We start from the raw sequence: 115,343 nt of genomic DNA, 5'->3' as shown, positions 1-115,343 counted from the left end.
TATCCATAATGGTCTCCAAACGGACCCTCCGGTCTTCGTAATTTAGGTGGTATGGATCCAATGAGAGCAAAATCAGCATCGGCAACAATTGGATATGGAGAAACCAATTTGTCTTTTTTCATCCGCAGTTTTTCTCCCATGAGAAAGGAAGCAAATACAAGTTCCGGAATTTCTTCGGGCAGTGGTGCCACAGCGGCAATGGTGAGAGCGGGTGGCCCACCGATGTAAACATGTGCAGGGAGGGATTTGTTTTCCTTTTCTGCTTCGTAATAATGAAACCCACCTCCTCTATGGATTTGGATGTGCATACCAACCGTCTTTTCACCAAACAGTTGCACACGATACATCCCCAAATTACCGTTTCCTGAACTGGGATGTTGGGTATAAACGAGAGGTAAGGTGACAAAGGGACCACCATCTTTTGGCCATGACACAAGTCCTGGAAGTTCTTCCACTCGAGGAACACTGCCATCTAAAATGGGTGCTCGCCTGACTTGTTTTAAACCTACCTGAAACGGCAAAAGTCCAAGGGAACGTTCTTTCCAAAGTTTGGAAAACCGTGGTGGAAAAATCTCTTTAGCAAGTTTGGCAAGCCTTGCTATCGTTTGCACAGGTTTTTCGCCAAAAGCCAAATGGATTCGTTTTTCAGAACCATAAAGATTGGTAGCCACAGGAAACTTGGTTCCCTTTACATTCGTAAAAAGCAGTGCTGGTCCTTTCCTCGCGACCACTCGCCTTTGGATTTCAGCTAATTCTAAATTAGGGTCAACCAACTCGGAAATGACCCGGAGCTCTCCCTCTTTTTGTAAAAGTTTTACAAAATCATTCGTAGATCGTAGTGATGCCATAAAAAGGAATAGACGGCTCCTTGTTTTCTTAGACGCTTAAAGGCATAAATTCTATGTCCCAAGAACCAAATACTTCACAACCTATCATTACCGATATCAAAAGAATCGCAGTCTGCGGTGGATCGCTAGGAAGAGAACGACGCTCCTATGTACGTGGTCAGGTAGTCGATGTAGGGATTACCGATTTAATGAAGGCAGATGGCCTTTGGGACCTTGTGACAGGGTTATTTAAGGGGGATGAAACCAAAATCACTCCCTTCCTTGATTTTTCCCTCGCTCCGGTTCGCAAACCAGTTTTAAAATTAGAAGTCAATGATACTACAGGCAAACTCATCTATACCTCTGGTAAAATCAAAGCAGATGAGGATGGTTTTTTCTCTTGTGAAATCCGTGACAAACTGCCAGTAGGATCACATGATTTCCAAGTCATTTTAGAGGGATTGGACAGTTTCCGCCAGTATTCCAAGGACTTAGCCCATTTAAATGCCACCGAAAATTCCATCTTAGGAAGGACAACCATCGTTGGAAAAGGGAAACTGCGGATCATCGCAGAAGACTACCAAGGAATAGTAGTCACTTCGGACATTGACCAAACCTATCTGGCAACGGACATTCACTCAGGAAAGGGAAAATTCTCTGCGTTATTCGAGACACCTAACCAAAAACAGGCGCTTCCAGGTATGCCCGAATTGTACAGGGAACTGAGGATTAATTTAGAGAATGCTCCCCTCGCCTTTATCTCAGCAAGCCCTCATTTTTTTCGAAGGACAATGCTTGCCACTATTGCAAAAGATAACATTCACATAGAATCCTTACACTTAAAGTACTTAGAAGGAACCATCAAAGGGGTATTTGATAAAGTCATCGATACAATTTTCAATCCTCTTACATTTTTCCAAAATGGATTCAAACCCGCTTGGTCACGAACTAAAAAATTCCTTGGCGCCTCATACCAAAGCCTATTCGACCAAATGTCTTATAAACTTTCTATTCTTCTGTATGACCGAATTTATTTACCCACAAATTCTAAGGAGATCCTTCTCGGGGATAATACAGAATCCGATTATATGATCTTCACACTCTACCAATTGATCTGTATGGGAAAATTAAGTGGAGACGAGTTAGAAGAATATTTATACCAATTGAATTTTTTAGGTAGAGATGCGATCACAAGAGACGCAGCAAAAAAAATCAGACTGTATGCGGAAGAAATCTTAAGGATCCACGGCCCTAAAAACCCAGTATCTCTAACTCTCATCAATCGCACAATCCATGGGCCAAGTGAATTGGATATGATCCAAAAAGTAAAAGATGCCCTACCAGAAGGTGTTTTCGAAACAGAATTTTCAAAGAGACCTCCTTTTTACGGAACAGAAGGTGCCATGGGAATGGCCATCCTTTTAGAGAATCATGGTTATTTAGATCCCAACCAAATTTTAAGTATCATCGCCGGTATGATTGGAAAAGTTTTGGAAGGAAAACTTGTAGATGAAACCTTTATTCTAAAACAACTCGATGAGTTAACACTTCCCCAAGAAGCGGAAGGAACAAGAGCCAAAATCAAAGAGAATTTAAAATCTGCGTTTTTGAACTAGACCAAAAACGCTAAAATAGAACAAAGTTATTGGCTCTGAAACCGACTGATGTAATGGTAAAAGAAAATTTGCCTATACTTTAGAAGCGAGTATCCATTGAGTAAGATCGGAATGGTCAGTAATACCAAAAGACTAATTTCTGAATAATTTGTTTTAGGAATGAAAGAAACGACTATCATCTGCTTTACAATTAAATAAGGCAAAAACGATAAGATGGAAAGTAAAATGGATACTAATCTTTTTTCTTTATCATTTCCTATGATATAGTAAAAACTATTTTTAGAAATGTCAAATCTAGGCTGGGTCCACTCGCGTATTTTTAAAAATGGTTTTTCGATCACTAGATAACTGAAAAGTGCAATCACAGCAGATAAAATTAAACTTATAAATGATGCTTTTAATAAATGGTTCAATCCATTAAAATCTCTACCCTTGGGATTTAAGATGGCCAACATAACCGCTGTATTGACCAACATGTGAACTAAATAGATTCCATAACTTAACTTGCCAATAAATACTAAAATTGGATTTGCCAAAAACCACGCGATACCAGAAAAAAATCCACCCACTGCTCCGTATACGATGACAAACGCAAAAAAAGAATAAAAACTAATCCGAAATACTGTGAAATATAACTTTGCATCCTCAAATTGAAGGGTACACACATAACAAAAAAGAACAAAGAGAATCGAAAATACCAAATAAAAACCTAATTTAGAATACGGTAAATGTTTCGATATTTTACCAGATCTCCAAAGTTCCATCAGTAATATACCATATACGAATGGTTCAAAATGAGTATGGATCGGATGGAAAAGAGTTTTGACATATCCATCAAACTCTAACATAGGAACATTTAGATGATAATAATAACGAATGAGAATGGGGACATTCAATAGAAGGATTAAAAAAACCAGTTTTTGAACGGTGTTTGATAAGAATTTTGTGTAGAACAAAAATACAAATGGCATCGCTAAATAAAATTGTTCTTCCATTGATAAAGACCATCCATGAACCATAATCCGCTTTGGAAAATAATTGGAGATATATGCAAAATCAGTCCACCAATAGGAAAGTTTTAATTTTAAATCGATTAAACTTTCCGATAGTCCATCGGAACCTGTCATCATTTGGCTTTTTTTCAAAACGCCAGCCATGATTAAAATGGTAATCGATAGAATCACATAGAAAGCAGGAAAGATACGAAGAGATCGTTTCAAAACAAAGTTTTTCCAACTAACTCCAAAACTAGACCTTTCTAATTCTCGAGAAAAGGATGTGGATACCAAAAAGGCACTAATCACAAAAAACAAACTCATTAAAAATTCAACATTTTGCGCATTAGGTAAATACTGAGCATACTGTACGGGGAAAAAATCGATAGAAAAAGCAAAACAATGGAATAAGATAACTAAGTAACAACTTAACGCACGGATTCCATACAATTCGTTAATTTCCTTGTTATTTTTCCTAAAAATTTCAATAAAATATTCTTTCATATTGTTCGTATCTGGGGAAACTTTGCCTTGGATTCAATAGAAATCAATCGATAAATACAATATCGTATTAACTTGTAGAAAATACAAAAAGGCAAACAACGCAAATGGTGATTCTCCCAAAAGTAAAACAATTACAAATAGGATTAAAATGGTTTTTGCTTTTCTTTGCAGTTGTTTTGTCCATCCAATACACTTCTCCTCAAAACTCTTACTTCCAAGATAGCCATGACAAATTGATCCAAACATATTCTCTATATTTCAATCACTTTCAATCGGACCAATTGTATTACCCAGGTTATGACTTTGATCCAAACTTAAACTACTTCCATTTAGTTGATAATTTATTTCTTAAATGCAATGATAGAATTGTCAGTGCCTTTCCGATACAATTTGCAGCCATGATGGCACCACTTTTGTATATTCTACCCTTATCTTATCTCGTATATAGTTCTCTATTTTTTCTCTTCTTAGGTTTTTGGATTCTGAGACAGTATTACAAATTCCCATTTTTTCTACTTTGGATTTGTTATTTTGCAACGTATCTGTGGCCATTGAGTTGGGAATATTCAGAGATGCCCGCAATTTTTGCCTTTTCGTTAATTGGACTCTTACCTATTCTACGCAATCGAAAATCATTCCTCATACAAACTGTTGCGGGATTATCACTTTCTTGGGTAATTTTGGTTCGATTAGATACACTTCCATTTTTTTCCTTTTTCTTCTTCTTTACTTTCTTCTTTTTATGGAAAGACCAATCATTCCCATCTGTTCTTTACAAAATTGCTTCACTGAAAGTTTTTTTTATAGTATGTTTTCTGGGAATTGTTCTGCAATTCGTATTGAATGAAATTTTATACGATCATATCTTTGGTACTCGATTTGTCGCAAATTTATCTGGATTCAAAGTAAGTTTTGCTCAAAGACTCGAATGGTTTCAAAGTTTAAATTTTTATGCAGATAAAAAAATCGGTTTTTTGGCTTACCTACCGATTTCCTTTCCATTGATCTTTTTTTATCTAACACATTTCAAGACTGTCTCCAATATAAAAAAATCACTCTCATTGTCTTTAGTATTAACAATACTTGTGATACCTTTCATTGCACCAAACGATGGATTCAATAATTGGGGGCCTAGATTTTATACAGTTTTAATTTTGCCTTATTTAATCTTATTAAAACCATTGATTGTAAAAATTGTCGCATCCAAAAATTGGAAATTTCGGATGAATCTCATTCTTATCATCACCTATTCTTTTTTATTGGGAATCGTTGGTGCAAAAATTCAAAAATCCAAAACCAGTTTGGTTAAAAATTTTCGTTCCATCACAAAAGAATTAAATCCTGATATCATTGTGTTTACAGATTACTTAAATTTATATTCCATAGGAAGTGATTATACAAAACATATTAGTTTAGTTTCATATACTACTGAAAAGAATGATCAATTGATCAAAATTTTATCGGAGAAAATGAAAAACAAAAAAATAATCTTTGTTGATTGGCACCCACTCATTTTAACTCAAGAAACAAGAAATATAATGAATGCTGAAAAAGCAAAAGGAGGATATCCAATTTCTCATTGGGATTTAAATCGACTAGAGTCGAGTTTAGAAAAAAATACTTCAAATTTTCACATCCTTGATAAACAACTGTACCGAATTTGGTCAGGAACTATCAAAGGAGCAAATTAAATGAAATTTCATTTCTCAAAAAAAGATAAAATCACCTTAGCTATTTTTTTTGTTTTTTTCCTTGGATTACAAACCTACCTCTCTGCAACGAATAGTTTTATTTCGGATTCCTTAGCAAAAGCCTTCCAAATCAATAGCGTACAAAACGGAACCGAATCCATCACTTACCCTGCAAACTCGATAGACCCATATCTAAAGTTACATCCTGTTACATTTATCCTCAAAAACCAAAACGAACTGAAGTCTGTCTTTTCTGCAACATTTGCTTACTTATATGCAAAACTTTTCTTTTTTTTACCAGTAAATCAGATGATTTATGTGAATGTAATTTTTCTTCTCTTAGGAGTGCTATGTTTAAAAGGGTTCGGAAAAGTTGACATCAATATTTCCATTTTGGTTTTTACAACTTCTGTTGTACTTTGCCAAGTCATTGACTTATCAGAAGTTCCGATTACTCTTTTCCTTGTCTGTTTCGTGTATTCAATCTGGACAATGGCGATCCAAAATCAAAACACAAATTTACTGATAGTAAGTGTATGTTTTTCAGTTTTACTTAGTTTTTTCCGATTGGAACTTTTAATTTTTTCCGGATTACTATTTGTCCTTTCCTCAATTCAATTAATTGGACTAAAAAAAGGAAACCGAATCGTTTTCTTATCAATCGCCTTCCTAATCCCATTGTCATTTTTTGTTCTATGGAATGATACTGAGTATGGACACCCAATGGGAATTCGATACTTGTTCAATTATACGGAAGACCATTACTTTGCAAAAAACAATCGCATCTTAAATCTGCAAAAGATTTTACTCACGGGATTTTCAGACCAAGGTTTCAAATTTGGTTTTTTTCTTATTTCGCCTTATTTTCTTTATCCGCTCTATCGTTTCAGAGATTCTTTATATTCCATTAGAAAACAAAATACAATCCACTTCCACCTCACTCTATTTATCCTATATCCGATTCTCGTAGGACTGACTGCACCCAATGATGGAATTACAATTTCGGCTAGGTATGCACTATTTGCAGTTGTTCCAATGATTTTCATCATCTCCCATTATTGGTCGGAACTCCAAAAGGATAAAATTTTCAAAATCCTTATCATCATTTCCATCTTAGTCAATTTGATCATACTGCGAATTTTGAAAGAAAGTTTTAAAATGATCAAAAAAACAAATCAAATCTATGAAAACTTGAATGCTGATTTATGGATTTTTTTTGATACCAACTTATCTGCGACTTCTGGAATTCATTTATTGAAACAACCAGCAATTTCATTTCAAAACTTTACGAATGAATCAGATCTCAATTCGTTAGTAAACTTAATGGAATCACAAAAGATGAAAAAAATATATATCCTTGATTTTTCGAAAAAAATTCCGAATGCTTACATGAATGTCAAAAGGAATATGGAATTAAGTAGTACTGAGTTTCCAATACTCCTTCAAAACAAAAAATATTCATGCAAACAATATACTGAAGTAAAATTCATTGGTTATCGAGAATGTAATTATTCTCCGTAATCATCTTACTTATGTAATCGTTTGGATTCTGAAATACCTTTTACAAATTCAACTACATAGAGGGGTCTATTTTTAGATTCCTCAAAAATTCTAGCTATGTATTCTCCAAGTATACCAATCGAAATTAAAATCGAACCACCGATTAAACAAATCAAAGTGACAATTGTTGCCCAACCTGGGTTATAGACGATTGGCATTTCCAAAATGAAATGTTGAAACGCACGAAAGAGTGCATAAGCTCCTACAAAAAATCCAACAAATGCAACGATGATTCCGAGAGCCAAACTAAATCGTAAAGGGAGTGGTGAAAAGGAAACTGCTGCATTCATTGCTAACTTTAACATTTTTTGCAAAGGGTATTTTGTTTCACCTGCAACTCTTGCATCACGTTTATAAAAAACAGGAGTTTGAGGGAAACCTATCCATGCATTCATGCCTCGTAAAAAACGATGGTTCTCTCTAAGTCCATTTAGAGCATCCAAACATCTACGAGAAATCAACCTAAAATCACCAGAATCCAATGGTAAATCTTTATGAACTAAAATTTTCATGAGACGATAAAAAGCCCATGCTGTTATTTTCTTAAACCATGACTCACCTGATCGAGCAATTCGTTGTCCATAAACAACATCATAGCCTTCTCGATACTTCTCCAACATTTCAAATATCACTTCAGGAGGGTCTTGTAAATCTGCATCCATAATGACAACTGCTTCTCCACTCGCATAATCCATTCCAGCTGTGACAGCGATCTGATGTCCAAAATTCCTAGACAAACTAATGACTTTAACTCTTTTGTCTTCTTTTGACCAATTGACTAATTCGAAAATGGTGTTATCGACACTTCCATCATTCACAAGTATCAACTCAATTTTTGTTTGTAATTTACCTAAAAAAGAAGTTAACCTTTCTTTTAAATGAGGAAGGACAGATTCCTCGTTATAACAAGGAATCACAAGGGACAACAATTTAGGATTACTGCGTTTTTCTAAAAAATATTTCATAATTTAATTATAGAGACTCTTTATTTCACTGAATTTTAATGGGATGCACTAATTTTTCTTTTATTCTTAAAAACGGTAATTCAATGATTAAGTAAACTATCCATGATATTAAAAATGTAAAAAATATTACATATAAAAAAGCATATACCGCAGATAACATATTTTGATTCTTTAATACAATTGGAGTAACTTTAATAGCAACAATTGGAATCACTATGATATGCCAAAGGTAGGCTGTGTATCCCAATCGAGCAAAAGGCCTAAAAAAACTCCAACTAAAAAAACTTGTAATCGGTTTGATGAAAAAAGAAAAATACATTAAAATTCCAAATCCTATGGAAACAAGTGTTGGACGAAACACGATGGCAAATGCACTCGAAGAATCGATTTGGTGCATCCAAATAATTAAAGAAAAACTAAAGAATAATAATATGAAAGACCAAAACTGTTTATATCTGATGAGTAATGTCTGCCATGGAAATAAATGATACATCTCGTATACTAACATCCCGTAAAGTATGGAATCAAATCTGCAATAAAGTTGGTAAACAGCATCTAAATTTGCAATTGGATAGGAGACCGAATATCGATTGAACAGAGCAAAGGAAAATCCTAAAATATAAACAGAAAGTCGAGAAATCAAATTGATTCGAAAGAAAAAAAATACACAAAAAAAAGGTAAAACCAAATAAAAATGTTCTTCGATTGATAAAGACCAACCACCATCATAAACAACTGGAACTTTCAATATGTCTGTTAAATACAAAGCATCAACCCAAACATTGGACAAACCTGCCCGGATATTCTCAAACATCGCGATTGCCGCTGGGTCTTTTATCGAATGAATATCAAACTTTGATAACTGAAACCTTTTAAATGAATATAGTATAAATAGTGCAAAATAGTAAGCAGGAAAGATCCTCAAACTCCTTTTTACAAAGAAGTCTTTTATGTTTATTTTCCCATTCTTATCAAATTCCCTCCTTAAGCCCCCATAAATTAAAAAACCACTTAACAAAAAAAAGAAATCAACCCCTGAAGAAAGAGCGCCCAAAAATAAATTTACAAATTCATATTCACTATGAACAATTTGTTTCACCGTCACCCAGACATGATAGATTACGACAGAAAGAATCGAAATTGCTCTAATTCCATTTAAATTTTCATGTTCAAAAGACTTCCTTTCGAAAATAGAAGTTATGTACCTAAATCTATGTTTATTCACTTCTCAGATACTCCTTAACTACCATCCCGTAAAACTGCTGTTCCTTTACAAATTTCCAACCATTCTTTTCCTCAAAACTTTTTCCATTTCCACCTAAAAATCGATACACAACACAAAGTTTATTTTGTTCTATCTTTGTCTCTTCCCCTAATAATTGGGGTTCAAAATTTTGGACCGAATTCCAATCTAAATAGAGTTTGATGTATTCGGGAGTCGCATTTGAAAATACATACCGACCCTCACATTGTTTCGAAATGAATTGACTTGTGGACCGCCAATCTTCCTTAAAAACGATATAAAAATTCTTCTTAAAATCAACAAAAGAGAGAATAGTCAAAAGTATCAAACTAACCATAAGAATTTTACTTCTCTTACTTTCGGAAATTTTTTCCGAAACAAACATAAACACAAGTGGTAAAGTTACGATCCAATTTCGATTTGTTACAATAGGCTTATAAAATGAAAAAATGCTTGTTACAATAATCACAAAAATTGCTACCAACAAGTACATCTCCGATAAACGAAGAACAGAAAATCCACCTTTCCTAAATATTTTTTTGACCAGTTGGTATATGATGAGTAAAAAAAGAACAACAGGAACTATAACAGTCAAAAACAGAAATTTTTTCGAAGTATAAAAATATAAAGAATAGTAACTCAAATATAAAACTAAATTGGGAGGATCGATCCAACTTGCAGTTGCAATCTTATCCCCACTTAACAACTGAAAAACAAACGGCAAATAAGCAATAAATGTCACAACTCCAAGTAAAAAAACCAGATTGCGACGATTGTCCTTTAGACCTAAAAAGTAAATCCAAAATAAAAAGTAAAGGAAACCAACAAAAATAAATCCAAACAAATGAACATAAGAAATACAAATTGATAAAATTGCTAATGATACATATCGTTTCTTATTTTGAATGTCAGATAAAAAAGAATCAAAAAGAACAACGATAAAAGATGATAAACACAAAAGCAGGGAATATGATCGAACCTCTTGTGCATAGTAAATTGCACCTGGTGAAAATGAAAAAAGCAAAAGAAAGAGGAACCTTCTTTTTTTCTCCCAACCTTTAGTTAAGAATAGTAAAACAAATAAATTGAATATAGAAATTAGAACTGGAAATAATTTAGTATAAACTTCATTCCCTGTTGGATTGATGTGAATCCAAATCGATAGTAAAATTTGGAAAAGTGGAGGATGAGGATCACTTGCTAAATAATTCCAGAATTGTTGCCAATTTTCAAGAGAGGACGCATATACAGAATAGAGTTCATCGGTCCATAAACTCTGTCTATCCAACTTATAGAATCTAAAAAAAATACCGAATGCAAGAGAAATAAAAATACCAATTTCAAATTTGAATTTCTTGATTACTTCCTTATTGTTCTTCATTTCATTTTCCATAACATCAATCTAAAACCCGCAATTTTTTCATCTGTCTGCTTTTCATAATACTTGGATTTGATTTCAAATTTTGTATTGATCCATTCTTTATAAAATTCTTCGGTTACATTATCATCTTTGGGTGGCACAAAATCATAGACAAATACTTGAAAATGTGAAACATTTGCTTCTTTTAGTTTTTCTTCCATCAAATCAAATTTCTTTTGATAATTCACAATCCAATGTGGTTTTTTCAAAAAAGAATCGGAAATTAATAGAAGATCAAATGTACTCAAGTGCAAAACTGGTGCGTCTGGATATTCCTCTAGTTTTGATTGGTATATATCATGGTATTTTTTTATATAATCTAAATTTCTTATATTTTTTCTTACATGGTAAATTCCTAAAAATATCTGAAATATTACCAATAAAACAAGGATTCTTCGTCTAGATTTTTCTTTTTCTGTTACAATCGTAAAACAAATGTAAATTGTGATTAAAAAATAGGTGAATTCCGTAAACCGCATTCCCGCATAAAGTCCTCCAGAAGAATAAGGACTCAGCAAAACAATGGAAACGAAAGAGAAAACGGTAATGGCATAAAGCTTCTTTTGTATAATTGATAGATTTGTTTTGAAAGAAGAATAGATAAAAAAAAGTATACTGGGGAAACAATAGAATAAGAATCCGACTCGGTTTTCATTTCCCACGAAGAATTCTTTTACTAAATGAAAGCGGTCCGTAAAATTTAACCTAGTAAAATCAATTAAACTTACTTTACTTCTAACACCAAAAATTTCACCAAATTGTGATTCATTATAAAAAGAAAAAAGACAAATTGAGAAAAATAACCCAAGAAACAGAAAGAAATAATTTCGTAAGAAAACCAAAAGATCGTTTCTATAAAAGTACGCGATTACAAGTCCCGTTATTCCTATATAAATTATTGATTCCGATCGTAAAAAAATTGAAATAGCACCAATGAAACCGATCACAAACAAGAGAAAACTCGAAAGGTTTTCATTCAATTCAATGGCAAGAATTGCAAAAAACAAAATACTTAAAAAAAGATGTGCAGGGACACTCTCAGAAAATTCAAAAGCGCTTGTGATTCCATAACCTACGATAAAAAATACGCCACTCAATAGAGCGTATTCCAAAGATTTTAAATTTAGAATGTATTTTAATGTAAAAATTAATACCAAACAAACTATTAAGTACAAAAAAAGAATTAGTAGATTGAAGAATTGATATTTGATGGGGATGAGCGAAAAAAATTGAGAAAAGAAACTTGGATATTGGAATACACAAGTTCTATTACCAACTTCGTTCGTAGAAAAAAATGCCCAAGGATATCTAAATGGATAAAATTCAAATTGAGTGTCAAAGGAATTGTCCAACAAAAAACAGGAGTGGGAATTTAAGCCATGATTTTTATATTCTATTGTTTGATAAAGTTTGATTTGTGAATCAGATTGGATTAGAGGACTCACTCCCTTATCCCAAAGAATTCTTTTGTAAATCAAAATCCCAGAAAAACAAATTAATAAAAATACAAGAACTTCCTTTCTTAAAAAGAATTGTTCAAAGTTATCGATGAATCTAACAAAGACTTTCAATGTTTTTGCTCCAACAAAAAACCTTGGAAATGTGCAATCTTGTATTCGGTTTGAATCGAATATGTTTTTGGTTTTAATTGAAAGTTAATATCAAATTTTTCCTTCCATATTTTTTTTGGAAATTCATCTTTCACCAAACGATTACCTTCCCACTGTAAATACAAAATTCTATACGGTTTGCTCATCAATGTTTCCTCCACTTTTAACCAATCCTCATTTGAGAATACGGCAATTTGTGGATAAGTAATGTAACTCTCTCCCATGAGATAAGATAACGATAAGCCTCTATGTACAATTAAATCAGGATGTATATTCTGGATTTCCGACATTATTTCATGATAAACCTTGGATGAGGAAGACCATTGTTTGATTGCTCTAGTATCCGATTTATAGGAAAAGTACAAACAAGGTAAAAAAATGAATAAGACTAAATAATTAGGTTTTAATTTCCCTAACGAAATAAAAGTACCAATTAATAATAAATAAATTCCACTTTCATAATACCTCATCCCAAAAATATCCACACCTGCTCGATAAGGCGAAAGTATTGGTAAAATCAAAATAAACACCAAACCTGATATCAAAAATGGACTTAGCTCGTTGAGTTTTCTACGCCAAACGGCAAATGCAGAAAGAAAAAGTATTGGATAACCTTTGAAAATGCCAATTTTAAAATCATTTCCCCAAAGATCTGCAATCCATTCACCTAGAAAATTACGTTGTAATTCATTCGAGCCTAAATCATTCACTGTATTTAGGCCTCGCATTCCAAGAATGTGTCCATATACCCGATTGTTATAGGAAAAAAAGATACATTGTACAACAAATGCTATAACTATGTAAGGAAGTAATTGCTTTAAGAACTGAATCTTCGATTTAGAAAGTAAAAATACAAATCCTAAAAATAAAACCAATGCAATAGTGGATTCAGGTCTTAATTGAAAATTCAAAACTATACTTAAAGATAGTATCAAACCAAAATAATATTTCGGTGATCGACTAAAACGTATATAGGAATATATCGCCAATAACAAGAAAAAATTTGTGAGCGTTAATTCTGAATAGTCCAAAGAAGATAAAAAAACAGGAGAAAAAACCTGAATCAAAATCGCTGTTATCAAAATATAAGTTGGTCTTTTTTCAAATAATTGTATGATTCTATCTAAGATTAAAAAATTTATCAAAAATATTAAAATTGGGAAATAAGTTATGTATTTTTGATCGATCACATATAAAAAAGATTTTTGTGCCCAAACAAATAAAGATGGATATTGGAAAACACAGTCACCGTTTTTCAGAAAAAAAGCCCAAGGATACCCAATCGGTATCTGCTCAGTTTTAAAACCAAACTGATTGGCAGGGAAAAAACATTCTTCTGCAGAACCACCTTGGTAAGAATGAATCACTTGGAAATATTTTATCTGTGGATCACTCGAAATGAATATATGACCATCATTCCACTTCCAACGATAGAAGATAGGAACTAGAACAATTAGAAAGTATACTAATCCTCGGTAATAAAAATTCACTGCTACTCTCTCTTAATGATATGAGCTGTGACGGCTTGTAATCCGAAAATCAAAAGAGTAAGACTTAAGTTTGTAGTGACAATAAATTCGCGTTCAAAATGGATAAACGCATAATCCGATTTTTGCCATTGCAAAAAAAGCCAAACAAGCGTAATACTGATCACACCCAAGCCTGAAATTAAAACAAAAAACAGTCTATCTTCTTCTAAGTTTAAAATTAATTGATAGATCCTGCTGATTCTAGGCTGTTTGGTAGCAATGAGAAGTCCCGTTCCCCATAAACTTAAACCTAAAATTGTTAAAAATGAAAAGAAAACCATTGAATGGATTCCGTATAAATTCATACCTCCAATTCTCACAACTTTCCCAACAAAAAATCCAATTAGAAGTTGGACCCAGAAAAACGAAAAAAAGCTAAGACCTATTCTTTCAAATAAATGAGGACCATAGAATAAAATTCGAAGTAGATGACGCATTCCATCACGCCAAGTTTTTAAATGAGGAATTCGACCTTCTTTATCTGGATAAAGCGAAACTGGAACATGTTCCATTTTTGCCTCATGAATTAAAGCTTTAATCAATAACTCAGAAGCAAATTCCATTCCCTTACTTTTAATGTCCCAAGATAAATATTTATCTTTCTTAAAACATCGAAATCCTGAATTACTATCTCGAATTTTATTCTTCTTTGCATAAAGGAGGTTAATAATCCAATTAATAACAGGTGTACCTAGATATCGATGTAAGAATGGCATTGCACCTTTATGAATTTTTCCATCCAATCTAGATCCAATTACCATGTCAAAATCACCATTCACTAATTTCGAAACGAGATTGGGCGCTTCTAGAAAATCATAGGTATCATCAGCATCTGCAAAAACAATGATGTCGCCTTTTGCATTTCGGATCCCAGAATCTAAAGCGGCTCCATACCCTCTGTCTTTTGCAGGTGCCACTCGTGCGCCAAATTCTTTTGCAATTTTGATGGAACGATCAGTACTGCCATTATCAGAAACTAAAACTTCAATCTCATACAATTTCGAAAAATTTTTCTTAACTCTGTTTAGTTTTTCTAATACATATGGTAGAGTTTTTTCTTCATTTAAACATGGGATAACAAAACTTACTTTTGGCTTATTCATAATTGTTCTCGTTGGTAAATCCCAAAAGGATCATACAGATTTAAAAAATACTGAAATAATGGAATTAGGTCAGGAAAATATTTTTCCCTGGACTGAAACTGAATTAACTTTGAATAACAAATTGCAGGGTAATTATCTAACTCAAAACAGTAGTTTAAATGTTTCAAATTCGATTCTAAGTCATCTTTTGCAGCTAAATTATAAAAAAAGAATTTGTTACCTAAGAAAAAATAATCAGCCAGTGAAAATTCCGGCATAGATTGATTGAATTTTGAAACATTATCCTTTCTAGGTAAATAAAATTCGAAATTATGAGGAATCACTTTCCTTGCAAACTTTAACGTAAAATGATCTACATATGAAAACCGAAAGGATACAATCATCAAAAAGATGGCAATCAGAATAAATGTAGATCGGTTTCCCAGCACATCATTTCGTTCCTCAAGGAAAACATCCTGATTTTTAATCATTAAAATAGAGGAAATTCCGACTAACACAAATAAGTTAGAAATTTCCAAACTATTAAAATCATATAACTCATGTAACATCCAAACAAATAAAACCAGTGAAACTAATTGATTATTCTTTATTATATTGGCTAAGTTGATTCGTTTTTGAAATAAACAATAAAACAAAACACCGAAGACTAAAAGCAAACCTACGATTCCGAAGGACCCAAAAAACTGAACGTATAAATTGTGTGCAAGAGGAAAACTATCAAAATTAACAATATAATCTTTGATATAGTGCAATGACTCATTCTTTATATTAAAGGCAGAGTCAAATGGAATTTTATTTTCTGGGTATAATCCAAATCCAAACATTGGACTTTCTTGTAAGGTATTGATAATATAAAATCCCCAAATCGATAATCTTACAGCTGTTGACCCCAGATTAAAAATTGATTTTTCAGTAAAAAACAAAAATGCAAAACCGACGACAACGATAATCGTAGTGAAGCTATACAAAAGATTTTTTTTCTTGGTCTGTTTTTGTCGTATATATAAAACAAAAAACAAAAACACCAAAAGAGAACCTATTGAATTTCTCGAAACCGTAATTCCAAACCAGATGACGGAAACCAAAAATGCCACAATAAGCAAAATCTTCTCTGTTTTATTTTTGACTGGCTCAAACCAAAACAAAAAAGACATCATTATCATTAGAAGTGAATTGGACGCAAGTAAACTAACAGGAATTAAATATACGTTTTCGCGATAGGATGTTATTTGGAACTTTGGATCCAGATAAAGAGCAAAATAAATAAAAATCGAATTAATAATATAAAAGAAAATGCAAGATTTCAAAAATATAATTAAATCATTTTTTTCCCAAATTTGAGTGAGTTGAAAAAACAAAAAAGCTTCTAAAATAATTACTCCGCGCTGTAATGCAAAATCATCCCACCAATCCCTACCAATCATAAGAAATAAAATGATTAATGTAAGTAAATAAATAGGTTTCGCTTTATTCGTTGGTAAAATTGAATTTTTTATAGTTATGATGAGAGCGATCGCAATAGGAACAGAGGGATATGCCATAAAATCAATGAAAGACAATACGGGAACCACTGCCAAAAATGGACCTAAATTTTGAAATTGTTTCACTGACAATTTATGAAAGCAGATCAGTATGAAAACTAACCAAATTAAAGTTACTAATTTGATTCCTAGTTTTTGTGGAAATATTTGAATTGGGTCATATTCAGCTATTTTAAGAAAAACAAAACAAGTAAGCAAAATGACATGAAGCAGATTCCAAAAGTGTAATGGATCCTTAATGAAAACACGCCAAAGGTATATGGCATAAACAAGAAAAGAAAAGATACCAAGTCCAATGATATCTAATTTAAAGTTCTTTTGATTTGTGTATGTTTGAAATAAAAGCGAAATTCCAATCAAAATCACAAAATCAATTACAAAAGGATAAAACCTTTTCATTGTTTTATAACCAGTTGGCTGTTTTCGGAATGTACTTTTCAGGGAGTGTTTTTTTGAAAAAATCTCTTTTGTTTTTGATCAGATTGAAATAAACAATATGACGTATTGCAGCTATCCCATCCTTCCAAGTAATTTTTTTACCCTCTAAATAATTTCGAGGATAATAAGAAATTGGAAATTCTTGGACTCTTATTTTTAAACGAGCTACTTTTGCAGTTACTTCTGGTTCAAAACCAAATCTTCTTGATTCTAAATAAATATTCTTGATAATATCCGAACGGAATACTTTATAACATGTTTCCATATCGGTTAGATATAAACCACTCAGGAAATTGGAAAGGATTGTAAGGATTCGATTGATCAAATAATGAAAAGTTCGATGCACTTGCCTTCCATCTTTTTTAAACCGAGAACCAAAAACTACATCCGCCTTTCCATTGACGATTGGTTGGATTAACATTTGAATTTCATCCATGTCATATTCAAAGTCGGCATCTTGGATGATGATTACATTCCCAGTTGCTTCATCAATCCCTCTGTGAAGAGCAGCACCCTTCCCCTGATTTTTTTCTTGGGCTAAAATCTTATGTTCAGAACGGAACTTAAAGTTCTGTAAAATGGAAAGCGAATTGTCCCGAGAAGCATCGTCTATGAAAACTAATTCTTTTTTTGTGTTTAAAGGCAAAGCATCAATCTTTTGTAAGAACTCTTCCAAATGGGAAGATTCATTGTAAATTGGGATGATAAGTGATGTTTTGAACGTATTTTCAGAACGTCCGAGGTTACGTCTAGCGACCATAGTTTATATCTAAAAATACCAAGTATTGGAGAAAGTCAAGCGCCAAATCCTTCAATCGAATGGTTCAAATCTACGATTTGATTCTATATTTGCGAATTCCCATAAAACCATGAATTATGGTCAAAAGGAAGGCATACAAAGGGTTGAGTTTTTCCCGATTTTTTAACATTCGGAAATGAGCTAACATCACTTTTTTTTTGTTAGATGTTGCAGCGCCCCTCCTAACTCGGTATCGGGCCAAGATCGCTGAATTCGCATAAGCAACCCGTCCTTCACGAAGAATATCCAACCAAAGAGCATAATCATCCCGAAGGCTTTTCAGTGATGGATCAAAATATTTTTTTCCAACAGCAGGAACATGAAAAATGGCAGTGAGTAATCCAACACGATTATAAAATAATAAATTTCTGTAAGTAAATGTTTTTGATTCTACTATAAACGGCTCACAAAATTCGAATCCATTTTCGTCGATGATTCGGTATGACGAAAACGAAAAAGGGGAATTGTTTTTTTCCATAAAAGGAATCATTTTCTCTAAAAAATCAGGCTCCCAAAGATCATCTGCATCTAAAAACGCAATGTATTCACCCTTTGCAAGTTTGATTCCTTGGTTTCTAGTATCAGCTGAACCAGAATTTTTTTCTTTTTGTATAAAATAGATTCTTTTATCCTTCGATTCTAATTCTTTTGCAATCTTTGCAGTTTCATCTTTGGAACAATCATCAACTAACAAAAGTTCCCAGTCTCGAAATGATTGTTTAAGTAGTGTATCTACAGATTCTTCTAAATATAAAGCCGCATTGTAGGCTGGCATGATGACTGATACTTTAGGCATATAATTTTTCCTATTAAATTAATTCACTCAAAACGAGTGGAATCCTATCTTTCCAATGGTAATTTTGGAATTGGAATGAATTTCGAATTTTTGTTTTGTTTAATACACTGAAAGACGGTCTCTTGGCTGGAGTCGGATAAGAAGCGGAGGGAATTGGTTTCACTTTGCATTTTTTGTTTGATAGAGAAACAATCTCATATGCGAAATCATACCAACTTGCAACACCTTCATTGGAGAAATGAAATATCCCGGAAAGGTTCGATGTCAATGCCTCTAAGCTAACATTCGCTAAGTCTTTAGCCCATGTTGGAGTTCCAATCTGATCATCAACAACGGATATTTCCCCTCTTTCACTCGATAGCCTGAGCATTGTTTTTAAAAAATTTTTTCCATATTTTGAATAAACCCACGAAGTGCGAAGGATGATTGCATTTTTATCATTTTGCAAAACCAAATCTTCACCTTCCGATTTTGTTTTCCCATATACAGAAAGTGGATTTTTTGGGTCTGTTTCAAGATAGGGTTTAGAATTTTGGCCATCAAAAACAAAATCAGTGGAGATGTGTACGAACTTAATTCCGAGTTGATTACATTTTTCAGATATAATTCCAGGAGCTACAGTGTTAATTGATTTTGCCTTTGCAATTTCTGTTTCCGCTAAATCGACAGCAGTATAGGCAACCGCATTGATGATGCCGAGTGTATCTTTGGGCAATAAATTTGAGAAGTAATTTTTGATTTCTATCTCCGACTCAAAATTTACTTCATTTCTACTTACAAAATGAAATTGATATTGTTTTTCCAAATTAGAAATATCTCTCAATTCACTTGCTAACTGACCTGTGGATCCTAATACAACAATTGATTTCATTATATTTTTAATAAATCGTTTCGTTTAAAATGCGAAACAAGTATTGCCCGTAACCATTCTTTTTTAAAGGAATTGCAAGTTCTTCCAATTCTTTCCTTGAAATATAACCCTTTCTAAAAGCTATTTCTTCAGGACAAGCAATCTTCAATCCTTGCCTACGTTCAACAGTTTCAACAAAAGTAGATGCTTCCAAAAGAGATTCATGTGTCCCAGTATCTAACCAAGCAAATCCTCTTCCCATCAGTTGGACGTCTAACTTCCCTTTTTCGAGATAAATCTTATTCAAATCAGTGATTTCTAATTCTCCCCGATTTGATGGTTTAACTGACTTAGCATACTCTACTACATTTTCATCATAAAAATAAAGACCCGTCACAGCGTAATTACTCTTGGGAACTTTGGGTTTTTCCTCTATGGAAACCGCTTTTCTATGTTCGTCAAACTCAACAACTCCATACCTTTCTGGATCATTTACGTGGTAAGCAAAAACTGTGGCTCCATTACTCTTTTTGACTGCTGCTGATAAATTCTCTTCCATTCCATGTCCAAAGAAAATATTATCTCCCAAAATCAATGAACAGGCTTCTCCTCCATTTAAGAATCTTTCACCAATCAGAAAAGCTTGGGCCAGTCCATCCGGTGATGGTTGTACTTCGTATTGAAGGTTGATTCCCCATTGTTTACCATTGCCTAACATTTCTTTAAAAAGCGGAGTCGACTCTGGAGTAGAGATGATTAATATATCGCGAATTCCAGCTAGTAACAAAGTACTAAGTGGATAATAAATCATCGGTTTATCGTAGATAGGAAGTAATTGTTTACAGACTACTTTTGTAACAGGATATAGGCGTGTACCAGATCCGCCTGCTAAAATAATTCCTTTCATATTCAATTTGCTTCCTTATACTGCAACTCATAATATTGATTATATTGACCTGAAATAATTTCTTCCCACCAAACTTTATTGTTCAGATACCAATCTATGGTTTCTTCGATTGCAACTTCGAATTTATAAATAGGTTTCCAACCAATTTCTGTCTCAATCTTTTTTGGATCAATCGCATAGCGAAAGTCATGCCCAGGACGGTCCTTCACAAACTTGATCAAATTTCTATGGGGTTTACCTTCAGGATGTTTTTTATCCATTAAATCACAAATAAGATTAACGATTTCTAAGTTTGTTTTTTCATTCCGTGTTCCTATATTATAGGTTTCACCAAATTTACCTTTTTTCATTACCAAGTTAATCGCCAAACAATGGTCTTTGACATATAACCAATCGCGAATATTCTCACCTGTCCCATAAACTGGAAGTGATTTTCCTTGCAGACAATTAAGGATCATGAGCGGTATTAATTTTTCAGGAAAATGAAATGGTCCATAATTATTGGAACAGTTCGTGGTAATGACTGGTAGTTGATAGGTATGGAAATAAGACCTTACCAGATGATCAGAACCAGCTTTTGATGCTGAATAAGGCGAATTCGGAGCATATGGCGTTAATTCAGTAAACGCTCCGTCTTTCCCCAATGTCCCAAAAACTTCATCTGTTGACACATGTAAAAATACTCTTAAAGAATTCATTTCAAAAAGCTTTTTACCTAACTCTAACATATAAAATGTTCCAAGTACATTTGTTTTCACAAACTCTTCAGGTCCTAAGATCGATCGATCAACATGTGACTCAGCAGCAAAGTGTGCAATTTCATTGATCTCAATTTGGTTTGCGAGATCTAAAACTTTTTCTTTATCAGTGATATCTAACTTAATGAATTGAAACCTTTTATCATTTAACCATCGTTCAAGATTTTTTAGATTACCAGCATATGTAAGTTTGTCTACGACAGTAACCTTTAAATCCTCATTTGATTCAAGTAAAGTATGAACAAAATTTGAGCCTATAAATCCGGCTCCACCAGTTACTAAAATGTTTCTTTGTTTTGACATATAAGTGAAAATTCTTCCTGAACTAAATCAATTTCGGTTAAAAAGGACTTTTGAAATCTTTAAAGAAAGGTAACACTTTATCCTTCTCAGATAATATACAATCTTGATATGGAATACCCCAGTTTATGTTTAAAGTTGGGTCATTAAAAATGACTCCACCTTCACTTTCCTTCGAGTATTCATTTGTAACTTTGTATAAAAATTCGGTGTTGTCTTCTAGAGTAATAAATCCGTGTAAAAAACCAGAAGGGACCCAGAAAATCTCATGATTTTTCTCTGTTAGTTTTACAGAGAAATGTTCACCATAAGTGGGTGAATCTTTTCTAATATCAACAATGACATCCAAGACAGAACCTCTGACTACTCTTACCAATTTTCCTTGGTCGTGAGGAGGAGATTGGTAGTGTAAACCTCTCAAAACATTTTTGCCTGATTTCGAGTGATTGTCTTGTAAAAAGATTTTTGGAATTCCCAATTTTTCATATTCAGACGACTTAAAAGATTCAAAAAAAAATCCTCTGTCATCACCATGTACCTTAGGAAAAATTAAGACAGGTCCTTTGATAGGAAAAACTTGCGTTTGCATTCTCTAATTTGCCACCAACTTCTTGTAATCATTTAAAAAATGAGTCCTACGCATAGAAAAAATCGAACCCATGAAACGAATCATGAAAATGTTTTTATGAAAACCTATTTTAGATTGTAATTGACGAAAGTTATATTTGCATTTTCCTTAAATTGACCAACAAAGTCACAAACAAAATGCCAAATAAACCTAAAGTCAGCGTTTGTATTGCAACCTATAACGGTGAAAAGTATATCTCCGAACAATTGAATTCAATTTTAATCCAACTCTCCGCAGAGGATGAAATCATCATTTCTGATGACTCCTCTACAGACGGTACATGTGAGATTTTAAAAAAAATCGCAAGTAGCGACAAACGCATTCAACTTTTCCTAGACCAGAAATTCAAAGATCCAATACAAAATTTTCAAAATGCATTGTACAAAGTTTCAGGTGAATTCATTTTTTTATCTGACCAAGATGATGTTTGGATGGAAAACAAAGTCACTACCGTCATACAAAAACTTGAAAAGTTTGATTTAGTCATCCATGACTCAATTGTAACGGATGAAAAACTTAACAAAATGCACCCTTCTTTTTTTCAATACTTTGGATCCAAACAAGGAATCTTCAAAAACGTCTTGAGAAGCTCTTATTATGGATCTTGTATGGCATTCCGAAAATCTTTATTGGACAAAGCCTTACCTTTTCCCAAAACAAAAGAAATAGGACATGACCTGTGGATTGGATTAGTGGCGGAGTTAACTGCTAAAGTTTTATTCTTAAAAGAACCTTACTTACTTTACAGAAGGCATGCGGAAACATTTACCATGCGCGGATTAGGTGGAAAAAAGAGACCTATTTATAAAATGGCACTTGGACGTCTCATTATGTTTTACGAAATTCTTAAGTTTTTAGTAAAATATAAATTTGGTATTAGTAAAAAACAGCAATAGAGCTATTTTTTACTCACTAAGCGAAGGTTTAATTTTGTCCTCAAATAATCCTAATGCAGACGAAATCGTTTCATGCATATCAAAGTATTTATAATCTCCTAACCTACCACTGATATATACATTTTTCAAACTATGTGCTTCTTCTCGGTACTTCTTGACTAAGTTCGAATTTTTTTCATCATTGATTGGATAATAAGGATTAGTTCCATCATCTAACGAAGAATACTCCTTAATCGTTAATGTTTTTTGTCCATATGTCCTTTCTGGATGCAAATGCCTAGGTTCGTGTATCCTCGTATAAGGAACAGATTCTTCAGCAAAATTCATTACAGAAGTACCTAAATAATCATCATATGGATGAACCTCAGATTCAAACCGAAGTGTACGATACTCAAGTTTCCCAAATTTATAATCAAAAAATTGGTCCAATGGTCCACTATAAACCAGGATTACATCTTTTGAGATTTTATCTTTGATATCAAAATAATTCGTATTTAATTGTGTAGTGATGAGTGGATTAGATAACATACGTTCAAATATTTTTCCATATCCATCCCGAGGAATACCTTGCCAACGACTGTAATAATAACTTTCATTATAGTTTTTTCGTATTGGAAGCCGATTTAAGATAAACTCTGGTAAATCCTTAGGATCCTTATTCCATTGTTTTTTTGTGTAACCGCGAATAAATGCTTCATATAGTGGTCTACCAATCAAAGAGATTGCTTTCTCCTCAAAATTCTTTGGAGGTGAATCGATTTTATCTTTTGCTTTTTCTTTTGCTAAAAAATCATCTACTTCAAAAGGTTTTAAATTAACGTTATAAAATTGATTGATTGTCTCCAAATTGATCGGCATTTGGTAAACTTTATTTTGATAGGTTGTTAATACTTGGTGAAAGTAATTATTGAATTCCGTGAATTTATGAATGTAATTCCAAACTTTTTCATTGGAAGTATGGAATATATGAGTTCCATATGTATGAAATTCAATCCCTGTTTCTGGATCAATTTCTGAGAAACAATTACCACCGATATGGTTTCTCTTCTCTATGACTAGGACTTTCCTCTTTAACTCAGATGCAACTCGCTCTGCAATTACAGAACCAAAAAAACCTGAGCCAATCACAACTACCGAAAACTGAGAATAATCCATAGAATTAATAAATTTACTGTAAGGGATACATCAAGAGATTTTTATCCTCAACAATAGAAAAATGCAGACTTCAAAAATAATATTGATTAAAAATGACTTTTTCTATGACAATGAAATAATAAGTTATCAATACAATGTTGAATTATACAAAAAAAAGCAAATTAATTATTTGCAAAGAACATCTGTTAAAGTTATTATATTTTTTGGTAAACACGAGTGTTTTCAAAAAAATATTTTTAAACAAAATACCGAAAATCTATAATTCAATATCCTTTACTAATAAATCAACAAATCGTCTGGTTTTGTTCTCCACCTATAACACTGATGGAAAAATCAAAGAAAGCTTACTCTTTTATCTAGCAAAATTAAAAGAGTTAAAAACTGATATCGTACTCATTGACACATCTCCCTCCAGCATACCGGAAGAAATAGAAAAAACAAAACCATTCTTAAGGCAATATATCTGGAGAGAAAACTTAGGTTATGATTTTGGATCTTGGAAAGTTGGGTTTTCAGAAATAGGTGACTGGAAAAAATATAACCAGATCATCATCACAAATGATAGTATTTTTGGCCCTATCTATCCACTTGCTCCAATTTTTGAAAAATTCGATTCACAAGAAATAGATGTTTGGGGTTTAACCGATTCTTATGAACTATCGTATCACTTAATGAGTTATTTTTTAGTATTTCAAAACAAAATCATCCAATCAAAGGAATTTGAAAACTTTTGGAATTCGATGGTATTTTTTCCTACAACTTGGAAAAAATTTCTGATTTTATCTTACGAGGTTGGAGGTACGAAATACTGGAAAAAACATAATTTTAAAACCAATACTTACATCAAATTTGAAAACCTGACACAGCCGATTTTCAAAAATTATTATAACAACCCTACCCATGTATTTTGGGAAAAAATCATATCTAAAAATTCATTCCCTTTTCTTAAAAAGGATCTAGTCAGAACATTAATTTCTACTAATGAGTTTGAATCTGTCAAAAATGTTTTAGGAAAGTACAATCCTGAAATCCTTAGATTAGTCGAAAAAGAGAATTCAATTAATTAGAGCGAAACTTCAATAACAGCTGTACAATTTTTTTACTAAAGTCAGGCATTCTTTCGAAAAGTATTCTTTTTACCATATATTGAAATGATACTTTTCCAAGGATAAAATCAAATGCAACTTTTTGTTCCAATGACCAGGATTGACTAGAAACTCCAGAATTATCATTTATGGAAATCGCCATATCTACATATTGATAATGTTTTTCATCAATCGATCTAAGAAAAATATAATCAGAAATAATGAGTTTTTTTGTCTCAAGATATGGGCCACGATTTTTATGTAAGGATGCTCGATAAACCAAAGATTGGTGTAAAAGATATCCTTTCGATAAGTTTGCATACCCTTTTACGAGAACTTCAGGATTTTCTTTTAAATTACAAAGAAACCAATCTCCATATACTACCTGTATCTCTTTTGAAATTGGATCTTTAAAGAGGTGATTAATCGTATTCTCATTAACCAATCGATCTCCAGCATTCAGAATACAAATCCACTCCCCTGTAGCAAGGGATACTCCTTTGTTAATTGCATTATAGATTCCGGAATCTTTTTCACTGACCCAAGTATTAATTTTCGATCCATAGGATTGAATGAGTTCTACACTGCCATCTGTTGATCCCCCATCGATCACAATGTATTCAATGTTAGAATACGTTTGGTTGATCACACTCTCAATTGTATGTTTTAAAAACGATTTATTGTTTAAAACAATCGTAATAATAGATAATTTCGGATGTATTTGGGTCATAGATATTGATTTAATTATTCTTTTTTATCTGTTTTTAAAATCAAAACAGTGCTACGTATTTTACCTTAGTTCGATTCCGAACTTTCTCCATACTTTACAAATTGTACTAGAATCATTGTTATCGGTAAAATAAAAATCGGTAAAAATTCAGTAAAAATCCTATATTCATAAATATTTGCTGTGTAAAGGAAAATCAAAAGAATCACTAAACCAATCGGTAACGTTTTACGAATCCGCAAAGGTAAAATTGAAACATTTTGTTTCATAAAAAGTGGAATTAAAAAAAGGAAAGGAAAAATCAAAAAAGAAAATCGATAATACGGTTCAAAAAAAATTGGATTCTTTATTTCATATGGCATTGATAGAAAAAATTCAATATTTGACCAGTACTGATCTTGGTAAACTTCACCGCCTTTCATCGAAAACATAAACTTTAAAATTAACTTAATTGATACCCAAATCAATAACAATAAACCAATTCTTTTTAGTAATTTATAAGTTCCCAATGATTGGAAGTAAACCAAAAAGTAAATGAATACAAATATGAGTGATGTCTCTCTATTGAATGTTGCAAAAGAAAAAAAGAGAGCGAATGGCAAAAATCTTCCTTTCTGCAAAAAATACAAAAAAATCACATTTGCAAGGAGCGCATAGGTATCATATAAAAAATAAAGTGGCATATACCTTGGCAAAAATGCAAACCAAGGAATCGTTAAAATAAGTAATCCAGTGGCAATCATACCAAACTGTTTTCCTTTGTTACAAACTCCAACCTTGTAAAAAATCTCAAATACAAGAAAAAATGCAACTAACTCCAAAAGATACACTGACTCTTCTGGAGTGAAATGAAACACAATAGTTAGTGATTTTGCAACCCAACTAGTGAAAGCCCTTGATACAAATGGCTGAGAGAAATTTTGGTTAACAAAATTCTCATGTCCTATGAAATTAAAATTGAGTTGATGATGGAATCCCGTAAATAGAATGGAAATAGCCAAAAAAATTAGGTATCTCGGAAAACCTAATATGCATATATATTTGATAGCAAATCTAGATTCCAGATTTTATCTCCTTAATTGAAATCATTTCCAAAAATTTCATTTTATCTTATTTTCCAAACTTTTCATCATCTTATCATGATCAGACCATGTGAGACTGTCGTAATTAATTTTCGCATAGTTATAAAAAATATCCGATCGTTCCACTAAGAATTTGATCAATTTGATATTTAGCTTTTCCTTTGAAAAAAGATGAAATGATTGATTTATAGAATAGGAATGGTAATTGTATTTTCTTGCAATATAGGAAAATGTTTTTTGATTGTAAAAAGATATATGTTGTCCAGTTAAGAAAGAAAAATACCACCAATTCTGCGGTGGTATTTTCTCTCCATATGATTCAGTCGAAAATATATAAAATCTTGGGCTCTGCTCAATTAAAATATTTTGAAAGTGAGTATCTGGCTCAAGCAAATGTTCAAGAACTTCAAAACTGATTAAACATTCAAAAGAATTTTCGAGACTTCCGTCAAATCCCTTTGAAAAAAGATTTTTTGAATATGGGTCTGTCCAATAAGCATCTAATCCAAAATCTCTTAACATCCGGACTAACAATCCATAACCACCTCCAAAATCTAAAATCTTTCCTTTAAATCGAGTAAATATTCTTCCCAAAAGTCCTTTAAAAAAAATCCGAAGGAAAATCAATAAAAACTTATTGAGCCGAAGATTTGAGTTCAAAGCAGATAATAATACTAAAACTTTTCTGGAAAGATCTAAATTTCTTGATACAATCCCAGTATCAGTGATTGAAATAGATTCTTGGTATGCTTCATCTAACCATGTAACTCGATCCAATTGGAGAAAATCACAACGATTGCAATGGTATAGAGAAGATGAATATTTACCAAGATATATCATATCTGAGTAGACTATTTGACAATTACTAGAGCAAATACGACATTTCATTCTACTTAAATTATTCTCCCTTGTTGCACTTTGTTAAAATCATCAAATAGTATTTAACTTTCAAAAAGGTAACAATCAAATTAAAAACAAACTGATATATTTTATTTGGATAGTAGTTAACTTCTACAAATATATGGTATAAAAATTTAAGTTTTCTTTTCTTGGGATGAATAAGAGGAAAAGCTATTGATTCAGAGCTTAAATTTGCAAATTGAGAATTTTCATCAACTGTATGTGTCCCATCACTTCGAAAACCAATGTTTGAAATTAAATTGACATTAGGCATTATAGAAATTCGATTTTCTTTCCAGTTATGGAAAGTCCATTGATGATCCCAAGTATCTACTTTTCCTGATGAAGAGCCATTGATCCAATTGTACCATTTCAAAACTTGACGCTTAAAGAAAAATTTTTTACTTAAAACGGAATATAATTCATCATGTGGAATTCCAGTTGAACGGTAACCATCCCATGCTCTTCTCCAACTTGCCCAACCCCAAATATGAAAATATGTTGAGTAAAAATAAGAGTCTTTCAAATGAATTTTATTTCTAAAAAAATTATCACCAGAAATCATTCCAATCTGATCATCATCTTTATACTTTCTTAGTAATTCCTCACAAAATGGGAAAAAACTCAAATCAGGAAAACAATCATCTTCCAAAATGATCCCAGATTCTTCCTGGGAAAAAAACCATGTAATGGCGGAGCTAACCCCTTCTCGGCACCCATGATTTCTATCAGAAAATCTTACTTCATAAGGTATCGATGTAGGAATAAGTGAAGTTAGGTTTCTGACTTGTTTTACCTTATCTTGTTCCCCAGGTTTTTCAATTCTCGCACCATCTACTGCAAAATAAATTTTCGAGGGATTTGCTTCAATCATCCTCTTTAATGTTTTTTCTGCTAAATCTGGACGATTAAACGCAATCAATAAAACAGGAACACTCATTCAGAACGTAATCCTTTTAATATTTGTTTCACTGCTAAATCAATTCGGATAGAATCGATAGGGATAAGGGAACCATTCCGAAATGAATCATACACAATCTTTGGATGTTTACCGATGGCCATTTCAATGATAGGAGGAAAAAATACAGTTAGATTTTTATATTGTTTTGGATATGGTACAAATCGAAATGCATGATTGCCATTGGAAAAACAATACACTTTCGGCACTCCAGTTCCCATTGCCATATGCAAACCACTAGAATCCATGGTTAAGACAATTTTAGAATTTCCAATGGTATTGATTGTTTCAGAGAGAGTCAGTCTGCCGCATAAGTTTATCACTCTTTCTGAAATTTCACTTAATTCCTCAGCGATTCCGAATTCCGCCGGCCCGCCAAGTAAATTCACTCGATAGTGACTCTGATTATTGATTGATTTCAGAATATGGCCTAGGTTCTCTCTTGAAAATTGACGAGTCTTGGAGCTGGATCCAATAAAAAATGAAATTTCATTTTCTTTTTGTTTTTTTCGTTCAAATGGAAGAGAAAATTTCACGTTAGCAAAAACAGAATCTAATTCTCTGAAAAAAAACAAGTTTCTATCGAACTCAAATTCTATCTCTTTTTCCGATCTAATGATATGTGAATAGGATTGATCATTTTTTAATTTCAGCTCCCGAATATGGTTTAGATCATCACCAAATGGTGAGTATTTGAATTTTGCCTTCAAAGGTAAAAGTAAAAAATCTATCAGTAGATTACGTGAATAAGTAGGTTGAACAATTGTATGAAAGCGAAATGTATTCAGTAAAAAAAGAATCCCGTATCGATAAAGCACATTGTTTTGCAAGGTGTTTAAATTTACCCAAATGACCTTATCAATTGTAGAATGATCATATGTTTCAAAAATATTTTTCCATGCAACATTTCCGACAAAAACTATTTTTCGATTTTGATTGAATTCAGAACCCTTAAAATCTTTTAAAAAATTTCTAAAAAGAATGTAATCACCGATATTATCAATTTTACATAATAAAGTTACTTCTTCTTTAAAAAAGGAAAAAATCCGAAACAAATTAGCTAAATAAATAAGAATACTTTTAATCATTGGAATGATAAACACTTACTTGTTTTCTGATCATGTTACCTAAATTTAAAAATCTTATAAAGAGTATACTTCCCATTTGAAGGAACAAAAGCGGATGTAAACTTTTGAAAAATACCAAGAACAAGGTATTTGCACAAAATTGTGAAATCAAAGTAGCATAGGCTGCACCAAGAATTCCGTATTCAGGGATCCATAAATAATTTAAGATGATATTTACCAATAGTCCAAACAAACTTTTTAATATCGTCAATTTTTGCAGGTTCTCTAATATATAATAATTACTACCGGCAACACCTAAAAATACGAATAATGATGCCCAAATGTGTATCTTCAATACAGAGGATGAATTCAAATAATCATACCCATAAATTTTCAAAATCACAAAGTCTGCTGCAAATTGAGTAATACATGCTCCTAACAACGCCATCCAGAAAACAATACTATGCAAAATGGCAAACCGTTTCTTATACTGGATTGATAACTCTTTTTTCAAGGAAATCAAATGTGGAAAGAATGAAGAAGAAATTCCAATTGGAATAAAATACCAAAATTCACTAAGTCGGACACCTACACTATAAATGCCCAATTGTTCATCACCTAACATGGAACCTATCATAATTTGGTCTACTTTCATATAAACAATTATCGCAAAACCAGACAATAAAATTGGGAAGGATTCTCTTAGAATCGATTTGACTCTATCCAATTTGGGACGAACATTCAAAAATGAGGAATGCTTGAGTCGATAATATAAAAACAAAGAAAAATTTGAAATAATGCCCTCTGTTGCAAACGAAATAAAAATCCAACTAAAACTATAGTTAAAATATATCAATATAACTCTAATCAATGAAAAAGTAAAATATATTAGATTATCAATGATGACAACTTTTTTAATCTCTAAGTTCGACTCATAAACATACCTAACGATTGAAAAAGAACGGAATAATAAAGGAATCCCAAGAATCAGTAATAACTGAAATAAATCCGACTCATTTCGCAAAATTATCAGAAATAGAAAGGATAGTAAAAAAGATAATAAACCAAAAATAGAATGAAACCAAAAAGAAGCAGACAAAATCTCATTTTTTTGATCTGGTTCTGAAACTATTAATTTTACCAATATTCCTTCAGAACCAAAGGAAACAAAAATTCCAAATAAAACAATGATCGAATTTACATAATTATATTTCCCAAACCATTCTGGACCAAGGTACCTTACAATCATTACACTGATTGCAAAACCAACTATGAGCTTAAATACCTTGTCAAAAAAGAACCAAACTAAATTAAAAAAAATAGATTTCAATGGATTAACTTCGTATAAGCCTTTAAGAATACTTTTAATAAGTATAAAATGAATAAAGCTGGCAACATCGGACCCAATACCGTGGGCTGAAATACGCCATAGATAAAAATAAATAACAATCCATAAAATATGGCAAAATCAATTGGATCTTTACTTTTTAATGAAACGGAATAAAATGATAAAAAGAATCCAAATAAGATTCCAAATAAAGAAACTGCAATCAATCCGCCATCTCGGTACATCGCGAAAAAAATTGATCCATATGCATTAAATAAAAGGGGTTTATGATATTCATCATATCCAATTAGAAAGTTTTGGTGCAAATATCCTCCTACAAGATCAGCTTGGGATATTAAACTATACCCAAATTTATTGACTAATGGAATAAAATATCGTTCCACACCACCAAAAGTAGATAAACCATAAGTGTATTCATGAAGAATCGAATTTGGGTTTTTCAGCTCTGTATCAAATATGACAAATGATTCCGTATGGTAAGTTACAAAATAAGTTTTGAAAACATCTATTAAACTTAGCTTATCTCTATCGCTTGTGATCTTATATAAAACTAAAATTAAAAAAAACAAAAACAAGAATGAAATAATTACAATTTTCTTCATCTCATTAACTTTCTTTCTTTCTCGATAAAACAAAAAAAACAGAAAAAGCGAAAATATCAAATAGTGGTATCCAAATCTACCGTACATCATCAGCGCATCCAAGATAATCAATAAGGCTCCAAGGACCAACAAACCTTTTTTCTTACAAAATGCGAAATAAGAAAATCCAGCAAAAAAAATCACAAATTGTAACGGGCCTATTACAAACGCATGTATCTTTGCTAATTGGATTGAATTATAAAATAAAGTAGATGTCCCGGTGATCAATCCAAAAACATCACTTCTGTAATAGGAAGGCGTCATTACAAAACTAATTAAATAAATTGCACGAAGGGAAAACATGAGTTGAATCGGTATCAAAACTATTAATGCTAATCTAAATAAAATGTCATAAAAATACAAATTAATAGTGAGATACGATTTCTTTAAACGTATAGATGGTAATAGTTTTTCAACCATAAGAAAGCTAATCACAATAAATGTAAAAAATAAAAAATAAACCAATTGAGTTTCATTTGATATTAAAAACAAACCAGAGAGTGAAAAATACGTGATAACATTTAGAATTCCCCACCAGGCCAATATAATAACAAGACCTATCCCTTGTTTACTAAAATAAGAAACAAGTAGAATCATAATGATATAAAAGGATAGAGTTACTAACATCTTTTTCTGATTCTCATTTCTTAGGAAGGAAATTCCCTATAATGAGGAAGGGTATGGCTGGTAAAAAAAATCTAAAATCGCCAAAGAAAAAACAATAAAACACTAAAAAATATATTGGAACAACATATAAAGGAATACGTCTGATTCCAAAATATACTACTTTGAGCAAAAATAATAAAACCAAGACTAGATTCAGAAAGAATGCAAAATCTGAAAGTATTAACAATTGATTCTCTCTATTATAAGTTACAATTCCAGTATAAATCAGATTATTCGCCATTGTTGCTCTCGTATAATCGTCAACATTCGACTTCAATGAATAAAGATTTATTTTGTCATTCAGATGATAACATTTCTCTAAAATAGAATCATTTTTTAACTTAATTCTAATTGATTGAAACTCTTCTAATGTGAGATAACGAGGAAGTTGGCTATAAACATTCGTTCCAATCCCAACCGACCAAATCCAAGGTGATGGCATACCAAAGAGTAAGTATGATATTTTTTTAGAAACAAGTAAAGGAATGTCTTGGTAAGATGTGGCCCAAAATTGAAAGACATTCTTCTTTAAATCATCTGTTGGAAATTTTGAAATATTCTTCAAACCTTCTTCATCATAGTGACCAGTTGCATACTGATTGTTTCCGATAAATAAATTAGTTGCTCCGTTATTGGAAACCAGACCTAGTTTTCCGGTTTGTTGGTAATTAAATACCATCCAAGGCAAATGAAACATCAAAATAATCGTGTAAGAGATAACTAAAAAATACCTCCGTTGATTCGAAGGAAAATGGACGAAACAAAAGACAATTGGAATGAAAATTGAAATTGGTTTTACAAAAATGGATATCGCCAAAGCAACAGAGAATAATTTAAGTTTATTTAATATTAGTAGATAGAAACTAAGTAATAATAAGAAAATAAATACTGTTTCACTCCAAAACAATGAATTAAAGAATATAAATTCTGGATAAGTGATGAAAAGAATTACGGCCAATATTCTTCTAAGTCTATTGAAGATGTAGTGATTTATTATTTTATAACCAATTACAACTGACAAAGAAGACAAAAGCACATTCAATAGTTTGAAATAGAATAATTTCGTAATTCCCAATTTCATCAAAAGAGCAAGGATAGCGGAATATCCAACAGGCCAATAAAAATCCACTTTACCATCATTTGCTAAAAAATAAGCATTCGAATAATAAGCGTAGCCATCCATGGTAGGATAAGAATCAATATTTAAAACCCATACCAGTCGTATCAGAAAAGAAATGAGAAAGATTAACAATTCAAAACGATACTGAATTAAGTGACTGAATACTAACCTTAACTTTTCGAATATACGATTCAATTATCTAGCACCAAATCCTGTTAATATCGTTTTTATTGTTTTGAACGTAATCAGTAGATCTAACCAAAATGAAAAATTTTTAATGTAATAAAAATCGTATTCAAGTTTTACATTCATTCCTTCTACTTCGGCAGCATAACCTTGTTCGACTTGTGCCCAACCACTAATTCCAGGTCTAACGACATGGCGATATGCAAAAAAAGGAACATCCTTCTCATACCATTGAGATAATTCAAAAGATTCTGGTCTTGGACCAATAAACGACATTTGACCAATCAAAATGTTAAACAATTGAGGCAATTCATCAATGCGAAATTTACGGATAATTTTACCGATCCGAGTAATCCGTGGGTCATCATTTGGATTGGTAAATCGACCACCTTCCTTATTGGTATACATACTTCTAAATTTAAGCATAGGAAATACTTTTCCACGAAATCCCATTCTCGGTTGGATGAATAATGCAGGGCCTTTGGATTCTAATTTAATGAGGATAGCAATGATGATAAAAAATGGCAAAAAAATTGGAATGAGGAATAAAGCGGAAAGAAAATCAATCCAACGTTTGATCGATTCATAAATTTCCGATGGTAAAAGAGAACCAAAAACATTTTCAGAAAGGTGTTTGATCTTCACTCTTCCCGTGACAAACTCTCTTATTTTTTTCTCTGAATAGACTGGAATTCTTGCAAGTGTACATTGTGCTAAAAATTTTTCCCATTCTGGTGTTAACATTGGACTATCAAAATCAGCAACAATTGCATTGTAACGTTGTCCTTCTAAATCAGGAGATTTTAATATGGAAAAAAGTGCACCATGTGATTTTACCAAATCAAAGCTGGATGAAGATGGCAAAATCGCATAACGTATTAATCGATACCGTCTACCTAGAAAAAATCCAGCAAAACACCAAAGTAAAGTAACGATAAAACTTATAACAAATATTTGTAAGGAATAAGAAGCACGAAAAATCAAAATAAATAAAATGGGAATTGCAAAACAAATAATGGTTACAGGAAATATGTATGATACAGATTCTGATGCTGGTAATCGAAAAAGTTTCCTTAAACTAAAAGTTGCGATTAAAAATGAAATGATACTTGCTGATAATGATGTAATTAAATTGGGATCGTTTGCCTTCCAAAATTGAATCCCCCAAATAGGGAAGGCGGAAGAAATGATGAGTACCATTCCTCCCGATATAAACTGAAATAGAAAATTCAACAAAATACGTTCAAACCATCTTGAATGACGGCGAGTCATTTCAGTCATTTAAGACAATACCTTCCCTTTAACTAATGAATTGATTATTTTTTCAGCAGTTGTCTCTATGGAAAATGTTGTCTCCAAAAGTTTTTTGGAATTTTTTCCCATTGAATTACGATAGTTCTTATCAAGTAAGGCTAAAGCATTTTGATACAAGGTTTCGTGATCCCCTGCATTGGAAACAAATCCTGCATTTCCCTCTTCAATCACCGTTTTTAAATCATTTCCCCTATTCACTGCTCCAAGAATCGGAACTCCGACTTGCATATATCCAAGAATTTTTCCAGGAAAGTTATGTGTTTTATGGTCTGGATGTAGAGTAAAAAGTCCTATATCAATTTGAGTCAATATAGAGGTAAATACCTCTTGCGAAACAGATTCTAACAATATACAATTAGATAAATTCTTGCTCTTAATCGTGTCTTGGACTAATTGAAATTCATCCCCTGCTCCAAGGAATAAAAACTGTACTTTCGGGAAGGTTAACATTCGTTCGGCAAGAATCAAAAGATTTTTCATATCCTGGGCATGACCAATGTTTCCACCATAAAAGAAAATGATATGATCGCCCAGGTTGAATTTCTTTCTAATATCGATAGGAACCATTTTTTTGCTATCTACTAAAGGTGAGGCCCAATTGTATAATAGCTGAGTATTGCGTATATGTTGATTTGTTTCTGAAAACCATTTCAAATTGGCGGGTGATTGAATACCAATTACATCAGCAGTTGCATATAGCTTTCTTTCGTAAAAACGAAATAAATAAGCAAGGATTGAGTGTTCGCCAATCATTCCATTGTCTATGACCCATTGAGGAAAAAAATCCCGGAGAATTAAGTAAGCCGGAGATTTCCAAATTTTCTTTAAATATTGTACTAACCCTGACCAAAAAATAGTGGGAGAATAAAATACAATGAAATCATGAGGATTTGAGTTTAACCAAACGGATAGAGCTTTTTGAGCGCGAAATGATAATAACATTTCATTGATGAGTCGGATTGGTTTTGAAACGTTTTTAATTCTGCCTGATCGGAAACGAAGAATTTTAATTCCGTCTAAATCATCTAATGTATAAGATTCTTTTGAGTCTTGATCCGGAGTCACCACTGTGACAACATGACCAGAATGTAAAAACTCTAATGCAAGTTCATGCATCATTTTACCAGCTACCTTAATGCTCTTTGGTAAATAGTCGTCTACGATGATGAGAACTTTCATTAACTTAAAAAATATATCAGTATCGTTTCCAAACGATTCTGTTCACATAATCGGTATAACTTAATATAATTCGAACAACCTTTGCAGAAACATTGGGCATGGAATAATCTCCTACCAATCTAGATTGATTTAGGAAATTGTTCCCTTCCGTTTCCAATAATGCAAGTGCTTGCAGGATCCGTTCTTTATTAAGTCCCACCATCATCACAGCCGCTTCTTCCATTCCTTCTGGTCTTTCATGTGCTTCTCTGATGTTTAAAGCTGAAAATTTTAAAATGGACGATTCCTCTGTAATGGTTCCACTATCTGAAAGTACTGCTTTCGACTCAATTTGAAGTTTGTTATAATCCATAAAACCTAATGGCTTTAATAACATAATATTTTTATGGAATTGAATCATATATTGATCTATTTTTTTCTGTGTCCTAGGGTGAGTTGATACCACCACAGGGAGATTATATCTCTCCGCAATTGTATTAAGCGTATCTACTAACGAACGGAAGTTTCGTTCAGAGTCTATATTTTCCTCTCTGTGAGCCGAAACCAAAAAGTACTCATTACTTTTTAAATTTAGTTGTTCTAAAATTTTTGAAGACTGGATTCTATTTTTATAATGATTTAGAACTTCATACATAGGACTTCCAGTTTTGATGATTTGGTCAGGAGGTAAACCTTCGCGTAATAAATATTCCCGAGCAATGGAACTGTAAGTTAAGTTGATATCGGATGTATGATCTACAATACGGCGGTTAATTTCTTCAGGAACTCGTAAATCAAAACACCTGTTCCCTGCTTCCATATGGAAAATTGGAATTTTCCGTCGCTTTGCAGGAATCACCGCTAAACAGCTATTTGTATCACCTAACACAAGGAGTGCATCAGGAATCTCTTTAGACAACAATTTATCAAAACCAATAATGATTTTTCCAATTGTCTCGGCTCCAGTTCCCCCTGCTGCCTCTAAAAAGTAATCAGGTTTTCTGATTCCCAAATCCTGGAAAAAAATCTCGTTAAGTTCAAAATCGTAGTTTTGACCGGTATGAATGATTTTATGATCACATGCTTCATCAAGCGCAATCATGACTCGCGAAAGTCGAATGATTTCTGGTCTTGTTCCAATTACAGTAAATACTTTTAACTTTTTCATTTTGTAATTTCAGCCGCAATAGTATCAGGTAACTCTCGATTAAAAACTTCATTTGCCCAAAGCATAACTATCAAATCATTTTCACCAATATTTGTAATATCATGAGTCCAACCAGGAATCGTATCAACTATCGTTGGATTCTCATCAGTTACAACTAACTCATAATATTCCTTTGTGATTAAATGTTGGAACCGAAACAGTGCCTTGCCCCTTATAATCAAAAACTTTTCAGTTTTGGTATGATGATAATGTCTTCCCCGTGTAACTCCAGGTAGTGCGGAAAAAAATGAAAATTGCCCTGCTTCCTTTGTTTTTAACATCTCAACAAAGGAACCTCTCGGATCTTCATATTTTGGTAGCGTATAATTGCAGGAAGTAATTGGTAAGAAACTAATGTATGTAGAATAGATTGCTCGAATGAAACCCTGGCCTACATTTTCAATCAATAGTTTTTCCCTGTTGTCTCTAAAACCTGTAATTAAATCTGCTAATTCTCCAAGCGTAATTGTATAAACCGGTGTTACATCAATATATCCGGATAAATTCTTTCCATCCAGTGTCTCCAAAAAACTAGAAACCAAATCATCAATATAACAAAGATTTAATTCTTTTTCTCTGTCATTCACAACAATTGGCAAAGACCTTGCTATATTGTGACAGAAAGTTGCCACAACAGAATTATAATTTGGTTTAGAAAACTTACCGAATACGTTTGGTAACCTGTAAATAAAAGTCAAAGCTCCTGTTTTTTTACCAAAGTCTAGGATACAATCTTCAGCTTGTTTTTTTGAAATTCCATAGGAGTTTGTTAGCAGTGCTTGGATTGAAGAGGAAAAAACAATCGGAGTTTTTTTATTTAAACTCTCCAAATGTGTAACAATCTTTTTAGTTAAATCTGAGTTTCCAATAAAAAATTCACTTTCCGATAATGGTCTATTCACGCCTGCTAAGTGAAAGATAAAGTCAGCTGTTTTTAAAAAATGAAAAAGTTCACTTTCAGTAGTATTCTTAGTGTGTAAAAACAGTTCATGATTTTTGTTTTGAGAAATATGGATTCGTAGGTTTGTTGCAATAAATCCATCAGCTCCTGTTATGAGTATTTTCATTTAAATGACTGATCCTAGGGAAATATAACCAATTATTATTTCTAAAACAAAAAACATGGTTAATTAATCCCAAGTTTCTGCATCTTTCCCATCCAAAATATCTCGAATAAAAGAAAGTTTTAAAAGGAGAGATTTCATTTCTTCCAAATTGAGTCTTTTGGTATTATGAGAATTATAATCTTCTGTGATAGAAATTTTCCCTTCCCCTTGCTCTACAAATTTGTCGTAGTTCAAATCCCTTAAATCAGGTGGAATTCGGAAATAATCACCTCTATCTTCTGCAGATGTAATTTCTTCTCTACTTAATAGAGTTTCATACAATTTTTCACCGTGTCTAGTACCAATTGTTTTGATTGGATGGTCCATTTTGTTAAAAAGATCAAGAATTGCTTTCGCAAGAATCTCTATCGTCGCTGCAGGAGATTTTTGAACAAATATATCTCCATTGTTTCCATTTTCAAAGGCATACAACACAAGCTCTACGGCATCGTCCAATGTCATCATAAAACGCGTCATATTCGGGTCGGTAATTGTAAAGGCTTGTTTTTTTAGGAGTTGGTCGACAAAAAGTGGAATTACAGAACCCCTTGATGCCATTACATTTCCATACCTGGTTCCACAAACAATCATACGTGATTCGTCAAAATTTCTAGTTTTTGCTACCATAACTTTTTCCATCATGGCTTTCGAAATTCCCATTGCATTGATGGGGTAAACTGCCTTATCTGTGCTCAAACAAATTACTTTTTTAATACCAAGATCATATGCAACCTGCAAAACATTTTCTGTTCCCATCACATTAGTTTTAAATGCTTCCATAGGAAAAAATTCACAAGAAGGAACCTGCTTTAATGCCGCAGCATGAAAAATGTAATCAACACCTGAAAATGCACCTGTTAAAGAAGAAGCATCCCTCACATCTCCCAAAAAAAACTTAATCTTTGGATTGTTATATTTTTTTCTGAGATCATCTTGTTTTTTTTCATCTCGACTAAAGATTCTTATCTCTTTGATCTCTGAACTTAAGAAACGATTCAGAACAGCTTTCCCAAAAGAACCAGTCCCACCCGTAATGAGTAATGTTTTATTATTAAACATATTTATTTTTTCCAGCGTTTAATTTCATTTTTTTATAATAACGTATTTGCTACAATATGATCTCTTTCTTCTATCGTAGGGTAATTTATCATCACTGCTCGGTACTTCCCTTTAAAAACAAAGAAACTACCAACTCCAACACCAATATACTTAAATTTTTGCACGGCTTCTTCAATATCTTTTAGGCTGCCAACTCCTCCGACGATCGTCATGGGAATTGATAATTGATTGTAAATTTTTTCAAGGATAGGAAAATCCAAACCATCCATCATACCATCATGATCGATTGAGTTTATGACTATTTCTCCTGCACCTAAACTTTGAAGCTCAAGTGAAAAATCGACAGGGTCTAATTTGGAATTTTTTGTCCCGTTATGAGTCCAAATTTCATACTTAGAACTTAGCTTTTTTTTCTTTATATCAAGTACAGCAACAACACTTTGACTTCCTATTTCATCTGCTATATTTGAGATGATATTAGGATTCTCTACAACTATAGAACTTAAAGCCACCTTTTCTATACCGATAGAAACAACGGCCTTAGCTTGACTAACAGTCTTTACACCGCCACCATAGCACATAGGCATTCGACTTTCATTAGCAAGATTTTGTAAAAGTTTTAAATCAGGATCCTTTGCATATCGAGTTGCATCAATATCAATTACGATCAACTCATCAGCTTCTTTTTCATTAAAGATTTTGACAGCATTAATCGGATCACCTACATATTTTGGCTCCGAAAACTTCTGTGTTTTCACAAGACCACCATCTTTCACTAGCAAACAAGGAATTATTCTGGGTCTTAGCATTTATATCTCAGCAAAATTTTTTAAAAGTATTTGGCCAGAGTGATGACTCTTTTCTGGATGGAATTGCACACCATAGATATGATTCTTTTTGATAGCACTTGAAAAACTATTTCCATAGTCTGTTTTAGAAATTTCGTTTTGTTTATCGGTGCATTCAAAATAATAGGAATGTAAAAAATAAAACCGTGAATCCGAATCCAACCCGCGAAACAATTCTGAGCCTTCTTCATTTGGTTGTACGTCGTTCCATCCCATATGTGGCATGGGAATCTTTTTTTCTAACTTACGAAAATCAAATTTTTTAACAGAACCAGCGATCCAACCTAATCCAGGTTTGGTGCCTTCTTCACTTGAATTTGCCAAAATTTGCATACCAACGCAAATTCCTATTATGGGAGTTTTTTTTTGAAATACCAATTCCTCTATTTTACTTCGCATTCCAGAGGCATTTAAAAGGTCTACTGCATGATCAAAAGCACCGACACCTGGAAGGATTAGCTTAGTTGCATTTTCTAAATCAGCTATAGATTTTGCAATCCGAGTTTCAATATTAATCCTTTTGTAAACATTTTGAAATGAGAGTATATTCCCTAAACCATAATCAATAATTGTTAGCATAAATATGAGTAATCGCTAAAAAGCTCCACCCCTTCTACCTACGTTCAAAAATGTAATTATATTTTCCAAAAATTTAAGTTTGTTATGATCATTTTTATAATCCCAGTAAAACTTCAAATCCATCTTGTGGTAATGATCCAATTCATCCGCACTTATCCCAAGCTTTGTAGCAATGAATTCAAAATCTTGTTTGAGAAATTCTGGATCATACGAAGGTTTTTTTAAAACTTCAAGTGATTCCTCCCGCGTTGTTTGGCCCGTTAATATCAGACTTGAAAGCTGATTCCTTCTTACATCAAAATTGAAACGAGTAGGCAACCAATAACCTTCATAAAATCGCGTAAATCTGGACTCAAAATGTTTCTGCCCATATGATTTCCATCCGTATTCCTTCTCCAAAGTTTCAATTGCCAAGTTTTTGGAATAAGGCATAAAATTTAATGGTTTTAGAACTTTCATCCCTTTAATATACTTCTGATAGATTTTATGTCTATAGACCGAACTGAAAGGATAAGTCTTCATTGGGACTGTTCCAAATTTCTTGATGATATCTCGTATATGAACTAAATCAGTACCCCAATAATAATACTTATACGGCATAATGACACATTCAGTTGCGATATTGCCGCCATTGAGTATATATTTGATATTATATTTGTCTGAGAATTTATATAGCACAGCTCCAAAAGCATGATCCTGCGGAATATCTATATGAGGTACTCCTGACTTAAACCATGCTAATTGAAAATCTCTCATTTCATTCCAATTGATAACTTCTGTAAATAGATCTAAGTTTAACTTATCTACAAGTTTACTTATATTATTCACGGCCATTTCAGAATTCCATCCGCCATCAACATGAAACACAAGAGGCTTAAGACCATATTCTTTAACCATCGTGTGCAACATATAGGAACTATCAACTCCACCACTTAGCCCTAATATGCAATCAAAATCTTTATTCTTTGCAGACTTCTTGATTTGATCTACGTAACTCTCTAGAATTTTGTGTCCTTTCTCATTTGGAAACCAATTAGGTTTTACATTGTTCTGAAAATCCCAGTATACACTGGAGATTCCATTTTTATCAAATGTTACATCAGGAAGGGTTGAATCAATTACAGTTTTCGTACAGATTTGGTAACTCAAGTTCATTTATAATTAAATAAATAGATAAACTATTTCCTCTTATTTTTATTAAAGTCCTTTCCAATTTCTTCCAAAAACGAAAATGTATTTTCGGAGCATTTGTCCCATGTATAATTTAATGCTAATTGTTTTGCTTTCTTACCTATATTCAATCTTAACTTATCATTTCGAACAAGTTGTTCTAATGTTGAATAAATAGATGCAACAGAATACGGATCAAAATAAACACCAGCATCGCCCAATACTTCCGGCATTGGCCCCTGATTAGAGCATGCAATTGGTAACCCCATAAGCATCGACTCCATAAGGGTAATTGGCATGTTCTCCACTCCAGATGCAAAAATTACAAAGTCAAATCTAGACTGTATTTCAGGCAAATTTTCATGATTTTTTTTTCCGAGAATAAAAATAAATTCCGCATTGGGGTCATATTCTTTTGCTTTCTCTAAAACAAATTTACCAAAATCAGTTCTATCATCTCCAACTAAAGTAATTCTAATTTGGATTCCATCTTTTCGCAAACGGAAAATAGCATCTAATACCTGAAGGTGATTTTTATACTCCAAAATTGGAGAAATATAAATACAATCGATTACATTATTCCTTAGTGAATTCTTTAGTTTTAAATCTTTATTGAAACCTGGATCAATTCCATGTGGAATAATCCTTACATTAGTTAATTTTCCTGTATGTTTTTGGATAACATTACTAGAATACTTGGTCAAGAATATGACACCATTTGCATTACGAAAAGAATTCTTCTGCACATAATACAATACCTTGAGACGAAGCCAAGCGAATCCGATACGATAGGATTTGGTTGAATCTTTTTCAAAATTTAACAAATCCTGGCTCATTGAAACATATGGCTTAAATGCAGAAATTGAACCTGCATCAGTATCAAACATTAAATCACAGCACAGACGTTGAGCTTCTTTGATTAACATGAATCTTTGCCAAATCAATTGGGATAAAAGAGTTTTTTTTAAAGCAGGTGGGGAATGTTTTGACAACCATGGAAAATCAGGAATTTTATCCAATAAATCCGGATAAGACCAAAGATGAATATGATCAATCCCATGCTTTTCAATACGGAAATAAGTGATGATTCCAATAATGTGATTGACTGCACCTCCGGAACGATTACGAGAAGCATCGATACCTAAAATCATAGCAATGATAATCCAAATAAATATACAAAAAAATTACTCATTAAATTTATTTCCTAAAACATCCCATCCAATTTTCTTTATTCAATTTTACGATTTTTGCAGAATATTTTTGGTTCCGATTTAAAGGTATCCTCGACTCCTTAGGGATATCTAATATTGCTTCATTAATCATTGAATCATTAAATAAGTATCGATCACTATAATTTCCATCCCTGACCAAAAAATAGTTTACTCCACTTTTCTGTAAATATGTAATAAAGTATTTAAAATCATCACAAGTATCAACAAAACGCATCCAATCGTCTGAAAAAGGTCTTCTCTTAGAAAATACCAATGAGGTATGATTAAATAAAAGCTTAGAGTTTACTGGCAAACTTTCATATGACATTTCAGACAATCCATATCCAAAAGCGTTCTCTCTCATCATATTTTTTCGACTCGAGACAGAAAATAATCCAGTCACTAAATTGATTCCAAAATAAATTGAAATGAGTAAAACAATCAATGCTTGAGAAAATATTGGAATTTGAATGAATCGTATCAATTTTCTTCTATTCTCTGAATCAGAGATAGTTAATAAATATACACAAAGCAAAGCGAAACTTTCTAAATAAAAACGCGAACTCTGCTGCAAAAAAAAACGAGTCAAGAGGAGATCCAACAAAAAAAGGAGAAACAATCCATTGAATCTTTTATATTTGAGATTATCAAAAGCCAAAAGCAAAATTAACAAAGAAGCGCCGATAAAGGTAGTCCCAGGTGATTTGTAATTTGGAAAAAACAAAAAATAAGGAAATCCAAGAGATGTATCCTGATATGATTTTAAATAATCTTTAAATTTCCCTAATCCAGGGATGTCTCCGTTTAAAGGATCAATCGCACTATAGAATACACTTACCCCCAAATATTTCACCCGATAATAAGCAAAAGGCAATATGAAAATCAGATAAATCAAAAGAAAAAGCATCGAAAACAAAAAGATTCTTTTTTTCGATTTAAAGTTGAATACTAAAAATATAAAGACTAACCATGCATATAACAAAAAAGAATACTTCAAAGATACGGAAAAAACGACAGGAATAATAAAAACAAAAAGCATTAAACTATTTTCATTTTTTTTCGAAACTAATCGAAAAATGTTAACGAGCCCAAAAGAAATAATTCCTAGAGGAAACATCTGCATTTTTGAAGAAGACACAAGAAAAATCAAGACAGGAATAGATAAGAATGTTATCTGGATAAACTTGGTAAATTTTTTATCTAAATTTCCCAATTTCTTAAAGCCCCTTAAAATCAAGAGAATTCCAACAAACTGAAGTAAGCTTGAAAATTGTTCAGCCCCAAGATTCAAATATACTAACCCAAAAATCTCTCCGGAGCCTATTAAACGTTCGTGAAAAAATCCTAAATCAGGAATTATATTATTTTCATTTAAGAAAATCAAAGGAATCGAGAGATGATAATTGAGGGAGTCCGCATCAGTCGGAGGTGCTATAGAAAGTAAAAAATAACCTATCAAATTTCCAAAAATCAAAACATCAGGAAACTCAATTTCACGAATTTGTTTAAAATAAAACCTTCTTACATTATAAATTTTATTTAGAACTATCGGTAAAAATAAAATTCCAAATATACAGATCAAAACACTTATCGATTTAACACCTGTAGGGCGAATCAGTTCAAATAAAACTAAATAGTTTATTAAAATTGAAATCAAGATAAACCCAAAAACAAGCTGATCAAGAAATCTCTTCTTAAATTTCGCAAATAAACTTTTTTTAAATATTTGATCTAAAAGAAAAAATAATATAAAACCAAATGAAGATAGACCTAATAACAAAATTACTGAAAATAAAAATGATATAAATGGATGCAGTATTAAATCGTTTAAATTTTTATACATAAATCTAGATTAAAACCACTAAGTAAGCATTCTTAGCGGCATATACGTTCGAAATTAGTGATTATCTAATTATCCCAAAGAACAAAAAATTTACTCAAAGAAGAGGTTTAAGCAAATGACTCTCAATGAAGAAAGAATATAAAAAGATTAATTTTGCTAATTTGGAAATGTTGTTATGTTCGAGTTGAAATCTACATAAATTAAGAAAAAGCGTTTTTTAAATAAATTCGAGATGGAAATATCATCCTCAATAGATATAGAGAATTAGAATTATCCATTTAATTATTTAACCTTTTTCAAAACAATAAGCATACTTTGGCCAAATCCAAACCAAAAAAGATCCAGCCAAGAAACAAAAGGAATTATTGCATTCATTAACAATGCGTCACTTTTATTTATTTTCTTTTGTTTAAGCAATTTCATCTTGATATACCAACCCACTGCACCAATCGGATTAAAATAGTCTGAAGCGATAATTTTTATATCATCTCGATTACTCAAAGCAGTCTTCCAACGTTTTATATCATTTTTCGTATATCTCCGGTAATGTCCAATGCTTTTATCAAAACTGGAGAAAAGAACCATCATTGCTGGAACAATAGCAACGAAGAAACCGCCAACTTTCAAGAGATCCAAACCTTTGTTTACAAAATGAACATCATCCTCCAAATGCTCCAAAACATTACTCGAATATATACAAGAAAATTTTTCTGTTTCATCTACCGATAAAAAATCGAAACCAATTGATACTATATTTGAATTATCTTTAAATCTTTCTTTCAAGAACTCATTATTTGCTTTGGAAATTTCATATAAATATAAAGGATATCTTTCCGATAGAATAGATGCGATAGTTCCAGTACCTGCACCAATTTCTAAATTTTTGTCACCCAAGTAATCTTCTATTTTCTCGGCAATCCATTTATTATATAGTTTAGCTTCTTCAACAGTTTCTAAAGCAACAATACCATTACCAGAATACCCATAAACAAATTCATTTTCTTGAATCTGCATTTTGCTTTTATCAGTAAATACAACTAATTCAAATCCAACAAAATTCAACAAAACAACTGTTCCTGTTGAAAGTATAATTGAGACTTCCATTCCAAAATTAATACTTAAAAACCAATAGAACAATAACAACCTAAGTATTATACCGAATAAAGAAATCCAATGAAACCTTAACAATTGCTTATAAATATTGGTCGCATCGGACTCCAACCAAGTTATATATTTATGCAATGGAAAAGAGATCAAGAGTGCAATTTCAATGGAAATTACATAAGAAACAAACATACTTAGCTTCTTATCTGAAAATAGCTGTAGAGCCGAAAAAAACAACGTAAACTTAAAATTTATAACAAAAACAACAAATCCAATAATTAAATATCGGTAATGTTTCCCTTCAATGATTGAAAATATCTTTCTTAACATATTATATTATTTTTAACATCGCCACCACGACTTTATTTTTGCTATTTCCTTAAAAAAGATAGGCTTCACTTTAAAAAGCATATCCTGTAATGCTTAATTTGATAATTTCCTAAAATATCAATAAAATACAAATATAGTTCAATTTAAATTACATTCTGTATCCCTATGGTTGAAATACTCGATAAGACTGCCATACAAAAAGCTGCAAGTAAAATAAACACTTTCTGATTAAAAGGGATGTATACTTTTTTATGGAATATTAGGTAAATACAAATGGGAGCTATCGGCAAAAAGATTCTTGGATAAATGTGAGCAATCCAAAAAGTAGTATTGTATGAAACTATAAAAAGGAAATACGCTGCAGCAAAAAATAACTCAGTTCGATAAAATCCAAACTCTCGAAGACCTTTATCTCGAAGGAATATAACAAAAATTGGAATTAATGAAACCAGGAAATAAATCCACAGCTTTATCCTATTTAATATACCTGTATCAAGCGCATACAATCCATTCAATAATGCAACAAAGGGAAATGATATCGGTGACTTAGAATCCCAACTGGACTGATAATTGGTATAGTTTGCGAAACCTTTTCCTAAAGCATAATTCAAATATAAGTGATAGCCGATAACTATTATTAAAAAAGTAAAAACAAGCTTCAATATCTCCACAAAGCGCTTCTTTAGAATCAAATCCAATATAATTGAACCTAATAAGAAGACTCCTAGAGGTCTAATTGTGTTTGAAATTCCGATCAACAATCCTACTAAAAATATATTTTTATTTTTCTTATACGCATAAATCGCAAGAAATAAAAATACCATGAATAAAGGCTCACTTCCTCCACTTAAAACTCGTTGTATCCAGTCATAAGAATAAATATTAAAAACAATTGCTGTAAAACTATTGAATAGTTTCGACAGAACAAAGAAAAGAATTATAGCGGCTATAATATTGATACCTATCATCGCATAATTAATACTCAAGAAAGTCACCTTTCCAAATAAATAGGATAGAATGGGATATCCCCAGAACACATATACATCTTTTGCAAGCTCGCAATCCTTCAAATCGATACACTTCACAATCGTTTTAAATGGCCCATTGTCTCCGATTTTATCCATTTCACCAACAAAATCGCTGCCCCAATATTTAATTAATATTGTATAATATACAAATGTAAAACCAAGAAATAATATAAGATAAAAAAAACCGTCTTTTTGAAACAAATTACGATGCAATTGAGACCCTTCAACTTTCATTTTACAACTCTCCTTTTTTATTAATTGTTCTAATTGATTCAATCCAACCCATCTAAGATAAGGCCTATTAAATAACTTTACAAACACATAATAGTCAAAATCAATAATTTTAAAAATTTAAGTGGATCCAAGTAAATAAATTTCAACATAAGAGCTGGGAAAATTTTTTTTCTACTATGCATTGCAATTTTTAAGAACATAAAAGTCCTAAGCTGTTTCAGTGCTAAAATCAATTTAAGTTTATCAGAATAGAATAACCGCTTCTCAAGTTCCCGAATCATTACACTTAACTCACGAAGTAACTCTAATTGTTTTTTAGACGATAAGTTATTGCCATGTATTCTGTAGCTTGCCAAAGAAGATGAGTCGTAATGTATTTCATATTCTTCCGATATTTTTAAAAATAGATCAAAATCACCAATATGATCATAATTCTCATTGAATCTAAGTTTAGTCGTTGTAAGTATACTCTTTTCAAAAATCACAGTTAATATTCCAAGATAGTAGTCACTAACTAATTTTTCCGTTATAAATCCTGAAGCTTTGTTGAATCGGATAGCTTTTTTTAATTTTCTTGATTTGGAGTCTATTAGGTCGTAATTCGAACAAGCAAAAGAATAGCCAGTCTGCTTTAGAGCATTTAGCTGTTTTTCAAGTTTTTCGGGCAACCAAATATCATCAGTATCCAAAAAAGCTATATACCTTCCAGTAGCCTTTTCTAAGGCCAGATTTCTTGCACCGTATAACTTTGTATGAATGGGTGAATAATAATATTTGATCCTAGTATCGTCGTAAGATTTGACTATCTTAGAACTATCATCTGTCGACTGATTGTCCCAAAATATAAGCTCCCAATATGGGTAAGTTTGATTTAATATACTATCAATTGCCTCTTGCAGATACGCTTCGCCATTGTAGCAGTTCATTATTACGCTTACAATATTATTTTCATTTCCTTGATCAGACATTTTCGTAATAATGAATAGTTTTCTTTAATCCGTCCTCTAAAGAAACTTTCGGCTCCCAACTTAGTATCCTTTTTGCTTTAGCAATATCTGCAAATAATTTCATGTTTTCTCCAACTCTATAAGGTACTTTTCCGAAAACAGGTTTACCTTTTCCGATGATCGACACTACCTTTTCAATGATCTGCCGTATCGTGATTTTTTCACCAGAGGCAATATTAAAAATTTCGCCATTGGCATCATTTGTTTCCAATATTTTGAAACATCCTTCCACTGTATCACTTATATAACAAAAGTCCCTACTTTGTTCCCCAAGAGATGACGGAAACACTGTATCTTTTAAACAACCTTTGATGATTTGAGGTAAAAATCTTTTATCATCTTGCCCTGGACCATACGTTAAAAACAATCTAGCAACCGAAGCTGGAAATTTTTCAGTCCTCCAAAGCATTTGTAAAAAATGAGAAGCAGAAGCTTTGGCAAAGGAATATGGTGAAATTGGATTTTCACGAAAGGTTTCCTTTTGTGGCGAAGGAGAATTTCCATACTCATCACTACTTCCTAGATATAAAAACTTTTTTAATTTTGATCTATCTAAAGCGGAAACTAAACCAAAAAGAGAAGTTAAGTGATCGGAAATTACTTTTTGACCACCATTTTCAAACAATGAATGATCGATGTAACCGCCGCAATGAATCACAAAATCATAACTTTCATTTGATAGAATGGAATGCAACGATACACAATCCGATAGATCAGCTTGTATTGAAATAACCTTATCCTTATTTGGATTTTTCGTTAGTGAAAGGGAAGTAACTTCCAGTCCACTATCGATCCCTTTTTGGACTATATGAGACCCGATAAAACCGGTTCCACCAATGACGAGTAGTTTTAATTTAGCCAGGGAGCCCTTCCCGATTGAAATAATTCTTCAAGATGATCTTTGTCTCTCTTTGTATCCATACATTGCCAAAAACCTTCATGTTGGTATGCCATAAGTTCGCCATTTTTAGATGCTGTTTCCAATGGAGATTTTTCTAGAATCGTTTGGTCGTTTTCCAGAAGATCAAAAAAATTAGGTTCAATCACAAAAAAACCACCATTAATCCATCCTTGTGTTGTCTGTGGTTTTTCTTGAAAGCTAATGACTCTACCTGTTTCGATTTCCAATTCACCAAATCTAGCACCAGGATGCACCGCAGTCACAGTAATCATTTTTTTATGAGATTTATGAAATTGTATTAATTTATCAATATCAACATTAGAAAGTCCGTCACCATAAGTGAGTAAGAAGGTCTCGTTTCCAATGATCTCCTTCATTCTCAAAAGCCTCCCACCTGTCATGGTGTTAGCTCCTGTATTGACTAAGGTAACGTTCCAATCTACTTTAGGTGAATTATAATGGGTGATTTTGCCTGTTTCTAAATTCACTGAAAAATCAGAATTTAAGGAGCGGTAGTTTAAAAAATATTCTTTCACAACTTCTGCTTTGTAACCAAGAGCAATGTAAAAATCATTGTGATTAAACCGCGCAAAGTGATTCATGATATGCCATAGGATTGGCTTTCCTCCAATGGGAACCATTGGTTTCGGAATCACATCTGTGTATTCGGAAAGCCTTGTCCCAAACCCACCTGCCAAAATGATTGCTTTCATCAAAAAGACTCCCAATAATAATTGATACTTTTTAAATCTAACCTGTCAGACTCTGTTGGTTCATGAAGAATGTCGGAAATGTTAACAACCAAACTTTTTGGTGAATCTATCCCTTGAAACCCAAACCAAATGCCAGGAGGAACAGAGATACGGCAGTAGTTTTTTTCGCCGATAGTTTCTACTCGAAATTCATTTGTTGATTCATTAAAAAAAACAAACTTCACATTTCCCACAGGAACAACTAAATTCATAAACATTCGATTATGTCTTTTCCAAGCCTTTATGAAATTAAATTCGATCCAAGAAAAGTATACTTCCCCTAATCCCTTAAAAGTTGCTTCCACAGATTTAATAGCATGTAATACATTTCCGCCCGGAGTCTCTATTTCCTTTAATGGAGTGACAATAATGTCTTTCTTAGTCATTTGCCCAAGCCAAACCTTTGGACTTTGCTTTATCTTGATACAGTCCAATTTGTCTATCTGTCATTTTTTGAATTTCCGATGGATCGCTATAATATGCATTATACCATTCAGAAGTAAACTGCACTGTTTCTTCAAATCCCATGACAGCCACCCATTTTAAATGAGCAAGTGCCTTATCACAATTTAACTTTAACAAACCTGATTCGTAGGGACCTTTTGTTTCCCCTGATATATCTTTCCATTTTACTTGGTTCCAATGAATAGACATTTGTTTAACCAATTCCAGAACACTATGATTTTGATTTGCTAATGGTCCGAAATTAAAGGGTTCACCATGTAAATCTTTATTTTGGTTTAAATGAACACCTAAACTTAGATATCCACTCAAAGGCTCTAATACATGTTGCCAAGGCCTGGTTGCCATTGGATTTCTAAGTTCTACGATCTCATGGTTTGCCCACGCTTTCACACAATCAGGTACGATACGATCTTCTGACCAGTCGCCACCACCAATTACGTTTCCTGCCCTTGCAGAGGCTATTCTTACCTTACTCGTATCTTTTGGAAAGTAGGACTTAATATGAGATTTAATAGCAAGTTCTGCCGCACCTTTTGAGGCACTATAAGGATCAGGTCCTCCCAAGGCATCATTCTCACGATAACCCCAAATCCATTCAACATTATCATAACATTTGTCACTTGTGATAAGAACTGCAGAACAATGTTTGTCTAAATTCCTTAGCGCTTCTAATACATGCAGAGTTCCCATAACATTGGTATTCCAAGTGTCCAATGGGTCATTATAGGATTTCCGAACAAGGGCTTGCGCTGCGAGGTGAAAAACATAATCAGGTTTAAAATCTAAGATGGCCTTTTCTAAACCAGCAGGATCTCGAATGTCAATTCTTAGATCAATGATCCCCTCTTGAAGGTTGGCAACTTCGAAATGATTCGGACTGGTTAAGGGATCCAGTGAAATCCCACAAATATCAGCTCCCATCCTTTTAAGCCATGCCGTAAGCCAAGCGCCTTTAAATCCTGTATGGCCAGTGATTAAAACTTTTTTGTTTTTATAATGTTTTGAAATACTCATTTTTATATTTATATCTGGTTTCTTAATTTAGCTTGGGAATATTCAATGAAAATATTATTTGGATATTGTCAAAAATTCAACTTAACTCAAATGCTTCTAGAATTCTTTGTTCGGTTGGTTCAGTAAACATTTCATTTCTGACTCTTTGAATCATGTTTAATCGTTGTTCAGATTCTTTTCTTATTACATTGATTAGTTTAATTTTGGCAGATTCAAAAGAGTCTAAGTCACAGGCCTCTTCCCATAACACACCTTTACAAAAATCAGGAAGATAAGAATAGTCGATCATGCCATTCTCTGAAATTACAATCACTGGCAACCCACAGGCTATCGCTTCTACAAGTGCTCCAGTAGAGGCTCCTAAAACTAGGCCGTGATTTGAAAACAAGTCATAAATATTATCATATACAATTTTATAGTTTTTTGGTAAAAATTCTTTAATCTCAGAGATATTTGTTGATGGATGCATTTTTATAGAGAAAAATTCTTCTGAATAAGCCCCCAATTGTTGTAGTAGTTTTAGTATGAAAATATTGCTTTCATGAAAGTATGATAAGAGCACTAATATTTTCTCAGATTTTGGCTCCACTATTTCAGTCTTGAACAAACGAGAGTATCGCATAGACGGACCGACTCTCATTTCAGTGTTTTTATCCAAATAATGAGCGCCGTTAACTAAAATAATATCCGGCAAGTGTTCGTGAAATTCATTTCTATCTATAAAGGAATTTAATAACTCAGGAGGGAAAATGAAAAACTGAGTCCCGTATATTTTCACTTCGAGATTACTATATCTAAATGCACGATTCAAACATTTCTCATATGGTTGTCCTTCGTACCATTGTACCATTTGCGAATTAGGAGGAATTATTTTCGCAAGCTTTAGTCCAAAAAGATACCTGAGAATTCCAAAAAAATTAGATCCATTTAAATCAGACCAAAAATAATAAACTAATCTTGGATCAAGTTCTTCCCCACTTAATTTAATTTTGCATAATAAATTTAGCATAAGAAAAGGATACACAGTTATGGAGAAAAAAAGTTTTAATAAATCTAAAGAGGAAAGCAATTGAAACTCAGTTACAACCCTACCCTCATATTCTTTAAGAATTTTATTAACTTTCCGAATTTTGAAAGGATTATCTGAACCAAAAAAACGAGGTATTATAAGATAATCTAAACCTCTTACTTTTAAAGTTTCTACCAAATTTGGAAAATAGTCAGATGCTAATTTCGTGCCTTTTAGAAGATTATCAACAATCGCATAGGTATCTATAATGACCAATTTCTCAGCATTCATAGAGAACTTTAAACTAGATAAAAAAAATATGAGTTTATTGATTGCAAACTTGAATAACGCTAAGTAAGAATATGCATAATATTTCAATATTTGTTTTATTTTAAAAAAATAACCAATCGTTCTATAATTTCGATAAGCATCATAGACTCCAACTTTGGAAAAGAAAAAGGAAGTAGAGTACAACCAAGACTTTGAAGCATTGGGTACAAAATTACTTAAGACTTTATAATATTTTTGCAAATACGCAGGGATTAAATCAGAATTCATTCTTTATCGTTTAGTTAAAAAAGAATCTTATTCTCCGCCACTTACAGCAAATTCTTGTCCAGTGATAAAATCACTTTTATCTGAGCACAAAAAAAATACCATTTCGGCTATCTCTTCAGGTCTTCCTAATCGATTCACTGGAATCATTTTCGACCGTTCTACCATATCTTTATTTTTATGAATTTTTGTATCTATTACACCGACTCTAATCGTATTACAAAGAACATTAGATTGAGCTCCAAATTTGGCATAGGATCTAGTTATTGCTTCCAGGGCAGATTTTGAAGCGCTATAATATGCCGAGTTCATTGATCCACCAAATTTCAATCCAATACTACTCAAAGACACAATCCTTCCGAATTTATTTCGAACCATAATAGGGAAAAACATTTGCATCAGATAAGCATGTGAGAAAAAGTTCACTTGAAATACTTCGTTCATTACTTCCATAGAACACTCTAGAAAATTACAATTTTCAATTATACCTGCTGCATTGATAAGAAAATCTATATTTGACTCACACTCAAAGACAGTCTGGACAAAATCCTCTAAATCTTTCTTTTTATTGAACGAACATTTGATAGTTTTCAAGTTTTCACTTTCAATATCGATTTCGGTAGAATTAAATTGAGCAATTACTTTAACGTTATTATCAAGGAATTTCTGTACAATTTTCTTGCCAATATCTGAACTTCCTCCAGTGATTAGAGCTACCCTATTCACAGTTGGTATCAAACTACTGCACAACCCTTACATGGATGAACTAGTTGTCGGTTACCTGATTTATGTGCCTCTCGTAAATTAGTGTATTTTCTCATCTGCCAAAGTTCACTGATATTTAGATCTGGAAATTTTCCAACATTAAGTTCGGATTTGTAATCACTATCGCATGGATTTGTGGTACCATCGGCCCATACAAACATTCTTCGATATAAATCTGAGCAAGGCTTAGTTTGACCATTTGCTGACGATTCATAAATATTCTCCCATGGATTGTAATTTACAAAAGCAATTTGATCAACCAATCCTCCCCATACTTTCTCCATTGAAACCATATCTTGCTTTTCAGTAACTTTAACTCCTGAAACTCTTGTAATAATTTTAGTATTGGGGTAGCTTTTCTCTCTTATAGTTCGAAATAGTTCAATGTTTTTAAGAACTTTATCCAATTTTCCATTTACTCTCAATTGACTGTAAAGCGGTTCTTCTGCTGCGTCGGCTGAAAAAACTAAAGTCTTCACAGAACCAGATAATAATGAATGGATTTTGCTTTCTGTAAGTAAAGATGCATTGGTATTAAGCTTTAAATTTAGAAATTTACCATTTGAATATTCTAAAATTTTGGAAATATCTGGAGCCATTAATGGCTCACCACGAGAAGCTAAAGTTACAAATTCTATTTCTCCATTTATTTCATCAACAATCTCTTTAAAAAATTCAAATGACATCATCGACATCGATGAATTTGTTTTTTTAAAAAAATTTGAGTCAGTCTGATAACAAAAGACACACTTATAATTGCATAAAGAAGAAGGTTCAATTTGTAGTGCGGGTGGATAATTATCCAACTCGAAATTTTGTGGAAATATTTCATATCGGTATCGATGATAAAAGAAACGTATCAATTCTTCATCTGAGTAAGTATACATTTCTTCTGCCGCAAATGGAGATATCTCAAATCGACTCTGCAGCGGATCTTTAATTTCACTAGTTAGATCGTTTTCTACCCTTTTTAATATTTCCGCAAAATTGGATTTATTTTTAATAGAATGCTGAATAGGTATTTTACCATCATGATAATCACGTAATACCCTTATAGAACGCATTTTTTGATAATCTACAGCTTCCTTAATTCTCGAAGAAATATTATCAAAACTATTATGCTTTTTATAAACTTTGGGTTTCAACTCACTCATATTTTTCCTATCCTAGACCGTCAGAGTTTAGCAAATCTTTGAATGATTCAATATAATTGCCTAAACCTTTCAGTTTTTCATTATTATAACCGTAAAATTGAATTCCAAATTCGGTAGCCGCTTCGAAATCATTATGCGAATCACCAATTAAACAGGATAAACTTGGATCAATTAATCCTTCCTGAATTAAATTTTTTATATTTTCCTTCTTTGTTAGAGGAGAACCCAATATTTTTTTAAAGTATTTACTGAGATTAAGTCTTTCACAAATATAATTCAATTCTGACTGATCGGAGCCAGATATAATGAACAAATCCTTATCCTTTAATAATTTTATTGCTTGAATGCTATCATTAATAATTAAATTTTCATCGATTAAATTTTTTAACATAATAAGCCTGAACTTCTCAAGCAAAACATTCAATTTGTCATTATCTAGCTCATTCTTTAAAATATCTTTGAAAAAATAGTTAAACTTGGCATATCTTGAAAGTCCACCATTCGATTCATGAAAATCTATTAATTGCTGAACACTTTCTTCTGGATAATCCTTTAGAGTTTCGCGAAAGCCAAGAGTTCTCCAAGGATTGGAATCCAAAATTACCCCATCAAAATCCCAAATAATTTGTCTAAATGATTCAAACATTAAGAAGGGACCAAATTATTTTCTATGAGCCATTGTTTGCAGATTTCAATATCTTCAATTGTATGCACGTCAAAAGCTTTTGAAACTTCAAATGGTTTAACTCGATTGCCCATAAAAGTCCAAGGTTGGTAACCTACTCCTTCTTTGATACTTCGTAGATTTAATACCCAAAAATTGTGGCACAAAAAATATGATTTTGGTAACTCTTGGCGGTTTGATGAAATTGCCTTTCCAGAAAAGTCAAAGAAAGGTTCCAAGTTACCTTCGCTATTTACCATCTTTGCTCGATACGGATGATGATCCATGTCCGAGTAAACCGGTACTGCAGCTGTTAAACTAGGATCATTTAAAATCTCATTTATACAATTAACAATCCACTCACTTTTAACCATGACAGTATTAGCAAGTAACACAACTAGTATATCTGGAAAGCGACCCATTGACTTCATTATTTCCAATGAATGTTTAATAACATCTGAATGTAAAGCTGTTGGAGTTGCATATTCAGAGGGTCTGAGTATTTTTTCATAACCTAAGTGATGTGCAGCATTCAATATCTTATCACAATCACTACTAACAAAATAATCATTTATTAACTCAGCTTTCTTTGCTTCCGTAGCAGGGTAATACAATAATGGTTTTCCGAAGACTGGGAGAACATTTTTATCTTTGAGAGAATTATTTCCTCTTCCAGTCAATAATGCCGTTACTCTCATAGATCTTTCTTTATCCTCAGGGAATTGATTTCTTTGAGTTTTTCCATAAATATTGCTATATCTACAGAATAAGCTAAATATCCTAGATTTAAATTTCTCCAATGCTTTAACATGTGCGGAGTATCGCAAAAAGTACCTAATGCAATTCCCTTTGCTTTTGCTTTAAATTGTAATTCCGTTATTTTTTCAATAATAATAGGATGCTCAATTTGTCCAGGAATCCCAAGTGATTGGGATAAATCATAAGGTCCTACAAATATTATATCTACGCCTTGTATTTGAACAATATCATCAAAATTATCAATTCCTTCTTTACCTTCTAATTGTATTACTATGATCGAATCGTTCGATTTTTGAAAATACACATTTCTATCTTGGTTTGAATATTCTGCCGATCGCACGAACCGACATACTCCTCTTTCACCGATTGGATAAAATTTTGATAGTTTTATCACTTTCAAAACTTGATCAACACTAGTTACTGAAGGTATTTGAATTCCATCCGCACCTAAATCAAGGACTTTTCCGATTAAGCTGGAGTCATAAGAATCTACCCTTACTATTGAAATTAGTTCACTTCTACTTGTTGCCATCAAATGATGCTTTAACATCTCAGTTTGAATTGGCCCATGTTCCATATCAATAATAACGAAGTCGAAGCCTGAATAAATTGAAGCTTCGATCAAACTGCTGTCTGTCGTTTTCGAGAAATAACCTAGAGTATTTTCGTTTATGGATTTTAATTTAAATTTTTCTAATTTATTCATTTATTTAATCAAAGAATAGAGAGAAGTAATTTTTAAATCATACAATGTAGGAAGTAGCGAAATTAATTTGAATCGATTTTTGACTAAATTGAAAATATTTTGATTCTCAATAAACATCTCGTGCATTTTGGATGTTATACTTTCTTTTGGATATCCATCATAACCTACTAAATAAACATTTTTTGCTTCCAAAATTGATGAAATTTCAAATGCCAAAATGGTATGCGTATCATTTATCGGGTGATTTATTGTAGATTGCTCAATTTCAAAAATTTTATCTTTTGCAATCTCGGGTTTATATATGCCTAACTTTCTTGGAGGTGGTGGAAGAATGCATATTCCCTTGAAAGGAGAATTGTCGTAAACTCTTTCTAATCTATGTCCCTCATTCCCAACAAGACAAAAGTATTGCGGTATGAAATCTAAATCTTTGAATAAGTATGCATTTGTTGAACTGGCATGTACGATAGTTATCGAACTCTTGTTTGTATAAACAAATGATCTTATCGCTTCAAAATGTTGTTGAACCGAATTACCTCCACCAATCAATAAGACATTTTCAAATTTATTTTCTGGTTTAAATCTTTCGACTCTAGGTTTATCAAGTAAGTTGCTTTTTTGATTTTGTAAGGCTTCAACTATAGAGTTTAAAGAATAGAATCTTTTAGTTATCCATTCCATCACATCTTTCTGTGGTAAAGAATTACTACCAGAAACCATGTAAGGCAAATTTGTCCCCCAATTATGGAGTTTCTGTAATTGACTAAACTTATCCACCAAATTGGATAGATAGTTAAAATCAAATTCCAATAAACCTTTGGATGAAAGATGTGTTAAAATCAACTCGGTCTTTAAATTTCCAGCACCTCTACCCATTCCAGTAACAGTAGAATCTATAATTTCGACACCATATTCAAGAGCAGTTAGGGAGTTTACAAGAGCCATTTCTAAATTATTGTGACCATGGAAACCTAGCGGTATACTTAATATTGATTTTACAGTTTGTGTAATCTCTTTTACATCTTCTGGGTATACACTGCCATAGGAATCAACCATATAAAAAAAATCGCAAGTTTCATTTACTAGTGGTAAATCCGTCAAAAATGATTTCATCGTTTTCCATTTTGACATATACATAACATTCAATGCGACTTTAAACCCTAAAGATTTTATTCGCTTAAGCAATGTTAATGATTTATTAAGATCTTTTGGATCAATTGCGACTCTTACTAGATCTATCAAACCCACACAAGGAAGCAATAAGTCCTCAATATTTGATTCAAAAAGGTCCTTACCATTCAGCAGAATTGCAAGATTTTTATTACTGATTGACTTGATTTTTTTTATCAGAAAAAGTGGAAGGTAGTAAAACTCACCTTTATAGTAATTTTCAGCAAACGCTTTATAACCAATTTCAAGAAAATCGATTGGCAAATGGTTAAATGATTCGAAATAGACTTTAACTAAATCGTTATCAAAATCCCAATTGGTGTAGTAACCACCATCTCGTAATGTGCAGTCCAGTATCTTCATTTATTCCTTCTAAAAAAAAACATACCAATAAGTTAAAACTTTAAAGCCATTTCAAATTCGAACATTCAATTCTACGTCTGTTTTCCAATCAATATTTTTTCTATGGTTTCGCCACAGTCAGAAATGTCAAGACTAGTGTTCAATAGTTAAACTCAGCAATATCAGATAATCTGAAATACGAATCTTATTATTTTCGAATCGCTTCAGCAATTATATTCCAAGAGTAATCCAACTTTGAGTCTACTTTCTTAATGTACAAATTTCGGTAGTCTTTGAAATTCATCTTAGTATTCAATATTTTATCGAAATCAATTTGCCCAAAATCTGTATTTATATCCACTTCTACAGGAACTTTCCCATGCCATTTAGCAAAAACACTCGTTGCCTTCTTGTAAACCCATCGCATAGAAGAAGTATTAAAGAAAATTGCTTCTTTTTCAAAGAGATTTATGAAATTAATGCTTGTACTAGAATGAATCAGGGCAAAACGGCAGTTTTTAATTAAGTCCAAAGTCCTATATTTAATGATAATGAATGATTTAAAATGTTCTTTAGTTTGATATTCCGATCTTGGATGGGCAGCTATCACCATCTTCGCATTGTATTTTTTCTCAAGATAATGAAAAAAACTTTCTAACCTTGGATAATAAGTCTCTTTTTTGTCTGCATACGGTATCTTAAAAAAATCATTATCGGGATGGTAGGGAGAATATTCATCCAAGAACACAATATAGTTATTAAAGTTTTTTTGTTCTATTAAGTTTCCATAAACATCAAAATAAGGAGATGATTTGAAACTAGTTTCCATGGATTGCAAAAACAAATCAAAATCCAAACTATGAGCCCAAATTATTTTCGTAGAATCTAGAGTTTCATTTGTTAAGTGTTCAATCGATCGACTTCCACCAGCAATCACGTATGTTGGTGCCAAGGGAGTTTTCCTAATCACTGCTTCTAAGGACCTCAGCAGAGCACGCCCAATTGATTTTGAAAGCGATGAAAAACCTTCTTCAAAAAGCTTCTGTTTAATTTTAATATATTTACTTTCGCTAACAGTTTCTGAAGTAGATGGAATTTTATTCGTACAATGTAGCGCATAATCGATGCCGAGTCTAACCATCAATTTCAGTAAATTTTGATGGTAGCCAGTTAATAAGATTACTAGAACTTTTTTGCTTCTTATCCGTAGCGCATTCTCTAATTCTTTTATTGTTGAGAAGTATGTGATATACTCTTTGTGGTTCCCTTGTTTTGAGGCTATGTATTTTTGTCTATGAAATATATCTTCTAACTGATAAACCTCAACTTGAAATCCCAGTTGACTTAGTTCCTTAATCCCAAAACGTTTTTCATCTCTGTCTGTAAATGGAGTCTCTACAAAAAAAATAATCGATTCATATTTGGGCATCTGTCTTCGTTATTTCACTTGTTTTAAAATTGATACCAATTTCTCTGCATTAGATGCTATGGTGGTTCTATCCATCTTAACAAGAATTGGTATGGCAACACTTCTGCTTAACTCTCTTTCAGAGGGTTCCATCGTATCTATCAATTCTTTCTTGGTCATCCCCAGCTCGTCCAACATATGATCCCAATAACGGGCAAAATGCCATTCAATCGCATCAGGAACGTTTTTTGTTCCCAATCCTTGTTGATTCATTTCTGTAACTACCCATTTTGCCTTTTCTGCGGTCTCCAATTGAAATATCAAACAATCATAGAGCGGTTGCGATTTTTTTGGAATTCTTCGAAAAGAAATATTAGGAAAACCCTTTAAAGCTTCAAAGTAAATGTTATAGTTTTCATTGTTTTTTGAAACAATGAAATCCAATTTTTTCAATTGTGCTAAGCCAATGGCAGCCTGTAGTTCACTCATCCTATAGTTAAAACCACGAATTCTATGTGTATCTCTTCCTCTCGGAAATTTTGCATTGTATTCATGGCCATGATCATGATATTCTCTGGCGAGTTTATAAACCTCTTCATCATTGGTGGTCACCATCCCACCTTCACCAGTGATAATAACTTTTCCTGCATCAAAACTCCAAGCACAAGCAAGTGATTGTGTTCCTAAGTATTTACCATTCCATCTTGCACCGAGCGACTCACAATTATCTTCGATAATTGCGAGATTATATTCATTGGCAATCTCATGGATCTTATCCATTTCACATGCCACACCTAACATGTGTACAGGAACAATTGCCTTTGTTCTCGGGGTAATTGCTTTTTTTAGTTCTACTGGATCTAAGTTTAAAGTATCATTAACATTCACTAAAATTGGCTTTGCACCCAAATCAATAATTGCTTCCACCGTTGCAATAAAAGTGAAAGCTTGGGTGATGACTTCATCTCCAGGCCTAACACCAGCAGCAAAAAGAGCTACTTTGATTGCTGCTGTACCGGAAGACACAGCTTGAGCATACCTTACTCCAATTTTTTCTGCAAAAGCCTTTTCAAACTCTCGAACTCGGTATCGACCATTTCGAATCGCATCAAATCCATGAGCAAATAAAATGCCACCATCATCAAAAAGCTGATTTATCTCTTCTCTTTCTTCTTTTCCGATTAATTCAAATCCAGGCACTTACAATTCCCTAACCTTGCTTAATTAAAAATTTCTTTGCAAACATGTCGGCGAGCAACACAACAGACGAATGAATATTACTTGCAACAAATCGATCAAAAACGCTCGCATCACAAACATACAAACCTTTACAATCTTTTAATTCAAAGTCTGAAGTAATCGAATTATGTAATCCACCGATCAAATGGTGGCCACTATACATTGTCTCTTGAATGTATTTGTCTGGATCTTTTTCCATTAAATCTAGTTGATCAATTTCTTTAACATGATCCCATATCGGTGGTGATTTTAAAAGTTCTATACAATACTTAATGGCAAGTTTTAAGAGAGTTACATCCGATTCCGTAGATAAAAACTTTGGATCTACTTTCAATTCTCCATTGTTAAATGAAACATAACCTTTCGACAATGGATGTATTGCATTAATGGAAATTGAAAAACTTGGCTCAGAGGTGTTAAAAACAGAACCCTTACTTCCGTGCCTACCCGATTCGGAAAATTGAAGGATTTGTATCCTGGTATCTATTTCACCATCTCTATCAAGGTCTAGATAAGCCGCAGAAGTGGCACCTGTTCCTCTCATTACAGTTGGTATCCCTAAAAAATGTTTGATTCCCAGAAACATCTTTTTCCAAAAACTTGCGTATACCTCGTTTAGGGAATTCAGCGGATGATTGGCAAAAACATTGACTCTTAAGTTTGTATGGTCTTGGATTTCTTTGCCGATATGTAGATCTTTGATTTGAGAATTTGGATCTAACTGTTGTTGTAATAATAAAGAACAGCTGCCAATAACACCGGCGGAAAGAATCACAAAATCAGAATCATAAGTGGAACGATTCGTTTTTACACCTTTGGCGTTTCCGTTTTCATCGAAAAGAATCCTTTCGACTTTTTCATTTAAAATTGTCTTAAACTTCTTTTTACCCAATACGGATAGAACCGATGTTCTAAAGAATGTACGAACTGTATTAAAAATTGGGCCACATGCTTCTTTTTCAGAAACACTCATATTATCGAGTGGAATACCCCGACTTTTTAAAGTTTCTAAAAATGAATTGTCTATATAGTTTAGTGGAGCTTTTTTAATGGTAATTTTACTTTTCACTACTTTGTTTTCGGAATAAAGTAGTTCGTGACTCTCATTTAAATCAGACACTTCAAATCCGAATCGCTTTAGTATCGGTATCCATTTAGATAAAAAACCAAATACATGAACGGCTCCATTCATCACAGAGGCTCCGCCTAACAAATTTGATTGATAAAAAGGAATTTTACGTCCATTGGCTAAATCAAACTCTGTCTTATGAACATACTCCGAATTTTTCCTTCTGAATAAAATTCCAATCATTAATGGAACTCGATAAAGCAGTGGATATGCTTTATATTCACTTTTTTCAAAAACTGTTACCGCAAATTTCTCCTGAAGTCGATTTGCAATAACAATACCTGCGGTTCCTCCGCCAATGATAATGACTTTTTTCTGATTCATATAATCCTTAATAATATTACTGAAAAACTTGATCAGCTGATTCATAATCATCTGGTCGGCCAATATCGATCCAAGATTCATGCATCGGATAAACAATTGTTTTCCTTTTGGTTGCCTTTAACTTACTAAAGAGAGTTGGCATATCTGTATATTCGTCTTGATTCAAATAACTAAAAATATCAGGGTTAAGCGCGTAGATTCCAGCATTGACGTGAGTTTTGTAGATTGGTTTTTCTTCGAAGTCGATGATATCAACACCTTTGGTATGAACTACTCCAAAAGGATGTTGCCATTCATGCATACGCACTGCCATTGTTGCAACTGCTTTATGATCTAGGTGAAATTCCAATAAATCACTATATCGAATATGGGTTAATACATCCCCATTGGAAACTAAAAACGGATGCTCAATCCTCTCACGTATAAGGCTCAAAGCACCTGCTGTTCCTAAAGGTTTATCCTCGTTTAAATATTGAATTTCAACATCCCATTTTTTCCCATCTTGAAAATACTCTTCAATCATATGTCCGAGATAATGAACAGAAATAATAAAACTTTGAAAGCCGTCTGCTTTTGCTCTTTCAATGATATGTTCCAAGATTGGTTTACCGGCCACAGGCAATAATGGTTTGGGACAATTTTCTGTATAAGGGCGAAGTCGGACACCCTTACCCCCAGCCATAATCACAAACACATTCTCCCTCTTTTCTGGCAGGAGAATTTCATCTAACACATGTAAACCTAATACTTTTCGATTATCATCAACAATGGGAATTTGATGAATTTTATTGGCTTTCATAAGTTGCAAAACCAATTCTCGGCTCATGGAAGGAGTAACTACAAAAGAATTTGGATTTAAGATACCCTGAACAGTGGCATTCATATCCATACCTTTTAAGAGCCCTCTGCGAATATCACCATCGGTGATGGTTCCAAGTAAACAATTTCCTTCATCAACAACCAATACAACCTGTAGTGCTGTTAACTCAAGATTCTGAATCGCTTTTTCTATGGAATCACTTGATCGAACTAGTGCTTTATGCCAATGGTTGGACATTTATTTATTACTCTTACTCGTAAGATTTAACAATTCGAAAAGCTTCAGCATACATTGTGCCTCTCTGCGATCCTCGCAAGATTGCTAATGCTTTCACAGAATCTAAACTTCTAGGAAAGGGATGGTCACCCAGTTCACCTTCATACTCTTTTAAAATTTCCACTTTTCGTTCGAAAAAATCAGAAATATCCACATATAAATTTGCCGAGATAGAATCAATTTCACCAAAATTTGTTTCTGATAGTATTTCCATCTCAAGGATAGATTTTATATTTAAATTTCTAAATTTCTTGGTAACAGAAATTCCTATTTGATGAGTGATTTTATGATCCGTATGCGGATCCTGGGCTGATGGTAATAGAACGATCTCGGGCTGGTGTTTTTTAACGAGATCCAATACTGGACTTATTAATTCAGAAAATGAATACTTATCGAGCCCGGTTGGCTCAAAACCTAAGTTATACACATAATCAAATGGATACATACGAGATACGTTATGAATTTCCGCTTCACGGCGATTGATCTGGTCTTTGGTCCAACCAAACTCTTCTTTCATATGTGTCATTATTAGCCAAATAAGATCATATCCAGCTTGTTTCTTCGACAATAAAAACCCACCTGCACCTAACGTTTCATCGTCGGGATGTGGTGTAAAAACTATAATTGATTTTTTATTCAAAGATAATCACCTACTTGTATTGTCTCTGGCAATTCATGATTTTCAAGTAATATCGCTTCTGTTGATAAACCACATTTTACTAAAATAGAAGATTCAGAAATTTTTAAAACTTTCCCTGGTTCAAAGTTTGAATAAGGAGTTTCTGCTATCTTTGCTTGCCAAACAGGATACTCCTCACCCTTATAAAGGATTAAAGCACCGGGGTAAGGTTTAGTTAATGCTCTGACTAGATTATAAATACTTTCATTAGACATTCTAAAGTCAATAACCCCGTCAACTTTGGAACGTTTTCTCCAGGAATTTGCCAGTCTATGATCTTGTTTTTTTGCAATTAACTGGTTATTTATGAGCTGATTTGTAAATTCAATAACCTGTGTCCGAGACTCGTGAATCAACTTATCATACAAGGTGCTTGCAGTATCTTCTTTCTCAATAATAATCTTTTTCTGAGAAACTATATCTCCATCATCGGCACCCTCACCCATAAAGAAGAATGTTGATGCTGTCTCAGTTAGTCCTAATATCAATGCCCAGATAACGGGATGCCTTCCTCTGTTTTGCGGAAGAGACGCTGGGTGATATCCAACAACCCCTTTCTTTGGGATTTGAATGAAATCTATTCCAAGTAAACTATTCCAACCAAAACAGTAGACGATATCCGGTTTCAGTTCACTAACCCATTCAAGTATAGGTAATTCATTTACATTTTTAGTTTTAATAAAAGGTATTTTATATTGTTTTGCAATGATAGAAGTATCATAATAATCAGAATTGAAACCTGTATCATCCTTGGAAATCACTCCAACAACGTTAAATTTACTTTCGACTAACAATTCCAAGATGTTCTTAGAAAAAATGACACAGCCTATGAAAAGAATTCTCATAATTGGTAACTAACATCAAAAAATGGTTTTTTTACATCTAAATTGTCGAAATCTAAATCCTTTAGATATTCGAATATTTTTTCTGAAGCACCACCTTCTCCATATGGATTAATTGTATTTTTCAAACTTTCTTGAAATTCGTTACTATATAACTTTTCCAAGGCTGACCGAATCGATGCATAATCACAATCTGCTTGGATTACGCTTGTCGCCATAATTCTTCCTCTTTGACGATCACCAAGGTTGATAGTTCCCTTTTTAAAACTTGGCACTTCCAGTAAACCACTCGAAGAATTTCCAATCACACCATCTACAAATTTTAGAACTGATAAATACCTTTGAATACCAAGTGAAGTATGGGCAATCGAATGGTCTGGATAATTTCTTACAAAATCATCGATCAGTTGATTGATGATTCGACCGTTGGTATCTGAGTTAGCTTTTGTAAAAATAAGACCATGACCTTCTCCAACATACTCCTTTAGCACTTCCAAAAGCTCTTTGAATTGTGCCTCAGACGTATCATGTTCCAATGTAGTAGGATGAAAGGTAACCATCAAATTTTTATCTTTGAATTGGAACTTTAGAGAATTTTCCAACTCTTGGAGAGAAAATAGTTTTGTGTTTTGTATGATATCTACACCTAAACCACCACATACATTTACTCGGTCCGGACTTTCACCAAGCTGAATGACTCGTGTCCGATATTCTTCATTCGCTACAAAATGCAAATAGGACATCTTTGTCACTGAATGACGAATTGCCTCATCAATCAAACCTTCCGTTCTTTCGCCACCATGTATATGCGCAATAGGAATCCTTGTTACCATCGCAGCGATTGCACATGCCAAAGTTTCATATCTATCACCAACTAGAAATACCAAGTCAGGATTCATTTGTTCTAATGCTTCTGTTATGGAAATTAAAGCAAGACCTATAGACTTTCCAATTGCTACAGAAGAATCAGAGCTTAATAGAATTTCTACCTTTCTATCAATCTCAAAACCATCACTTTCAATTTCCTTATAGGTAAGACCAAATTCTGGCGATAAATGCATACCTGTAGCTATGATTTGTATTTCGAAATTCGGCGCATCATCAACCAATTTCATCAATCTTTTAAGTAAGCCATACTCTGCTCTAGTTCCAGTGATAAAGCAAATTTTCTTATTCATTACAGATTACTCTTTAAATTGATGACGATAATATGGGAAAAAATCTTTAGTTTAGATCTCAATCAATTCATCTTCTAAAAAATCTTTGGATGCTGTTTTTCCCATTACCTCATCCCACCTCATTGGAGAAATTCCATTTCCAGGTCTCTTGGTTGTTATATTTTGTTCAGTAAAAATCTCACCTTTCCGAATATTCTCTTTTGCAATGAGTGATTTACGGGCAATTGTCATATTTCTTATTTCGGAAGGGAAAGGTTTTTTCACACCGTCACCTAACGCAATCTCAATATTTCTGATACCGCTTACCAATGCATTCAATTCATTTGGTTCTAAACTTGCCTTGTGGTCTGGGCCTGGTAAATTTCGATCGAGGGTAAAATGTTTTTCAATCATGATTGCCCCTAGAGCCACTGCAGCTAAAGATATTTCAACTCCTACTGTGTGATCAGAATATCCAACCTTAACTCCAAATGCATTTTGAATCGAAAGCATCGCCCGCAAATTGACCTCATTCATAGGAGCAGGATATTCAGTAGTACAATGTAATACAGTGATGTTTTCTCTTTTAGTTCCAGCATTTTCTAAAACCGATAGTGCCGCTTCAATTTCACCAAGATTAGACATTCCAGTAGATAGTATGACTTCCCCTTTAAGAGAGCCGATTTTTTTCAAATAGGGATAATTTGTGATTTCACCACTGGGAATTTTCCAAAGATCGATTCCAAGTTGGATGAGTAACTCGATGCTAGGTAAATCAAACGCAGTTGATAAAAATTGAATCTTATTTTGTTTGCAAACTTGAATTAAATGTTGGTGCATCTCAAAATTCAACTCTAGTTTCTTTAACATAGAGATTTGTGATCCATCTTCTTTCATGTTTGCCTTTTGGTATTCCGCTCTGCCTGCAAGTTTCGAAGAAATCGAATTTGACTGGAAAGTTTGAAATTTTACAAAATCAGCACCCGCTTTTGCGGCCACTTGAATGAGTTCTTCGGCAATTTTAAGATCACCATTGTGATTTACGCCTGCTTCAGCTATAATTATTGTTTTTTGTTTCATTTGACTAACTGGTTTGCTTTTATAAAAGTTCCATCCGGGATTTTCGAACCTTGCACAATGACAGTTCCGCTTCCAATAAAAACATTCTCTCCAATCTCAACATTTCCATTGACAATGGCCCCAGTGGCTATATGGGAAAACTTTCCTATATGGACTTCATGTTCTATGAGTGCATGATCATTGATAATACAAAAATCTCCGATCATAACATCTGCTTGGATAGTCGCCTGGTGCATAACAGTGATTCCTTGGCCTAACTTTGAATAGGAGGAAACGATAGCACTGGGAGAGATAATATTAGGGAGTTCTGCACCCAATGCCATTAGTTCATTGGCTATTTTTTTCCTAACTATGTTTGATTGGATTTGGCCCACAGTTATATGGAAGTTTTTGCATTTTTTAGATAATTCACTTAAATCGGAATCATTGCCCAATACTTTTACATCCAAAACGAAGTGACCAACTGGCAAATAGGAATCAACGATACCTAAAATTTCAAACTTTGCTTCTTTTCGAATGACATCAATCACTGATTTGCAGTGACCACCTCCTCCGATTAGTATGATTCCTTCCATTTCACTCCACTGGGAATATTCACTAAACGATCTGCAATGTGATACGTATTTTTTAATGAATCAGAAAAACTATTTTGATACATGGGTAATGTGTTTAGTGGATTCCAAGAAGGACGTGTCATCACTTTAGCCCCATTGGTTTCAGCCAGGAACTTGTCTCTATCTGATTTTGATTGAAATTCAATAGTATTTAGCCAGTAGTTGGAAACCGAATTTTCTATTTCTTTTTTGAAAATTACTTTTGTATTTTCAAAAAACTGAATATACTTCAGCGAAAGTGCTCTTTTCTCTCTTAAAAAATCATCCAGCTGCTCCAACTGTGCACAGGCAAGAGCGGCATTTAGATTGGGCATCCTATAATTAAATCCCAATTCATCATGAGAATATTCCCAAGGATGCGGAACTTTTGCCGTTGTGGTAATATGTTTTAATCTTTTTCCTAAACTTTCGTCATCCGTAACAACTGCACCACCACCACCGCAAGTAACGGTTTTATTGCCATTAAAACTGAAAACACCTAAACGACCAAAAGATCCAGTATGTTTACCATTCACATAACTTCCCAGAGATTCAGCAGAGTCTTCAACTACGTCTAATCGAAACATTTCCGCTATTTTACAAATCTCTTCGATCCTACCAGGATTTCCAAATGTGTGCATAGGAACAATGACTTTGATTCGTTTTCCTGTTCGTTTGTTTGTAACAATTTGGTCTTCAAATTCGCATTCAGATTCCAAAAAAACTAACAATGCCTCTGGCGAAAGGCTCATCGAATCTAAATCGACATCTAGAAAAACAGGGTCTGCACCTGTATACCTAATGGCATTGGCAGTGGCAACAAAACTCAAAGCTTGAGTAATAACCTCATCTCCCGAACTGACTCCTAAACTATGAAGTGCGATATGAAGTGCGGCTGTTCCATTTACAGTTGCAACGGCATATTTAGCACCAGTGATAGATTTCATCATCACTTCAAACTGGTCTACATACGCGCCAACTGATGAAACAAAAGTGGACTTAATAGTTTCAGTCACATAATGGATTTCATTCCCACGAAATACAGGAGCATGAAGGGGAATGAAATCATCAGCTGAATTGTAATGATCTCTAACTAGATCTAAAAACGATTTTATCATGGATAGTTGATTGTATAATTCCCATGAAAATTAATATCTTGTTCCAAATTTTTAAAAAGGTTCAACTGAAATGCTTCAATTAATTCTTTTACACCATCTTCCACTGTGTATTTAGGTTCAAAACCGAGAACTGACTTCACTTTTGAAAAATTAACTTTATAATTACGCGGGTCAGTTCCGTGTTCTTTAAAACTAACTTTAGAATTGGGAAGATACTTTAAAATAATATCCAAAATTCCTTGTTTTGTAAAATTATTGATTTCGCCACCTGCATTAAAAACTTCTTTATGAGTTTTTTCCTTAGGGGATTTCAAAACTATGTCAATTAATCTTGCGAAATCTTTTACATGGCAATAAGGTCTCCATGTATGAGCATCATATACAAGTAATTCTTTTCCTAAAATTAAATCCTTAGTAAACTCACTAACGGTAAGATCAAATCTCATTCTTGGAGATAATCCAAAGGCAGTTGCAAATCGCAAAACGACAGTAGAAAAATCAAAATTATTTTTTTCACTCAATAGTTCTTTCTCAGCTGCGACTTTCGCTTTAGCATACAAAGATAACGGAGAAAGTTCAAAGTTTTCATCTGCAAGTTCATTGTTTTGAATCAGACCATAATTAGAACAAGTTGAAATGAAAATAAGTCTTTCAATTCCCCTTCCATTCATAACCTTGAATAGATTCAATATTCCATCATCATTAATCTTTTTAGATAAATCTGGGTATTTTTTTGTAATTGGATCACCAACTAAACCTGCAAGTAGCACAACAGAATCAATACCAACTAATGCTTTTTTTACTGCATCTTCATCACATAGATCACCAAAGATAAATTTGTAGTTTTCATTCAATATGTAAGGGATAACAGTGCGTTGGTTCTCATACAAAAATCCATCAAAACAAGTAACCTTATAGCCATTTCGCAGTAAAAAATCAGTGATCACTGATCCAACATAACCTGCTCCACCAATCAAAAGTATATTTTTCATATTTTTATTTTCCTTCCTAAAATGCATTCGGCAATTTCCATATCATCTAATTCATCAATATCAATCGAATAACGTAACTTTGATTCGAACAAATGGGTTTTTCCTTCGACAACAAAAGCTTTATTGTTTTTTAAAAAATCTACTGAAGCTAAGTAAAAAGAACCATCCAGAAAGTAATAAGTTCCTGTATAACCCTGCCTTCCCGTAACTTTTTCATTAGGTTTCTCTAAAAAAAACCATGAATCCTCACCTGCCTTAATACATTCAAATGGATGTTCTCGCATTAAAGTCACACTCACAAGACTCTCCATTTTTTTTTCTTTGAACCTAAGGATAGCACTTTGCACTTCTGATAAAATTCGAATGGGTGAGGTAGGTTGTAATAGTAAGACAGAATCAATTTGCACCTCATTCGATTTCTGAAACCACTCTAAAGCATGCATCACGGCATCAATCGTAGCGGAGGAATCACTTGCTAATTCCTTTGGCCTAAGATAATCGTCGTTTAATCCTAATGATCTTCCATAAGCCTTGATTTCGATATCATCCGTTGATAAAAACGGAATCACATTTTTATCTATTTTTTTTGCCAGTTCAATGGTATAAAAAAGTAATGGATTCCCTGCTATTTGGTATAAGTTCTTTCCAGGTATCCCCTTGGATCCACCCCTTGCTGGAATAAATGCTAAAATATTCATAATTTGGTTAACTTATAAAGGAGAACGGAATCACCATTCTTATGAAAGAATTTGACCTTGTCTTCAGTCTCAAATAGACCTTCCTTTTTTATAAAGCTATCGAACCCAGTTTCGCCATCTAAAAAGTTCCTAAAATACTTCTGGTCTCCAGGAAAATACTGATGGATTGCTAAAATACTTCTTCTTTCTTGATCTACTCTCATACATTGATGAATCTTTTTAAATACAGTAGAAAGGTCACTCACGAGATACCAAAGAACTTCAGAAAGAATCACGAGATCAATATCTTGATACGGTATAGAAGTCGAATTCAAAAGGTCAAAAGTTTGAAATTTTATGTTCTGATTTAATTTCTTTGCTTCATCAACAGCTAATTCGGAATATTCAAGACCATACATTTCAAAAGGAGAGATTTGATTCAGTTCAATTTTTGGATTAGATTGGTTCACCGAATTACGAGCGTTTAATAATGCCAAATATTTCTTGTAGAACAAATCAGAAAGTGATCCTTTACCTGATCCCAAATCTAAGATACGATTGTAGGAAGAATTTTCGTCTAGCAACAGTTCCAGAAACAATCGATTCGTTATGGAACTATTTTTTTCTTCACAACCCCACGGATCAGAAAGATCTTTATACATTTCTTCGAAATCGTATCTAGGATTTCCTGTATTTGGGTCGACCCAATATTCATTTTTGGACGCGTATTTCATAAATTATTCTGTAAAAAAAGATTTAAAAAAATATAGTAATAATTTGAATCTAAATAGACTTAATAGTCGAATGGATACGTTCTTTTACTTTACCATCAGATAAGTCACCGTAAAGTTTTGTAGATATTTCCATGATCTCACGTTTTAGATCAATGTCATCTTCTAATAAAAGCCTAAACCGATCTTTAAAACTATCAAAATTTCTACAAATAATTCGCGATCCGAAATAATCAAATGTATCACAAATAACTGACTTAATATTATGAGAATAGTCATGAACTAATGTTGGCTTTCCAATGGAAATTGCCTCATCCATAAGCGAGGTATGTTTCCCTATGACTATATCAGAATTTTTAACTAAATAGTAACTATAAAATGAAATTCCATATTCCTTGGAAATTTTGATATTATGGAATTCCTTTAACCGATGCTTTATTGGAGAAAAAAATGGTAACTCCAACCAATCTATCATTTTATATCTTAAAGTGAAAAGTGAATCTTTAAATTCACTTGCAAGTGCCATAATTTCATCTAAAAAATGCTCCTGGGCTTGCCAATTCAGAAGAGGATTAACCTGGCTTTCTACCCAAGTCATATCGCAATGAAAACCTAACACTAAAATTCTTTTATTATAAATACCTACAGAATCTTTGTTCGAAATATTAGGGAACTTTCGGAAAAACTCATCTGTTCTGTATTGCCCAACCGAAAAAGATTTTTCGAAGAGATAATTTCTAGAGCTTTCCATAATCAATCGACTCTCGTTAGAGGATATGAGATATTGATCTAATATTACTGATGTAGATTTATAATATGCAGATATATACCTTTCCTGAACCCCTATAGTGAGGATATTACAAGACTCAAAGGCTAAAATTAAAGATTTAGGACAAATAATATCATAATCGATATAAGCTCTTTTAAGTTCTTTAAAATGGCCGAGATCCCTTCTATGTGCTTGAAATTTCAATGCAAGGATCCATATTTGAATCTTCAAAGGAAGAGAAGACAATTTTATTGATAGAAAATTTAGCACGAATACTAACTTAAGACTGATTAAAACTACATCTTTTACACCTAACTTCTTTGCAGGTGTCAGCTTAAACCAAGGTAGAACTTCCGATGGTGAATTATATCCAGAATAGTCAAAGTGAACTAAGTTTTTTGGTTCAAAAAAGGAATCTTTTTCACTATAGTACAAACCCTTTTCATACAAACTTCCATACTTTAAACCAGAATGAGTCACATAAGCATGTTCATATTTACCCCAGTCAAAATGAGGTTCAGAACGTAATTCTTCTTGAAACTTTGGCTTAAATAAAAGCAAACTTCGAATTTTTAAAAAGATACGAAATGCAACTTTAAAAACAAAAGGAAAAAAACCGAGAATGCCTGGAATAGGTATCACTAGCCTTAAACAGTTATCAGGAAGTTTAGGAATCGACAGATCATCAAAAGAGAAACTAATAAAAATGATTTTTCTATCCGGATAGTTTTCATGCCAAAAAATTAACTTACTACCTAAAGAAGTAAGCTTTAATGCAACAAAATCCAAAAGATATATAGACACCTTTTCATCTAAATTATTGACATTCGGAAACAAATTTCTTAATTTTTCAAATTGAAAGTGTTTTAGTTTTTTATCTAACCATATCCAGGAATATCCTTCGGGGTCACTATCGGCATCTGCGAATGTTGAAATCGTTTTGAGATCAGCAATCGGTAAGGGAATGATTCCAAATTTTTTCAAAAAATTTGCAAAGGTTTCGATTTCTCCGCTAGTAAGTTTTACGTAATAAACCCTTTGAAGGAATATTCTGATTAGTATGGCAAAGATAGAACTTACATAGGACAGTTCTGAAAAGATAATATCGAATGAGAAATGGAACAATTACTGATAGTATCCTTTTCCAATAAGAATGTAATTTTGATCTTGAAAATCTGGTCTTTTATTTGGAGTATATCGGAACTTACATTCGTTTTCGACAAGATCCAACCGAACCTGATCTACTTCAGATTTTCTACCATTTTCATTTTGAAATGGATCTGGATTCTTTAATTCCCATTCCCAATTTTCATTCCTAAACCATATTTTAGGATTTCGGTGTTGGTCTAACATAAATTTAAAACCATTTTTAGTCATTCCAATCCAATTTAAAAATTGGTTCAAATTTTTAGGTTCTTTTATTGAGTATTTTCTTATTAACTGAATTCCATCTTCCCTGCTGAGCCGACGGAGACGTATTTCTCGACAAACATGGTCAGTCACCTTTCCATATCCATGTTTAATAAACTTTATATAATCGTGAACATCAGAATAATTAAAGCAATCAACATCATTGTACGTATCAAAGGTTCGTGTTTGTTCACCACTTTCATAATCATAAAGCTCAATCATTTTCTCATGTTGTGCTTTGCTATCCCATCGAATATAATTGTTTAGATAAATTCCACGAACCCCGATTCGTTCAATCTCTTTGTCATGCGGATATCGAAACTGAACAATATCAGATTCTTCAATTCCATCAAATTCATCAATTAAATCTTCCGCTTCGAAACCCATCAAATCATGCTCTTTTCTGTATTTTCGGGTCATCTCTACTTCATTAAGATGAGAAAACATTCCAACTTGATCAACACCTTGGTGAGCACCCCAAATGATCAGTGGGATTTTAAATTTTACTGCGACTTGCACTGGATAAACAGTTTGGCCCGCAATACAATGCCAATAGATACTTCCCATTTTTCGAAGCGTGCCACGAGTAATTTTTTTTACCGTCTCTGGACTTACAGTGAGTGTCATGATATCAAGGTTAAATTTGATTCGAAGATTGGCTAAGTTGCGAATTCCCAGTTCCGTATTGTAGTGTTTGTTGTAAGTAACTAATAAAGGATTAAGACCTAATAAATTTTTTACCGTGTGAACGATAAAGTACGAGTCCCTTGCCCCGCTGACCGGAACAATACAATCATAGTTATTTCCAGATTGGTTACGGTAATCCTCTGCTATCTGCTTTAATTTTTGAAACCTCGTATTCCAATCCAGTAAGTCTTTTTCTTCATGGATTCGACATCCACTGCAGACTCCCTCTTCATCAAATGTAATATTGAGTGGATGAAGTTCTGAATATAAACAACGATTGCAAATCTTCATATAGTCTCTTTTTCAATTCGAAGAAAAAGCATTTCTTCTAAGATCTTATCATCTTTTTTCGTGAGTCTCATATCAGAATCAAATGTATTCTCTGAATAATTTGCATAAGTTTCTAAACGAATATTTCCATTTTTGTAAACAATAGATTTTGAAACATTAACACTGTGCTCCGTAAAATGAAAGAAGTTAGAAGCAGCTGCCGCGGAAACATTAGTTTTTGAAAAAACGTGAACCATATCCGAAGCATTTTTTGCACCACCGCAACAAATCACCGGTATATGGACTGAATTTGTAACCGACTCAATCAAATCCAAATCATAGCCTAAATAAGTTCCATCCCGATCCACTGAGTTCAAAAAAATTTCACCAGCACCATTGTTTGCAAGTCTATTTGCGTAATCAGCAGGATCCATTCTAATCACTTGTTTTTTTGTATAATCGTAAACCTGATAACCACTTGGAGTTTTAGTTACATCAATGGAAGCAACTACGCATTGATTCCCATAGGCCAAAGCAACTTCCTTAACGAAGGAGATTTCATTGTAAGCAATATGATTTAAGGAAACTTTATCGGCACCAGCGCTCATCAATTCATGCACTTGGTCCATTCTCCTGATCCCACCACCAACGGTAAGCGGAACGTAACATTTTTTTGCTGATTTACGAATCAAATCGTAGTTAGGTTGCTTTTGATTATTTGTGGCAGAAATATCTAAATAGACAATTTCATCAATACCCCACGAGGTAAGAAATTCTAATGCGATTTCTGGTTTACCTATAGGCAAATATTTACGAAAGCCGATACTCTGGACTACGATATCGTCCTTCACGATGACTACTGCTATGATTCGTTTTTTAAGCATGATTTATATGGAAGATAAAAAACTTCTAAAAAGTTTCAAACCACTAATATGGCTTTTCTCAGGATGGAATTGTACGCCAAATATATTATCCTTCTGGACAGAGGCTGTGATCTTTGTTCCATAATCACACCAAGAAGAGATAAATTTTGAATCGCATTCGAAGTGATAACTGTGATCAAAATAAAAATGAACATGATCGGTGTTATTTTTAAATAATGGTTCGTCCTTTTCGATATTTATATCGTTCCAACCGACATGTGGAACGGGAAATTGATTATTGGTATCAATTTTTTTAACTTTTCCTGGAATCCAGTTAAGACCTTCGTGAAGTCCATTTTCATCTGAACTTTTTGCAAAGAGTTGCATACCGAGACAAATTCCAAGGATTGGTTTTTTCTTCACTAGAACTTGTTCATTTAAAACCGATACTAATTGCCTTTTTGCAAGCTGATTACAAGCTTCATCAAAAGCACCAACGCCAGGAAAAATGAGAGCATCCATTGTCTCAATCTCTCTTTCATTGTCTGTGATCAAAACTTTTGAATAATTTAAATAAGAAAGTGCATTGAAAATGGAGTAAGTATTTCCAACACCGTAATCAATGATACCAATTTTGAGTTTGGAATTCAAAGTCCCACACCTACCGTAAATTTCCGTTTGTATTCACCCAGAGATACTTTTTCAAATAAATCCTTATTGACTGATTGATCGACTTGTTCCCAGAATTCTCTAACTGAGATGCCTATGTAATTTGCAAATTTTTCAATATAATACGGAGAACAGGTTCCATCATATTTTTGAACCAATGAAATGCCCTCCTCCCGAGTCATTAATCCATTTCGTATTTCTTCGTTCACATAATCAGTGATACGTCCAAAACCAAACTTTAGGTATTTGATCATTTGATTGAAAGTAACAAAATCTTCATCTAACGAGGTAATACCGTAAGGATCTCCGATTTCCCAAGGTTTTTCATCGCGAATATCTAACCCACGGAGAACAGAATAGTTCCCATTATTCAAAAGTGACCAATCCTTCCAAAAGTATCCAAGGAATGTAATCCGCAAGTTTGCTTGTTCCATTTCCTCTGGGCTCGGATAACAATACTGGAGAATTTGATTTTTCTTAATTTCTTCAGAAAGAAGCCAAGTTATATCCCCTCCATTCAAAGTATTCATTTTCCGAAGGTTGTTTCCATCACTTCCACTTTTTCCCAATATGGCTGTTTCACCCAATTGTAATGCAGAATTTTCCCCCCACCAGATAAGTGGGATCTGGTAGGCAATTGCAAATTTGGGAACACTGCTAAATAAAGCCAACTCAGTAGAACGGAAACTATTGGTATACTGCCTAAAACCTTTTCGCTTTAGGTCTCTCCAAATCCCAGGTGCAGGGTTGATCGTAACACAATCAAAACCATGAGAAATCATATTGGATATATTTTGGACACCTCGCTGTGTGACTTGCTCCGGAGGATAACCAAGGGAAACAAGAAGTGGCTTCATTTTTAAAGTCTCTTTAACAAAGAGAGCTTGTCTTAAACTGTCTTTCCCACCACTAACGCCAATGATACAATCATATCCTGAATGATTGTTTGCCTTTCCGAAATTAACAATCGATCCCAGTTCCTTTTTACGGTCCTCCCAATCTACGTCTTTTAACGATTCATGGTATTTACATGCAGGACAGATCCCATCACTATGAAAGACAGAATTTGGTCTTGTATCAGGTTGTAGGCAAGTTTTACAAAATTTCATTTATTTTTAATGTTGTAATAGATAATTTCTAACATCTATATTGTTTCTAATTCGAAAACTAATATGATTCATTTGATTCATCATAAACAGGACTCCTTATCAAACAATAGAATTTTAAAGGATATTTTTTGCCATTGAACTAAATGGAATTAAAGGCAAGTCCTTCACCCCAACATCTCCCAACTTAAACCCGTTCCCCTCTTCACATCTTGATTCACTCTCTTACCAATCACTATATCAAAAAACTTAGGTGGTAACCCAAGACCTGGCCGAATGCTTCTCACATTATTTTCTGTGATCATATCGCCAACTTTCATATCTTCCACGACATACAAAGACCTTCGAAACACTAACGATGCTTTTTCTTTTTCAGTAGGTCCGTAATTAATCTTACCCAAAGCTTGCCATGCTCGTTCCGTTTCAATGACAAGTGCTTTCATTTCCTCAGGTTCCAGCGAAAATGTAGAATCGACTCCTCCATCTTCCCGATTAAGAGTAAAATGTTTTTCGATAACAACCGCACCTAAGGCAACGCTTGCCACAGAAACCCCAATCCCCATGGTATGATCTGAGAGCCCGATCTCGCATTGGAAGAGTTCGCGCATATGGGGAATTGTGAGTATATTTGTCGTCTCGGGAGTTGCAGGATAAGTACTCGTGCATTTTAATAGAATAATTTGTTCGTTCCCCGTGCTTCTAATAGTATCCACAGCCTCAGCAATTTCTTGCACAGTTGCCATTCCAGTAGAAACAATAATTGGTTTACCTGTGTTTGCTACCTTTTTGATGAGAGGAAGATCTACGTTTTCAAACGAAGCAATTTTGTAAGCAGGCACATTTAATTCTTCCAAAAAATCAACTGCGGTAAAATCAAAGGGACTGCTAAAACAAAGAATTCCTTTCTCTTTACACCTGTCCATAATTGGTTTGTGCCATTCCCAAGGAGTATATGCTTGTTTATAAAGATTATGAAGTGTCTCTCCTTTCCAAAGGCTTTTAGGATCGGAAATAAAAAATTCACCCTCTGATTTATCTATGGTAATCGTATCTGCAGTATACGTTTGCAATTTGAGTGCATGTGCACCAGACTCTGCTGCCGCGTCCACGATCTCAAAAGCCCGCTCAAGAGAATGATTGTGGTTGCCAGACATTTCAGCAATGATGAAAGGCTTATGATCTCTTGATATTGAAACATTGGATATTTTTATCATAGGTTAACCGAGTTTTTTTTGAAAAATATATGTATTTTGGTCATAATCATTTTGTAAAAACTGATTAGACAGAAAGCATTTAGCAGATGCAATATTCTGTTTTTTTACTAGACCAAAAACAAAGATGCTATTATGGGGAATTCTTGTAATTTCAGATAGTCCTAATCGGATAATTTCTTTTCCAAGTCCTTTTCCTCTTTGACTTGCCGAAATAGAAAAATTAATTTTGAAACCATTTTCCGATAAATCGAATCGAATGACTCCAGAGGGTTGCCCAGATAATTCCAAAATATACCAAGGAAGACCCTCGTTTATTTTCTTTTGGAACCAAATTTGATGGCTCTCAAAATCAACCATTTGATGATTGAAAGAATTTTTTCTAACTTCAGGTTCATTCAACCAACCAAACAGAAGTTCGCAGTCAGCAATCGAAACAGGTCTGAGGTGAAGGTCCAATTTTTATACCTAATCGATATACGTGCTATGAAAGAAATTGTTTTTCAGCATCTCTACTAGTTCTTTTGGTTCGCTTACGACTTGGCCTTTTTGAAACTCCACAAAACCACGAATATTACCTTCTTGATTCTCTGCAGTTTTAATCATCACCATCGGAACTTTACATTGATCCAATTCATATGTGGTCTGCCCACCTGCAGTAATCGCAAAATCCATTTGGATCATTAAGTCGCGCATTTGAATGGCGGAAAGATTTTTGTAAAAGAATGTATTGTTATTAGATAGCTCTTTTAATTTCATTTCGTTCGTAAACCCAGGACCAACAACCAAATGTTTTTCTATTCTGGGAAAGTTTTTTACTAACAGAGAAAGGATCTCTTCGGAAAATAAATGCGGATCGCTACCACCGAGTGTCACCAAAATCTTCTGGGGAGGATTGTTTTTCTTTGGGATTTCAAATTTTTCTCGAAAGGGTTTTCTCAGTAAAACCTGGTCTTTACCCGTTAAAATTTTGTATTTTTTAGTATTGTATTCTAAATAAAGACCTGGATAACCTGGATTCAATATTGTGGACTGGGTGGGATAGTCAAGACGGCAGTCGTCATCAATGCAAATAAGTTCAGAGCAAAAATCTTTTAAAGTATTATAAATTTCTAATTCTGCTAAGTAAGAATCCACATAAAAGATTAATTCACTTAGGTCTGTTATTTGGCGATACTCATCCAGGAAATTTTTAAGCTGATTCTTATCTTTCCAATTGATGAACTGAACCTGGCATGGAAAACTCCAATTTGACGATGTATGATCTGTATGTAATATCATTTGAATGGAAGATTCACCCTCTTCCAATAGTTTTTCAGCAAGAGCAGTACACCTACCCAAATGACCAAGTCCTGTGGTAAGGAGTGCTTCTGTGAAAATCAAAGTAGGCATTGTAATATTTTTTGAATTATTTATGCAAGGTCAGTTCATACTACTGATCATCGTGTATAAAACTTCGGCTCTCTCCCAATCGTCCTGTGTGTCTATATCTTGGACTCTCCATCTCGGAAGTTCAACAATGGAAGACCAATTGTCAAATATCCGTTTGCCTTCAATCCAAGCACTTGGTTTTCCAAAATAAAACTGCCCTGCATCATGGAAGGCTTCTGGCAAATCCTGGGAACGAGTACCAAAATGTTCCGGAAAAAACATTTCTATTTTACCATCGGTATCTTTTTTAAAACCTCGAAAGATGGGAAATCCAAAGGAGGTGGCAGAAAATACATATTCCCATCCCCCTTCACGGAAACTCTTTTCAGCACTGATTAAATCATTTTTTAAAATAAAAGGAGCAGTGGCATAAATACAAGCTACACATTCGGTAGAAATGCCTTCCTTTATCATCCATTGTATGGCATGTCCAATCACAGGAATCGTTGCTGTCTGATCGTCAGACAACTCTTTTGGTCTCATAAATGGCACTTCAGCACCATAGTGCCTGGATACTTCTGCAATTTCCAAATCATCTGTTGATACAATCACTCGGTCAAATAACTTCGATTGGATGGCAGTTTCTATCGAGTAGGCTATCATGGGTTTTCCATGAAACAATTTGATATTTTTGCGAGGGATTCTTTTACTCCCTCCCCGGGCAGGAATGATACAAGTATTCACTAAAATAGAACCTGATGCCCAATGGGAGTAATCAAAGTTTCTTTCACTCGTTCCATATCCTCATTCGTTAACTCTGGATATATGGGAAGACTGATACATTGATTATAATATGATTCTGCATTTGGGAAAGAAGAAGGCAAAAACGAATATTTTTTTTGATAGTATGGTTGGCGGTAAATCGGAATGTAATGTACGTTTACAAGGATTCCCCCTGCTCTCAAACGTTCAAACACTACTTTGCGATCAGCCAACATTTCTTTTTCTTTTACCTGAATCACGTATAAATGTAACGAGGAACGATTGTATTCCATTTGCTTTGGTAAAATTAAAGGAAGATCAATTAATATCTTATCATAATAGTTTTTAATTTCTTGCCTTCTCTGAACAATCGAATCTAATCTTTTTAATTGTGAAACACCTAAAGCAGCTTGCAGGTCATTCATTCGATAATTATAACCAAGGTCAATTTGTTGGTAATACCAAGGACCATCAGGAGGTTCTGTCATTTCTTTAGGGTTTCTTGTGATTCCATGACTTCTAAGTCGGTAAATGGTATTTGCCAATTCGTCATCACTAGTTGTACACATTCCACCTTCGCCAGTGGTAATAATCTTCACAGGATGAAAACTAAACACAGTAATGTCACTGAACTCGCAGGAACCTACTTTATGATTTTTGTAAGTACTACCTATTGCATGGGAAGCATCTTCGATAATTCTGAATCCAAACTCTTTACTTAATGTGGAGATTTTTTCCATGTCACAACTCTGACCAGAAAAATGCACAGGGATTACCACTTTAGGAAGTTTGTTCTCTAACTTTGCTCTTTCTAATTTCAAAGAAAGTGCATCTACCGACATATTATATGAAACAGGATCAATATCCACAAAATCAACATCTGCACCGCAATACAAGGCACAGTTGGAACTTGCAACAAAGGATATGGGACTAGTCCATACAATATCACCAGGGCCTACATTCAGGGCTAAACAAGCCAGATGAAGGGCTGAAGTGGCACTATTTACGGCAATTCCGTTTTTAACACCGACATACTCGCATACCATCTTTTCAAACAACGGCACGAGTGGTCCTTGTGTAAGAAAATCAGATTTTAGAACCGACACTACTGCATCGATATCCGACTGATCAATACTATGTCTTCCATAAGGAATTTGGTTTTTCATGTTTGTTGGATCACTTTCCCTTCGGATAATTCAATTTTTTGCTCGCATCCATCGATCGTAGACAACCGATGGGCTATTATGAAAATCGTAATCGATTTATCTAGCGAATCAATTGATTCCATAACTGCTTTTTCCGTGTCGTTATCTAAAGCACTCGTTGCTTCATCTAAAAAAATCACTTCCGCATCTTTGTATAATGCTCTTGCGATACCTATTCGTTGCCTTTGTCCACCAGATAGTTTTACACCTCTCTCTCCGACAAATGTATCATAACCATCTGGTAACTGCTCGATGTGTTCAGATATTTGCGCTTTCTTCGCTGCAATTTTTAATTTTTCAAAATCGATTTCTTCTTTTCTATAACCAAAGGCAATGTTTTCGGCAATGGAAGAATCTGACAAAAAGATATTTTGCGGCACATGTGCTATGTTGTTTTGCCAGAGTCTTAGATTTTCTTCATTCAACTTAATTCCATCTACGTGAATATAACCTTTGGAAGGCACAAGTAGCCCCATCAGCAAATCCATAAGTGTACTTTTTCCACTTCCCGTTTGCCCAACAATTCCAACCCTACTTCCTTTAGGAACTGTTAAACTCACATTTGAAATCACTTCTTTCTTAGATTCCTCATAACTGAAACTTATGTTATCAATTTTTATCTCATGTTTGAAAGTTAATTTTCCAAGTTGTCGATTTGAATTCTCCATCTGAATCGGTTGATTCAATAATTCTACAACATTCGACAAATTTTCCCGACCAGCTCTTAGATTTGACCAAGAATAATAACTTTGTTGTAAAATAGGTAAAACCCTTTGCGCTGCAATGGCGAGTGACCCCAAAATGGGAAGTGCAGACATTAGTGAATCAGTTGATCTTCCAAAATGATAGGCAAATATTCCGATCAATGCCATACCCAGTGACTCTACTACATATCTCGGACTGGCACCATAATAATAATTTTCTGCTGAAGCCTTTCTATAAAGTGAATCCGAAACACGGTAGGTATTCAAAAAATAACTTTGTGTTCCATCTAACAAAATATCGCGAATCCCACCCATACCTTCCTGGAGAGATTTCTGAACAGTGGTTAAATTTTTTGTTAAAATTTCTCCATTTTTTTGGAGTTTAGTTTTTGAATACAATGCAACAAAAATATAGAGTATTATAAAAAACGAGAATGAAATCAAAGTAGTCTTTGTATCTATCACCAACAATCCAACAATGATAAATAATAAAATTACTACCGAAGAAAGCAGAGTTAAAATGGGAGTGACAATCTGAGTGACAACGCTACTGGCCTTTGACGTAATTCCAGTGATCACCTCTGCACTATTTCGGTTAATATGCACATAATAAGGTTGAAAAAGTGTTCTTTTGTATATTTCGTAACTGATGTCTGCACCAATACCAAATGACAATCTAGTGGTGGCATAAATCAATAAAAGTCTCATTGCGCCAGAAACTAAAGACGTAAGTATAAACCCAGCAGTCACATAAACCAATACTGACAAAGGATCATTTACTTCTAATACCTTCCACAAAAACTGTAGTTCTTCCAATTTAAAAATCTGTATGGGATTGGTAAGAGCCCCTAAAAAAGGGAATACTGCTCCTATACTGAAAATTTCTGCAACAGATGTGAAAATTATTAAAACGAACAGTAAAAACAATTGCTGTTTTCTACGCAGCTTAATTGAATTCCAAAAACTAAGATATAGTTCATCTAAAACCACAATAGAGAATTTCACAGATTTATCCTATCCAACCATCCTTACAACTTCCTCTGCTATCGCAGGAGAAGAGGTAAGCCCAGGACTTTCAATCCCTAACAAATGGATCCAGTTCGATTCTTTATGAATCACGAAATCCTTTACAGCTTCTCCATTCAAAAACAAACGAGGTCTTAATCCTACATATCCCGCACTCAAATCTTCTTCTTTATAAAAATCTGTTATCTTCCTTAACGACTCAAAATAAACGTTTCTCGATGTGATTATATTATAATCATCTTTCGAGAAAGCCCAGTTCGAATTGGGACCTGCGTATGCATCTCCTCCCAAATGGAAAGTATAATGAACACCCAATGCCGTGGACGTTTTTAATGGTAATGGATAAACTAAAGTTTCATATGGAAGTTGTTTGTTTAATCGAAAGTATTCACCCTTATTAGGTTTTATTTCATACTTATGATTCATTAAGTCATTTGAAGCTAATTCGTCTGAATATAATCCACATGCATTAACAAAATAGTCTGCTTCAAGCTCTTCTTTAATATTTGATTGTAAGTCCAGAGCAAATACTCCACCGTCCTCTCGAATCACTTTTTTGTTCTTCAAGATTTTTACACCGGCCTCTTCTCCCAGTTGCCATAATACTTTTAGATAAGTAGGAACGTCAACAATACCTGTTTTTGGGATCCAAAGTGCAGTATTGCCCAAAACATGCTTCCAGTGATAACCTGGATTAGACTTAAGTTCTAAGTCAGGGATTCCTAATCGATTACCATTAGCAAAAAGTTTTTCGATTTCAATTTGTTTGTCTTTTTCATCTTCAATTGTATCTGATAATCCCGTCGTTATTACTTTGCCACAAATGGAAAACGGTATCTTATTTTTTTCGAAAAAAGGAATCGCAACTTCATAACCGCGAAAACAAAACTTTGATTTCAAAGAAGTTTCGTCGTAGTAGATTCCAGAATGTAAAACTCCAGAATTACGTCCACTGATACCGTCACCTGCATTTTCTGATTTTTCGAATACATATACTTCGAATCCAGCTTTTGCCAAAAGATAAGCGATCCAGGATCCAATGATTCCAGATCCAACCACAATTACCATCCCCTAAACCACCTTCTCCCATTTCCCACCACAAAAAAAACCAATCAAGTTCTCTGCTGCTTCCCTCTCCATATCTTCCCTACAATCATTGGAACAAGAACCCATATGTTGGGTTAGAATTAGATTTTCCGATCCCACTAACGGTCCCTTATACGGCTCTTCTTCAAATACGTCCATTGCCGCAGCGGAAATTAAGTTCTCCTCTAAAACTCTATACAAATCCTTTTCGTTAACAATACCACCTCTTGCAGTATTGATTAAAACTGCATTTGGTTTCATTAATGACATTGTTCTGTAGTCAATTAGATTTTTATTAGCCTCTGTTAGAGGAACATGGATTGTAATAGCATCTGAACTTTTCAACAGAACTTCAAGTTCCACTTGCCGAATTTCTGTTGGATTCCAATTTTTACCTAGAGATAAATTCAACTTATGTATGCTAGATGAAACCTGATTCAATTGATGGATCACTTCAGTTTGGTCCATTAAATCGCAAACTAGAATTTCTTTTGGCAAATACCCGAGAAGATGCGAAGCCACTCTCTTTCCAATCCGTCCAAACCCTAAAATACCGATTGTCGAACCACCAATTCTTTCTCCGTATGGTCTTGTCCACTCACCTTTTCGGATTTCTCTATCCGCATATGTTACTTTTCGCATCGCATCCACGATTAAACTGACAGCTAACTCAGATACTGCGGGAGAGACCGCATCAGGAGTATATGCCACAGAAATTCCTTTCTCTTTACAGAGTTCAAGAGGAACACTATCGAGACCCACTCCAACACGAGAGATGAGTTTTAATGATTTTGACTCTTCCACTAAAAGTGTTAGATCTTCAGTCCCGGCAATCAGAGCATCAAAGCTTCCTGCTGCCTCGGCTACTTCATTTGGTTTCATTTTCCGGCCGAATGGATTTACGGTCACTTGAAAGCCATTCGAGATCAATAGATCCATGGCTTTAGGGATTGTGCGGCAAAACGGAAAGGTAGAAACAAAGACAGATTTCATCGGGATCAATCATGAATTAGCGGGAATTTAAGAATACATACAGAAACATATGATTGTTCAAACAACACTAGGCAAGTTACGTAAGAATTCCTTTTTGGATAAAATCTTTATACGCGAAACTAACTCCATCTTTTAGCTCAACCTGGTGTTTCCATCCCATTTTGTGGAGTTTGGATACATCGAGTAATTTCCTAGGTGTTCCATCTGGCTTTGTTAGGTCAAAAACCAAATTTCCTTGGTAACCCACAACTTCCTTCACTGTTTCTGCAAGTTCTTTGATGCTCACTTCAATCCCAGAACCAACATTGACATGTTCACCACCTTTTGGATCTCCTGTTACATCGTAATTATCCATTAGAAATACGCAGGCCCTTGCCATGTCTTCTGAATACAAAAATTCGCGAAGGGGTTTACCAGTCCCCCAAATCACAACTTCGGGTAACTTGTTCACTTTTGCTTCATGGAACCTTCGAATGAGTGCAGGTAACACATGTGAGTTTTCAGGATGGTAATTATCCCCTGGGCCATACAAATTTGTTGGCATCACTGAGATAAAATTTGTACCATACTGACGATTGTATGATTGGCACATCACAATCCCTGCAATTTTTGCAACCGCATAAGGTTCGTTTGTTGGCTCTAATTTACCATCTAAAAGTTGGCCTTCGTCCATAGGTTGTTTGGCAAATTTAGGATAAATACAAGAGGATCCCAAAAAACAAAGTTTTTTGATTCCATAACGGTATGATGCATCGATGATATTATTTTGGATTTGTAAGTTTGAAAAAATAAATTCTGCAGGATAGGTATTGTTTGCATGTATCCCACCTACTTTTGCGGCAGCAAGGAATACATACTCAGGTTTTTCTTTTTGAAAAAATTCTAATACTTGGGACTGGTTTTGTAAATCCATCTCGGCATGAGATTTACCGATTACATTCAAGAACCCATTTTGGTTTAGAATTTTAACAATAGCAGATCCAACTAAACCTTTATGGCCTGCTACATAAATTTTGGATTGTTTTTGCATCATAATATGGTATTTATTTTGTTTTTTTGGCGAGATCGATTCACGGTATCGAAGCCATCAGTTACAGTTAAGATTCAAAATTGATTGTTTAACTTAAACTTTCCAAACTCTCACCTAACTTCTCTACTTCAGCACGAAGTGCTTCGTATTCTCTTTTTTTCTTTTCATAAAAATGAAGAGTCATCCTAGCTTTTTCTTCGATTCCTTGTGGTGTGAGTAAATATGTGTACGCAAGTTTGTTTTTATTATTACGAAAATTATTCATCTTGATGAGCCCTTTGTCGAGGAATGCCTTCAAAATATAATTCACCTTTCCTAAGCTGAGTCCCAACACATCAGAAGCATCTCTTTGTGATAAATTAGGGTTCTCATCAAGTAATTGGAGTAACTTGAGGTGGTGGTCACTGTATTCGTATTGTTCTTTCATGGAGGAATCTGTGCCCGTTTCGGACACCATAGTGGAAAAGGAAAGCCACGTTTTGGATGGACCCCAGGCATAGCTTCGCCCCCTGAGTCCCATTCTTTGTCAAAATGTGTTCAGTCTTTGAACAAAGTAAAGAAAATTTTGTTCATTTTATGAACGAAAAAATCGTAAGATCCCATCCATCATCTGTTGGAAAAGCATAAGAGTCCCAACCAAAGACCAAATCCCTGCAGGAATGAGAGAAAGGAAAAGAAAAAAGGAAGATGTGGATTGGACATAATCCTCCTTTGTTTCATATAGAGAAATCCAGACTACATTGCCTTTTTTAGTTTTTGGATACCTTTGTTCCCAAGATTGCAGGAGAATTGGGAAATCTGTAGAATCTGGTAGGATTTTGGCAAACCGAGGGTGCACCCTAAGTTCTAACCACCTGTGGAAACGAAACAAATTTTGGTCCAAATAGAAGAATCGAATTGGCTCCGAGGGGTCCTGTTCTGACACAAGTGGGATCACCTCATAAAAAGAGGTATGACTCGTGTCCCTTCCCTTGGAATCGCGGGACCTATGTTGGATTGACTTCGAGAGAATTAAATTCTTGTCGAATGTGTATCCTTCTAACTCAAAAAAAACAAATCCATTCCGGGGCTCATTCTTTGGAATGGATTGGGGTGGCACTTCCCATATGGATTTTAACATTTGGAGTTCTACACGAAAGGCAAACTGAAGACCCCAAATGGAAACAAAAGAAAGGGACAAGAGAACCAACCATTTTCTTAAAATCCGAAACAAAAAAAGGACAATCGCAAAATAAACAAGGAGCGAAACAAAAACGGAAATTGAGTTTTCCCATTCTAACCATCCGAGATACCCTAAGTATGTGGAAAAAACCATCACAACGGATATGAATAGGATGGTAACTGGTTCGTTTCTTTTCATGATACCTGTACCCAAGACATGAGTGATGGCATACAATAACCTAAAATTTAGATTGTAAAGAAGATTGTACAGTTTGGTCGGAAACTTTACGAATTTTCTGCAAGTGTTCTCTAACCATCAAATTTTGCTTTTTACGATAGGATGGAAACGGGAACAAACGCTTTTCTATCTCCAGAGAATGCTATTGACTTTTCTTCCTTTTCAAAAGAAATCTACCTCAATGAAACCTAAAAAACATACGATCCCTTATGACTTTCTCATCAAACTCGTAAGTTTAGCAAAAGGACTTGTTTTCCATTCCATAGAAGAAAACTTCCCTGAAAAAAAAGAAGAATTAGAAGCCCCTTATCCCTCTGCTCTCCTTTGCAACCATGTATCTGAAGCGGACGTTGTTTCCCTTTCCATGGTTTACCCAAGACTCAATCCTAAAATCAAAATGATCATCCCTGCCAGAGAAGATATCCTCCTACCTGGATTTTTACAAAAAGAATTTCGTACAAAGGGTATCATGAAGTGGATTTTCAAATTCATCGATGCCACAAATATCATTCCAATTTTATTACGTTATATTGGAGCAGTTCCCATCAAACGCCCGTTTCGCGATAACGCAAGAGAACTCATTAAAAAAGGGGAACTTCGTGACAAAGTGGATAGTGAATGGACCGAAATGGTAACTCACATTCGTAAAGGTCGAAATTTGTTTATGTTTCCTGAAGGAACATACAACCATGATGGATTTCTAAACCAAGTCAAACGTGGTGCTTACCACATCAAATCAAAGATAGATAAACTTCATTTTAATAGTTTTACACTTACCTATGACCACTTGTCTTACCAAAAAACAAAACTATACATTAAATATGGTAAACCTTTTGAAATTCCAACGGAGATGCCAGCGGACCAAGTGGTGAAACTAGTTGCGGATACATTAGGAAAACACTATACAGTTACAATTGGAAATCTAACTTCCTTCTTATTACTCAAATTAGACAAAGAAACCAAAATCAAAAAACAACAAATTATCCAGTTATTGTCCCAATTTAAATCGCATATCGAAAACCAATTTCCAGAAATCACAATTGCTTCCGAATTACGAAAAGAAACGTTTGTTTCACAATTAGAAATACTTTTTGCCAAACTGAAAAAAGTAAATTTGATCGATTGGGAAGACGAGATCATTCGCACAAAAGAAGTTTTGTATCATATTCCCAAATCTTTACACAATTTAAAAAAATCCAATATTGTATTGTATCATAAAAACCAACTCACTGCACACTTCGCAAAATTGGAAACCATTTGGAACCAACTACCATTAGAAAAAGGATTTGAAGTAAAAACATGAAATCAATCAAACCGATCAAACTCATTTTAGTTTCCACACTTTTTTTCATCGGCTGTGGTTCGATTTCCAGAGGGTGTGCTAAATACTTTGGTTATGATGAAGTTTGTGTGGATGGAGTTCGTTACATCCAGTTTACTTCAGGTGCGAGCGTCAAATACAATCCCGATGGAACAATAGCGACTTGTCGCTAAAACTCATTTGTTTTGGGATCTACCCTACCTTTGGTGACTTCCCAAAGGAGGATGGAACCAGCACAAGAAACATTCAGTGAATTCACAACACCAAACATCGGAATTCTAACCCTTTGGTCACAGAGGGATTGTAATTGTACACTCATCCCTTTTTTTTCATTCCCTAAGACCAATAAAATTGGGGACGTAATCGAAGTGTCACGTAAATCAAATTCACCACTGGAATCGGTTCCAATCACTTTTAGTCCGCTACGTTTTTTTTCAGAATCCACAAAACGATGCAGAGCTTCAAAATTGGAAACAAACACAAGTTTTGTGTGAAACAAACTCCCTAAACTGGAACGGATGACCTTGGGATCATACACATCAATGGAATGCCCGATGACAAATACGATATCGACTAAAAATGCATCAGCGGAACGTAACAGAGTTCCAAAATTTCCATAATCACTTGGCCGATCAAATAATAGATAAAATGGTTTCTCTTTTGGTAAAAAAGAAACCTCTTTACTGAGTCCACTTAGATCAAATTGGTTTTTTATTTTGGCAGTCACGATGAGTTCAGATGGATTTTCTTTTTCTGACAGTTCTAAATACAATTCATCTTTTACTTCATATACGAGAGCATCTTTCTGGTTTTGGATCACTTCCTTCGCCCAGAAAGATAAAGCACTGTTTTCTCGAAACAAAATCCGTGTAATTTTCCAACCAGCAGTTAACAACTGCTTTATGGGTTCAGTACCTTCAACAAAAACTTCTTTTTCCTGACTCCGTTTGGTTCGGTTTGTTTGGAGCGCAGAAATGATTTGGAATTCTGCATTCCGAACCGACATCTTTAAAGGTTTCAATTTTATAATTTGATTCTTAGTTCCAAAAAAACTTTAGTTCTCTAAATGGAAACGGCAAGCCTTGTTCCTTGGTCTATCGCACGTTTTGCATCTAATTCAGAAGCAAGGTCAGCTCCCCCAATTAAGTGTACAGGAATTTTTGCTTTTTGTAAGGGTTCGAGTAAAGCACGGTTTGGGTCTTGGCCTGCACAAATCACAACGGTATCACATGGAATTTTTTTAGTTTCCCCTTTGACTTCAATGACAATTCCATCTGATTCAATCGCCTTGTAGGTAACTCCAGAAATTTGGGTTACCTTTCTATCCTCTAAAGATGTTTTATGGATCCAACCAGTTGTTTTCCCAAGTGTTGCTCCAAATTTACTATTGGAACGTTTTAACATGGTAACTTCCCGAACACCCGTTGGTGTCTCTTTGGAGCCGAGTCCCCCATCTTTATCAATGCTTTTTCGAATCCCCCATTCTTTGAGGTAATTATCAGTTGTAAACGAATGACCAGGGTCAGTGAGTAAAATACTCACATCAAATCCAATACCACCTGCACCCATCACCACTGCACGTTTTCCAACAGGTTTCCCTTTTAAAACAACGTCTACATAACTAAGAACATTTGGTCCATCGATTCCTGGTATCTCTGGAATCCTTGGGACCACACCTGTTGCAAGGACCACTTCTTCAAATCCTTGTTCGATCAATGTTTCACTGGAGATGTAAGTATTGAGTTTCACTTCGACTCCATATTTTTTTAACATCGTGCCAAAATATCGAATGGTTTCTTTAAACTCTTCTTTACCAGGGATACGCCTAGCAATATTCAATTGCCCACCTAACTCTGGTTGCGCATCAAATAGTGTTACAGAATGTCCACGTTCCGCAAGTGTTTTTGCACAAGACATCCCTCCAGGACCTGCACCAACAACTGCTACCTTTTTCACGTGATCCGTTTTTTGAATGTTTAATTCGGTTTCATGACAAGCTCTTGGGTTCACCAAACAACTTGCAGTTTTTCCTTGGAAAATATGATCTAAACATGCTTGGTTACAGGCAATACAAGTATTGATCTCTTCTGGTTTTCCTGCCATTGCCTTTTCTACAAAAAAGGAATCAGCAAGGAATGGACGTGCCATTGATACTAAATCAGCATCACCTCGAGATAAAACTGACTCGGCTACTTCAGGAGTATTAATTCGATTGGATGTAACCAGTGGAATGGAGACATGCCCTTTCACTTTTGCGGTAACCCAAGTAAAGGCAGCTCTTGGAACCATCATCGCAATTGTTGGGATTCTTGCTTCATGCCAACCGATTCCTGTGTTGATGATAGTGGCACCAGCTTTTTCAACTTCTTTTGCCAGGTGTAAAACTTCATCAATATTACCACCTTCTTCCACCAAATCTAACATCGACAGACGGTAAATGATGATAAAATCAGTTCCCACTCGTTTTCTGACTGCTTTTATGATTTCAATTGGGAATTTGATACGATTTTCAAAACTCCCTCCCCAATCATCAGTTCTGTTATTGGTTCTTTTGGCAATAAACTGATTGATAAGATAACCTTCACTGCCCATGATTTCGACTCCATCATAACCAGCTAATTTAGCTAATTCAGAACATCTAACAAAGTCATCGATGGTTTTCCAGATTTCTTCTTCTGTTAAGGGATGAGGTTTGAACATATTGATGGGCGCACGTAAATTGGAAGCACCTACAATTTTATCATGGTATCCATATCTGCCTGTATGCAAAATCTGCATGGCAATTTTTCCACCTTCTTTGTGGACTGCGTCTGTGACAACACGGTGGTGCATTGCTTCTTCTTCCGTTTCCATCACACTGCCACCCTTCGACACACGTCCGGCCTCATTCGGTGCAATGCCACCAGTCACAATGAGAGCGACTCCACCCTTTGCCCTTTCCCCATAAAAAACGGCCATACGTTCGTATCCATTCGGAGCCTCTTCAAGGCCTGTGTGCATGGAACCCATAATGGTTCGGTTTTTTAATGTAGTGAATCCAAGGGATAAAGGAGAAAGTAAAGTTGGGTAAGCTGTCATAAAGACCCAAGTGTAGAAATTCTAGGATTTTGGCAAGATTTACTTGCAATCTAAAAGAGAACGGATAAAACTTTGTCCTGTGGAAATTCTCACGGAAAATAAAAATGGGAAAAAGGGAATTCTTTTTGTAGATGATGAGTCCATCATTTTACTCAGCATGAAATCCCAAGTGAAACACCATTTTGGAGAGAGGTTCAAATACCTAACGGCAGAAAATGCCAACGAAGCCTGGGACTTAATTTTAGAATTAGAAGAAGAAGGAAATTCTGTTGCGGTCATTATCTCCGATTGGTCCATGCCAGGAATGAATGGTGATGAATTTTTACGCAAAGTTCACAAACGATTTCCATCCATAGAAAAAGTCATCATCACAGGTTTTGCCGATGAAAAATTAGTAACGGCCTTGGAAAAAGAAATTGGCCTTGTCACTTGTTTGAAAAAACCTTGGGACGAAAAGGAACTCATTACAGCCATCACACAAGCCATCGATCATGATTAACCTTTTGGTAAATAAATCGAAAATATAGTTTCTCCTGGTTTGGATGACAAATCAATCCGACCACCGTGACGTTTTATAATTTTATTCACGATATCAAGACCTAACCCACTTCCTTCTCCTGGAGGTTTGGTTGTAAAAAAAGGATCAAAGATTTTGGAACGGATCCCTGGATCAATCCCTGGTCCAGAATCTTGTAAGGATACTAGAACTTCCGTATCACAATCTTTGATTGTGATCATCAAATGTCCTTTAAATGACATAGCTTGTAAGGAATTATAAATTAGATTCGTCCAGACATGTAATAAATCGTCCGGATAACAATCTATAGGTGGAATATCATCGTAATTTTTGATTAAGGTAATTCCCCTCTTCAATTGGTTTTGGTAAATTGTGAGAACCGTCTCAATTGTCTCTTGAATGGATGCTTTTATTTTTTTTCCAATGGAATCAAAATGAGAAAAGTTCTTCAATGCATACATGATCTTAGATACACGATCTACCGCCAATTGGATGGAACGAGTGTTCCGACGGAATTGGATTTCAAGTGCTAAATAGTCGAGGAAAACTCTAAGATAATGAGACCTAAAAAGTGGTATGTATTTGTCTTCCAGTTCTCCAATCCCTAATTCCACCCATGCTTCTGCAAATTCATCAGCATCATCTGCTTTAAATCCATTTTGGATCAAAATTTCTTTGTTCCTCTTTTTACGTAACCTTTCTTCTTTTCCTGTATAAAATTCGATTGGTTGGTCAAGGTTTGAAAGAATTGTTTTGAGAATCACTTGTTCTTCTCTGGGAACACTTAGAATTGCTTCTCGAAACAATTGTGAGGCGATCCCATATCGTTTTTGCCAATCCATCATATTTTGATTGGATGCTTTTACGGCACCAATCGGATTATTAATTTCATGTGCAATCCCTGCAATTAACTGCCCAAGTGCTGCCAGTTTTTCGGATTGTACAAGTTGTTCTTGGGTACGTTTTAAATTTTCAAACGCCGTCTCCAGTTCAATTTTTTGTTTCTCAATGAGTTTGTTTTTTTCCCGTATTTCCGAATTGATTTGGCGGAGTTCTTCCACTTCTTTGAGAGGACTCAAATCAAAAATACTATACGCTATTGAATTTGTTTGGTTGTATTTAAACCGTTTGATGGAGACTAAAGCGGGAAACACTTCCCCATTTTTTCTCTTACAAAGAATCTCAATCGAATCACTCGAATTGTCTGCAATTTTCTCTCTAATTTTTTGGAGAGAGTCTGGTGTGAGTAAAGATCGGATTTTTAAATTTTTTGTGTCATCACTTGAATATCCAAATAAATTCTGAAAGGCAAAGTTAGAATCTTTTGCTCTGAGAGAATTTTCATCAAAGATCAAAAACGCTTCTGTCGAAAATTGGTAAAAAGCACGGAATCTTTCATCGGAAGTTCGGAGTGCTTCTTCAGCTAATTTAGATTCGGTGACATCGAGTAAAGTTCCCATCAATCGAACTGGTTTTCCATCTTTATCACGGATTAAATTTCCACGAGACTCTACCCAATGTACCAATCCATCCGCATGAAAAATTCGTTGTTGGATTTTGTATCCAGATCTGGAAGGATCGTCTTTTAAGAGTTGGATTTCTGCCGAGACCTTTTGTAAATCATCTAGATCATTTAAAGTGAGATACCTTTCCACAGTGATCGCGGGGCCATCTGGATCAAGTCCGTAAATCTCATAGGTTTGAGGAGACCAATAAATATTTCGTTGGTCAATGTCCCAACTCCAAATTCCCATTTTGACAGCATCCAAAGACATAAGAAGCCTAGACTCGGATTCTTTTAGGGCTAAGTTTGCTTCAATTTGTTCGGTTCGGTTGATCATCGCACCAAACATTCGATAGGCGTTACCATTTATATCATATAAAAAGATTCCATTATCTTCTATATATACATATTTTCCATCTTTGGTTCGGTATCGATACACACAGGAAAACTTTGTTTTATTCGCCATCGCCTCATCAAATAATTGAATGGCTTTCTCTTTGTCATCAGGATGGATGAGGACCATCCAAGCTTCATAACCAATGGCTCTATATTCTTCAGGAGTAAAACCAGTAATTTCTTGGATGGCACCAGCCCACTGGTTCACACCCGTTTGAATGTCCAAATCATAAACCATACTTAACGAAAGTTCGGTGATAGTTCTATACTTTGCTTCGCTATCTTCTAAAGCTTTTTGTTTTAAAACATTTTCTGTAATGTCGGTAATTAAAAATACAAGGGATCGGAGTTCTCCCACCTCGTCAAAAACAGGGGAACCATTAATGGATAAGTATTTCTTGACACCAAACGAATCTTCGATCGCATGCCGAATGTCTGTGACTGGTTTTTTCGTTTTTAATACGATATTGAAAGGTTGGTCTTCTTCTCGCCATGGACCACCATCAAGAGAAGTGTTCTTCCATTGTGGTGCATCATAGGTTCTAGAAAGTATGTCTTTGAGTTTAATGGCAAGAACAGCCTCTGATGCAGGGTTTGCATAGAGGATCTGCCCTTGTGGGTTCAGTAAAACAATCGCAGTGGAACTTACATCCATGATTGTTTTCAAAAGATCAACTTCGACATTCAGATGGTTTCCCACCTCAGTCGAAATATTAGGCATTGATCCTTCCTCGGAAGACTGCATAGTGTCCACTATGCCATAGACTTAAGATTTATGCGAATTCAATTTTACCGCCTCTATTTTTTGATATATTTTTAGCGGAAAAAATAAAAATCGATCCAAGATTTGAATGAATCGAAACAAAAAGGATGGGAAAACTTCTTTTTTGTCTCTCAAAATCCCATTCACAATTTGTTTTGCCACGGTTTCTGCTGTTTGGCTTGGGAATGGAACTGGGACTTTTTTGCCTGCTGAATCAAAAAATTGTGTCCTAGTGGCAATTGGGTAAACAATCATCGTCTGGTTTCCAGGCCTTAGTTCACATTGGTACGCATCCAGAAAGGACCGAACTGATGCTTTGGTAGCCGAATACAAGGCATAACCAGGGAGAGGCAAATGACTCATTGCAGAAGCAGTGACTACAAATAAACAAGGAGAAGTCCTGTGTTTGTTCAAACTAATTAAAGTATAAAAAGGAGAGTAAACATTGGTTCGAAAAATTCGGTCGATACGATCCCAACTTGCCTCTTGGATGATTTCATAATAAGCAAAACCTGCATTCGCAAAAAAGATATCAATCCCACCTAATTTTTTATCAGCATCCTTTAAGAGTTTATCTAAATTTTCTGGTTTTGAAACATCACATTTATAAGGAACTACATTGGGATGAGACACTACATTTTTTTCATTCAAGTCACAGGCTAAAATTTTCACGTTTTCATGTTTTAACATCTGCAAGACGGTTTCCTTTCCAATACCTGATCCTGCACCCGTAACTACAATTCTTTTGTTTTTTAATTCCATTGGCGAAACCTAACTTGTATGGATCTTGTTGAAAGTTTTTTTTAATGAGATATCTAACTTTTTTTCATATTCTTTAAAAATATGTTTACTTAGGTTTGAGACAACCTTATACTTTGTCTTCCTTGGGGATCACAATGAGTCGATTCTTTGATCAATTATTCAAATTCTTACACAGGTTCATTTCTTACAGTTTTGCCATTGTATTCTTTTCTCTCCAAGGTGCCTTTTTTGGCGCTTTTTACGCTTATTTTTTTGGATCAGCACTCATTCCTGATTTTTCCATCGAGAACCATCCTGAAGTTGTGTACGTTTTTGTATTTGCCACTTTCCTTGCTGCAGTCGGACATAGCATCGAATTTGGAATCCTAACACCTCTTGGGTATGGTGGATTTCGTAACGACTTAAAAAAACTAAATCTGTTTTTAAGATACAACGACACAATTCGCCACAAAGATATTTTAGAATTAGAAAACAATTTGAATACACTTATCCATTTACCAAAGGAGAACATGTATGCTGCCATTCGTTATGCGGTAATGGTCTTTGTTTCTGTTTCCATTACCCATATCATTTGCCAGCATCCAATGTACGAATTAGTATTGGTTTCCATTGGCTGGCTTTCTGCTGTTTTTGTTTACGGAGGTTTTTCATACATCATCTCCGATTATTTTACTGGTAACAAAAGAGTTGAGATCAAAAAAATCTTAGCATACCGAGATGTCTCGATTCATAAAAACTATGGAATCCTAAGTTTAAAGGGCAAATTTGTTTTTTTGTTAATATTAATCTTATTATCGCTCAGTGTACTTTCAGTCTTCATTTCCTTTGGGAATGCCAGTTTGTTCAAAATTACTGCCTTCATTGGGATGACATTTGTCGAGGCAGTTATATTGATTTATATGTTTTTCCAATCGATTAATTTAACATTGGAACAAATTAATGAATCAGCCAATAGCCTTGCTACTGGAGGGAGAGGTGCTCTTCCCATCTTATCCATAGACAAAGAATTTATTTTGTTTGCAGAAAATTACGAAAAGGCAACAAGAGAAGTTGGCAGGATCAGAGAAAACTTACAAGAATTAGTTGAGGCAAAAACTTCAGAATTAAGAAACAGTTTAGAAACCGTTGAAACCTTAAAAAAACAACAAGACGGAGATTATTTTTTAACTTCGCTATTAATCAAACCTCTCAGTTTGAACAAAACCATTGGTACTCATGTAAAAACAGATTTTTTGATCAAACAAAAAAAGACTTTTTTGTTCCACGGAAGGGAAAATGAAATTGGTGGAGATATTTGTATCACGCGCACCATTACGTTACGAGGCAAAGATTATACATTTTTTCTCAATGCTGATGCCATGGGAAAATCGTTACAAGGTGCTGGTGGTGTTCTTGTACTTGGAGCTGCGGTACAATCCATCTTGGAACGGTCCAATGCAGTTGAGTCAGTAAAATTATTGTATGCAGAACGATGGATCAAAAACGCATACCAAGAACTTCATCATATTTTTGAGAGCTTCGACTGCTCTATGTTAGTTTCCATGGTAATGGGCCTCATCGATGACGAAACTGGCCTTATGTATTACTTAAACGCAGAACATCCATGGTCGGTATTGTACAGAAAAGGAACTGCAGAATTTATCAAAAACAATTCGGAACTCCGCAAGTTAGGAACTCCCTTTTCCGAAAAATCACTCGAAATCTCTACATTACAATTGATTCCTGGAGATGTACTCATCCTTGGTTCTGACGGAAGGGATGATATCGAGTTTGTAACGGAAACTACAGCAAGAAAGATCAACCATGATGAAGAATTATTTTTACGACACGTAGAACGAGGGAATGGCCACTTAAAAGAAATTTATCAATCCATCCTGTCCATGGGAGAACTGACTGACGATTTAAGTCTGATGCGGATTACATTTAAAGAAAATCTGGACCAACCTCCAAGAGCCATTCGAAAAGAATCGTATGAATTGATGCGTAAAGCAAAGTCGCAAATCAAGTTGGACCAATTGGAAGAGGCAAAAACCAGTCTTTTAGAGGCAAATCGTATCAACCCAGAAAATAGAGAAATCCAAAGGGCACTGATACGCCTCCTCGTACGCATGAAAGAATACAACTTAGCAGCAGAAAAATTAAACACCTATTTAGAAGAATACCCTGGTGACACAGATTTAATTTATTTGGCATCCTTTACTTACAAACAAACGAAAGAATTTGGTAAGGCCATTGATATGGGTGAGAGAATCCGTTTGCGTAACCCTGGTCATTTATCAAATTTAATACAACTTGTTCAATTGTACCTCATTATTGGCAATCTGCCCAAGGCAGAAAAGACGTTACAACTAACATCGTTTATCCCTTCAGATACAAATCGAATTGAACAATTAAAATCTCAAATAGAGACTTTTAGACAGAAAATTGTTGATGAAATTCCGACCTAAAGGGGAAGTTATCAGAAATACCGTTTAGCATTAATTTTATGACACAGTTCCAAATTTGGTTATTTCTACTTTGTCTCTGTGTGATTTCCTTCTTCTCTTGCAATCAGTCCGATTTAGAAAACTTATGTGATCCAAAATCGGACCAATACAAAGACAGTTTACTTTTGCGTTATATTAATTTTGATGAGTCACCTCATTGTGGTGTGGTATTAAAAGTAAACCCACCAACCTACTTGATATGTCCACCCCTCATTCCCAAACGAAATGGAATTTATTTTTTTGAATCGTTTGAAACAGACGGGAATCGACTTAGTTTTTCCAGTAATCCCCCCCTCCCTCCGGGTGTGGTTTTTTCTCTTTTCGCGAACTCACTCGAAGGCACTTATAATGGTTGGAAGGCAAACCAAGTACAGTTCACAATCACAGCAAGTAACCCAAAAGGGAGTGCAAGTTGTGTTTACAAACCAGCATGGATGGGCAAAACTCCTCCAAAGACCAACATCACAGTGTGTTATAATGCAGGTGGCAATATAGATGCTACTTGTACTGGTATTCCAGGGCAAGATGGCCAACTCCAAAGAGGAATTAACACGAGTTTCGTGGGACCAACTCTTGTTTCTGGAGGTGAGATCACAACTGATTTAGTAACAGGTCTTGTATGGACAAGTTGTCACCGAGGGAGAACAGGTATTGGTTGTGGTACTCCTGGAACAGAAACTTTTACGTATGCAGGGGCTCAAACAGAATGCACAAGTTTGAATGCAGGTTCAGGATTTGCCGATCGAACGGACTGGCGTGTCCCAGAGATTGAAGAATACTTAACTACATTTGACCACACCACAGAAAATCCTTCGATCAATTCAACTTACTTTCCACAAACTGCTAGTTTTAATTATAAATCCAATACATCTAATGCAGCAAGTACGGGAGCATTTTATCCTACTTATATCCAATCTTCCATTGGATTTGGAAACTATTCCGATATGCATTACTTACGTTGTGTCGCTACACCAAGAAATACGTTTATCAAACGCTTCATCGACCAATTGGATGGAACCATTTTGGATTTAGATACTGCTCTTCTTTGGCAAAAATGTACAGCAGGCCAACCCAATGTGGCCACTTGTTCCGGTGGAACAGATAGTGCATTCCAATGGTCTGCGGCCATCAATTATTGCCAAAGTTTATCACTTGCTGGTAAAACATGGAGACTTCCCAATGCGAATGAATTAATTTCTTTAAAAGATTTCCGATTTAATTTTGGAACTCCAGGTTTTAATGCTCTTTATTTTCCCAATACGGCTTCTGCATCGTTTTGGTCTTCAAGCCCAGTCCTTGGAAATCCATCCACACAAGCATATGTCACTGATTTTGGTGGTTCTGGTGGTGGACCAACATTAAAAACTGACGCCAGCGTTCGAACTCGTTGTGTTACCGATTATTAAAGGATTCGTTTTCATTTGTTTTCCAAAATTAAAAATTGTTATGTTTCTCTTCTCTTTCTTTTATCTCTCACAACTTGTACAACCGTTGGGTTTCACCAAGAAAAAATAAGAGACTCCATTAACTTTGGAGAACAGGCGAGTTTCCGAGTCTGTGTTGTCAAAGAAACAGGAATTTTGGACAAAGATGTCGCCACTCTCTTTGAAAATTGGAACGAAGAATTAAAACTCTACCAATTAAAAGCGGTACCTAAAATTCTTTTTGAAACGGAACGACCTGGTTTTTATGGGACAGACATACTCGAATACATGATGAACATGAGAATGTCAGATGAATGTGACCGTCTTTTGTATTTAAAAGGCCGAACTTGGGGAGACATTGTTTTTGAAATTGTCACTCTCGGAATTTTTGTTGGTGTAGGTCTCAAATTAGAATTACAAGGAGCCGTAGAAGGAAACACTAATACTAGAGGTTATATTAAAGCCAAATACATTTCCACTATACAGTTGTTATTTACAAGTCCAAACTCTACTTTAGTTCATGAAGGTTATCATTTACTTGGATGTGGACACCAATTATTCATGAAAGAATGTTATGAAAAAATCCGTGATGTGAAATTATTACTAGCTGATCCAGAACGAGATCCAAATTTTTTTCCCGTCATAAACACTTCTGGAAAAAAGATCTTAAAAAGACCGAATTGAGTTCGACGCAATATCAAAAACTTTACCAAATTCGATGCGGATATTTCCGCAAGTAATCTTTGGGGATTTTTCTAAACTTGATTGCGATTCGAATGCGATTGCCAGTAACGTCCAATTTAGAATGTTTATTCTCCGAAATCTCACTCTGTTCATTTTTGTTATTTTTTTATCACATTGCACAAATGGAAATATCTCTAACAATTGTGATGTGACCTCGGATTCATTTTTAAATTCCTTACTCTTACGATTTGCCGTGAATGACAGAAGTAATCTATGTGGTTACAAAGTTCGAATACCTGCCTGTTCCTTAAGTTATGAAGAAACACATTTGCCTGAGAACTGGATCCAAGTGAAACAAGAAGTAGAAACTCAATTTGCTCTTGGCTCGAGTGGAACTGAAACCTTAATCCAATACAATTTAAATACAGTTGCATCGGTAACTGGCGCTGCCTCAACGGCCTTCCAAGGTGCACTCAGTGCACCAAATGGAAATGTTTATCTATTACCTTATAACTCACCCAAAATAGTCGCCATTGACCCTAAAACAAAAAACTATGAATTAGCAGCGACTGTTCCTGGAGCTGTGGATTTTATTGGTGGAACCTTAGGTCCAAATGGTATCATTTACCTTTCCCCTCATACCAATAATTCATTTTTCAAATTTGATACAACAAACAAAACATTGACGAACATTGCATCTATATCCATGGGAGGAGCTGCTTATAATGGTGGAGTCTTTGCTCCCAATGGAAAAATTTATTACGTGCCCAGTGGGGAATCAACAATCCGGTATTATGACACGAAAAAAGGAACCATTGGTTCAGTAACAACACCAGTAAGTGGAGGAATCTTCGCCAATGGTGTGTTAACTCCCGAAGGAAAAATATACTTTATCCCTCATACGGCAACCAATATCCATATCCTCGACATATTTACAGAAACGGTCACAACAATTCCCTTTTCGTTTGGTGGTGCCAGTAATTATATTTCAGGAATTTACACACCTAACGGCCGTATTTATATCATTCCTTATAATGCTTCAACAGTGTATTATGTGGACACGAAAGATAACGACAAAGTTGTCAATGTTGGAACCATTCCAAGCGCAAGCACGGCAATGTTTAACGGAGTCGTACTTTCACCTAATGGAAAACTCTATCCTATTCCCTTAAATTATGCGAATTTTCTCTCCATTGATTCCAATTCCTCTGAAATCAAAGTGTTAATGGCAAATCCAAATACAAATTCCTACCGTGGTGGTGCCATCGGGCAGAATGGTGAAATTTACCTCTCTCCCCATAGTGCCAACCGGTTTGACTTACTCGACACAAAATCGAATGGAAGTTTTTGTGATTCCTTGAGGCTTTCGCCATATTGGAATAAATTTTAGTCGAAATAATCACTAATCTTCACTAATTTTTTCGTCCAATGGTTCTTAAGAAGTTAGCGATTCATCTGGAATGGCTACTGATTCCTTATGAACGAAACGATCCATCAATCAGAGATCTTTTATTCCTTCGCAAACCAATTGCCCTATTCCGTTTTTTTATTTGAATCAAAATCCCAAACGTTTGCTAAAGAGAATTCTCTATTATTTTCAAACTCCAAAGCGATAGAACTCCAAAGGACTCCTAAACTTGGGAGTATTGATTTAAACATTGGATCTTTATTTCCATTTTTATTTGAAACAGAATTATTTCACGAAATCCAAGCTGGTTGGAATGATCACAAACAATGGGAAGAAGTGATGACAAAGAATACATTCCACTACTTTGGAATCCAAAATCAAACTTACTTACTCAAATTAACTCGATTGGATTCGATCCATTATACAATTTCTATGGAAGAGTTAACAGATGCCATCCTTGCAGAAAAAATCCTAAGACAAAAAGAGACGAAACTCGATCGTTTACTAAAGACAATGATCAACGGTGTGGTTGTTGTGAATTTGGAAGGACAAATCCTTTACGCAAATGAAAGTGCATCCGAAATTTTAGATTTGGAATTGGAAAAAATTGAAAACCGATACTTTAGTTCAAAGGAATGGAAACAAATCAATGAAGATGGAAGCCCATTCCCAACTGACAAACTACCGTTAGCTCTAGCTCTTGGAAAACAGATAACAGTCTATAATTGTGAACATGGAATCATTTCGGAAGATGGTCATGTAAAATGGCTAAACGTAAATGCGACTCCGCTTTTTGATGAACATGGAAATTTAGAAGGAGCCACAGCAAGTTTTTTAGATATCACCGAATTAAAAAACACACAAAATACAATCGAACAACAAAATCGAAAACTAACCTCTGTTCTAAATGCAATTGAAAGATCTGCCATTGTAAGTGTCACAAATCCTGAAGGAATCATCATACGAGCAAATTCAAAATTTATTAAAATTTCTGGATTTGAAGAATCCGAAATCATAGGATCGGACCATAAAATCCTTAGTTCGGATTATCATAAAAAAGAATTTTGGCAAGGACTTTGGGAACAGATCAAAAATGGAAAAACCTGGGAGGGGGTCATTAAAAACAAATCCAAAGATGGCACTTATTTTTGGCTTCAAACCTTTATCCACCCTTTATACAATCTTCAAGATGAAATTGAAGCATATCTATCCATACGATTTAATATAACAGAAGAAATTGAAGCCCTGGAAAATACAAATCGTATGTTACATTTCACAGGCATCCAAAACAATCGATTACAAAACTTTGCTTACATTGTATCTCACAACATAAGACAACATTCATCCAATTTTACTTCTCTCATCCAGTTATTGGAAGAATCAAAATCAGAAGAAGATAAAAAGAATCTAGTCGAAATGTTACATGTTTCCTCCATCCAATTAGAAGAAACCATTTCCCATCTAAACGATATCATCTCCATCAACCAAACATTGAATAAACCTATGGAATTTTGTTCCTTAAAAAAAGAAGTGGATAAAACTCTATCCATACTCAGTGGTTCCATTGAATTACGAAAGATCCAAGTGGATGTACAAATTCCAGAAGGCCTTACCATAAGAACCATCCCTTCTTATTTAGAAAGCATCTTACTCAACCTTATATCGAATGCCGTAAAATATGTTCGTTTGAAACAAGGTGCTTGGATCAAAGTAGGAATCGAAGAAAATAATGAACAAATCACCATTTTGGTCGAAGACAATGGTCTTGGGATCAATTTGGAGAAACATGGGAACAAAATCTTCGGGATGTTCAAAACATTCCACCGCAACGAAGATGCGAGAGGAATTGGCCTATTTATCACCAAATCACAAGTAGAAGTTCTTGGTGGTGAGATCATTGTGGAAAGTGAAGAACAGAAAGGTTCACGTTTTTTTGTACGGCTCCCCAAAAACCCAGAAGAAACTCTTCGGGTGTAAAAAGGAAATCAGATTCATCCATCACCTTTCACTTCACACTTCTTGCGTTCCCACTCTTCTCTTTGTTCACTTCCTTTCAATCCGTCTTGACAATCTCACCCAACCCTTGAGGCTTACCCTAGTGATCCGTTGGCGAAAGCTTTCGGACGAACCAATGACATAAGGAAATCCATGAAAGTCCACGAATACCAGGCCAAAGAAATCCTACGTAGACACAATGCCAACGTTCCATTCGGAAAGGTCATCGACACAGTCGGTGATTTCGAAAAGGCATATAGCGAAGTTGTCCAAAAATCACCAGTAGTGGTGGTAAAAGCCCAAATCCACGCAGGTGGACGAGGAAAAGGTGGCGGAGTTAAGGTCGCAAAGACAAAAGACGATGCCAAAGCAGCAGCTGAGAAAATTCTCGGAATGCAACTCATCACTCCTCAAACGGGTCCAGAAGGGAAAAAAGTCCTCAAAGTCTATTTAGAACAAGGACTTGAAATCGCAAAAGAATATTACCTTTCCATCCTTCTCGACAGAGCAATTCGCAAAACCATTATCATGGCTTCTACAGAAGGTGGTATGGAAATTGAAGAAGTTGCTGAAACTCACCCAGAAAAAATCATCAAAATCCAAATTGATCCAGGGATCGGAATCCAAGGTTCCCAAGTCAGAGAACTCGCGTTTGCTCTTGGAATCCCTGCGGAAGCACAAAAATCATTCACTGCTCTTGTGAATTCTGTCTACAATGCTTACATCAAAGAAGATGCAGCACTTTTAGAGATCAACCCCCTCATCCTTACCAAACAAAACGAAATCATTGCAGGTGACTGTAAGATGGACTTGGATGAAAACGCACTCTATCGTCACCCAGACAACGAAGCACTCCGCGACATTTCGGAAGAAGATCCTTACGAAGTAAAAGCAAAAGAATACAACCTCAACTACGTGAAGTTAGATGGAAATATCGGTTGTATGGTGAATGGTGCCGGTCTTGCGATGGCAACTATGGACATCGTAAAACTTGCTGGTGCAGAACCTGCAAACTTCCTTGACGTCGGAGGTGGAGCAAACCCGACCACTGTGGAAAACGGATTTAGACTCATCCTTTCCGATCCAAATGTGAAAGGAATTTTTGTGAACGTATTTGGTGGTATCGTACGATGTGACCGTGTTGCGGTTGGTATCATCGAAGCTACTAAAAAAGTAAACGTAACGGTACCGGTAGTGGTTCGATTGAAAGGAACCAACGCAGAAGAAGGGAAAAAAATCCTGAACGAATCTGGTATGAACATTGTTGGAGTAGAAGGACTCCGTGACGCGGCAGACAAAATTGTCTCCCTAATCAAAAAATAGGAAACTAAAAACATGGCTGTATTAGTAGATGAAAATACAAGAGTCGTTGTACAAGGGATCACTGGAAAAGAAGGATCCTTTCATGCAACGCAAATGTTAGAATATGGTACTAAAGTAGTTGCAGGTGTTACACCAGGAAAGGGTGGACAAATTTGGACTTCTGAGTTTGGAAAAACTGCCCCTGTCCGCAATACCATCAAAGACGCAATGAAGGAAGACGGGGCAAACGCGGCTGTTATTTTTGTTCCCCCTCCATTTGCAGCGGATGCCATCCTAGAAGGAATCTTTGCCGAAATCCCTCTTGTGGTTTGTATCACAGAGGGTATCCCAACTCACGACATGTTAAAAGTGTACAGTGTGTTACGTAATTCAAAAACAAAACTTGTGGGACCAAACTGCCCAGGTGTCATTAACCCTCGTTACAACGTAAAAATGGGAATTATGCCAGGTTTTATCCACACCCCAGGAAATATCGGAATCGTTTCTCGTTCTGGAACCTTAACGTATGAATCTGTTGCTTCCCTCACTTCGGCAGGCCTTGGCCAGTCCACTTGTATCGGAATCGGGGGAGACCCAGTTCCAGGGATGAACCACGTAGAAGCGGTTCGTCTCCTGAACGAAGACCCGGATACAGAAGGGATCGTGATGATTGGTGAAATTGGTGGAACTTCGGAAGAAGAAGCTGCTGCTTACATCAAAGCTCATGTGAAAAAACCAGTTGTTGGTTTTATTGCAGGTCAAACTGCTCCTCCAGGAAAACGTATGGGTCATGCCGGTGCGATCATTTCTGGGGGAATGGGAACTGCCACTTCCAAAATTGCTGCCATGCAAGATGCTGGTGTGAGCATTTGTGCTCATATTGGGGAAGTGGGAGATAAAATGAAATTGGCCCTTAAAAAATAAGGGCTTTTTTCAAAAAAAACAACTTTGCAGGGGAAATGAGGAGTCTGAATTAAGAGTATGGAACAACGTTCATGGGTTTCTAGTGCATTGGTTCTCTTCATTTCCTTCGGCCTTCTCGCTGCCGAATCGGACGAAAAAGGGTTTACCTTAAGTTTAAAGGATGCGGTTCGGTATGCGATTGAAAACAACCGCGAAGTGTTACAAGCACGTTTGGAATTAGCAAAAGCTGATACCAATTTAATGAAATTTGAAGCCAAGTATTCTTGGCGTGCGATTTCCAAAGCTGAAATCGACCAAAAGAAGTTCCCTTTTAACCAAAACAACATCTTTACGGGAACAAAAACCCAAACCAACACTTACAGTGCTGGGATTGAAAAACTTTTCACAACAGGAACTTACTTCAAACTAGAAGCAAGGTCACAACGTTTTGACTCAAACGCGTTTGAAAACCCGAACCAAACTCCAGCTGGATTTACGGCACTCGGCCTCCCTCCTCTTTATACGGATTCCTTATCCGTTACCATTGCCCAAGACTTACTTAAAAATGCGTTTGGTGCCAATGAAAGGAATATGGAAAAAATCCTTGAAAACCAAACAGAGATCATGCGGGAACAAATGGAAGACCAAGTTGCTTCCAAGGTAGTATCTACACTTGTTGATTATTGGAATTACTCTGTAAAAGAATCGGGATACCAAACGTTTGAACAATTATTGAAAAATACAAAAAATGTAAGGGATTTAACGATTCGCAAACAAGGACTTGGACTTTCGGAAAGTTTCGAAGTGAACCAATGGAATGCCCTACTTTCCCAAGTGGAAGGCCAAATGGCCCAAGCGAGTGCAGAAAAGGAAGAAGCTAGACGAAAACTCATTCGTTCCCTGAACCTTCCTGAAGACACTGTCTTCCAGAAAACAACTCCACTTTCAGAAACCTTACCAGACAAATTGGACTACCAATCTGATATCGACTACGCATACAAACACAGAGCTGATTTCCGTGCCATCCAAAGGAAAAAAGAAAACGCAGAACTTGCCATGAAGATGGCAAAAAACGAAGCCCTACCTTCCTTAAAAGCTGCAGGAACTTATGGTTACCAAGCTCAAAATACCATTAGCCCTCAAAATAATTATTCAGACAACCGCAATGGTGTTTTTTCTTACCAATACCCAGTGATGCAAGGGTCTCTTGACTTAAGTTACCCAATCATGGACAAGGGGGTCAAAGTGGGTATCCGTGATGCTGAAATCCAAAAAAGACAGGTTTCATTAGAAGAAGCTGATTTGGTCAAAGCCGTTTCGGATGATGTCAAAACAAGAATTGATATCTTAAAAGCATCATTTCGTGTGATGGAAAATGCAAAACGTACGGAAGAAGAATCCAAAAAATACTATAATGGTGTTTTACGTTCCTTCCAACAAGGAAGGTTCAATGCACTTGCCGTAAAAAATGCATTGGACACATTGGTACAAGACCAGTTATCACTCGTAAGAGCGAAAGTTGACTACAACATCAATTTACACAGATACTATGTTGCAAAAAATGCATTATTCGAAGAATACGGAGTGGACCGAGCCAAACTCCTTCCTGAAAATCTTTAAGAAAAAAACGGGAGGTAACGTTTGATTCGCTCCCGTGTTTTTTTTGTCATTGGTTTTCTTTTTTTACTCGTTATCCTTTTTACTTATACCTTTGTTGATTTCCGAGAAAGAGATGATAAAGCATACGATCTCTACCAATCAGGTTCCTATTTTAAAGTTTTAAAACTGTACAAGGAATCCGAAATTCCAACAAGTGAGTTAGAATTAACGATTTTATCCCAATCTTTATCCCAATTGGAAAAACAAATCAATGGGAAAGACAACCAAAAAGAACTCTTACAGTTTTTCCAAAAAAGGAATGATACGAAACTTTTAGAATGGGACACCACAAGAGGGACGTATTACCATATTGAGGATCCGTATTTTTCTCATTTGAAAAAACATGGTACTGGTTACAAACGTGCTCTCATCACAAAAATCAATTCCATCATCAAACCCATACCGAAAGCGGAAGTCACACATTTCCTACTTTTATTGATTTTAGAAGATCCAAGAGGAATGGAAGAAAGTTTTAGTGATGCGTTATCACATTTACTTACTTTTCCTTTTGAACCCATTGGAGAAATTGAAACAGGTTTTCTCTTACAAACTTTACATTTTTTATCACAAATTTCAGGAACCAATCTTTACCACCAAACATCTACAATACGTGGAAAAAATGTAAACCTTCGTAGTGGACCTGGAAGGGAAAATAGTGAAGTGGGAAAAGTAAGTGAACCAGAACCAACTATCTGTTTGGAAGAAGATGGTGCAGAAGAAACCATCGCCGGAAACGAAGGGCATTGGAAACGATGTTATTTTCCAAACACACAAAAAACAGCATGGGTTTTTTCTGGGTTTTTAAAGGAAACCTTAGCGGATGAAACTCTCACAAGTGAATTTGAAAAACGTTTCAAAGCCGTAGACAACGAGATTCGGATTGATTTTGAAGGTTGGGACGGAAAAAAAATCCCGCAAACATTTTTCGGAAACTACATTCCGAGAGAATCCATTCGTGTGTATGGAGAAACAGGATTTCCCATTTATGGATCGGACACCAAAAACCCAAGTTCACAAAGGATCTGTAAAAAACTTTCAGGGAATAAAAACTATTTTGAATTCTCTTTTATGCCAACCGATTCAGAGAACCCCATTCCCTTTATCGAAATTCACGTCCAATACAACCACTTAGAACATTTAGCATACTCGATCTCTCTCGACCAAACTTCGATTTGGGTCAATAAAAATCGTTATGTCCTCGACGGTGCCAAAAGGAGAGAAAATCTGTCCTTACATATAGAAAACAGGCAAGGTGATAAATGGAACGCAAGCCTATGGAGGAGGAACACTGGCCTCATCCAATCCATTCGATCCTATCCTCTCTCAGAAGCCATGCTCGAAGCTGGCAAGTATTCTTGGGAGATTTGCCTTCCGCTTGCGACCAAACCAAGCAGAGATCATGTCTTATTATTTGAAGTGAGAACAGGAATCCATTAGAGGAGAAATTATGGCAACTTACGACTACCATTGTAACACATGCGGAAAAGACTTTGAACACGTACAATCCATGAAAGAAGATGCTTTGACGGAATGCCTTTGTGGACAAAAAGGATCAGTGGAAAGACGTATTTCGGCGAGTGCGGGGATCATTTTCAAAGGATCAGGATTTTACGTCACCGACTACAAAAAAGAAAGTACCCCATCCACACCTACTAGTAGCGATTCTGGTAACGCATAAAAGGACCAGCATTGGCTTCAAAAGGTAGATTGGCAATCATCGCTGGTGGTGGAGAGCTCCCCCATATTGGAATGTTGGAAGCTCTCGCTAGCGGTGAGGATCCTTTATTTTTGGGACTCATCGAATCGGATTTTTCTCCTAGAGGACACGAGTCTAGGACCATTCCCGTCCACATCACCCAAGTCGGGAAAATTTTAAAAACCATCCAAAAAGAAAAAATCACACGAATCCTAATGCTTGGAAAAGTGAGAAAAGATCTCCTTTTCCAAAAACTCAAATTTGATCTGAAAGCACTTTCCATCCTTGCCAAAACCATCAACCGAAATGATTACCCCATTTTCCTTGCGATTGCCGATGAGTTTGAAGCGATGGGAGTAAAAGTGATTTCACAAAAGATCTACTTACAATCTCTCCTCCTCAAAGAAGGACGATACACTCCCAAAAAATTCAGCACCCAAGAACTAAAGGACATTGAATTTGGAATGTTCTACGCAGAAAAAATGGCTGATTTGGATATCGGCCAAATGGTTGTTGTGAGTGATGAATCTGTCATCGCTGTGGAAGCCGTCGAAGGCACAGACGAAACCATTCGACGTGGTGGCCAATACACCAAAAAAAAAGGTGATGCAGTTGTTTGTAAAAGTCCCAAAGCAAAACAGGACGAACGATTTGATTTACCTACCATCGGAATTCACACCTTCCAAGTGATGTTAGAAAGTGGATGTAAAACATTGTGCATCAGAGAAGGTGAAACGCTTGTTGTCAATCCGAAAGAAACAATCGAATTTGCCACAAAACACAAATTAAACTTTTGTGTCCTCGGTAAAAATGGAAGTAAGGTTCTCAATGGTAGCCAAAAAAAAGTCACATCGATCTAATTTTAAAAAAAACATTCTAGTCATCGCAGGAGAACATTCTGGTGACCTCATTGGTGCCGATCTTTTACAAGAATTAAAACTCATCGAACCTGATTACCATTTTTATGGGATTGGTGGAGAAGGAATGATCCAAAATGGCCTTGAGTCATTGGAAGAAATGGAAAATCTCAGTGTGATTGGATTTTCTGAAGCGATTAAAAAGTATAGTTATCTAAAAAAAGTTTTTTATCGTTTGTTAGACGAAACCACGCACAGACCAACTCAGCTTGCCATCCTAATCGATTACCCTGGCTTTAACTTACGTTTAGCGAAAGAATTAAAATCACGGGGTATCCCAACAGTATTTTACGTATCTCCACAAATTTGGGCTTGGAAATTCAAACGAATCTTTTTTATAAAAGAACACATTGCTTTAATGCTGACACTTTTTCGATTTGAAGAAGAAATTTACAATGAGTATGGTGTGAATGCAAAATTTGTAGGCCACCCTATTACCAAAAGGATTCCAGAAAAATTAAAAAAAGAACAAGTGATTCCAGAAAAACTCCCAGACCCTCACCATGGTTATACGGTAGGTTTATTACCAGGATCCAGAAAAGGAGAGATCCATCGACTCATAGATCCAATTCTCGGCACAGCAGTTTTACTCCACGAACAATGTAAGTTAGAAAAAAAGAAAATAGTATTTTTACTTCCGAATATTAACCAGAAGGAAGAAACTTTTATATTAGATAAAATTAATGTCATCAAAACAGCACATCCGGATATCCAAATCCATTATCTTTGGAATTCCTCTCTTCGAGTAATGGAAGCAAGTGACCTACTCCTCATTGCATCAGGGACAGCAACTCTGGAAGGTTTGTATTTTGAAACTCCAATGGTGATTTTGTACAAGGTAAGTTTATTTACCTATTTTTTAGGTTCATTACTCATGAAGTCAAAGTTCATAGGTCTTGCCAATATCCTCAGCGGAGAAGAAGTTTGCCGTGAAATCACCCAAAATGAGTGTAAACCAGAATACATAGTTTCTGAGGCTTGGAAAATCCTTTCCAATACAAAACTCAGAAATAAAATCAAAGGCATTTTACGTGAGGCAAAAGAAAGAGAACTGGGAACAAATAATGCTTCGAAAAAAGCTGCAAAAGAAATCCAAAATCTTTTAAAATCAATTCCTTCGGATTAATCGTACAACACGGTTTTCCCAAGTTCCAATCCATGATTTTGGTTTGATATCAGAATACAAAAAATAACCTTTCACTGACTCTTCGTCAAAAGCCCGAATCCGAATCCCAACCGAATCCAAATCAAGTTCCAAACCTTCATTCCCATCAATTAACACCTTTTTCTCTTCTGGATCAATTTGGAGTTGGTGGATTTTGTTTTCCCATTCCAGGGTCCACTCACCTTTAAAATTTGGTAAACTGCTTAGGCTCGGCACAGTATCCGCTGGATTTGACTTTTCAGAGCATTGAACCAAACCCAAGATCAAAATTGAAAATAAAACGAAAAATCTCATTTGAAAACGCATTTGTTCTCCTCCTCTGAAATCGAATAATTCCCTCTTGTTTCACCAATCAGGCCATACACTGTCATCTGGTAATTGCCGTTTTTATTATTACCATACCCTTTTAGATCGATGGCCCCACTTCCACTGGTAACAACAACATCAGATAAGTAATCCAAATCGGAATATCGATTGAGAGTAAATTCCATATCAAATGGTGACTGCAATGGTTTTAAATCCACACTTCCCTTTACAATCAAATCTCCATCTTTTAAATTAATTCCAAATAATTTTAAGAAATAGGATGTCCTAGCATCTTTATGCAACATATAATAATCACTTCCAATGCTATTGAAGCTAAAATCCATACTGACATTGGTAGGTTTAAGTTCGGTACCACACATGACCATCCAAGGTTCCGACCATGGGTATTCTTTTAAAAGCAAGTTCAAACTAAAGTTAGGTGTTTTACTCGCAAAATAAGATACCATAGAAACTTTTGAATCCACATTTCCCAAACCTAAGTTGAAATTAAAACGACCATCTTTGACTGTAAAATTACCTTTTGATTCTCCAAGTGATTTAGCCCCTCGGTAAGGATAAAAATTTGTTATATAGATTCCTAAATCCAAATTCATAGACTCTAAAAAGTATTTGTAGAGTTTTGTTTGGTAAAAATACTCTTCCGGAATTAGTTTTTCTTGCCTTTCTCGAATTTCTTCTAAGGTTTCCTTTTTCCAATCTTCATACAATGGTTTCCAATCATTCGCTGTAAGTTCCGTTGTCTGAAAATTAAGTTTTGATTTAGATGTCATTGGGTAATAGTAGGAACCATCTATTTTTTTGGAACGACTCCACTCGGATGATCCAGATCCCACTAAATGAGAGGGTTTCCCAAAAATTTCAGCATCTAAGTTCAAATCCCATTCTTGATTTGGTTTTAATTTTAATGAAAGTTTCGCATTTTCAATTTGTACAAGTGAGGAATCAAGTTTGATCTCACTTCCATTGAGTTCCCCTGAAAGAGAAAACCATTTGTTTTTTTCCCCAGTTTCCTTTAATTCGATACCTCCACGTAGTTCACCAAACAAAGGAAAACGAACAAAACCAGAAATATCGGTAACATGTTCAAATATATCTTCTAAAGCCCCAATCTGAAATTCAATTTTGCGAAAGAGTAAAGTTTCCTTCGCCATCTGGGACAATACTTGTGATTTGATTTGGAACTCATTTCCAATGAATTCTCTCTCCTCTAAATTTTCGGTAAAATGGAACTTCTCACGAAACCGGAAACCTTCTAAGAGATAGTTTTCAAAAAATGGAATGATGATGAATGAATTTTCGAATTCAACTTCTCCATCCATCACAAAACCAGTATTAGGATTGGATGTTATTTTACCTCCCCCCGATAAAACGGCAGATTGAACATTTGCACCAAACAAATAATTGGTGAGTAAAATTGCTTCCTCAGAAGGATAATTTTTCCAAAAGAATTCAAATTGATACTCATTCAAATTGGATTCAGAGAACTCACCTTCTCCTTTGATTCGAGTTGTATTGGGAACCCAAAACCAACCATTTGTATATTTTAAATAAAGACGTTTGTTTTTTCGAATTAAATCGATATCCCAACCTTCTTTCCAATCCACCAAAGTTGTATCTGATTTTTTAACTGTGAGTTTTGCATCATGAAATCGGATGTCTTTGATACGACTTGTTTGTGCATACTCTATCAGCCGATTCCTTAGACTAGTATCTTCATTTAAAACTAATTGTGGACTGTAAAAATCAATCCGTTCCACAGTAGGAGATTCTTTAAAATAACTTGAGAGTCGAAAGGTAACTTTTTTCACCTTCAACATATGGTCGTTAAACGAAAAGTCTTCCTCGTTTGAGACAACCAAATCTTCAATGATTAACCCTTCTCTCAACGAAAAATCGAGAACCCCGATGTCAACAGCTTTGCCTAATTCTTGGTTGATGGTAGCAGCTACAACTTTACGAAGTTTTACGAGTGGGATTCGATAGTTACGGAGATAAAATTCCAAACCATAGTAAGAGAGAATAAAGAGAAAAAAAACAAAACCAAG

At 34.6% G+C, this 115,343-nt stretch carries 103 protein-coding genes (2 of these 103 running past the window's edge); 20 read left to right on the top strand and 83 right to left on the bottom strand.

The window, feature by feature from the left end; genetic code table 11:
• Positions 1-848: the start of a UbiD family decarboxylase gene (locus tag DI076_RS03315; RefSeq protein WP_108958611.1), read on the bottom strand. Its footprint begins 934 nt before the window's first position; only the first 848 of its 1,782 coding nucleotides appear in the window; the start codon lies at positions 846-848; its stop codon lies beyond the left edge, outside the window.
• 44 nt (positions 849-892) lie between these two features.
• Between DI076_RS03315 and DI076_RS03310 the strand changes: the two genes are divergently transcribed.
• Positions 893-2,443 (top strand): phosphatase domain-containing protein, encoded by a 1,551-nt coding sequence (locus DI076_RS03310; RefSeq protein ID WP_439957263.1) that lies wholly within the window; start codon positions 893-895, stop codon positions 2,441-2,443.
• Positions 2,444-2,469: 26 nt separating this feature from the next.
• Here DI076_RS03310 and DI076_RS03305 read toward each other — a convergent pair whose 3' ends face one another.
• On the bottom strand, positions 2,470-3,942 hold the full coding sequence (locus DI076_RS03305; protein WP_108958609.1) for an acyltransferase family protein: 1,473 nt from the start codon (positions 3,940-3,942) through the stop codon (positions 2,470-2,472).
• A 104-nt stretch (positions 3,943-4,046) separates the two neighbouring features.
• Between DI076_RS03305 and DI076_RS03300 the strand changes: the two genes are divergently transcribed.
• The gene (locus tag DI076_RS03300; protein WP_108958608.1) at positions 4,047-5,633 is read left to right on the top strand and encodes an LA_3751/LA_3752 family putative glycosyltransferase; all 1,587 of its coding nucleotides are present in this window, start codon (positions 4,047-4,049) and stop codon (positions 5,631-5,633) included.
• A complete protein-coding gene (locus tag DI076_RS03295; protein ID WP_108958607.1) occupies positions 5,634-7,154 on the top strand; it encodes an LA_3751/LA_3752 family putative glycosyltransferase in 1,521 nt (506 codons plus the stop codon).
• 5 nt (positions 7,155-7,159) lie between these two features.
• Here DI076_RS03295 and DI076_RS03290 read toward each other — a convergent pair whose 3' ends face one another.
• From DI076_RS03290 to rfbC, 13 genes are all read right to left on the bottom strand, one after another.
• Positions 7,160-8,158, bottom strand: coding sequence for a glycosyltransferase family 2 protein (locus DI076_RS03290; RefSeq protein ID WP_108958606.1), 999 nt, complete (start codon positions 8,156-8,158; stop codon positions 7,160-7,162).
• A gap of 25 nt (positions 8,159-8,183) precedes the next feature.
• Positions 8,184-9,383: an acyltransferase family protein gene (locus DI076_RS03285; RefSeq protein ID WP_108958605.1), complete on the bottom strand. Its 1,200-nt coding sequence runs from the start codon at positions 9,381-9,383 to the stop codon at positions 8,184-8,186.
• Positions 9,376-10,782, bottom strand: a complete 1,407-nt coding sequence (locus DI076_RS03280) for a dolichyl-phosphate-mannose--protein mannosyltransferase (protein ID WP_108958680.1) — start codon at positions 10,780-10,782, stop codon at positions 9,376-9,378. Before DI076_RS03280 ends, DI076_RS03285 begins: the two co-directional genes overlap by 8 nt.
• Positions 10,779-12,392, bottom strand: coding sequence for an LA_3751/LA_3752 family putative glycosyltransferase (locus DI076_RS03275; RefSeq protein WP_108958604.1), 1,614 nt, complete (start codon positions 12,390-12,392; stop codon positions 10,779-10,781). The genes DI076_RS03280 and DI076_RS03275 overlap by 4 nt, the downstream gene beginning before the upstream one ends.
• The gene (locus DI076_RS03270) at positions 12,389-13,921 is read right to left on the bottom strand and encodes an LA_3751/LA_3752 family putative glycosyltransferase (RefSeq protein WP_108958603.1); all 1,533 of its coding nucleotides are present in this window, start codon (positions 13,919-13,921) and stop codon (positions 12,389-12,391) included. The genes DI076_RS03275 and DI076_RS03270 overlap by 4 nt, the downstream gene beginning before the upstream one ends.
• 2 nt (positions 13,922-13,923) lie before the next feature.
• The gene (locus DI076_RS03265; protein ID WP_108958602.1) at positions 13,924-15,063 is read right to left on the bottom strand and encodes a glycosyltransferase family 2 protein; all 1,140 of its coding nucleotides are present in this window, start codon (positions 15,061-15,063) and stop codon (positions 13,924-13,926) included.
• Positions 15,060-17,003, bottom strand: a complete 1,944-nt coding sequence (locus tag DI076_RS03260; RefSeq protein WP_108958601.1) for an O-antigen ligase family protein — start codon at positions 17,001-17,003, stop codon at positions 15,060-15,062. The genes DI076_RS03265 and DI076_RS03260 overlap by 4 nt, the downstream gene beginning before the upstream one ends.
• Positions 17,004-17,007: 4 nt before the next feature.
• Positions 17,008-17,802 carry a glycosyltransferase family 2 protein gene (locus DI076_RS03255; protein ID WP_108958600.1) on the bottom strand — a complete coding sequence of 265 codons (795 nt, stop codon included), beginning with the start codon at positions 17,800-17,802 and terminating at the stop codon, positions 17,008-17,010.
• Positions 17,803-17,872: 70 nt separating this feature from the next.
• Entirely contained in the window at positions 17,873-18,637 is a 765-nt protein-coding gene (locus DI076_RS03250; protein WP_108958599.1) for a glycosyltransferase family 2 protein, read from the bottom strand.
• A gap of 13 nt (positions 18,638-18,650) precedes the next feature.
• The gene (gene rfbD / locus DI076_RS03245) at positions 18,651-19,508 is read right to left on the bottom strand and encodes a dTDP-4-dehydrorhamnose reductase (protein ID WP_108958598.1); all 858 of its coding nucleotides are present in this window, start codon (positions 19,506-19,508) and stop codon (positions 18,651-18,653) included.
• 7 nt (positions 19,509-19,515) lie between these two features.
• On the bottom strand, positions 19,516-20,394 hold the full coding sequence (rfbA, locus tag DI076_RS03240; protein ID WP_108958597.1) for a glucose-1-phosphate thymidylyltransferase RfbA: 879 nt from the start codon (positions 20,392-20,394) through the stop codon (positions 19,516-19,518).
• A 2-nt stretch (positions 20,395-20,396) separates the two neighbouring features.
• The gene (gene rfbB / locus DI076_RS03235) at positions 20,397-21,455 is read right to left on the bottom strand and encodes a dTDP-glucose 4,6-dehydratase (RefSeq protein ID WP_108958596.1); all 1,059 of its coding nucleotides are present in this window, start codon (positions 21,453-21,455) and stop codon (positions 20,397-20,399) included.
• A 37-nt stretch (positions 21,456-21,492) separates the two neighbouring features.
• Positions 21,493-22,041 carry a dTDP-4-dehydrorhamnose 3,5-epimerase gene (rfbC, locus tag DI076_RS03230; RefSeq protein WP_108958595.1) on the bottom strand — a complete coding sequence of 183 codons (549 nt, stop codon included), beginning with the start codon at positions 22,039-22,041 and terminating at the stop codon, positions 21,493-21,495.
• A gap of 176 nt (positions 22,042-22,217) precedes the next feature.
• Between rfbC and DI076_RS03225 the strand changes: the two genes are divergently transcribed.
• On the top strand, positions 22,218-22,976 hold the full coding sequence (locus DI076_RS03225) for a glycosyltransferase family 2 protein (RefSeq protein WP_108958679.1): 759 nt from the start codon (positions 22,218-22,220) through the stop codon (positions 22,974-22,976).
• 9 nt (positions 22,977-22,985) lie between these two features.
• Here the strand turns inward: DI076_RS03225 and glf are convergent, their stop codons facing one another.
• Positions 22,986-24,131, bottom strand: coding sequence for a UDP-galactopyranose mutase (gene glf / locus DI076_RS03220; protein ID WP_108958594.1), 1,146 nt, complete (start codon positions 24,129-24,131; stop codon positions 22,986-22,988).
• A gap of 302 nt (positions 24,132-24,433) precedes the next feature.
• Between glf and DI076_RS03215 the strand changes: the two genes are divergently transcribed.
• On the top strand, positions 24,434-25,198 hold the full coding sequence (locus tag DI076_RS03215) for a rhamnan synthesis F family protein (RefSeq protein ID WP_167396501.1): 765 nt from the start codon (positions 24,434-24,436) through the stop codon (positions 25,196-25,198).
• Here the strand turns inward: DI076_RS03215 and DI076_RS03210 are convergent.
• The 61 genes from DI076_RS03210 to DI076_RS02910 all read right to left on the bottom strand — a co-directional run bounded on the left by DI076_RS03210 (position 25,191) and on the right by DI076_RS02910 (position 88,952).
• Positions 25,191-25,946, bottom strand: a complete 756-nt coding sequence (locus DI076_RS03210) for a glycosyltransferase family 2 protein (protein WP_108958592.1) — start codon at positions 25,944-25,946, stop codon at positions 25,191-25,193. The genes DI076_RS03215 and DI076_RS03210 overlap by 8 nt on opposite strands.
• 65 nt (positions 25,947-26,011) lie before the next feature.
• Entirely contained in the window at positions 26,012-26,800 is a 789-nt protein-coding gene (locus tag DI076_RS03205; RefSeq protein ID WP_135358377.1) for a hypothetical protein, read from the bottom strand.
• Positions 26,801-27,043: 243 nt separating this feature from the next.
• A complete protein-coding gene (locus tag DI076_RS03200) occupies positions 27,044-27,619 on the bottom strand; it encodes a methyltransferase domain-containing protein (protein WP_167396500.1) in 576 nt (191 codons plus the stop codon).
• Between the two features lie 304 nt (positions 27,620-27,923).
• The gene (locus DI076_RS03195) at positions 27,924-28,865 is read right to left on the bottom strand and encodes a hypothetical protein (protein ID WP_108958589.1); all 942 of its coding nucleotides are present in this window, start codon (positions 28,863-28,865) and stop codon (positions 27,924-27,926) included.
• The gene (locus DI076_RS03190) at positions 28,862-29,971 is read right to left on the bottom strand and encodes a glycosyltransferase family 9 protein (protein WP_108958588.1); all 1,110 of its coding nucleotides are present in this window, start codon (positions 29,969-29,971) and stop codon (positions 28,862-28,864) included. The genes DI076_RS03195 and DI076_RS03190 overlap by 4 nt, the downstream gene beginning before the upstream one ends.
• Positions 29,964-31,280 carry a flippase gene (locus DI076_RS03185; RefSeq protein WP_108958587.1) on the bottom strand — a complete coding sequence of 439 codons (1,317 nt, stop codon included), beginning with the start codon at positions 31,278-31,280 and terminating at the stop codon, positions 29,964-29,966. Before DI076_RS03185 ends, DI076_RS03190 begins: the two co-directional genes overlap by 8 nt.
• Complete coding sequence (locus DI076_RS03180; RefSeq protein ID WP_108958586.1) at positions 31,277-32,566, bottom strand: O-antigen polymerase; 1,290 nt, start codon at positions 32,564-32,566, stop codon at positions 31,277-31,279. The genes DI076_RS03185 and DI076_RS03180 overlap by 4 nt, the downstream gene beginning before the upstream one ends.
• Before the next feature lie 13 nt (positions 32,567-32,579).
• Entirely contained in the window at positions 32,580-33,920 is a 1,341-nt protein-coding gene (locus DI076_RS03175; protein WP_108958585.1) for a hypothetical protein, read from the bottom strand.
• Positions 33,921-35,183: a sugar transferase gene (locus DI076_RS03170; RefSeq protein WP_245918250.1), complete on the bottom strand. Its 1,263-nt coding sequence runs from the start codon at positions 35,181-35,183 to the stop codon at positions 33,921-33,923.
• Between the two features lie 9 nt (positions 35,184-35,192).
• The gene (locus DI076_RS03165) at positions 35,193-36,404 is read right to left on the bottom strand and encodes a glycosyltransferase family 4 protein (protein WP_108958583.1); all 1,212 of its coding nucleotides are present in this window, start codon (positions 36,402-36,404) and stop codon (positions 35,193-35,195) included.
• A 16-nt stretch (positions 36,405-36,420) separates the two neighbouring features.
• Positions 36,421-37,551 (bottom strand): non-hydrolyzing UDP-N-acetylglucosamine 2-epimerase, encoded by a 1,131-nt coding sequence (gene wecB, locus DI076_RS03160; RefSeq protein WP_108958582.1) that lies wholly within the window; start codon positions 37,549-37,551, stop codon positions 36,421-36,423.
• The gene (gene wbjC, locus DI076_RS03155) at positions 37,548-38,657 is read right to left on the bottom strand and encodes a UDP-2-acetamido-2,6-beta-L-arabino-hexul-4-ose reductase (protein WP_108958581.1); all 1,110 of its coding nucleotides are present in this window, start codon (positions 38,655-38,657) and stop codon (positions 37,548-37,550) included. Before wbjC ends, wecB begins: the two co-directional genes overlap by 4 nt.
• A 63-nt stretch (positions 38,658-38,720) precedes the next feature.
• Positions 38,721-39,755, bottom strand: coding sequence for a polysaccharide biosynthesis protein (locus DI076_RS03150; RefSeq protein ID WP_108958580.1), 1,035 nt, complete (start codon positions 39,753-39,755; stop codon positions 38,721-38,723).
• A gap of 32 nt (positions 39,756-39,787) precedes the next feature.
• A complete protein-coding gene (locus DI076_RS03145; RefSeq protein ID WP_108958579.1) occupies positions 39,788-40,564 on the bottom strand; it encodes an AglZ/HisF2 family acetamidino modification protein in 777 nt (258 codons plus the stop codon).
• Positions 40,565-41,182, bottom strand: coding sequence for an imidazole glycerol phosphate synthase subunit HisH (gene hisH / locus DI076_RS03140; protein ID WP_108958578.1), 618 nt, complete (start codon positions 41,180-41,182; stop codon positions 40,565-40,567).
• A 15-nt stretch (positions 41,183-41,197) separates the two neighbouring features.
• Positions 41,198-42,331 (bottom strand): N-acetyl sugar amidotransferase, encoded by a 1,134-nt coding sequence (locus DI076_RS03135; protein WP_217349936.1) that lies wholly within the window; start codon positions 42,329-42,331, stop codon positions 41,198-41,200.
• Positions 42,332-42,360: 29 nt separating this feature from the next.
• Entirely contained in the window at positions 42,361-43,503 is a 1,143-nt protein-coding gene (locus tag DI076_RS03130) for a glycosyltransferase (protein WP_108958576.1), read from the bottom strand.
• 46 nt (positions 43,504-43,549) lie between these two features.
• Positions 43,550-45,406 carry a DUF1420 family protein gene (locus tag DI076_RS03125; protein WP_108958575.1) on the bottom strand — a complete coding sequence of 619 codons (1,857 nt, stop codon included), beginning with the start codon at positions 45,404-45,406 and terminating at the stop codon, positions 43,550-43,552.
• 282 nt (positions 45,407-45,688) lie between these two features.
• Positions 45,689-46,840, bottom strand: a complete 1,152-nt coding sequence (locus tag DI076_RS03120; RefSeq protein ID WP_108958574.1) for a GtrA family protein — start codon at positions 46,838-46,840, stop codon at positions 45,689-45,691.
• Between the two features lie 143 nt (positions 46,841-46,983).
• The gene (locus tag DI076_RS03115) at positions 46,984-48,102 is read right to left on the bottom strand and encodes a hypothetical protein (RefSeq protein ID WP_135358376.1); all 1,119 of its coding nucleotides are present in this window, start codon (positions 48,100-48,102) and stop codon (positions 46,984-46,986) included.
• 77 nt (positions 48,103-48,179) lie between these two features.
• Positions 48,180-49,070 (bottom strand): glycosyltransferase family 2 protein, encoded by an 891-nt coding sequence (locus DI076_RS03110; RefSeq protein WP_108958572.1) that lies wholly within the window; start codon positions 49,068-49,070, stop codon positions 48,180-48,182.
• Positions 49,063-49,947: an NAD-dependent epimerase/dehydratase family protein gene (locus tag DI076_RS03105; RefSeq protein ID WP_282432600.1), complete on the bottom strand. Its 885-nt coding sequence runs from the start codon at positions 49,945-49,947 to the stop codon at positions 49,063-49,065. The genes DI076_RS03110 and DI076_RS03105 overlap by 8 nt, the downstream gene beginning before the upstream one ends.
• A gap of 11 nt (positions 49,948-49,958) precedes the next feature.
• Complete coding sequence (rfbF, locus tag DI076_RS03100) at positions 49,959-50,723, bottom strand: glucose-1-phosphate cytidylyltransferase (protein WP_108958570.1); 765 nt, start codon at positions 50,721-50,723, stop codon at positions 49,959-49,961.
• Positions 50,723-51,148, bottom strand: coding sequence for a dTDP-4-dehydrorhamnose 3,5-epimerase (locus tag DI076_RS03095; protein WP_108958569.1), 426 nt, complete (start codon positions 51,146-51,148; stop codon positions 50,723-50,725). The genes rfbF and DI076_RS03095 overlap by 1 nt, the downstream gene beginning before the upstream one ends.
• A complete protein-coding gene (gene rfbG / locus DI076_RS03090) occupies positions 51,141-52,241 on the bottom strand; it encodes a CDP-glucose 4,6-dehydratase (RefSeq protein ID WP_108958568.1) in 1,101 nt (366 codons plus the stop codon). Before rfbG ends, DI076_RS03095 begins: the two co-directional genes overlap by 8 nt.
• 76 nt (positions 52,242-52,317) lie before the next feature.
• Entirely contained in the window at positions 52,318-53,808 is a 1,491-nt protein-coding gene (locus tag DI076_RS03085) for a hypothetical protein (protein WP_108958567.1), read from the bottom strand.
• Positions 53,809-53,835: 27 nt separating this feature from the next.
• On the bottom strand, positions 53,836-54,543 hold the full coding sequence (locus tag DI076_RS03080; protein WP_167396499.1) for an SDR family NAD(P)-dependent oxidoreductase: 708 nt from the start codon (positions 54,541-54,543) through the stop codon (positions 53,836-53,838).
• Positions 54,540-55,724 carry a radical SAM/SPASM domain-containing protein gene (locus DI076_RS03075; protein WP_108958565.1) on the bottom strand — a complete coding sequence of 395 codons (1,185 nt, stop codon included), beginning with the start codon at positions 55,722-55,724 and terminating at the stop codon, positions 54,540-54,542. The genes DI076_RS03080 and DI076_RS03075 overlap by 4 nt, the downstream gene beginning before the upstream one ends.
• Positions 55,725-55,731: 7 nt before the next feature.
• A complete protein-coding gene (locus DI076_RS03070; protein WP_108958564.1) occupies positions 55,732-56,370 on the bottom strand; it encodes an HAD family hydrolase in 639 nt (212 codons plus the stop codon).
• Entirely contained in the window at positions 56,370-57,086 is a 717-nt protein-coding gene (locus DI076_RS03065; RefSeq protein WP_108958563.1) for an acylneuraminate cytidylyltransferase family protein, read from the bottom strand. The genes DI076_RS03070 and DI076_RS03065 overlap by 1 nt, the downstream gene beginning before the upstream one ends.
• Complete coding sequence (locus DI076_RS03060) at positions 57,083-57,853, bottom strand: HpcH/HpaI aldolase family protein (protein WP_108958562.1); 771 nt, start codon at positions 57,851-57,853, stop codon at positions 57,083-57,085. Before DI076_RS03060 ends, DI076_RS03065 begins: the two co-directional genes overlap by 4 nt.
• Positions 57,854-59,386 (bottom strand): aldolase catalytic domain-containing protein, encoded by a 1,533-nt coding sequence (locus tag DI076_RS03055; RefSeq protein WP_108958561.1) that lies wholly within the window; start codon positions 59,384-59,386, stop codon positions 57,854-57,856.
• Positions 59,387-59,573: 187 nt separating this feature from the next.
• On the bottom strand, positions 59,574-60,794 hold the full coding sequence (locus DI076_RS03050; RefSeq protein WP_108958560.1) for a hypothetical protein: 1,221 nt from the start codon (positions 60,792-60,794) through the stop codon (positions 59,574-59,576).
• A 9-nt stretch (positions 60,795-60,803) separates the two neighbouring features.
• A complete protein-coding gene (locus tag DI076_RS03045) occupies positions 60,804-61,973 on the bottom strand; it encodes a DegT/DnrJ/EryC1/StrS family aminotransferase (protein ID WP_108958559.1) in 1,170 nt (389 codons plus the stop codon).
• A 10-nt stretch (positions 61,974-61,983) separates the two neighbouring features.
• Entirely contained in the window at positions 61,984-63,465 is a 1,482-nt protein-coding gene (locus tag DI076_RS03040; protein WP_167396498.1) for a GMC oxidoreductase, read from the bottom strand.
• Between the two features lie 16 nt (positions 63,466-63,481).
• Positions 63,482-64,522, bottom strand: coding sequence for a nucleotidyltransferase family protein (locus tag DI076_RS03035; protein WP_108958557.1), 1,041 nt, complete (start codon positions 64,520-64,522; stop codon positions 63,482-63,484).
• Between the two features lie 13 nt (positions 64,523-64,535).
• Complete coding sequence (locus DI076_RS03030) at positions 64,536-65,201, bottom strand: PIG-L deacetylase family protein (protein ID WP_108958556.1); 666 nt, start codon at positions 65,199-65,201, stop codon at positions 64,536-64,538.
• Positions 65,198-66,040: a methionyl-tRNA formyltransferase gene (locus DI076_RS03025; protein WP_245918239.1), complete on the bottom strand. Its 843-nt coding sequence runs from the start codon at positions 66,038-66,040 to the stop codon at positions 65,198-65,200. The genes DI076_RS03030 and DI076_RS03025 overlap by 4 nt, the downstream gene beginning before the upstream one ends.
• Positions 66,041-66,081: 41 nt before the next feature.
• Complete coding sequence (gene neuC, locus DI076_RS03020) at positions 66,082-67,260, bottom strand: UDP-N-acetylglucosamine 2-epimerase (RefSeq protein WP_108958554.1); 1,179 nt, start codon at positions 67,258-67,260, stop codon at positions 66,082-66,084.
• Between the two features lie 51 nt (positions 67,261-67,311).
• Complete coding sequence (neuB, locus tag DI076_RS03015) at positions 67,312-68,319, bottom strand: N-acetylneuraminate synthase (protein ID WP_108958553.1); 1,008 nt, start codon at positions 68,317-68,319, stop codon at positions 67,312-67,314.
• Positions 68,316-68,894 carry a NeuD/PglB/VioB family sugar acetyltransferase gene (locus DI076_RS03010; protein WP_108958552.1) on the bottom strand — a complete coding sequence of 193 codons (579 nt, stop codon included), beginning with the start codon at positions 68,892-68,894 and terminating at the stop codon, positions 68,316-68,318. Before DI076_RS03010 ends, neuB begins: the two co-directional genes overlap by 4 nt.
• Complete coding sequence (locus DI076_RS03005) at positions 68,876-70,030, bottom strand: LegC family aminotransferase (protein WP_108958551.1); 1,155 nt, start codon at positions 70,028-70,030, stop codon at positions 68,876-68,878. Before DI076_RS03005 ends, DI076_RS03010 begins: the two co-directional genes overlap by 19 nt.
• Complete coding sequence (locus DI076_RS03000) at positions 70,027-71,022, bottom strand: NAD-dependent epimerase/dehydratase family protein (RefSeq protein ID WP_108958678.1); 996 nt, start codon at positions 71,020-71,022, stop codon at positions 70,027-70,029. The genes DI076_RS03005 and DI076_RS03000 overlap by 4 nt, the downstream gene beginning before the upstream one ends.
• Positions 71,019-71,720 carry an acylneuraminate cytidylyltransferase family protein gene (locus tag DI076_RS02995; RefSeq protein ID WP_108958550.1) on the bottom strand — a complete coding sequence of 234 codons (702 nt, stop codon included), beginning with the start codon at positions 71,718-71,720 and terminating at the stop codon, positions 71,019-71,021. The genes DI076_RS03000 and DI076_RS02995 overlap by 4 nt, the downstream gene beginning before the upstream one ends.
• On the bottom strand, positions 71,717-72,433 hold the full coding sequence (locus tag DI076_RS02990) for a class I SAM-dependent methyltransferase (RefSeq protein WP_108958549.1): 717 nt from the start codon (positions 72,431-72,433) through the stop codon (positions 71,717-71,719). The genes DI076_RS02995 and DI076_RS02990 overlap by 4 nt, the downstream gene beginning before the upstream one ends.
• A 49-nt stretch (positions 72,434-72,482) precedes the next feature.
• Complete coding sequence (locus DI076_RS02985) at positions 72,483-74,183, bottom strand: hypothetical protein (RefSeq protein WP_135358375.1); 1,701 nt, start codon at positions 74,181-74,183, stop codon at positions 72,483-72,485.
• Between the two features lie 141 nt (positions 74,184-74,324).
• Entirely contained in the window at positions 74,325-75,587 is a 1,263-nt protein-coding gene (locus DI076_RS02980; RefSeq protein ID WP_108958547.1) for an N-acetyl sugar amidotransferase, read from the bottom strand.
• On the bottom strand, positions 75,584-76,450 hold the full coding sequence (gene hisF / locus DI076_RS02975; protein ID WP_108958546.1) for an imidazole glycerol phosphate synthase subunit HisF: 867 nt from the start codon (positions 76,448-76,450) through the stop codon (positions 75,584-75,586). The genes DI076_RS02980 and hisF overlap by 4 nt, the downstream gene beginning before the upstream one ends.
• 3 nt (positions 76,451-76,453) lie before the next feature.
• Positions 76,454-77,080: an imidazole glycerol phosphate synthase subunit HisH gene (gene hisH, locus DI076_RS02970; protein ID WP_108958545.1), complete on the bottom strand. Its 627-nt coding sequence runs from the start codon at positions 77,078-77,080 to the stop codon at positions 76,454-76,456.
• Complete coding sequence (locus DI076_RS02965; RefSeq protein ID WP_108958544.1) at positions 77,077-78,207, bottom strand: N-acetyl sugar amidotransferase; 1,131 nt, start codon at positions 78,205-78,207, stop codon at positions 77,077-77,079. The genes hisH (DI076_RS02970) and DI076_RS02965 overlap by 4 nt, the downstream gene beginning before the upstream one ends.
• Positions 78,208-78,371: 164 nt before the next feature.
• Positions 78,372-79,418, bottom strand: a complete 1,047-nt coding sequence (gene pseI / locus DI076_RS02960; protein ID WP_108958543.1) for a pseudaminic acid synthase — start codon at positions 79,416-79,418, stop codon at positions 78,372-78,374.
• A 3-nt stretch (positions 79,419-79,421) separates the two neighbouring features.
• Positions 79,422-79,874, bottom strand: coding sequence for a GNAT family N-acetyltransferase (locus DI076_RS02955; protein WP_108958542.1), 453 nt, complete (start codon positions 79,872-79,874; stop codon positions 79,422-79,424).
• Positions 79,875-79,883: 9 nt separating this feature from the next.
• Entirely contained in the window at positions 79,884-80,807 is a 924-nt protein-coding gene (locus DI076_RS02950) for a glycosyl transferase (protein ID WP_108958541.1), read from the bottom strand.
• Positions 80,808-80,837: 30 nt separating this feature from the next.
• Positions 80,838-81,530 carry a pseudaminic acid cytidylyltransferase gene (gene pseF / locus DI076_RS02945; RefSeq protein ID WP_108958540.1) on the bottom strand — a complete coding sequence of 231 codons (693 nt, stop codon included), beginning with the start codon at positions 81,528-81,530 and terminating at the stop codon, positions 80,838-80,840.
• The gene (gene pseC, locus DI076_RS02940; RefSeq protein WP_108958539.1) at positions 81,530-82,714 is read right to left on the bottom strand and encodes a UDP-4-amino-4,6-dideoxy-N-acetyl-beta-L-altrosamine transaminase; all 1,185 of its coding nucleotides are present in this window, start codon (positions 82,712-82,714) and stop codon (positions 81,530-81,532) included. The genes pseF and pseC overlap by 1 nt, the downstream gene beginning before the upstream one ends.
• Positions 82,711-84,384 carry an ABC transporter ATP-binding protein gene (locus DI076_RS02935; protein ID WP_245918236.1) on the bottom strand — a complete coding sequence of 558 codons (1,674 nt, stop codon included), beginning with the start codon at positions 84,382-84,384 and terminating at the stop codon, positions 82,711-82,713. The genes pseC and DI076_RS02935 overlap by 4 nt, the downstream gene beginning before the upstream one ends.
• Before the next feature lie 87 nt (positions 84,385-84,471).
• A complete protein-coding gene (locus tag DI076_RS02930; protein ID WP_108958538.1) occupies positions 84,472-85,551 on the bottom strand; it encodes an NAD(P)/FAD-dependent oxidoreductase in 1,080 nt (359 codons plus the stop codon).
• A 3-nt stretch (positions 85,552-85,554) separates the two neighbouring features.
• On the bottom strand, positions 85,555-86,568 hold the full coding sequence (locus DI076_RS02925; RefSeq protein ID WP_439957262.1) for a phosphoglycerate dehydrogenase: 1,014 nt from the start codon (positions 86,566-86,568) through the stop codon (positions 85,555-85,557).
• 70 nt (positions 86,569-86,638) lie between these two features.
• Positions 86,639-87,592, bottom strand: a complete 954-nt coding sequence (locus DI076_RS02920; RefSeq protein WP_108958676.1) for a GDP-L-fucose synthase family protein — start codon at positions 87,590-87,592, stop codon at positions 86,639-86,641.
• 88 nt (positions 87,593-87,680) lie between these two features.
• Positions 87,681-88,019: a MarR family EPS-associated transcriptional regulator gene (locus DI076_RS02915; protein ID WP_108958675.1), complete on the bottom strand. Its 339-nt coding sequence runs from the start codon at positions 88,017-88,019 to the stop codon at positions 87,681-87,683.
• A 147-nt stretch (positions 88,020-88,166) separates the two neighbouring features.
• The gene (locus DI076_RS02910; protein ID WP_135358374.1) at positions 88,167-88,952 is read right to left on the bottom strand and encodes a hypothetical protein; all 786 of its coding nucleotides are present in this window, start codon (positions 88,950-88,952) and stop codon (positions 88,167-88,169) included.
• 220 nt (positions 88,953-89,172) lie between these two features.
• Between DI076_RS02910 and DI076_RS02905 the strand changes: the two genes are divergently transcribed.
• Both DI076_RS02905 and DI076_RS02900 read left to right on the top strand, forming a co-directional pair.
• A complete protein-coding gene (locus DI076_RS02905) occupies positions 89,173-90,294 on the top strand; it encodes a lysophospholipid acyltransferase family protein (protein WP_108958535.1) in 1,122 nt (373 codons plus the stop codon).
• Positions 90,291-90,485, top strand: coding sequence for a hypothetical protein (locus tag DI076_RS02900; RefSeq protein WP_108958534.1), 195 nt, complete (start codon positions 90,291-90,293; stop codon positions 90,483-90,485). Before DI076_RS02905 ends, DI076_RS02900 begins: the two co-directional genes overlap by 4 nt.
• Here the strand turns inward: DI076_RS02900 and DI076_RS02895 are convergent.
• Both DI076_RS02895 and DI076_RS02890 read right to left on the bottom strand, forming a co-directional pair.
• The gene (locus DI076_RS02895; RefSeq protein WP_108958533.1) at positions 90,482-91,318 is read right to left on the bottom strand and encodes a TrmH family RNA methyltransferase; all 837 of its coding nucleotides are present in this window, start codon (positions 91,316-91,318) and stop codon (positions 90,482-90,484) included. The genes DI076_RS02900 and DI076_RS02895 overlap by 4 nt on opposite strands.
• A 56-nt stretch (positions 91,319-91,374) precedes the next feature.
• Positions 91,375-93,390 (bottom strand): NADPH-dependent 2,4-dienoyl-CoA reductase, encoded by a 2,016-nt coding sequence (locus DI076_RS02890; RefSeq protein WP_108958532.1) that lies wholly within the window; start codon positions 93,388-93,390, stop codon positions 91,375-91,377.
• A gap of 79 nt (positions 93,391-93,469) precedes the next feature.
• On the opposite strand from DI076_RS02890, the gene DI076_RS02885 reads away from it, so the two are divergent.
• On the top strand, positions 93,470-93,889 hold the full coding sequence (locus DI076_RS02885; RefSeq protein ID WP_108958674.1) for a response regulator: 420 nt from the start codon (positions 93,470-93,472) through the stop codon (positions 93,887-93,889).
• On the opposite strand, the gene DI076_RS02880 is transcribed toward DI076_RS02885, so the two are convergent.
• Positions 93,886-96,528, bottom strand: a complete 2,643-nt coding sequence (locus DI076_RS02880; protein WP_245918235.1) for a PAS domain S-box protein — start codon at positions 96,526-96,528, stop codon at positions 93,886-93,888. The genes DI076_RS02885 and DI076_RS02880 overlap by 4 nt on opposite strands.
• 45 nt (positions 96,529-96,573) lie before the next feature.
• Positions 96,574-97,332 carry an SDR family NAD(P)-dependent oxidoreductase gene (locus DI076_RS02875; RefSeq protein WP_108958530.1) on the bottom strand — a complete coding sequence of 253 codons (759 nt, stop codon included), beginning with the start codon at positions 97,330-97,332 and terminating at the stop codon, positions 96,574-96,576.
• A 134-nt stretch (positions 97,333-97,466) separates the two neighbouring features.
• Between DI076_RS02875 and DI076_RS02870 the strand changes: the two genes are divergently transcribed.
• The 12 genes from DI076_RS02870 (at position 97,467) to lpxB (ending at position 112,932) form a co-directional block, all read left to right on the top strand.
• Positions 97,467-99,779 carry a PP2C family protein-serine/threonine phosphatase gene (locus DI076_RS02870; RefSeq protein ID WP_108958529.1) on the top strand — a complete coding sequence of 771 codons (2,313 nt, stop codon included), beginning with the start codon at positions 97,467-97,469 and terminating at the stop codon, positions 99,777-99,779.
• Between the two features lie 38 nt (positions 99,780-99,817).
• Positions 99,818-101,224, top strand: a complete 1,407-nt coding sequence (locus DI076_RS02865) for an Lcl C-terminal domain-containing protein (RefSeq protein WP_108958528.1) — start codon at positions 99,818-99,820, stop codon at positions 101,222-101,224.
• Positions 101,225-101,239: 15 nt separating this feature from the next.
• A complete protein-coding gene (locus DI076_RS02860; RefSeq protein WP_245918233.1) occupies positions 101,240-101,926 on the top strand; it encodes a hypothetical protein in 687 nt (228 codons plus the stop codon).
• Between the two features lie 121 nt (positions 101,927-102,047).
• The gene (locus tag DI076_RS02855; RefSeq protein ID WP_108958672.1) at positions 102,048-103,316 is read left to right on the top strand and encodes a Vgb family protein; all 1,269 of its coding nucleotides are present in this window, start codon (positions 102,048-102,050) and stop codon (positions 103,314-103,316) included.
• Positions 103,317-103,403: 87 nt separating this feature from the next.
• Positions 103,404-105,311: a sensor histidine kinase gene (locus DI076_RS02850; protein ID WP_108958527.1), complete on the top strand. Its 1,908-nt coding sequence runs from the start codon at positions 103,404-103,406 to the stop codon at positions 105,309-105,311.
• A 171-nt stretch (positions 105,312-105,482) separates the two neighbouring features.
• Positions 105,483-106,652: an ADP-forming succinate--CoA ligase subunit beta gene (sucC, locus tag DI076_RS02845; RefSeq protein ID WP_108958526.1), complete on the top strand. Its 1,170-nt coding sequence runs from the start codon at positions 105,483-105,485 to the stop codon at positions 106,650-106,652.
• Between the two features lie 12 nt (positions 106,653-106,664).
• Positions 106,665-107,555, top strand: coding sequence for a succinate--CoA ligase subunit alpha (sucD, locus tag DI076_RS02840; RefSeq protein ID WP_108958525.1), 891 nt, complete (start codon positions 106,665-106,667; stop codon positions 107,553-107,555).
• Between the two features lie 57 nt (positions 107,556-107,612).
• Entirely contained in the window at positions 107,613-109,154 is a 1,542-nt protein-coding gene (locus tag DI076_RS02835; RefSeq protein ID WP_108958524.1) for a TolC family protein, read from the top strand.
• Positions 109,155-109,175: 21 nt separating this feature from the next.
• Positions 109,176-110,630 (top strand): SH3 domain-containing protein, encoded by a 1,455-nt coding sequence (locus tag DI076_RS02830; RefSeq protein ID WP_108958523.1) that lies wholly within the window; start codon positions 109,176-109,178, stop codon positions 110,628-110,630.
• 10 nt (positions 110,631-110,640) lie between these two features.
• Complete coding sequence (locus tag DI076_RS02825) at positions 110,641-110,871, top strand: FmdB family zinc ribbon protein (RefSeq protein ID WP_108958522.1); 231 nt, start codon at positions 110,641-110,643, stop codon at positions 110,869-110,871.
• 11 nt (positions 110,872-110,882) lie between these two features.
• Positions 110,883-111,749, top strand: coding sequence for an LpxI family protein (locus tag DI076_RS02820; RefSeq protein WP_108958521.1), 867 nt, complete (start codon positions 110,883-110,885; stop codon positions 111,747-111,749).
• The gene (gene lpxB, locus DI076_RS02815; protein ID WP_108958520.1) at positions 111,718-112,932 is read left to right on the top strand and encodes a lipid-A-disaccharide synthase; all 1,215 of its coding nucleotides are present in this window, start codon (positions 111,718-111,720) and stop codon (positions 112,930-112,932) included. Before DI076_RS02820 ends, lpxB begins: the two co-directional genes overlap by 32 nt.
• On the opposite strand, the gene DI076_RS02810 is transcribed toward lpxB, so the two are convergent.
• Entirely contained in the window at positions 112,915-113,277 is a 363-nt protein-coding gene (locus tag DI076_RS02810; RefSeq protein ID WP_174705008.1) for a hypothetical protein, read from the bottom strand. The two genes, lpxB and DI076_RS02810, sit on opposite strands and share 18 nt — an antisense overlap.
• Positions 113,262-115,343 carry the 3' portion of an LIC_12586 family protein gene (locus DI076_RS02805; RefSeq protein ID WP_108958519.1) on the bottom strand. 108 nt of this gene lie beyond the right edge of the window, so only the last 2,082 of its 2,190 coding nucleotides appear in the window; its start codon lies beyond the right edge, outside the window; the stop codon is at positions 113,262-113,264. The genes DI076_RS02810 and DI076_RS02805 overlap by 16 nt, the downstream gene beginning before the upstream one ends.

It is taken from the genome of Leptospira ellinghausenii, assembly GCF_003114815.1.
Classification (GTDB): domain Bacteria; phylum Spirochaetota; class Leptospiria; order Leptospirales; family Leptospiraceae; genus Leptospira_A; species Leptospira_A ellinghausenii.
The sequence above is the reverse complement of the archived record's forward strand: the minus strand, read 5'-3'. Positions and strand labels throughout refer to the sequence as shown.

Excerpts from the sequence above, each read along its gene's own strand:
- DI076_RS03305 (WP_108958609.1), bottom strand. The coding sequence starts at position 3,942 with ATGAAAGAATATTTTATTGAAATTTTTAGGAAAAATAACAAGGAAATT.
- DI076_RS03300 (WP_108958608.1), top strand. The coding sequence starts at position 4,047 with ATGGTGATTCTCCCAAAAGTAAAACAATTACAAATAGGATTAAAATGG.
- DI076_RS03295 (WP_108958607.1), top strand. The coding sequence starts at position 5,634 with ATGAAATTTCATTTCTCAAAAAAAGATAAAATCACCTTAGCTATTTTT.
- DI076_RS03290 (WP_108958606.1), bottom strand. The coding sequence starts at position 8,158 with ATGAAATATTTTTTAGAAAAACGCAGTAATCCTAAATTGTTGTCCCTT.
- DI076_RS03280 (WP_108958680.1), bottom strand. The coding sequence starts at position 10,782 with ATGAAGAACAATAAGGAAGTAATCAAGAAATTCAAATTTGAAATTGGT.
- DI076_RS03265 (WP_108958602.1), bottom strand. The coding sequence starts at position 15,063 with ATGAATAAGCCAAAAGTAAGTTTTGTTATCCCATGTTTAAATGAAGAA.
- DI076_RS03260 (WP_108958601.1), bottom strand. The coding sequence starts at position 17,003 with ATGAAAAGGTTTTATCCTTTTGTAATTGATTTTGTGATTTTGATTGGA.
- DI076_RS03255 (WP_108958600.1), bottom strand. The coding sequence starts at position 17,802 with ATGGTCGCTAGACGTAACCTCGGACGTTCTGAAAATACGTTCAAAACA.
- DI076_RS03250 (WP_108958599.1), bottom strand. The coding sequence starts at position 18,637 with ATGCCTAAAGTATCAGTCATCATGCCAGCCTACAATGCGGCTTTATAT.
- rfbD (WP_108958598.1), bottom strand. The coding sequence starts at position 19,508 with ATGAAATCAATTGTTGTATTAGGATCCACAGGTCAGTTAGCAAGTGAA.
- rfbA (WP_108958597.1), bottom strand. The coding sequence starts at position 20,394 with ATGAAAGGAATTATTTTAGCAGGCGGATCTGGTACACGCCTATATCCT.
- rfbB (WP_108958596.1), bottom strand. The coding sequence starts at position 21,455 with ATGTCAAAACAAAGAAACATTTTAGTAACTGGTGGAGCCGGATTTATA.
- rfbC (WP_108958595.1), bottom strand. The coding sequence starts at position 22,041 with ATGCAAACGCAAGTTTTTCCTATCAAAGGACCTGTCTTAATTTTTCCT.
- DI076_RS03225 (WP_108958679.1), top strand. The coding sequence starts at position 22,218 with ATGCCAAATAAACCTAAAGTCAGCGTTTGTATTGCAACCTATAACGGT.
- glf (WP_108958594.1), bottom strand. The coding sequence starts at position 24,131 with ATGGATTATTCTCAGTTTTCGGTAGTTGTGATTGGCTCAGGTTTTTTT.
- DI076_RS03210 (WP_108958592.1), bottom strand. The coding sequence starts at position 25,946 with ATGACCCAAATACATCCGAAATTATCTATTATTACGATTGTTTTAAAC.
- DI076_RS03195 (WP_108958589.1), bottom strand. The coding sequence starts at position 28,865 with ATGAGTGTTCCTGTTTTATTGATTGCGTTTAATCGTCCAGATTTAGCA.
- DI076_RS03190 (WP_108958588.1), bottom strand. The coding sequence starts at position 29,971 with ATGATTAAAAGTATTCTTATTTATTTAGCTAATTTGTTTCGGATTTTT.
- DI076_RS03180 (WP_108958586.1), bottom strand. The coding sequence starts at position 32,566 with ATGTTAGTAACTCTATCCTTTTATATCATTATGATTCTACTTGTTTCT.
- DI076_RS03170 (WP_245918250.1), bottom strand. The coding sequence starts at position 35,183 with ATGACTCGCCGTCATTCAAGATGGTTTGAACGTATTTTGTTGAATTTT.
- DI076_RS03165 (WP_108958583.1), bottom strand. The coding sequence starts at position 36,404 with ATGAAAGTTCTCATCATCGTAGACGACTATTTACCAAAGAGCATTAAG.
- wecB (WP_108958582.1), bottom strand. The coding sequence starts at position 37,551 with ATGAAAAAGTTAAAAGTATTTACTGTAATTGGAACAAGACCAGAAATC.
- wbjC (WP_108958581.1), bottom strand. The coding sequence starts at position 38,657 with ATGAAAATACTCATAACAGGAGCTGATGGATTTATTGCAACAAACCTA.
- DI076_RS03150 (WP_108958580.1), bottom strand. The coding sequence starts at position 39,755 with ATGTTTAATAATAAAACATTACTCATTACGGGTGGGACTGGTTCTTTT.
- DI076_RS03145 (WP_108958579.1), bottom strand. The coding sequence starts at position 40,564 with ATGCTAAGACCCAGAATAATTCCTTGTTTGCTAGTGAAAGATGGTGGT.
- hisH (WP_108958578.1), bottom strand. The coding sequence starts at position 41,182 with ATGCTAACAATTATTGATTATGGTTTAGGGAATATACTCTCATTTCAA.
- DI076_RS03130 (WP_108958576.1), bottom strand. The coding sequence starts at position 43,503 with ATGATTTTAGGTATCGATGCTTCTCGTAATCGTTCCGGAGGTGCAGTC.
- DI076_RS03125 (WP_108958575.1), bottom strand. The coding sequence starts at position 45,406 with ATGTATAAAAATTTAAACGATTTAATACTGCATCCATTTATATCATTT.
- DI076_RS03120 (WP_108958574.1), bottom strand. The coding sequence starts at position 46,840 with ATGTTAAGAAAGATATTTTCAATCATTGAAGGGAAACATTACCGATAT.
- DI076_RS03115 (WP_135358376.1), bottom strand. The coding sequence starts at position 48,102 with ATGAAAGTTGAAGGGTCTCAATTGCATCGTAATTTGTTTCAAAAAGAC.
- DI076_RS03110 (WP_108958572.1), bottom strand. The coding sequence starts at position 49,070 with ATGTCTGATCAAGGAAATGAAAATAATATTGTAAGCGTAATAATGAAC.
- rfbF (WP_108958570.1), bottom strand. The coding sequence starts at position 50,723 with ATGAAAGCAATCATTTTGGCAGGTGGGTTTGGGACAAGGCTTTCCGAA.
- DI076_RS03095 (WP_108958569.1), bottom strand. The coding sequence starts at position 51,148 with ATGACTAAGAAAGACATTATTGTCACTCCATTAAAGGAAATAGAGACT.
- rfbG (WP_108958568.1), bottom strand. The coding sequence starts at position 52,241 with ATGAGTATTTCAAAACATTATAAAAACAAAAAAGTTTTAATCACTGGC.
- DI076_RS03085 (WP_108958567.1), bottom strand. The coding sequence starts at position 53,808 with ATGAATTCTGATTTAATCCCTGCGTATTTGCAAAAATATTATAAAGTC.
- DI076_RS03075 (WP_108958565.1), bottom strand. The coding sequence starts at position 55,724 with ATGAGTGAGTTGAAACCCAAAGTTTATAAAAAGCATAATAGTTTTGAT.
- DI076_RS03070 (WP_108958564.1), bottom strand. The coding sequence starts at position 56,370 with ATGTTTGAATCATTTAGACAAATTATTTGGGATTTTGATGGGGTAATT.
- DI076_RS03065 (WP_108958563.1), bottom strand. The coding sequence starts at position 57,086 with ATGAGAGTAACGGCATTATTGACTGGAAGAGGAAATAATTCTCTCAAA.
- DI076_RS03060 (WP_108958562.1), bottom strand. The coding sequence starts at position 57,853 with ATGAATAAATTAGAAAAATTTAAATTAAAATCCATAAACGAAAATACT.
- DI076_RS03055 (WP_108958561.1), bottom strand. The coding sequence starts at position 59,386 with ATGAAGATACTGGACTGCACATTACGAGATGGTGGTTACTACACCAAT.
- DI076_RS03050 (WP_108958560.1), bottom strand. The coding sequence starts at position 60,794 with ATGCCCAAATATGAATCGATTATTTTTTTTGTAGAGACTCCATTTACA.
- DI076_RS03040 (WP_167396498.1), bottom strand. The coding sequence starts at position 63,465 with ATGAATCAGAAAAAAGTCATTATCATTGGCGGAGGAACCGCAGGTATT.
- DI076_RS03035 (WP_108958557.1), bottom strand. The coding sequence starts at position 64,522 with ATGTCCAACCATTGGCATAAAGCACTAGTTCGATCAAGTGATTCCATA.
- neuC (WP_108958554.1), bottom strand. The coding sequence starts at position 67,260 with ATGAATAAGAAAATTTGCTTTATCACTGGAACTAGAGCAGAGTATGGC.
- neuB (WP_108958553.1), bottom strand. The coding sequence starts at position 68,319 with ATGAAACAAAAAACAATAATTATAGCTGAAGCAGGCGTAAATCACAAT.
- DI076_RS03010 (WP_108958552.1), bottom strand. The coding sequence starts at position 68,894 with ATGGAAGGAATCATACTAATCGGAGGAGGTGGTCACTGCAAATCAGTG.
- DI076_RS03005 (WP_108958551.1), bottom strand. The coding sequence starts at position 70,030 with ATGATAAAATCGTTTTTAGATCTAGTTAGAGATCATTACAATTCAGCT.
- DI076_RS03000 (WP_108958678.1), bottom strand. The coding sequence starts at position 71,022 with ATGAAAAATATACTTTTGATTGGTGGAGCAGGTTATGTTGGATCAGTG.
- DI076_RS02995 (WP_108958550.1), bottom strand. The coding sequence starts at position 71,720 with ATGAATATTTTAGCATTTATTCCAGCAAGGGGTGGATCCAAGGGGATA.
- DI076_RS02990 (WP_108958549.1), bottom strand. The coding sequence starts at position 72,433 with ATGAAATACGCGTCCAAAAATGAATATTGGGTCGACCCAAATACAGGA.
- DI076_RS02980 (WP_108958547.1), bottom strand. The coding sequence starts at position 75,587 with ATGAAGATTTGCAATCGTTGTTTATATTCAGAACTTCATCCACTCAAT.
- hisF (WP_108958546.1), bottom strand. The coding sequence starts at position 76,450 with ATGCTTAAAAAACGAATCATAGCAGTAGTCATCGTGAAGGACGATATC.
- DI076_RS02965 (WP_108958544.1), bottom strand. The coding sequence starts at position 78,207 with ATGAAATTTTGTAAAACTTGCCTACAACCTGATACAAGACCAAATTCT.
- pseI (WP_108958543.1), bottom strand. The coding sequence starts at position 79,418 with ATGATAAAAATATCCAATGTTTCAATATCAAGAGATCATAAGCCTTTC.
- DI076_RS02950 (WP_108958541.1), bottom strand. The coding sequence starts at position 80,807 with ATGCCTACTTTGATTTTCACAGAAGCACTCCTTACCACAGGACTTGGT.
- pseC (WP_108958539.1), bottom strand. The coding sequence starts at position 82,714 with ATGAAAAACCAAATTCCTTATGGAAGACATAGTATTGATCAGTCGGAT.
- DI076_RS02930 (WP_108958538.1), bottom strand. The coding sequence starts at position 85,551 with ATGGTAATTGTGGTTGGATCTGGAATCATTGGATCCTGGATCGCTTAT.
- DI076_RS02920 (WP_108958676.1), bottom strand. The coding sequence starts at position 87,592 with ATGCAAAAACAATCCAAAATTTATGTAGCAGGCCATAAAGGTTTAGTT.
- DI076_RS02915 (WP_108958675.1), bottom strand. The coding sequence starts at position 88,019 with ATGAAAGAACAATACGAATACAGTGACCACCACCTCAAGTTACTCCAA.
- DI076_RS02910 (WP_135358374.1), bottom strand. The coding sequence starts at position 88,952 with ATGAAAAGAAACGAACCAGTTACCATCCTATTCATATCCGTTGTGATG.
- DI076_RS02905 (WP_108958535.1), top strand. The coding sequence starts at position 89,173 with ATGAAACCTAAAAAACATACGATCCCTTATGACTTTCTCATCAAACTC.
- DI076_RS02900 (WP_108958534.1), top strand. The coding sequence starts at position 90,291 with ATGAAATCAATCAAACCGATCAAACTCATTTTAGTTTCCACACTTTTT.
- DI076_RS02895 (WP_108958533.1), bottom strand. The coding sequence starts at position 91,318 with ATGTCGGTTCGGAATGCAGAATTCCAAATCATTTCTGCGCTCCAAACA.
- DI076_RS02890 (WP_108958532.1), bottom strand. The coding sequence starts at position 93,390 with ATGACAGCTTACCCAACTTTACTTTCTCCTTTATCCCTTGGATTCACT.
- DI076_RS02880 (WP_245918235.1), bottom strand. The coding sequence starts at position 96,528 with ATGCCTAATATTTCGACTGAGGTGGGAAACCATCTGAATGTCGAAGTT.
- DI076_RS02875 (WP_108958530.1), bottom strand. The coding sequence starts at position 97,332 with ATGGAATTAAAAAACAAAAGAATTGTAGTTACGGGTGCAGGATCAGGT.
- DI076_RS02870 (WP_108958529.1), top strand. The coding sequence starts at position 97,467 with ATGAGTCGATTCTTTGATCAATTATTCAAATTCTTACACAGGTTCATT.
- DI076_RS02865 (WP_108958528.1), top strand. The coding sequence starts at position 99,818 with ATGACACAGTTCCAAATTTGGTTATTTCTACTTTGTCTCTGTGTGATT.
- DI076_RS02855 (WP_108958672.1), top strand. The coding sequence starts at position 102,048 with ATGTTTATTCTCCGAAATCTCACTCTGTTCATTTTTGTTATTTTTTTA.
- DI076_RS02850 (WP_108958527.1), top strand. The coding sequence starts at position 103,404 with ATGAACGAAACGATCCATCAATCAGAGATCTTTTATTCCTTCGCAAAC.
- sucC (WP_108958526.1), top strand. The coding sequence starts at position 105,483 with ATGAAAGTCCACGAATACCAGGCCAAAGAAATCCTACGTAGACACAAT.
- sucD (WP_108958525.1), top strand. The coding sequence starts at position 106,665 with ATGGCTGTATTAGTAGATGAAAATACAAGAGTCGTTGTACAAGGGATC.
- DI076_RS02835 (WP_108958524.1), top strand. The coding sequence starts at position 107,613 with ATGGAACAACGTTCATGGGTTTCTAGTGCATTGGTTCTCTTCATTTCC.
- DI076_RS02825 (WP_108958522.1), top strand. The coding sequence starts at position 110,641 with ATGGCAACTTACGACTACCATTGTAACACATGCGGAAAAGACTTTGAA.
- lpxB (WP_108958520.1), top strand. The coding sequence starts at position 111,718 with ATGGTAGCCAAAAAAAAGTCACATCGATCTAATTTTAAAAAAAACATT.
- DI076_RS02810 (WP_174705008.1), bottom strand. The coding sequence starts at position 113,277 with ATGCGTTTTCAAATGAGATTTTTCGTTTTATTTTCAATTTTGATCTTG.